The sequence below is a fragment of the Curtobacterium sp. RIT-PI-V genome, assembly GCF_025642935.1.
GTDB lineage: Bacteria > Actinomycetota > Actinomycetes > Actinomycetales > Microbacteriaceae > Curtobacterium.
Genome location: NZ_JANZKM010000006.1, coordinates 1 through 115,343, shown reverse-complemented (window position 1 = coordinate 115,343; position 115,343 = coordinate 1). Strand labels below are relative to the sequence as shown.

General features: G+C 71.4%; 103 protein-coding genes and 1 tRNA gene (1 of these 104 running past the window's edge). 15 read left to right on the top strand and 89 right to left on the bottom strand.

The window, feature by feature from the left end:
• From trpA to OGL88_RS06415, 12 genes are all read right to left on the bottom strand, one after another.
• On the bottom strand, nt 1-777 hold the 5' portion of the coding sequence (gene trpA / locus OGL88_RS06470; RefSeq protein WP_263090661.1) for a tryptophan synthase subunit alpha. 18 nt of this gene lie to the left of the window's left edge; 777 of the gene's 795 nt are visible here — the first part of the coding sequence; it begins with the start codon at nt 775-777; its stop codon lies off the left edge, out of view.
• Nucleotides 774-1,988 (bottom strand): tryptophan synthase subunit beta, encoded by a 1,215-nt coding sequence (trpB, locus tag OGL88_RS06465; RefSeq protein ID WP_131846519.1) that lies wholly within the window; start codon nt 1,986-1,988, stop codon nt 774-776. Before trpB ends, trpA begins: the two co-directional genes overlap by 4 nt.
• Nucleotides 1,989-2,052: 64 nt before the next feature.
• Nucleotides 2,053-2,838, bottom strand: coding sequence for an indole-3-glycerol phosphate synthase TrpC (gene trpC / locus OGL88_RS06460; protein ID WP_111084163.1), 786 nt, complete (start codon nt 2,836-2,838; stop codon nt 2,053-2,055).
• Nucleotides 2,839-2,854: 16 nt separating this feature from the next.
• On the bottom strand, nt 2,855-3,094 hold the full coding sequence (locus tag OGL88_RS06455) for an HGxxPAAW family protein (protein ID WP_159571188.1): 240 nt from the start codon (nt 3,092-3,094) through the stop codon (nt 2,855-2,857).
• Entirely contained in the window at nt 3,091-3,756 is a 666-nt protein-coding gene (locus tag OGL88_RS06450; protein WP_263090658.1) for a Trp biosynthesis-associated membrane protein, read from the bottom strand. Before OGL88_RS06450 ends, OGL88_RS06455 begins: the two co-directional genes overlap by 4 nt.
• On the bottom strand, nt 3,753-5,297 hold the full coding sequence (locus tag OGL88_RS06445; protein WP_263090656.1) for an anthranilate synthase component I: 1,545 nt from the start codon (nt 5,295-5,297) through the stop codon (nt 3,753-3,755). The genes OGL88_RS06450 and OGL88_RS06445 overlap by 4 nt, the downstream gene beginning before the upstream one ends.
• Nucleotides 5,294-5,740 (bottom strand): phosphoribosyl-AMP cyclohydrolase, encoded by a 447-nt coding sequence (gene hisI / locus OGL88_RS06440; protein WP_263090655.1) that lies wholly within the window; start codon nt 5,738-5,740, stop codon nt 5,294-5,296. The genes OGL88_RS06445 and hisI overlap by 4 nt, the downstream gene beginning before the upstream one ends.
• Nucleotides 5,741-5,783: 43 nt before the next feature.
• Nucleotides 5,784-6,569, bottom strand: coding sequence for an imidazole glycerol phosphate synthase subunit HisF (hisF, locus tag OGL88_RS06435; RefSeq protein WP_263090652.1), 786 nt, complete (start codon nt 6,567-6,569; stop codon nt 5,784-5,786).
• Nucleotides 6,566-7,405, bottom strand: coding sequence for an ATP phosphoribosyltransferase (gene hisG / locus OGL88_RS06430; RefSeq protein WP_111083926.1), 840 nt, complete (start codon nt 7,403-7,405; stop codon nt 6,566-6,568). Before hisG ends, hisF begins: the two co-directional genes overlap by 4 nt.
• A 70-nt stretch (nt 7,406-7,475) precedes the next feature.
• A complete protein-coding gene (locus OGL88_RS06425) occupies nt 7,476-7,739 on the bottom strand; it encodes a phosphoribosyl-ATP diphosphatase (RefSeq protein ID WP_111084162.1) in 264 nt (87 codons plus the stop codon).
• A 59-nt stretch (nt 7,740-7,798) separates the two neighbouring features.
• Nucleotides 7,799-8,458, bottom strand: coding sequence for a ribulose-phosphate 3-epimerase (rpe, locus tag OGL88_RS06420; RefSeq protein WP_111083925.1), 660 nt, complete (start codon nt 8,456-8,458; stop codon nt 7,799-7,801).
• 47 nt (nt 8,459-8,505) lie between these two features.
• The gene (locus tag OGL88_RS06415; protein ID WP_263090647.1) at nt 8,506-9,108 is read right to left on the bottom strand and encodes a TetR/AcrR family transcriptional regulator; all 603 of its coding nucleotides are present in this window, start codon (nt 9,106-9,108) and stop codon (nt 8,506-8,508) included.
• A gap of 62 nt (nt 9,109-9,170) precedes the next feature.
• Here OGL88_RS06415 and OGL88_RS06410 point away from each other — a divergent pair, with 62 nt between their 5' ends.
• On the top strand, nt 9,171-9,824 hold the full coding sequence (locus OGL88_RS06410; protein ID WP_263090644.1) for an NAD(P)-dependent oxidoreductase: 654 nt from the start codon (nt 9,171-9,173) through the stop codon (nt 9,822-9,824).
• A gap of 16 nt (nt 9,825-9,840) precedes the next feature.
• Here the strand turns inward: OGL88_RS06410 and OGL88_RS06405 are convergent, their stop codons facing one another.
• Together OGL88_RS06405 and OGL88_RS06400 are read right to left on the bottom strand one after the other, a co-directional pair.
• On the bottom strand, nt 9,841-11,421 hold the full coding sequence (locus OGL88_RS06405; RefSeq protein WP_263090643.1) for an RsmB/NOP family class I SAM-dependent RNA methyltransferase: 1,581 nt from the start codon (nt 11,419-11,421) through the stop codon (nt 9,841-9,843).
• Nucleotides 11,418-12,353, bottom strand: coding sequence for a methionyl-tRNA formyltransferase (locus OGL88_RS06400; RefSeq protein ID WP_263090641.1), 936 nt, complete (start codon nt 12,351-12,353; stop codon nt 11,418-11,420). The genes OGL88_RS06405 and OGL88_RS06400 overlap by 4 nt, the downstream gene beginning before the upstream one ends.
• 96 nt (nt 12,354-12,449) lie before the next feature.
• Here OGL88_RS06400 and OGL88_RS06395 point away from each other — a divergent pair, with 96 nt between their 5' ends.
• The gene (locus OGL88_RS06395; protein ID WP_263090638.1) at nt 12,450-12,905 is read left to right on the top strand and encodes a DUF4383 domain-containing protein; all 456 of its coding nucleotides are present in this window, start codon (nt 12,450-12,452) and stop codon (nt 12,903-12,905) included.
• Between the two features lie 211 nt (nt 12,906-13,116).
• Here OGL88_RS06395 and OGL88_RS06390 read toward each other — a convergent pair whose 3' ends face one another.
• From OGL88_RS06390 to OGL88_RS06325, 14 genes are all read right to left on the bottom strand, one after another.
• Nucleotides 13,117-15,135, bottom strand: a complete 2,019-nt coding sequence (locus OGL88_RS06390; protein WP_263090637.1) for a primosomal protein N' — start codon at nt 15,133-15,135, stop codon at nt 13,117-13,119.
• 8 nt (nt 15,136-15,143) lie between these two features.
• Entirely contained in the window at nt 15,144-16,355 is a 1,212-nt protein-coding gene (metK, locus tag OGL88_RS06385; RefSeq protein WP_263090636.1) for a methionine adenosyltransferase, read from the bottom strand.
• Nucleotides 16,356-16,360: 5 nt separating this feature from the next.
• Nucleotides 16,361-16,624, bottom strand: coding sequence for a DNA-directed RNA polymerase subunit omega (gene rpoZ, locus OGL88_RS06380; protein ID WP_114849971.1), 264 nt, complete (start codon nt 16,622-16,624; stop codon nt 16,361-16,363).
• A gap of 27 nt (nt 16,625-16,651) precedes the next feature.
• Nucleotides 16,652-17,614 (bottom strand): guanylate kinase, encoded by a 963-nt coding sequence (gmk, locus tag OGL88_RS06375; RefSeq protein ID WP_263090633.1) that lies wholly within the window; start codon nt 17,612-17,614, stop codon nt 16,652-16,654.
• Complete coding sequence (gene pyrF, locus OGL88_RS06370; RefSeq protein ID WP_263090631.1) at nt 17,611-18,495, bottom strand: orotidine-5'-phosphate decarboxylase; 885 nt, start codon at nt 18,493-18,495, stop codon at nt 17,611-17,613. The genes gmk and pyrF overlap by 4 nt, the downstream gene beginning before the upstream one ends.
• Nucleotides 18,492-21,785 carry a carbamoyl-phosphate synthase large subunit gene (carB, locus tag OGL88_RS06365; protein ID WP_263090629.1) on the bottom strand — a complete coding sequence of 1,098 codons (3,294 nt, stop codon included), beginning with the start codon at nt 21,783-21,785 and terminating at the stop codon, nt 18,492-18,494. The genes pyrF and carB overlap by 4 nt, the downstream gene beginning before the upstream one ends.
• On the bottom strand, nt 21,785-22,984 hold the full coding sequence (gene carA, locus OGL88_RS06360) for a glutamine-hydrolyzing carbamoyl-phosphate synthase small subunit (RefSeq protein WP_263090627.1): 1,200 nt from the start codon (nt 22,982-22,984) through the stop codon (nt 21,785-21,787). Before carA ends, carB begins: the two co-directional genes overlap by 1 nt.
• A complete protein-coding gene (locus tag OGL88_RS06355) occupies nt 22,981-23,544 on the bottom strand; it encodes a PH-like domain-containing protein (protein ID WP_205462500.1) in 564 nt (187 codons plus the stop codon). Before OGL88_RS06355 ends, carA begins: the two co-directional genes overlap by 4 nt.
• Nucleotides 23,541-24,899, bottom strand: a complete 1,359-nt coding sequence (locus OGL88_RS06350; RefSeq protein WP_263090624.1) for a dihydroorotase — start codon at nt 24,897-24,899, stop codon at nt 23,541-23,543. Before OGL88_RS06350 ends, OGL88_RS06355 begins: the two co-directional genes overlap by 4 nt.
• On the bottom strand, nt 24,896-25,855 hold the full coding sequence (locus OGL88_RS06345) for an aspartate carbamoyltransferase catalytic subunit (protein ID WP_123294316.1): 960 nt from the start codon (nt 25,853-25,855) through the stop codon (nt 24,896-24,898). Before OGL88_RS06345 ends, OGL88_RS06350 begins: the two co-directional genes overlap by 4 nt.
• Nucleotides 25,855-26,454, bottom strand: coding sequence for a bifunctional pyr operon transcriptional regulator/uracil phosphoribosyltransferase PyrR (gene pyrR / locus OGL88_RS06340; protein WP_111083911.1), 600 nt, complete (start codon nt 26,452-26,454; stop codon nt 25,855-25,857). The genes OGL88_RS06345 and pyrR overlap by 1 nt, the downstream gene beginning before the upstream one ends.
• A gap of 24 nt (nt 26,455-26,478) precedes the next feature.
• Entirely contained in the window at nt 26,479-26,931 is a 453-nt protein-coding gene (gene nusB, locus OGL88_RS06335; RefSeq protein WP_027465744.1) for a transcription antitermination factor NusB, read from the bottom strand.
• 11 nt (nt 26,932-26,942) lie between these two features.
• Nucleotides 26,943-27,506 carry an elongation factor P gene (gene efp, locus OGL88_RS06330; protein WP_111083909.1) on the bottom strand — a complete coding sequence of 188 codons (564 nt, stop codon included), beginning with the start codon at nt 27,504-27,506 and terminating at the stop codon, nt 26,943-26,945.
• A 91-nt stretch (nt 27,507-27,597) separates the two neighbouring features.
• Nucleotides 27,598-29,289 (bottom strand): ABC1 kinase family protein, encoded by a 1,692-nt coding sequence (locus OGL88_RS06325; RefSeq protein WP_263090611.1) that lies wholly within the window; start codon nt 29,287-29,289, stop codon nt 27,598-27,600.
• A gap of 328 nt (nt 29,290-29,617) precedes the next feature.
• Here OGL88_RS06325 and OGL88_RS06320 point away from each other — a divergent pair, with 328 nt between their 5' ends.
• On the top strand, nt 29,618-29,797 hold the full coding sequence (locus tag OGL88_RS06320) for a hypothetical protein (protein ID WP_263090609.1): 180 nt from the start codon (nt 29,618-29,620) through the stop codon (nt 29,795-29,797).
• Between the two features lie 7 nt (nt 29,798-29,804).
• Here OGL88_RS06320 and OGL88_RS06315 read toward each other — a convergent pair whose 3' ends face one another.
• Nucleotides 29,805-30,419 (bottom strand): deaminase, encoded by a 615-nt coding sequence (locus tag OGL88_RS06315; protein WP_263090608.1) that lies wholly within the window; start codon nt 30,417-30,419, stop codon nt 29,805-29,807.
• Nucleotides 30,420-30,814: 395 nt separating this feature from the next.
• Here OGL88_RS06315 and OGL88_RS06310 point away from each other — a divergent pair, with 395 nt between their 5' ends.
• Complete coding sequence (locus OGL88_RS06310; RefSeq protein WP_263090606.1) at nt 30,815-32,128, top strand: LLM class flavin-dependent oxidoreductase; 1,314 nt, start codon at nt 30,815-30,817, stop codon at nt 32,126-32,128.
• On the opposite strand, the gene aroB is transcribed toward OGL88_RS06310, so the two are convergent.
• From aroB to OGL88_RS06265, 9 genes are all read right to left on the bottom strand, one after another.
• Nucleotides 32,125-33,222, bottom strand: coding sequence for a 3-dehydroquinate synthase (aroB, locus tag OGL88_RS06305; RefSeq protein WP_263090605.1), 1,098 nt, complete (start codon nt 33,220-33,222; stop codon nt 32,125-32,127). The two genes, OGL88_RS06310 and aroB, sit on opposite strands and share 4 nt — an antisense overlap.
• Nucleotides 33,219-33,878: a shikimate kinase gene (locus OGL88_RS06300; RefSeq protein WP_308202607.1), complete on the bottom strand. Its 660-nt coding sequence runs from the start codon at nt 33,876-33,878 to the stop codon at nt 33,219-33,221. The genes aroB and OGL88_RS06300 overlap by 4 nt, the downstream gene beginning before the upstream one ends.
• Nucleotides 33,875-35,095 (bottom strand): chorismate synthase, encoded by a 1,221-nt coding sequence (aroC, locus tag OGL88_RS06295; RefSeq protein WP_263090604.1) that lies wholly within the window; start codon nt 35,093-35,095, stop codon nt 33,875-33,877. The genes OGL88_RS06300 and aroC overlap by 4 nt, the downstream gene beginning before the upstream one ends.
• Nucleotides 35,096-35,138: 43 nt before the next feature.
• Entirely contained in the window at nt 35,139-36,689 is a 1,551-nt protein-coding gene (gene mltG / locus OGL88_RS06290) for an endolytic transglycosylase MltG (protein WP_263090603.1), read from the bottom strand.
• Nucleotides 36,690-36,778: 89 nt separating this feature from the next.
• Nucleotides 36,779-37,222, bottom strand: a complete 444-nt coding sequence (gene ruvX, locus OGL88_RS06285; protein WP_205464464.1) for a Holliday junction resolvase RuvX — start codon at nt 37,220-37,222, stop codon at nt 36,779-36,781.
• 8 nt (nt 37,223-37,230) lie between these two features.
• Nucleotides 37,231-39,888 carry an alanine--tRNA ligase gene (gene alaS / locus OGL88_RS06280; protein WP_263090602.1) on the bottom strand — a complete coding sequence of 886 codons (2,658 nt, stop codon included), beginning with the start codon at nt 39,886-39,888 and terminating at the stop codon, nt 37,231-37,233.
• A gap of 80 nt (nt 39,889-39,968) precedes the next feature.
• Nucleotides 39,969-40,151 (bottom strand): hypothetical protein, encoded by a 183-nt coding sequence (locus tag OGL88_RS06275; protein ID WP_111083901.1) that lies wholly within the window; start codon nt 40,149-40,151, stop codon nt 39,969-39,971.
• A gap of 132 nt (nt 40,152-40,283) precedes the next feature.
• Nucleotides 40,284-40,913 (bottom strand): 30S ribosomal protein S4, encoded by a 630-nt coding sequence (gene rpsD / locus OGL88_RS06270; protein ID WP_111083900.1) that lies wholly within the window; start codon nt 40,911-40,913, stop codon nt 40,284-40,286.
• 223 nt (nt 40,914-41,136) lie between these two features.
• Nucleotides 41,137-42,489: a replication-associated recombination protein A gene (locus tag OGL88_RS06265; RefSeq protein WP_194648014.1), complete on the bottom strand. Its 1,353-nt coding sequence runs from the start codon at nt 42,487-42,489 to the stop codon at nt 41,137-41,139.
• A 129-nt stretch (nt 42,490-42,618) separates the two neighbouring features.
• Here OGL88_RS06265 and OGL88_RS06260 point away from each other — a divergent pair, with 129 nt between their 5' ends.
• Nucleotides 42,619-43,431 (top strand): peptidylprolyl isomerase, encoded by an 813-nt coding sequence (locus OGL88_RS06260; protein ID WP_263090601.1) that lies wholly within the window; start codon nt 42,619-42,621, stop codon nt 43,429-43,431.
• Between the two features lie 113 nt (nt 43,432-43,544).
• Nucleotides 43,545-44,777 carry a DUF349 domain-containing protein gene (locus OGL88_RS06255; RefSeq protein WP_194647852.1) on the top strand — a complete coding sequence of 411 codons (1,233 nt, stop codon included), beginning with the start codon at nt 43,545-43,547 and terminating at the stop codon, nt 44,775-44,777.
• A gap of 66 nt (nt 44,778-44,843) precedes the next feature.
• On the opposite strand, the gene OGL88_RS06250 is transcribed toward OGL88_RS06255, so the two are convergent.
• Genes OGL88_RS06250 through OGL88_RS06230 form a run of 5 tightly spaced genes read right to left on the bottom strand, consistent with a single transcriptional unit; the run spans nt 44,844 to nt 48,097 of the window.
• Nucleotides 44,844-45,806: a bifunctional riboflavin kinase/FAD synthetase gene (locus OGL88_RS06250; protein WP_263090600.1), complete on the bottom strand. Its 963-nt coding sequence runs from the start codon at nt 45,804-45,806 to the stop codon at nt 44,844-44,846.
• Between the two features lie 8 nt (nt 45,807-45,814).
• Complete coding sequence (locus OGL88_RS06245; protein WP_123339724.1) at nt 45,815-46,261, bottom strand: hypothetical protein; 447 nt, start codon at nt 46,259-46,261, stop codon at nt 45,815-45,817.
• Between the two features lie 45 nt (nt 46,262-46,306).
• Complete coding sequence (locus OGL88_RS06240; protein ID WP_111083896.1) at nt 46,307-46,672, bottom strand: hypothetical protein; 366 nt, start codon at nt 46,670-46,672, stop codon at nt 46,307-46,309.
• Entirely contained in the window at nt 46,669-47,628 is a 960-nt protein-coding gene (gene truB, locus OGL88_RS06235) for a tRNA pseudouridine(55) synthase TruB (RefSeq protein ID WP_263090599.1), read from the bottom strand. Before truB ends, OGL88_RS06240 begins: the two co-directional genes overlap by 4 nt.
• A gap of 22 nt (nt 47,629-47,650) precedes the next feature.
• Nucleotides 47,651-48,097 carry a hypothetical protein gene (locus tag OGL88_RS06230; RefSeq protein ID WP_263090598.1) on the bottom strand — a complete coding sequence of 149 codons (447 nt, stop codon included), beginning with the start codon at nt 48,095-48,097 and terminating at the stop codon, nt 47,651-47,653.
• A 22-nt stretch (nt 48,098-48,119) separates the two neighbouring features.
• On the opposite strand from OGL88_RS06230, the gene OGL88_RS06225 reads away from it, so the two are divergent.
• Complete coding sequence (locus tag OGL88_RS06225) at nt 48,120-49,040, top strand: A/G-specific adenine glycosylase (RefSeq protein ID WP_374114425.1); 921 nt, start codon at nt 48,120-48,122, stop codon at nt 49,038-49,040.
• A 72-nt stretch (nt 49,041-49,112) separates the two neighbouring features.
• Here OGL88_RS06225 and rbfA read toward each other — a convergent pair whose 3' ends face one another.
• From rbfA to OGL88_RS06165, 12 genes are all read right to left on the bottom strand, one after another.
• Nucleotides 49,113-49,577: a 30S ribosome-binding factor RbfA gene (gene rbfA / locus OGL88_RS06220; protein ID WP_205462513.1), complete on the bottom strand. Its 465-nt coding sequence runs from the start codon at nt 49,575-49,577 to the stop codon at nt 49,113-49,115.
• A 111-nt stretch (nt 49,578-49,688) separates the two neighbouring features.
• Nucleotides 49,689-52,541 carry a translation initiation factor IF-2 gene (gene infB / locus OGL88_RS06215; RefSeq protein WP_263090597.1) on the bottom strand — a complete coding sequence of 951 codons (2,853 nt, stop codon included), beginning with the start codon at nt 52,539-52,541 and terminating at the stop codon, nt 49,689-49,691.
• Between the two features lie 73 nt (nt 52,542-52,614).
• Nucleotides 52,615-52,926, bottom strand: coding sequence for a YlxR family protein (locus OGL88_RS06210; protein ID WP_205462514.1), 312 nt, complete (start codon nt 52,924-52,926; stop codon nt 52,615-52,617).
• Between the two features lie 66 nt (nt 52,927-52,992).
• The gene (gene nusA / locus OGL88_RS06205; RefSeq protein WP_111083890.1) at nt 52,993-53,988 is read right to left on the bottom strand and encodes a transcription termination factor NusA; all 996 of its coding nucleotides are present in this window, start codon (nt 53,986-53,988) and stop codon (nt 52,993-52,995) included.
• A 174-nt stretch (nt 53,989-54,162) separates the two neighbouring features.
• Entirely contained in the window at nt 54,163-55,914 is a 1,752-nt protein-coding gene (locus tag OGL88_RS06200) for a proline--tRNA ligase (RefSeq protein ID WP_263090595.1), read from the bottom strand.
• A 376-nt stretch (nt 55,915-56,290) separates the two neighbouring features.
• Entirely contained in the window at nt 56,291-57,424 is a 1,134-nt protein-coding gene (gene ispG, locus OGL88_RS06195) for a flavodoxin-dependent (E)-4-hydroxy-3-methylbut-2-enyl-diphosphate synthase (RefSeq protein WP_111083888.1), read from the bottom strand.
• A gap of 73 nt (nt 57,425-57,497) precedes the next feature.
• Complete coding sequence (locus OGL88_RS06190; protein WP_263090594.1) at nt 57,498-58,082, bottom strand: cysteine hydrolase family protein; 585 nt, start codon at nt 58,080-58,082, stop codon at nt 57,498-57,500.
• Nucleotides 58,079-59,551, bottom strand: a complete 1,473-nt coding sequence (locus OGL88_RS06185) for a purine-cytosine permease family protein (protein WP_263090593.1) — start codon at nt 59,549-59,551, stop codon at nt 58,079-58,081. Before OGL88_RS06185 ends, OGL88_RS06190 begins: the two co-directional genes overlap by 4 nt.
• A 24-nt stretch (nt 59,552-59,575) precedes the next feature.
• A complete protein-coding gene (locus tag OGL88_RS06180) occupies nt 59,576-60,910 on the bottom strand; it encodes a M50 family metallopeptidase (RefSeq protein ID WP_263090592.1) in 1,335 nt (444 codons plus the stop codon).
• A 174-nt stretch (nt 60,911-61,084) separates the two neighbouring features.
• Complete coding sequence (gene dxr, locus OGL88_RS06175) at nt 61,085-62,167, bottom strand: 1-deoxy-D-xylulose-5-phosphate reductoisomerase (RefSeq protein ID WP_263090591.1); 1,083 nt, start codon at nt 62,165-62,167, stop codon at nt 61,085-61,087.
• Between the two features lie 2 nt (nt 62,168-62,169).
• Complete coding sequence (locus OGL88_RS06170; protein WP_263090590.1) at nt 62,170-63,141, bottom strand: FKBP-type peptidyl-prolyl cis-trans isomerase; 972 nt, start codon at nt 63,139-63,141, stop codon at nt 62,170-62,172.
• 6 nt (nt 63,142-63,147) lie between these two features.
• Nucleotides 63,148-63,657 carry an OsmC family protein gene (locus tag OGL88_RS06165; RefSeq protein WP_263090589.1) on the bottom strand — a complete coding sequence of 170 codons (510 nt, stop codon included), beginning with the start codon at nt 63,655-63,657 and terminating at the stop codon, nt 63,148-63,150.
• A 58-nt stretch (nt 63,658-63,715) separates the two neighbouring features.
• Between OGL88_RS06165 and OGL88_RS06160 the strand changes: the two genes are divergently transcribed.
• Complete coding sequence (locus OGL88_RS06160; protein WP_263090587.1) at nt 63,716-64,708, top strand: asparaginase; 993 nt, start codon at nt 63,716-63,718, stop codon at nt 64,706-64,708.
• A 5-nt stretch (nt 64,709-64,713) separates the two neighbouring features.
• Here OGL88_RS06160 and OGL88_RS06155 read toward each other — a convergent pair whose 3' ends face one another.
• From OGL88_RS06155 to OGL88_RS06050, 22 genes are all read right to left on the bottom strand, one after another.
• On the bottom strand, nt 64,714-65,382 hold the full coding sequence (locus OGL88_RS06155; protein ID WP_263090586.1) for a hypothetical protein: 669 nt from the start codon (nt 65,380-65,382) through the stop codon (nt 64,714-64,716).
• Between the two features lie 70 nt (nt 65,383-65,452).
• Nucleotides 65,453-67,210 carry an FHA domain-containing protein gene (locus OGL88_RS06150; protein WP_263090585.1) on the bottom strand — a complete coding sequence of 586 codons (1,758 nt, stop codon included), beginning with the start codon at nt 67,208-67,210 and terminating at the stop codon, nt 65,453-65,455.
• A gap of 188 nt (nt 67,211-67,398) precedes the next feature.
• Nucleotides 67,399-69,858 (bottom strand): DUF3488 domain-containing protein, encoded by a 2,460-nt coding sequence (locus OGL88_RS06145; protein WP_263090583.1) that lies wholly within the window; start codon nt 69,856-69,858, stop codon nt 67,399-67,401.
• On the bottom strand, nt 69,855-71,267 hold the full coding sequence (locus OGL88_RS06140; protein ID WP_263090581.1) for a DUF58 domain-containing protein: 1,413 nt from the start codon (nt 71,265-71,267) through the stop codon (nt 69,855-69,857). Before OGL88_RS06140 ends, OGL88_RS06145 begins: the two co-directional genes overlap by 4 nt.
• Nucleotides 71,264-72,235 (bottom strand): AAA family ATPase, encoded by a 972-nt coding sequence (locus OGL88_RS06135; RefSeq protein ID WP_123294288.1) that lies wholly within the window; start codon nt 72,233-72,235, stop codon nt 71,264-71,266. Before OGL88_RS06135 ends, OGL88_RS06140 begins: the two co-directional genes overlap by 4 nt.
• A gap of 72 nt (nt 72,236-72,307) precedes the next feature.
• Nucleotides 72,308-78,160, bottom strand: a complete 5,853-nt coding sequence (locus OGL88_RS06130) for an Ig-like domain-containing protein (protein WP_263090579.1) — start codon at nt 78,158-78,160, stop codon at nt 72,308-72,310.
• Nucleotides 78,157-79,569: a serine/threonine-protein kinase gene (locus OGL88_RS06125; protein ID WP_205462527.1), complete on the bottom strand. Its 1,413-nt coding sequence runs from the start codon at nt 79,567-79,569 to the stop codon at nt 78,157-78,159. The genes OGL88_RS06130 and OGL88_RS06125 overlap by 4 nt, the downstream gene beginning before the upstream one ends.
• A gap of 140 nt (nt 79,570-79,709) precedes the next feature.
• Nucleotides 79,710-80,531, bottom strand: coding sequence for a PP2C family protein-serine/threonine phosphatase (locus OGL88_RS06120; protein WP_123294286.1), 822 nt, complete (start codon nt 80,529-80,531; stop codon nt 79,710-79,712).
• A 3-nt stretch (nt 80,532-80,534) separates the two neighbouring features.
• Nucleotides 80,535-81,272 (bottom strand): FHA domain-containing protein, encoded by a 738-nt coding sequence (locus OGL88_RS06115; RefSeq protein WP_263090577.1) that lies wholly within the window; start codon nt 81,270-81,272, stop codon nt 80,535-80,537.
• 52 nt (nt 81,273-81,324) lie between these two features.
• Nucleotides 81,325-81,903 carry a hypothetical protein gene (locus OGL88_RS06110; protein WP_263090576.1) on the bottom strand — a complete coding sequence of 193 codons (579 nt, stop codon included), beginning with the start codon at nt 81,901-81,903 and terminating at the stop codon, nt 81,325-81,327.
• A 104-nt stretch (nt 81,904-82,007) separates the two neighbouring features.
• A complete protein-coding gene (locus tag OGL88_RS06105) occupies nt 82,008-82,769 on the bottom strand; it encodes a YaaA family protein (protein WP_263090681.1) in 762 nt (253 codons plus the stop codon).
• A gap of 5 nt (nt 82,770-82,774) precedes the next feature.
• Nucleotides 82,775-83,038: a F0F1 ATP synthase subunit epsilon gene (locus OGL88_RS06100; protein ID WP_263090575.1), complete on the bottom strand. Its 264-nt coding sequence runs from the start codon at nt 83,036-83,038 to the stop codon at nt 82,775-82,777.
• Between the two features lies 1 nt (nt 83,039).
• The gene (atpD, locus tag OGL88_RS06095) at nt 83,040-84,494 is read right to left on the bottom strand and encodes a F0F1 ATP synthase subunit beta (RefSeq protein WP_065959250.1); all 1,455 of its coding nucleotides are present in this window, start codon (nt 84,492-84,494) and stop codon (nt 83,040-83,042) included.
• A 47-nt stretch (nt 84,495-84,541) separates the two neighbouring features.
• Nucleotides 84,542-85,444 carry a F0F1 ATP synthase subunit gamma gene (locus OGL88_RS06090; protein WP_123312398.1) on the bottom strand — a complete coding sequence of 301 codons (903 nt, stop codon included), beginning with the start codon at nt 85,442-85,444 and terminating at the stop codon, nt 84,542-84,544.
• Nucleotides 85,445-87,073, bottom strand: coding sequence for a F0F1 ATP synthase subunit alpha (gene atpA / locus OGL88_RS06085; RefSeq protein WP_123312397.1), 1,629 nt, complete (start codon nt 87,071-87,073; stop codon nt 85,445-85,447). It lies immediately after the preceding gene.
• Between the two features lie 107 nt (nt 87,074-87,180).
• On the bottom strand, nt 87,181-87,975 hold the full coding sequence (locus OGL88_RS06080) for a F0F1 ATP synthase subunit delta (protein WP_205462531.1): 795 nt from the start codon (nt 87,973-87,975) through the stop codon (nt 87,181-87,183).
• Between the two features lie 2 nt (nt 87,976-87,977).
• Nucleotides 87,978-88,532, bottom strand: coding sequence for a F0F1 ATP synthase subunit B (locus OGL88_RS06075; protein ID WP_123937768.1), 555 nt, complete (start codon nt 88,530-88,532; stop codon nt 87,978-87,980).
• 9 nt (nt 88,533-88,541) lie between these two features.
• Nucleotides 88,542-88,778: an ATP synthase F0 subunit C gene (gene atpE, locus OGL88_RS06070; RefSeq protein WP_027465781.1), complete on the bottom strand. Its 237-nt coding sequence runs from the start codon at nt 88,776-88,778 to the stop codon at nt 88,542-88,544.
• Nucleotides 88,779-88,839: 61 nt separating this feature from the next.
• Nucleotides 88,840-89,700 (bottom strand): F0F1 ATP synthase subunit A, encoded by an 861-nt coding sequence (gene atpB / locus OGL88_RS06065; RefSeq protein WP_333925860.1) that lies wholly within the window; start codon nt 89,698-89,700, stop codon nt 88,840-88,842.
• Between the two features lie 107 nt (nt 89,701-89,807).
• The gene (locus tag OGL88_RS06060; RefSeq protein WP_263090562.1) at nt 89,808-90,299 is read right to left on the bottom strand and encodes a hypothetical protein; all 492 of its coding nucleotides are present in this window, start codon (nt 90,297-90,299) and stop codon (nt 89,808-89,810) included.
• Nucleotides 90,296-91,522 (bottom strand): MraY family glycosyltransferase, encoded by a 1,227-nt coding sequence (locus tag OGL88_RS06055; RefSeq protein ID WP_111083866.1) that lies wholly within the window; start codon nt 91,520-91,522, stop codon nt 90,296-90,298. The genes OGL88_RS06060 and OGL88_RS06055 overlap by 4 nt, the downstream gene beginning before the upstream one ends.
• Nucleotides 91,519-92,193, bottom strand: coding sequence for an L-threonylcarbamoyladenylate synthase (locus tag OGL88_RS06050; protein ID WP_123312393.1), 675 nt, complete (start codon nt 92,191-92,193; stop codon nt 91,519-91,521). The genes OGL88_RS06055 and OGL88_RS06050 overlap by 4 nt, the downstream gene beginning before the upstream one ends.
• A 37-nt stretch (nt 92,194-92,230) precedes the next feature.
• On the opposite strand from OGL88_RS06050, the gene OGL88_RS18005 reads away from it, so the two are divergent.
• Nucleotides 92,231-92,881 (top strand): HAD family hydrolase, encoded by a 651-nt coding sequence (locus tag OGL88_RS18005; protein ID WP_263090558.1) that lies wholly within the window; start codon nt 92,231-92,233, stop codon nt 92,879-92,881.
• A 121-nt stretch (nt 92,882-93,002) separates the two neighbouring features.
• On the opposite strand, the gene prmC is transcribed toward OGL88_RS18005, so the two are convergent.
• From prmC to argS, 9 genes are all read right to left on the bottom strand, one after another.
• Nucleotides 93,003-93,878, bottom strand: a complete 876-nt coding sequence (gene prmC, locus OGL88_RS06040) for a peptide chain release factor N(5)-glutamine methyltransferase (protein ID WP_374114426.1) — start codon at nt 93,876-93,878, stop codon at nt 93,003-93,005.
• A gap of 14 nt (nt 93,879-93,892) precedes the next feature.
• Nucleotides 93,893-94,975 carry a peptide chain release factor 1 gene (prfA, locus tag OGL88_RS06035; RefSeq protein WP_111083862.1) on the bottom strand — a complete coding sequence of 361 codons (1,083 nt, stop codon included), beginning with the start codon at nt 94,973-94,975 and terminating at the stop codon, nt 93,893-93,895.
• A gap of 3 nt (nt 94,976-94,978) precedes the next feature.
• Entirely contained in the window at nt 94,979-97,219 is a 2,241-nt protein-coding gene (gene rho / locus OGL88_RS06030) for a transcription termination factor Rho (RefSeq protein ID WP_263090556.1), read from the bottom strand.
• Between the two features lie 193 nt (nt 97,220-97,412).
• Entirely contained in the window at nt 97,413-98,351 is a 939-nt protein-coding gene (gene thrB / locus OGL88_RS06025; RefSeq protein ID WP_228510102.1) for a homoserine kinase, read from the bottom strand.
• Nucleotides 98,352-98,428: 77 nt separating this feature from the next.
• Nucleotides 98,429-99,508 carry a threonine synthase gene (gene thrC / locus OGL88_RS06020; RefSeq protein ID WP_123294272.1) on the bottom strand — a complete coding sequence of 360 codons (1,080 nt, stop codon included), beginning with the start codon at nt 99,506-99,508 and terminating at the stop codon, nt 98,429-98,431.
• A gap of 70 nt (nt 99,509-99,578) precedes the next feature.
• Nucleotides 99,579-100,886: a homoserine dehydrogenase gene (locus OGL88_RS06015; protein ID WP_263090549.1), complete on the bottom strand. Its 1,308-nt coding sequence runs from the start codon at nt 100,884-100,886 to the stop codon at nt 99,579-99,581.
• 25 nt (nt 100,887-100,911) lie between these two features.
• Nucleotides 100,912-102,339, bottom strand: coding sequence for a diaminopimelate decarboxylase (gene lysA / locus OGL88_RS06010; RefSeq protein WP_263090547.1), 1,428 nt, complete (start codon nt 102,337-102,339; stop codon nt 100,912-100,914).
• Nucleotides 102,340-102,396: 57 nt separating this feature from the next.
• Nucleotides 102,397-103,140, bottom strand: coding sequence for a DUF2993 domain-containing protein (locus OGL88_RS06005; RefSeq protein WP_263090545.1), 744 nt, complete (start codon nt 103,138-103,140; stop codon nt 102,397-102,399).
• Nucleotides 103,141-103,333: 193 nt separating this feature from the next.
• Nucleotides 103,334-105,004 (bottom strand): arginine--tRNA ligase, encoded by a 1,671-nt coding sequence (gene argS, locus OGL88_RS06000; protein ID WP_263090543.1) that lies wholly within the window; start codon nt 105,002-105,004, stop codon nt 103,334-103,336.
• Nucleotides 105,005-105,063: 59 nt separating this feature from the next.
• On the opposite strand from argS, the gene OGL88_RS05995 reads away from it, so the two are divergent.
• The 4 genes from OGL88_RS05995 to OGL88_RS05980 all read left to right on the top strand — a co-directional run bounded on the left by OGL88_RS05995 (nt 105,064) and on the right by OGL88_RS05980 (nt 111,513).
• Nucleotides 105,064-105,651: a hypothetical protein gene (locus OGL88_RS05995; protein ID WP_263090540.1), complete on the top strand. Its 588-nt coding sequence runs from the start codon at nt 105,064-105,066 to the stop codon at nt 105,649-105,651.
• Between the two features lie 242 nt (nt 105,652-105,893).
• A tRNA-Arg gene (locus tag OGL88_RS05990) sits at nt 105,894-105,965 on the top strand.
• A 308-nt stretch (nt 105,966-106,273) separates the two neighbouring features.
• Nucleotides 106,274-110,158: a Pls/PosA family non-ribosomal peptide synthetase gene (locus OGL88_RS05985; RefSeq protein WP_263090538.1), complete on the top strand. Its 3,885-nt coding sequence runs from the start codon at nt 106,274-106,276 to the stop codon at nt 110,156-110,158.
• A gap of 26 nt (nt 110,159-110,184) precedes the next feature.
• Nucleotides 110,185-111,513, top strand: a complete 1,329-nt coding sequence (locus OGL88_RS05980) for a M1 family metallopeptidase (RefSeq protein ID WP_263090536.1) — start codon at nt 110,185-110,187, stop codon at nt 111,511-111,513.
• Here OGL88_RS05980 and OGL88_RS05975 read toward each other — a convergent pair.
• Nucleotides 111,510-111,782: a helix-turn-helix domain-containing protein gene (locus OGL88_RS05975; RefSeq protein ID WP_263090533.1), complete on the bottom strand. Its 273-nt coding sequence runs from the start codon at nt 111,780-111,782 to the stop codon at nt 111,510-111,512. The two genes, OGL88_RS05980 and OGL88_RS05975, sit on opposite strands and share 4 nt — an antisense overlap.
• 32 nt (nt 111,783-111,814) lie before the next feature.
• On the opposite strand from OGL88_RS05975, the gene map reads away from it, so the two are divergent.
• Nucleotides 111,815-112,582, top strand: coding sequence for a type I methionyl aminopeptidase (gene map, locus OGL88_RS05970; protein WP_263090531.1), 768 nt, complete (start codon nt 111,815-111,817; stop codon nt 112,580-112,582).
• Here map and OGL88_RS18000 read toward each other — a convergent pair.
• Entirely contained in the window at nt 112,566-113,150 is a 585-nt protein-coding gene (locus tag OGL88_RS18000; protein WP_263090529.1) for a 4'-phosphopantetheinyl transferase family protein, read from the bottom strand. The two genes, map and OGL88_RS18000, sit on opposite strands and share 17 nt — an antisense overlap.
• A gap of 47 nt (nt 113,151-113,197) precedes the next feature.
• A complete protein-coding gene (locus OGL88_RS05960; RefSeq protein WP_071255966.1) occupies nt 113,198-113,401 on the bottom strand; it encodes a hypothetical protein in 204 nt (67 codons plus the stop codon).
• Nucleotides 113,402-113,702: 301 nt separating this feature from the next.
• Between OGL88_RS05960 and OGL88_RS05955 the strand changes: the two genes are divergently transcribed.
• On the top strand, nt 113,703-115,343 hold a 1,641-nt coding region (locus tag OGL88_RS05955), incomplete at its 3' end, for a TPM domain-containing protein (RefSeq protein ID WP_263090675.1).

The following is a 115,343-nucleotide window of genomic DNA, read 5'->3' as shown; positions in this document are numbered from 1 at the left end:
GGTGGTGAGGTCGGCCGCGCGGTCGGCGACCCCCTGCACCCCGAGGTCGGCCAGTGCACGGACGAACGCCGAGCCGACGATCGCGCCGTCGGCGTACTCCAGGACCTCGGCGACCTGCTCGGCCGTCGAGATGCCGAGACCGACGCACGTCCGCGCGACGCCGGCGTCGCGGAGGCGGGACACCACGGTGCGCGCAGCGACGTCGACGCCGGCCCGTGCTCCGGTGACGCCCATCGTCGAGACGGCGTAGACGAACCCGCGGCTCGCCTGCACCGCCTGGTGCATCCGGGCGTCGGACGAGGACGGTGCCGCGAGGAACACACGGTCCAGCCCCGTGCGCTCCGACGAGGCCATCCACTCGGTGGCTTCGTCCGGGATCAGGTCGGGCGTGATGAGGCCGGCGGCTCCGGCGGCGACGAGGTCGTCGGCGAAGCGGTCGACGCCGTAGCGGAGCACCGGGTTCCAGTACGTCATCACGAGCACCGGTACGTCGGCACGCTCGGTGATCTGGTGCACGGCGTCGAAGACCTGCGCGACGCGGAAGCCGTTCGCCAGGCTCTCCTCGGCCGCACGCTGGATGACCGGACCGTCCATGACGGGGTCGGAGTACGGCAGGCCGAGCTCGATGACGTCCACGCCGTTCTCGGCGAGGGCGACCGCGGCGTCGACGCTGGTCTGCACGTCGGGGTACCCGGCGGGCAGGTAGCCGACGACGGCCCCGGCACGCTCGGCGTTGGCGGTGTCGATCGTCGTGGCGACGGTCTGGTTCGTGGTCACAGCTGCACCGCGTTCTCGTCGAGGATGCCGAAGTAGCGACTGGCGGACGCGACGTCCTTGTCGCCACGGCCGGACAGGTTCACGAGCACGACGCCCTCGGGGCCGAGCTCCTTGCCGAGCTTCATCGCACCGGCCAGCGCGTGCGACGACTCGATCGCCGGGATGATGCCCTCGGTCTGGCTGAGCAGCCGGAACGCCTCCATGGCCTCGGTGTCGGTGATCGGCGCGTACTGCGCGCGACCGATCGACGCCAGGTAGGCGTGCTCCGGCCCGACGCTCGGGTAGTCGAGCCCGGCGGAGATGCTGTGGCTCTCGATGGTCTGGCCGTCCTCGTCCTGCATCAGGTAGGACTTCGCGCCCTGCAGGACGCCTTCGCGACCGAGCGTGATGCTCGCGGCGTGCCGACCGGTCTCGACGCCGTCGCCACCGGCCTCGAAGCCGTGCAGCGCGACGGACTCGTCGTCGAGGAACGCCTCGAAGATCCCCATCGCGTTCGAGCCGCCGCCGACGCACGCGGCGACGGCGTCCGGGAGACGCCCGACGCGGTCGAGGACCTGCTGGCGGGCTTCTTCGCCGATCACCTTGTGGAACTCGCGCACCATCTCGGGGAACGGGTGCGGGCCGGCGACCGTGCCGAGCAGGTAGTGGGTCGAGTCGACGTTCGCCACCCAGTCGCGGAGTGCCTCGTTGATGGCGTCCTTCAGCGTGCGCGATCCGGTCTCGACCGGGATCACCTCGGCGCCGAGCAGGCGCATCCGGGCGACGTTGAGCGCCTGCCGCTCGGTGTCGACGGCACCCATGTACACGACACAGTCCATGCCGAACAGCGCCGCGGCGGTCGCCGTGGCCACGCCGTGCTGGCCGGCACCGGTCTCCGCGATGAGGCGGGTCTTGCCGAGCCGACGGGCCACGAGCGCCTGACCGAGCACGTTGTTGATCTTGTGCGACCCGGTGTGGTTCAGGTCCTCGCGCTTCAGGATCACGCGGGCACCACCGGCGTGCTTCGCGAACCGCGGCACCTCGGTGATGATCGACGGACGACCGGTGTAGTCGCGCTGGAGCTCGTCGAGCTCGGCACGGAAGGCCGGGTCCGCCCAGGCCGTGCGGAAGGCTGCCTCGAGTTCGTCGAGTGCGAGGACGAGCGACTCGGGGACGAAGCGTCCGCCGAAGTCACCGAAGTACGGGCCGTGCAGGTCGCGGAGTGAGGTCACGATGGGTCTTCCCGGGACGTGTCCGACGCGGCCGGCGGTGCCGGTGGTCGGACGGGTGGAACGTTCAGCCGCGGTCGGCGGCCTCGATGAACGACGCAAGGGTGGTGGCGGGGTCTGAACCCGTGACGAGGGCTTCCCCGACCAGGACGACGTCGGCACCCGCTGCGCGGTAGTGGGCGACGTCGGCGGGACCGGCGACGGCGGACTCGGCGACGCGCACGACACCGTCGGGGATGCGGTCGGCGAGCGACCCGAAGAGGTCGCGGTCGAGCGAGAAGTCGGTGAGGTCGCGCGCGTTGACGCCGAGGATCCGCGCACCGGCGTCGAGGCCACGGGAGACCTCGTCGGCGGAGTGCGCCTCGACCAGCACGCGCATGCCGAGTTCTTCGGCCAGCGTGTGGAGCTCGACGAGCTGCTGCTGCTCGAGCGCGGCCACGATGAGCAGCACGACGTCGGCTCCGGCGGCCCGGGCCTCGACGACCTGGTACGGGTCGGCGATGAAGTCCTTGCGCAGCACGGGGATGCCCACACGGGCCTTGACGGCTTCGAGGTCGGCGAGGCTGCCGAGGAACTTGCGTCCCTCGGTCAGGACGCTGATCGTCGAGGCGCCGCCGCGTTCGTAGTCGGCCGCGAGAGCAGCCGGATCCTCGATGGGGGCCATCGAGCCACGGGACGGGCTGGCGCGCTTGACCTCGGCGAGGATCTTCACCCGATCGCCCGGGGCGAGGAACGCGAGGGCGTCGAGCGGCGATGCCACCCGGTCGAGGTCGCGTTCGACGTCCGAGTACGGGCGGTCGACACGACGGGCGGCGGCGTCCTCGAGCGCGCCCGCGACGAGGGTCTCGAGCACGTTCGGCATGCGAGTCCTACTCGGCGTGGTGCTTGGCGACGTACTTCGGGCCGTTCACGCCGTAGCCGGCCTTCGCCATGACCGCGCCGATGACGAGACCGATGACGACGACGGCAGCGGAGACCCAGACGCCCCACGGCTGGTCGAACCAGAAGAACAGCGTGCCTGCCGCGAATCCGATCAGCATGATCACGACGGCGGTCCAGGCGGCCGGCGAGTGGCCTTCGCCGAGTTCTGCGGGCTCAGTGTTGCTCACGGTGCTCCTCGTTCTGCTCCGGCGTCGTCGGTCGACCGACGCCCATCCGATCCTACCGTGCCGTCGGTCGGGTCGACCCCAGCACTGAGGTCGTCCCAGTCCACGACGGCGTCGCGCTCGACGGGGGCTGCGGCGCGGGCGTCGGCGGCGGCTCCGGCGGTCGCCGCGCCGTACTTCCGGCTCGGACCGGGCCACGCACGCTGTACGACGATGACGACGACACCGAGCAGGACGGCGAGGACGCCACCGGCGATGCCCACGGCTGGCCAGAGCGACACGTCGACGCCGGACACGACACGGCGTACCGCGGTCAGGTCGCTGACACCGGCCACCGCGCCGACGGCACCCTTCGCCGCGGCGACCGGGTCGCCGAGTGCGGTGATGCCGCTCACCACGACGCCGAGTCCGAGCAGGATCTCGACGCACGCGAGCACGATGCGCAACACCCGGCCGGCGATGGTCATCGCGAGGAAGAGGGCCAGGCTCGCGATCGCCAGGGCGGTGTACTGCGGGACGACGGCGGCACCGTCGGCGTCGACCGTCGAGGTGACGGCGGCACCGGCGTGCAGGTCCACGGTGAACCAGGTCTGCGTCCACGCGAGCATGATGATGCCCGCCACGAGCAGTCCGGCGACGACGACGATCGGGCGTGAGCGCTTCACGAGCGCACCTCGCGCATCCGGTTGGCCGTGGCGACGGCCCGCAGGGGTGCCGCAGCCTTGTTGATGGTCTCCTCGTGCTCGGTGGCGGGGTCGGAGTCCGCCACCAGGCCGGCACCGGCCTGCACCCGTGCCACGCCGTCCTTGATCAGGGCCGTGCGGATCGCGATCGCGATGTCCGCGTCACCGGCGAAGTCGAAGTAGCCGACGACCCCCGCGTAGGCACCGCGCTTCGCCGGTTCGAGCTCGTCGATGATCTCCAGCGCGCGGGGCTTCGGCGCACCGGACAGGGTGCCCGCCGGGAACGTCGCCCGGAACACGTCGATGGCGGACATCCCCGGGCGCACCGCACCCTCGACGCTCGACACCAGGTGCATGATGTGGCTGAAACGCTCGACCGTCATGAACTCGGTGACCGCGACCGTGCCGGGCTCGCAGACCTTCTGCAGGTCGTTGCGGGCCAGGTCGACGAGCATCAGGTGCTCGGCACGTTCCTTCGGGTCGTCGAGCAGGTCGTCGCCGAAGCGGACGTCCTCTTCCGGGGTCGCACCACGCGGACGGGACCCGGCGATCGGGTGCGTGATGGCGCGGCCGGACTGCACCTTCACCAGGGCCTCGGGCGAGGCGCCGACGATCCAGTACAGCTCGTCGGCGGTGTCCGCCAGGGCGAGGAAGTACATGTAGGGACTCGGGTTCAGGGTCCGGAGGACCCGGTACACGTCGAGCGGGTCGGCGGTCACCTCGTGGTCGAAGCGCTGCGAGACCACGACCTGGAACACGTCGCCGTCGCGGATGAACTCCTTCGAGCGCTCCACCGCCGCCATGTACTCGTCCGGCGTGGAGCGGTGCGTCGGCGTCGGCTCGGCGATCTCGAACGCCTCGGCGACGGTCGCGACGCTCGGCTGGACGAGGTCGGCCTGCAGGCGGTCCAGGCGGCGCTGCGCATCGGACCAGAGCGTGTCGGCGTCGTCGGTGCCGTCGTTCAGCACACTCGCGACGAGCAGGACGAGCCCCGTGCGGTGGTCGAGCGCGACGAGCTCGGAGACGAAGGACAGCGCCTGTCCGGGCACGTCGAAGTCCGCCGGCGGCACGTTCGGCAGGTGTTCGAGCTGGCGCACGGCCTCCCACCCGATGAACCCGACCGTCCCGCCGACGAGCGGCGGGGAGCCGGGCACCCGCGGGGTGGCCCAGCGCTCGTGCAGGCGTGCCAGGACGTCGAGCGGTTCGCCGTCGAGCGAGCCGACCGCACGTTCGGCGTCGATGCCGGTGTCGATCCAGGCGGCGCGGTCGCCCTCCTGCGTGAGGACGCCGAAGCTGCGCACACCGACGAACGACCAGCGCGACCAGAGGCCGCCCTGGCCCGCGGACTCCAGCAGGAACGACCCGGGCCGGCCGTCGGCGAGCTTCCGGTAGACACCCACCGGCGTCTCGCTGTCGGCGTACAGCGCGCGCACCACCGGCACGACGCGGTGGTCGGTCAGCAGGGCGTCGAACTCCGGCCGGGAGGTCGTGTGCGGCGCATCGGAGATCGTCGCGGCCGTCATCGGGTCGCCTCCACTGCCGTGTCGGCCGGGGCAGACGCGGTCGCGTCCGTCGGCGCCGACGCCGCTGTGCCGGTCGGGGCGGACGCCGTCGTGGGCGCGAGCGGATCGACGTCGAAGCAGCGGTGCGCTCCGGTGTGGCACGCGGCCCCGACCTGCTGCACGGTGACGAGCAGGGTGTCGGCGTCGCAGTCGAACGCCGCGTCGCGCACGTACTGCGCGTGCCCCGACGTGTCGCCCTTCCGCCAGTACTCGCTCCGCGACCGCGACCAGAAGGTCACGCGCCCCTCGGTGAGGGTGCGGCGGAGCGCTTCCCGGTCCATGTACCCGAGCATGAGGACGTCCTTCGACGACTCCTCTTGCACGATGGCGGGGAGCAGCCCGTCCGCACCGAAACGTGCGCGGTCGAGGACCGCGTCGGTGTCGGTGCTGGTGCTGTCGGTCATGAGACTCCTAGCCTACGGCGGCGGATCAGCGGGCGGCGGCGGTTCAGCGGACGGCGTGGCCGGTCGCGCGCAGCGCGGCCTTGACGTCGCCCACCGTCATCTCGCCACGGTGGAAGACGGACGCGGCGAGGAGGGCATCCGCACCCGCGTCGACGGCGGGGGCGAAGTGGTCGACCCGACCCGCGCCTCCCGAAGCGATGACCGGGACCCGCGCGACCGAGCGCACCGCGGCGACGAGTTCGAGGTCGAACCCGTTCTTCGTGCCGTCCGCGTCGATGGAGTTGACGAGCAGCTCCCCCGCACCCCGCTCGACGGCGTCGCTTGCCCAGGCGATCGCGTCGATGTCGGTCTCGGTGCGGCCACCGTGCGTGGTGACCACGAAGCCGGACGCGGTGCGGTCGGAGCGCTTGACGTCGAGCGACAACACGACGGCCTGGGCGCCGAACCGGTCGGCGATCTCGCCGACGAGGTCGGGTCGGGCGATCGCAGCGCTGTTCACGCCGATCTTGTCCGCACCGCACTGCTGCAGGCGGGACACGTCGTCGACGGAGCGGACGCCGCCACCCACCGTGAGCGGGATGAACACCTGCTCGGCGGTGCGGGTGACCGTGTCGTACATCGTGGCGCGGTTCTCGACCGTCGCACCGACGTCGAGGAAGGTCAGCTCGTCGGCACCCTGCTCGTAGTAGCGCGCGGCGAGCTCGACCGGGTCGCCGGCGTCCTGCAGGTCGAGGAAGTTGACGCCCTTGACGACCCGGCCGCCCTGGACGTCGAGGCACGGGATGACCCGGACGGCCACGCCGCCCGGCGCCGTGGCTGCCGCGGTCACAGCCGCGCCGCGTGGATCGGGCTGACGAGGATGGCGCGCGCCCCGAGGTCGTACAGGGCGTCCATGATGAGGTTCGCGTCGTCGCGCGGGATCATCACGCGCACCGCGGACCAGTCGCGGCCGTGCAGCGGCGACACCGTCGGGGACTCGATGCCGGACGCGACGGCCGTCGCCTGCTCGAGCAGCGCGGTGGGGATGTCGTAGTCGAGCATGACGTAGCCGCGCGCGACGAGCACACCCTGCAGTCGACGGCGGAGCACGTCGATGCCCGGGATCGTCTCGTCGGTCGACACCAGCAACGCGGTCGACTCGAGGATGACCGGACCGAAGATCTCGAGGCCGGCCTGCCGCAGCGTGCTGCCCGTCGACACCACGTCGGCCACGGCGTCGGCGACACCGAGACGCACGGCGCTCTCGACGGCCCCGTCGAGCTTGACGAGCGTCGCCGTCACCCCGTGGCGAGCGAGGAAGTCGCCGACCAGGCCCGGGTAGCTCGTCGCGACGCGGACGCCGTCGAGGTCCTGCAGGGTGCTGTACCTGCCCGGCGTGCCGGCGAACCGGAAGGTGGAGTCGGCGAAGCCGAGCGCGTCGACCTCGTGCGCCTCGGAACCGGAGTCGAGCAGCAGGTCGCGGCCGGTGATGCCGACGTCGAGCGCGCCGGAGCCGACGTAGGTCGCGATGTCCCGCGGGCGGAGGAAGAAGAACTCGACGCCGTTGCGCTCGTCGAGCAGGTGCAGCGCCTTCGGGTCGCGGCGACCGGCGTACCCGGCCTCGCGCAGCATGTCGGACGCGGTCTCGGACAGGGAGCCCTTGTTGGGCACGGCGATGCGGAGCATCAGGGGGTCTGCTTTCTGGTCGGGGTCGTGGCGGATCGAGGTCGGTGCACGGGCGGTGCCCGAGCGCGTCCTACAGATGTCGCCAGATGTCCGCCGGGGACAGCCCCTTCGCGACCATGAGGACCTGCAGGTGGTACACGAGCTGCGAGATCTCCTCCGAGGTGCGCTCGTCGCCCTCGTACTCGGCCGCCATCCAGACCTCGGCTGCTTCTTCCACGATCTTCTTGCCGATCTGGTGCACGCCGGCGTCCAGTTCGGCGACGGTGCCGGAGCCCTCGGGGCGCGTGCGCGCCTTCTCGGTGAGCTCCTGGAACAGGTCGTCGAACGTCTTCACGCGGTCCAGGCTACCGGTCTCCGCTGACGCCTCCGACGTACCGTCCGGACGGGTCGCGCTCATGCCCGCGCCCGCGCGGCCGCTTCGCGCAGGTCCGTGATCCGCGCGGCGGGCTCACCGCCGTAGACGGCCGACCCGGCGACGAGCGTGTCGGCGCCGCTGCGCACGGCCTCGGGCACGGTGTCCACCGAGATGCCACCGTCGACCTCGAGCCACACGTCGAGCCCCGAGGCGTCGACCGCCGCACGGGCGTCGGCGAGCTTCGGCATCACGGACGGCATGAACGACTGGCCGCCGAAGCCGGGCTCGACGGTCATGAGCAGGATCATGTCGTAGGCGTCGAGGTGGTGCAGCACCTGCGTGATCGGGGTGCCTGGCTTCACCGCGACGGCGGCACGGGCCCCGTTCGAGCGGATCGCGGCGGCCGTGGCCACGGGGTCGTCCGCGGCCTCGAAGTGGAACGTCACGCTCGACGCACCGGTCTCGGCGTACTTCGGCGCGTTGACGTCGGCGTCGGTGATCATGAGGTGGACGTCGAGCGGCACCGGGGAGACCTGCTGCAGGCGTTCGACGATCGGCAGCCCGAGCGTCAGGTTCGGCACGAAGTGGTTGTCCATCACGTCGACGTGCACCAGATCGGCGCTCTCGATGCGGTGGAGTTCACGCTCGAGGTTCGCGAAGTCGGCGGACAGGATGCTCGGCGAGATGCGGATCGTCACCGGGCAAGCCTACCGGCGCGAGCCTGCCGGGCCGCTCCGCGGCGACGTCAGCGCCCGCCGACCACCCGGGTGCCGAGCTCCGAGCCGAGCATCGTCTCGAGCGCGGCGTCGACGAGCCGTTCGCCCTGCGCCCGGTCGATCCGGTGCGAGACGACCAGGGTGGCGATCCCCTGCATGGTCGCCGCGAACAGGAGCTTGAAGAGGAGTCGGGCGTCCGCACCGTCGTCCCCCGTCGTCGCGGCTCCCACGGCACCCTCGAGCACCGCGAACAGCGACTCCGCGGCAGCCTGCACGGGGCCCGTCCGGCCGGTCGTCTTCGCCTGGAACATGAGGTCCATCAGCGCCGCGTCGTCGATCGCGAAGTCCACGTACGCCAGGGCGACCCGGCGGAACCGGTCCTCCAGCCCGTCGGCACCCGACAGTGCCCGGCGCACGGCAGCGGTCAACCGGTCGAAGCCGAGTTCGGCGAGGGCGTCGAGGAGCGCCTGCCGATCGACGAAGTGGCTCCGGGGGGCGCCGTGACTGACCCCGGCGCGGCGGGCGAGGTCGCGGAGCGAGAGTCCGTCGACCCCGGACTCCCGCAGCACCGCGACGGCCTCGTCGAGGAGCACCGCCCGCAGGTTCCCGTGGTGGAAGGGCCGCTCGGTCATGAGGCCATCTTAGTCCCGAACTAGGCATTGACTATTTTCTAGGCAACGCCTAGTTTGACGACATGCCTTCGGAACAGACCCTCCTCGTGTTCGGCGCGACCGGCCAGACCGGCCAGCACTTCACCCGGCTCGCGCTCGACGCCGGTCACCGCGTCCGCGCCGTCGTCCGGACGCCGTCGAAGCTGGCCGTCCAGCACGACGACCTGCAGGTCGTGCAGGGCTCGATCACCGACGACCTCGACCTCGACGCACTGCTCGACGGCGTGACGGGCGTGGTCGTGATGCTCGGGGACGTCGCCGCGCAACGCGAGCGACCCGTCAACACGCAGTTCGTCCGCGCCCTCGTCCCCGCCATGCGCCGGAACGGCACCCGGCGCCTGCTGTACCAGGCCGGCGGGCTGAGCGCCCCTCCCGGCAAGCGGCTCGCCCCCGTGCTCCGCGTCGTCCGGTCGACGCTCGCGCGGGACTACCGCGGCCAGCACGCGGACAACGAGGCGGTCATGCGCTACCTCGACGCCGAAGCGCAGGACATCGCCTGGACCGTCCACCGGGCCGGTATCGGCTCGGACGGTCCCACGAAGGGCGAGCTCCGCCGGTCGGCGCGGTGGATCAGCATCGGCACGTTCCGGGACTGCGCCGCGTACAACCTGCGGGCGCTGTTCGACGACACGGCCGTGCACACGTGCGACGGCAGCGCCTACCGGCGCGCGGCTTGAACGCCGGGCGACCCGCTCAGCCGACGCGACGGAACAACGCGATGAACATCGCGTCGGTGCCGACCCGGTGGGGCCAGAGCTGCGCCGTGTTCCCGTCCGCGATCTCCGGGTCACGAGCGGCGACGCCGCGCACGATCGTCGCGGTGTCGAGCTGCTCGAGGACTCCCCCGTGCCGCCCCATCAGCGCGTCGACCTGCCCGCGCGTCTCGGCCAGGTGCGGTGAGCACGTCACGTACGCGAGCGTCCCGCCCGGTGCGAGCACCCGGACCGCGGCGTCGAGCAGCTCGGCCTGCAGGGCCGCGAGCTCCTGGACGTCCTCGGGGGTCTTGCGCCATCGCGCTTCCGGACGCCGACGCAGGGCGCCGAGGCCCGTGCACGGCGCGTCGAGCAGGATGCGGTCGAAGGTCATCCCGGTGCCGTCGCGGCCGTAGCGCCGGGCATCGCCCTCGACGACGCGGACGTGGTCGCCGAACACCCCGAGGGCGTTCCGCACGAGTCCGGCACGTGCCGGCACGAGCTCGTTCGCGACGAGGGTCGCGCCGCCCTGCTGCGCCTCGGCGGCGAGCAGCGCGGCCTTGCCACCGGGGCCGGCGCACATGTCGAGCCAGCGCTCGCCCGCGCGGACCGCGGACGACCGGCTCAGCGCGAGGGCGGCGAGCTGCGAGCCCTCGTCCTGCACGCGCAGGCGCCCGGCAGCGACGCCCGGCACGCGCGCGGGGTCACCGGAGATGCCGCGGATCCCGACGGGCGAGACCGGCAGGGCGTCGGCGGCCGGCACGGGGTCGGCGGTCCGGACGGGAGGCACGGTGCCGGTCGCGCCGTCGGCCGCCGGTTCGTCGTCGGCGGGCACCAGGGCCGCCGGCACGTCCGCCGCGCCGGTCGCGTCGGCGAACGCGGCGTCGTCGTCTGCGTCTTCGTCTGCGTCCGGCACCGTGCGCGCCGTCGCGGTGGCGATGTCCTCGTCGGTGGCGAGCCCGGGCAGCGCCGCGAGCTGCACCCGGGGCGCGGCGTTGTCGGCGGCGAGCAGGGCGGCGAGCTCTTCGCGGGAGCGTTCGGCGGCGAGGGCGTCGCGCAGGGCCGAGACGACCCAGACCGGGTGCGACCACCGCGTGGCGAGCAGGGCGTCGCCGCCACGGCCCTCGGTGATCTGGGCGTCCCACTCGTCGTCGGTACGCGCGGCGATCTTGCGCATCACGGCGTTCACGAAGCCGGTGGCACGGCGGGCTCCGACCTCGCGCGCGAGCTCGACCGTCGCGTCGACCGCGGCGTGCGTCGGGGTGCGCATCGCGAGCAGCTGGTGGGCACCGAGCCGCATCACGTCGAGGACGTCGGCCTCGATGTTCTCGGGCCGACGACCGGAGGCCAGCGCGATGATGACGTCGTAGCGGCCGAGCATCCGGATCGAGCCGTAGGTGAGCTCGGTGGCGAACGCGGCGTCGCGGGCCGTGAGACCGGCGCGACGGATGCGTGTCGGCAGCAGCAGGTTCGCGTACGCGTCGTCGACCTGCACGGCCCGGAGCACGTCGAAGGCGACACGACGCGCGTTCGCGGAGCGGGGTCCGCGACGGGCACCCCGGGTGTTCGTCGGCTGGCTCATGCGAGGACCTTCCCGTCCAGTTCACCCAGGCCACGGGCCCAGGCTGCGGCGTCCATCGCCTTCTTGCCGGCCGGCTGCACCTCGAGCAGCGCCAGCGGCGTGTCACCGGTCCCGACCAGCAGCCGACCGCCGTGGAGTGCCAGCGCACCGGGCGCGAGCTGCGGGGCGGGGTCTGCGGGGCCTCCTGTCAGGCGGTTGCTGCGGAGCAGCTTCACGCGGGTCTCGCCGAGGTGGGCGTACGCGCCGGGCTCGGGGGTGACCCCGCGCAGACGGGCGTGCACGACCGTCGCCGGAGCACCGAAGTCGATGCGCCCGTCGTCGATGGTGGTCTTCGGGGCGAGCGTCGGCTCGCCGGTCTGCTCGGTCGCGACGGCGGTGCCGGCGGCGATGTCGTCGACCACACGGGCGACGGTCTCGGCGCCGGACTCGGCCATGGCGGCGAGGACCTCGCCGGCGGTGGCCTCCGGTTCGATCGTGAACGGGTCCGCCGCGAACACCGGGCCGGCGTCGAGCGCCTCGACGAGCTGGAAGACCGACGCGGCGGTGCGGGTGTCCCCCGCCATCACGGCCCGCTGGACCGGCGCGGCACCGCGGTACTCCGGCAGGTCGGAGAAGTGCAGGTTCACCCAACCGAGGCGCGGAGCGTCGAGCGCGGGGCGGCGGAGCAACGCGCCGTAGGCGACGATGACACCGAGGTCGACGTCCAGCGCGGCGATGCGCGCGGTGACGTCGTCGTCCACGCGGCTCGCCTCGATGACGGGCAGTCCGAGCTCCGCGGCGACCTGCGCGACCGGCGTCGGCGTCAGGATGCGCTTCCGGCCCTGCGGTGTCGGCGGACGGGTGAGGACCGCAGCGATCTCGTGGTCGGACGCCGCCAGGCGGCGGAGGGTGGGGACGGCCGCAGCGGGGCTGCCGGCGACGACGAGACGCATGGGTTCGATCCTCCCACGAGCGCGCTCGCCGGACTGACCCGAACCGGGCGTTCTGTGGATGGGTACGTTCTGCGGCACGGAACGAGAGGGGCTCCCATGTCCGACGTCACCACGTCCACCGACCGCTTCGCAGGGTCCAGCATCCAGAAGGTCGCGCTGCTCGTCGGCGTCGTGTTCCTGCTGGTCGGGATCGCCGGGTTCGTGCCCGGGCTGACGTCCGGCTCGCTCGCGGGTGCCGGCCACGGGTCGATGGCGATGCTGCTCGGGGTCTTCCAGGTGTCGGTGCTGCACAACGTCGTGCACCTGCTGTTCGGGGTCGTCGGGGTGCTCGCGGCGGGGTACGCCACCGGGTCGCGGATGTACCTGGTGCTCGGCGGGGTCGTCTACTTCGTGCTCTGGGTCTACGGGCTGTTCACCGCCGGGCACTCGTTCGGCGCGAACTTCGTGCCGCTGAACTGGGCCGACAACTGGCTGCACCTCGTGCTCGCGGTCGGGATGGTCGCACTCGGCGTGGTGTTCCCGCGCGTCGGTGGGCGGCCCGCGCGCGCCTGAGGGGCGGGCCCTGGCGCAGGCGGGTTTTCCGACGAACCACTCGTTGATCGACGCGTGGTTCGTCGGAAGGTGCACACGCATCGGGTGCGTGCGCATCGGCCGACAGCACACGAGGTGATCGACGCGTGGAACGTCGCAAGATGCGAACGCATGCGGCCCGGGAGGCCCGGCGCAGCTCCGCCGCGGAGGTCTCGTCCGGCGGCCGTGCGGCTCAGACCTCGCTGAAGGGCTCGGCGTCGTCCAGCCGGACCCGCAGCGTCGGTGCCGCACGACGCCGATTGCCGCCCTTGAGCACTCGCCGGGTCGACGACCGCCGGATGACCTCGGCCTTCAGGGTCGCCGCGACCTCGGCACCGTGGGCGTACGGGAACCGCACGATCGCCCGGACCGTGCCGGGCAGGCCGTCGTCCTCGACGGGTACCGGGCCGAGCACCGGGCCGGCGGTCGCCCCCTCGAGGGCCTCGACCGCAGCGGTGACGGCCTCGTCGGTGCCGGTCATCGTCGCGACGCGGACCGCCGGCGGGAAGTGCAGTTCGCGCCGGTCGGTGAGTTCGTCGTGCGCGGGACCGTCGAGCCGCCAGAGCGCCATCGCCGTCGCGAGCTTGCCGCCGATGCCGACCAGGTACGCCTCCGCCCCGGGAGCACCCTTGGCGGCGGCGTTCGTCCAGAACCGGAGCACGTCCTCCTGCACGCGCAGTCCTTCGCGCGCGAGCATCTTCTCGCCGTCGAGCAGCAGGACGCACGCGTACCCACCGGGCACGCTCGGCTCGGCGCCACGGGTCGCGACGACGACGGAGGGCCTCGCAGGGACCTCGTCGAGCGGGCGCGAGCCGTCCGCCACCACGATCCGGGTGCCGGGGAACGCCCGCCCGAGTTCGTCGGCGGTGCGTTGGGCACCCTGTCCCACGGGCTTCACGGTGCCGTTGCCGCACGTCGGGCAACGGAACCCCACGGCGAGGGCACCGCAGAAACGGCACTGCGGCGTGGCCCCACGGTGCGGACTGCCGAGCGGACCGCCGCAGATCCGGCAGTGCGCCCGCTCACCGCACTCCGCGCAGACGAGTCCGGTACCGAACCCGGGGCTCGCGACCTGCACGAGCACCGGGCCGTGCTGGCTGGCCTCGCGCGCGGCACGCCAGGCGGAGCTCGGGATGCGCGCCTGCGCGGCGTAGCCCTCGGCCGAGGTCTGCTGCACGGTGGGGATGACCTTCGGGTTCTTCACCCGGAACGGCGTGACGTCCTGCAGCCAGTGCAGTTCGACGAGCCGCTGCACGTCGGTGCTGCGGGCGTGCGAGACGAACAGCAGTGCGGCGCCCGACTGCGCCGCCCGCACGAGGGCGACGTCACGCGTGTGCACGTACGGCGCGCGCTGCTCGATGAACGAGGCGTCGCCGTCGTCCCACATCGCGATGAGCCCGAGGTCGGTCGCCGGTGCGTACACCGCCGTGCGGTTGCCGATCGCGACGACGGGGCGCGTCCGCGCCTGCAGCAGTGCCTTGGCGCGCTGCCCGTTCGTCTGCTTGGCGTCGAAGCGCACGACCCGTTCCGGCGGCAGCACCGCGAGCAGCGCGCGCTCGAGGTCGATCACGTCGCGGAAGTCGGGGACGGCGATGACGGCGGACTGCTCGGCCGCGAGGGTGTGCGCCGCCGCCTGGGCGAGCGTCGCCGCCCATCCGGGGACCCAGACGGGGTCGGCGTCGCGGTCGTCGTCCGCGTCGCCGTCGGCACCGGAGCGCCCGGCCAGCGCCACGGGGTGGGGTACCGCGGCGACCGCAGCACGATCGTGCTCGGCGATCACGCCTTCGAGCATGCCCGGGGTGTAGCCGGTCACCGGCGGCGCGGACACCGGGGGCGGGGACCACGAGGTGTCCCGCGCGAGCCAGGCCTTCTCGGCGCGGACCTGGCGGGTCGGCACGGCCAGGCGCAGGACGTCGGACGCCACACCGGCGGCGCGGTCGGCCACGGCGCGGGCGAGCTTCCAGATCTCCGGCGCCAGGACCGGGACGGGTGACACCAGGGTCTCGATCGCGCTGAGTTCACCCGGGTAGTCGCCCTCGTCGACGATCTCGACGACGTAGCCGTCGGACATCCGGGCCCCGGTGCGGAGCGGGACCTTCACGCGGACCCCCGGCACGCAGTCGTCCTCGAGCTCGGCCGGCACCCGGTAGTCGAACAGACGGTCCAACTGCGGGAGCGGCGAGTCGAGGACGACGCGCGCGACGGTGGTCACGCGGTGCCTCAGACGGCGGCGGTGACGAGCCCTGCGGCGGCGCGGAGTTCCTCGACACGGTCGAGCTGCTCCCAGGTGAACCCGGGGAGCTCGCGGCCGAAGTGTCCGTACGTCGCGGTCTGCGCGTAGACCGGACGGAGCAGGTCGAGGTCGCGGATGATCGCGGCCGGACGCAGGTCGAAGACCTGGCGGATCGCGGCTTCGATCGTGGCGTCGTCGACGTGTCCGGTGCCGAAGGTCTCGACGTAGAGCCCGACGGGCTTCGCGCGGCCGATCGCGTAGGCGACCTGCACCTCGAGCCGGTCGGCGAGGCCCGCGGCGACCGCGTTCTTCGCGACCCAGCGCAGCGCGTACGCCGCCGAGCGGTCGACCTTCGACGGGTCCTTGCCGCTGAACGCGCCACCGCCGTGACGGGAGGCCCCGCCGTAGGTGTCGACGATGACCTTGCGGCCGGTGAGTCCGGCGTCGCCCTGAGGGCCACCGATCTCGAAGCGACCCGTCGGGTTGACGATGACGTCGACGTGCGAGGAGTCGAGGTCGACGAGGTCGAGCACCGGACGGATCACGTGCTCGGTGATCTCGGCGGTGAGCTGCTCCAGCGTGACGCTCGGCGAGTGCTGCGTCGACAGGACGACGGTCTCGACGGTCTTCGGCACGACGCCGTCGTAGCCGACGGTGACCTGCGTCTTGCCGTCCGGGCGCAGGAACGCCAGCTCGCCGGACTTGCGCACGGCGGCCAGACGCTCGGCCAGGCGGTGCGCCAGCCAGATCGCGACCGGCATGTACTCGGGGGTCTCGTTCGTCGCGAAGCCGAACATGATGCCCTGGTCGCCGGCACCCTGGCGGTCGAGCGGGTCGACCGCGCCGGTGCGGGAGTCGAGCGACTCGTCGACGCCCTGCGCGATGTCCGGCGACTGCGCACCGATCGACACCTCGACGCCGCACGTGGCGCCGTCGAAGGAGACGTCCGACGAGTTGTAGCCGATGCCTGTGATGACGTCACGGACGAGCTTGGGGATCTCGACGTAGCCCGAGGTCGTGACCTCGCCGGCGACGTGCACGAGGCCCGTCGTGACCATCGTCTCGACGGCGACCCGAGCGTGCGGGTCCACCGTGAGCAGTGCGTCGAGGATGCTGTCCGAGATCTGGTCGCAGATCTTGTCGGGGTGCCCCTCGGTCACCGACTCGGACGTGAAGAGGCGCAGAGCAGCTGCAGTCACCGGGATCAGTCGGAGGGCTGCTGCTGCTTGGTGACGGTGAGCTTGTCCTCGTTGATCTCGTGGAGAGCCACGGACAGCGGCTTGTCGTCGATCGTCGAGTCGACGAGCGGGCCGACGTTGTCGAAGAGCGAGCCCTCGTGCAGGTCGGCGTAGTAGTCGTTGATCTGACGCGCGCGCTTGGAAGCGAAGATGACGAGCGCGTACTTCGACTCGACCTTGCTGAGCAGGTCGTCGATGGGCGGGTCGATGATGCCCTGGGGGTTGGCCATGGAGTCTCCTCGTCGTCGGTGCACCCGTCAGGGCGCAGAGAACAAGTCTACGACCTGTCGTGCTGCGGTGCCGACATCGGAGTTCACGATCCGCACGTCGAACTCGTCCTGGGCGGCCAGTTCGACCTTCGCCGTGTCGAGTCGACGCGCCTGTTCCTCGGGCGACTCGGTGCCGCGGCCGATGAGTCGACGCACCAGCTCTTCCCACGTCGGGGGCAGCAGGAACACGAGCACGGCCTCGGGCATGGCGTCACGGACCTGGCGAGCACCCTGCAGGTCGATCTCGAGCATGACCCGCTCGCCGGCGTCGAGCGCTCGGTCGATCGGCGGCCGCGGGGTGCCGTACCGGTACGAGTTGTGCACCGTGGCCCACTCCAGCAGTTCGCGCTCGCGGATCATCCGGTCGAACTCGGCGTCGTCGACGAAGTAGTAGTGCACGCCGTCGACCTCGCCGGGGCGGGGCTTGCGCGTGGTGGCGGAGACGCTGAGGTTCACGTCCGGGTACTGCTCGCGGATGTAGGCGCTCACCGTGCCCTTGCCGACCGCCGTCGGCCCGGCGAGGACGACGAGCTTCGAGGCACCGCGCTTGCGACCGCGGGCGGCGAGCCAGTCGGCCAGTGCCGTGCGCTGCCGGGTGCCGAGGCCCCCGAGGCGCTTCGACGGCGCGATGCGCAGCGTGCCCATGATCGACTCGGCACGCGCCGGACCGATGCCGGACAGGCTGACGAGCAGGTCGCGCACCCGGAGCGAGCGCTCCGCCGAGGTCGTGTCGACGAGGGCGTCGTCCCATGCCGAGCGAGCGACCTCGAGTGCCGAGCGCTCCCCCGACGCGATCGCGGCCTTGACCGCGGCCCGGGCGCGTCGCGCGGCGACCGCGGCCTGGGCCGCCGCGACGCGGTCGACCTCTGGTGGTGTGCGGTGGGCCGGCAGGTCGGTGCCGTCGGTGCGGTCGGTGCGGTCGCCGTCGGTGCGGTCGCCGTCGGCGGTCATGCTGCGGCCCCGAGGGCAGCGCGGATCCGGTCGGCGCGGTCGGACACGAGTGCCGCGACCCCGTCCGGACCGTCGGTCAGCAGACCGCGCGACTCGCTCACGAGCACCTGCTCGGCGCGTGCACCGTACAGCGCACGGAGGTCCTCGATCCGGGCACCCTGGGCACCGAAGCCCGGGGCCAGGACCGGCGCGGTGCCGATGGCGTCCGCGTCGATGCCGAAGTCGTCGAGGTGAAGGGTCGCGCCGAGCACGAGCCCGACGTCGCCGAGGGCCTGGTCGCCCGCGGCCCGGTTGTCGTCTGCCACGTCCAAGACGATACCGGCAGCCACGGACCGCCCGGCACGCGGACCCTCCGCCAGGACCGCGGTCTGCAGCACCCGGGCCTCCGGGTTGCTCGTCGCGGCGAGCACGAAGACGCCGGCACCGTTCCGCCGGGCGACGTCGACCGTGCCGCTGAGCGAGCCGTAGCCCAGGTACGGCGACACCGTCATCGCGTCGGCCGCGAACGGCCCGTCACGGTCGAGCCACGCGAGTGCGTAGTCGTCACCGGTCGACCCGATGTCGCCCCGCTTCACGTCGGCGACGACCAGGAGGCCCGCATCACGTGCCCGACGGATCGTCGCGTCGAGCGCGCGGTAGCCCGCTACCCCCGCCGCCTCGAAGAAGGCGATCTGCGGCTTCACGATCGCCGCGCGGCCGGCGGCCGCGTCGACCAGGGCCGCACCGAAGGCGGTCAGGCCCTGCTCGTCGCGGCCGAGCCCCCACGCCGCCAGGGTGGTGGCGTGGGGGTCGATGCCGACGCAGAGCGGTGAACGCTCGCGCATCGCGGACGCGAGCCGATCGCCGAAGGAGGCCGGGCCTCCCGATCGTCCGTCGCTCACCAGGTGGCGCGCTCCCGCGCGTAGTCCTGCAGGCTCCGGACGTTGAGCGGCGTGCCGATCGTCTCGATCGCCGCGACCGCCGCACCGATCTGCGCGATCGTCGTGAACAGCGGCTTGTCCGCTGCGACCGTGGCCGCACGGATCTCGTACCCGTCCGCCCGACCGGCGGCACCCGACGGCGTGTTGATGACGATGTCGACCTCGTTGCGCGTCAGCAGGTCGACGACGCTCTCGCCGCCCTGGCTGTACTTGCCGACGATGCCGACCTCGATGCCGTTGCGGCGGAGGATCTCCGCCGTGCCCTCGGTCGCGATGATCGTGAAGCCGAGCTGCTGCAGGCGGTGCACCGGCAGCACGATGGCGCGCTTGTCGGTGTCCGCGACGCTCACGAAGACCGTGCCGCTGGTCGGCAGGCCGCCGTACGCGGCGTCCTGCGACTTGAGGAACGCCCGCGGGAAGTCGCGGTCGATGCCCATGACCTCGCCGGTGGAGCGCATCTCGGGGCTGAGGACCGAGTCGACGACCTGACCCTCGCGGGTGCGGAAGCGGCGGAAGGGCAGGACGGCCTCCTTGACGGCGACCGGGGCCTCCATCGGGACGAACGCCCCGTCGCGTGCCGGCAGCATGCCCTCGGCGACGAGCTCGTCGACGCTGGTGCCGGTCATGATGCGGGACGCGGCCTTGGCCAGCGGGATGCCGAGCGCCTTCGAGACGAACGGGACCGTGCGGCTGGCTCGTGGGTTCGCCTCGAGGACGTAGAGCACACCGGCGCCGATGGCGAACTGGACGTTGAGCAGCCCCTGCACGCCGATGCCGCGGGCGATCTTCTCGGTCGCGTCGACGACGCCCTGGATCTCGGCACGGCCGAGGCCGACCGGGGGCAGGGTGCAGGCGGAGTCACCGGAGTGGATGCCGGCCTCTTCCAGGTGCTCCATGATGCCGCCGATGTAGAGCCGCTCACCGTCGAAGAGCGCGTCGACGTCGATCTCCACCGCGTCGTCCAGGAACCGGTCGACGAGCAGCGGGAGCTCCGGGCCGATGATCGCCTGGTCGGCCATCCGGTCGAAGTAGTCGGCGAGCGACGGGGAGTCGTACAGGATCTCCATGCCGCGGCCGCCGAGCACGAAGGACGGGCGGACGAGCACCGGGTAGCCGATCTCCTCGGCCACGGCGGTCGCGCTCGCCAGGTCGTGGGCGGTGCCGTTGCGCGGCGCGAGCAGCCCCGCGGCGTCGAGGATGGCGGAGAACTGGCCGCGCTCCTCGGCGGAGTCGATCGCCGTCGGGCTCGTGCCGAGGATCGGGATCCCCGCCGCCTCGAGCGGCTTCGCCAGGCCCAGGGCGGTCTGCCCCCCGAGCTGCACGACGACGCCGACCAGTTCGCCCGATGCCGCCTCGGCCTCGATGACCTCGAGGACGTCCTCGGCCGTGAGCGGCTCGAAGTACAGGCGGTCCGAGGTGTCGTAGTCGGTGGAGACCGTCTCGGGGTTGCAGTTGATCATGATCGTCTCGAACCCGGCGTCGCTCAGCGCGAAGGACGCGTGCACGCAGGAGTAGTCGAACTCGACGCCCTGGCCGATGCGGTTCGGGCCGGAGCCCAGGATGACGACCTTCTTGCGGTCGCTCGCGACCACCTCGGTCTCGGCGTCGTACGACGAGTAGTGGTACGGCGTCAGGGCCGGGAACTCGCCGGCGCAGGTGTCGACGGTCTTGAAGACGGGGCGGATGCCGAGGGCGTGCCGGTCGTCGCGGACCTGCTGCTCGCTGACCGGGTGCTCCGGGGTGCTGCGCAGCGCCGCGATCTGGGTGTCGCTGAAGCCGTGCTCCTTGGCCCACCGGATGGTGTCCGCGTCGAGCTCGTCGGCGGCCGCGACCTCGGCGGCGACCTCGTTGATGAGCACGATCTGGTCGATGAACCACGGGTCGATCTTCGTCGCCTCGAAGACCTCGTCGGCGGTGGCGCCGGCGACCAGGGCCTGCTGCACCGTGACGATCCGGCCGTCGGTGGGGATGGACGACTTCGCGAGCAGGGCGTCCTTGTCGAGCGCCGCCGCCGGGGTGTCCCAGTGGAAGCTCGAGCCGCGCTTCTCGAGCGAGCGCAGTGACTTCTGCAGCGCCGTCGCGTAGTTGCGGCCGATCGCCATCGCCTCGCCGACGCTCTTCATCGTCGTGGTGAGCGTGGCGTCCGCAGCGGGGAACTTCTCGAACGCGAACCGCGGGGTCTTCACGACCACGTAGTCGAGCGTCGGCTCGAAGCTGGCCGGGGTGACCTTCGTGATGTCGTTCTGGATCTCGTCCAGGCGGTACCCGATGGCGAGCTTCGCGGCGATCTTCGCGATCGGGAAGCCGGTGGCCTTCGAGGCCAGGGCCGACGAGCGGGAGACGCGCGGGTTCATCTCGATGACGATCAGACGGCCGTTCGACGGGTCGACGGCGAACTGGATGTTGCAACCACCGGTGTCGACACCGACGCGGCGGATGATGTCGATGCCGATGTTGCGCATGTTCTGGTACTCGCGGTCGGTGAGCGTCAGCGCCGGGGCGACGGTGATCGAGTCGCCGGTGTGCACGCCGACCGGGTCGACGTTCTCGATGGAGCAGATGACGACGGTGTTGTCGTAGTTGTCGCGCATCAGCTCGAGCTCGTACTCCTTCCAGCCGAGGATGGACTCCTCGAGCAGGACCTCGGTCGTCGGGCTGGACTGCAGCCCGTCGCCGACGAAGCGGACGAGTTCGGCTTCGTCGTACGCGAAGCCCGAACCGAGACCACCCATGGTGAAGGACGGGCGGACGACGAGCGGGTAGCCGAGGTCCTTCGCGAACTCCTTCGCCTCTTCCAGCGTGTGGGCGATGTGGCTCCGGGCCACGTCGGCGCCGGACTCGAGCACGAGCTCCTTGAAGAGCTGGCGGTCCTCTCCGCGCTGGATGGCGTCCACCTTGGCGCCGATGAGCTCGACACCGTGCTTGGCGAGGATGCCGGCCTCGTCGAGCGCGATCGCCGCGTTCAGCGCGGTCTGGCCGCCCAGCGTCGGCAGGACGGCGTCCGGCTTCTCGATGCGGATGATCTCCTCGAGGCACGCGTTCGTGATCGGCTCGATGTAGGTCGCGTCGGCGAAGTCGGGGTCGGTCATGATCGTCGCGGGGTTCGGGTTGACGAGGATGACCCGGACGCCCTCGGCCCGGAGGACGCGGCACGCCTGGGTGCCGGAGTAGTCGAACTCGGCGGCCTGACCGATGACGATCGGGCCGGAACCGATGACGAGGACGGAGTTGATGTCTGCGCGCTTGGGCATCAGTTCGCTTCCTTGGTGATGTCTGCTGCGGGAGTGGTCGCGTCGGCGGTGGCCGCGTCGAGCGGCTCCCCGTCACGTCGCGCGCGCACCAGGTCCGCGAACCGGTCGAAGAGGTACATGCTGTCGTGCGGACCAGCGGCGGCCTCGGGGTGGTACTGCACGCTGAACGCGGGCACGTCGAGCGCCCGCAGGCCCTCGACCACGTCGTCGTTCAGCGAGTAGTGCGAGACCTCGACGCGTCCGAACCCGGCCGGCGACTCGAGGACCTGCCCCAGGGGAGCGTCGACCGCGAAACCGTGGTTCTGGCTCGTGATCTCGACCTTGCCCGTGGTGGTGTCGAGCACCGGCTGGTTGATGCCGCGGTGGCCGAAGGGCAGCTTGTAGGTGCCGAAGCCGAGCGCGCGGCCGAGCAGCTGGTTGCCGAAGCAGATGCCGAAGAACGGACGTCCGGTCCGCAGGCTGCCCTGCAGCAGTTCGACCTGGGCGTCCGACGCAGCGGGGTCCCCGGGGCCGTTCGAGTAGAACAGGGCGTCCGGTGCGAGCTCCTCGAGCGCCGCAGCGGAGATGTCCTGCGGCACGACGTGCACCTCGAACCCGCGCTGGGCGAGGTAGCGGGTGGTCGAGGCCTTCACGCCCAGGTCGAGCACGGCCAGCCGGCCGATCTGCTCACCTTCGGCCGGCACCACGTAGGTCTCCGGGGTGGACACGATCGCCGAGAAGCTCGCGCCGGCCATGGTGGCCTGCGACCGGACGGCGTCCAGCTGCTCCGACTCCGACAGCGTCGAGTCGACACCGCTGAACACGCCGCCCTTCATGGCACCGGCGTCGCGGATGCGGCGCGTGAGCGCACGGGTGTCGATGCCGGAGATGCCGACGATGCCGTCGCGCACCAGGTGGTCGTCGAGCGACGCGTTCGCGCGGTGGTTCGAGACCACGCGGCTGGGGTCGCGCACCACGTACCCGGCGACCCAGATGCGACGGGACTCGGGGTCCTCGTCGTTGACACCGGTGTTGCCGATGTGCGGCGCGGTCTGCACCACGATCTGGCCGGCGTAGGACGGATCGGTCAGCGTCTCCTGGTAGCCGGTCATGCCGGTCGCGAAGACCACCTCGCCGAGCGTGCGCCCTCGGGCGCCGTAGGCCCAGCCGTCGTACCGGGTGCCGTCTTCGAGGACCAGGACGGCCCGTTCGCGTGTCATGCTTTCTTCCCTTCGCCCGCGGTTCGCGGGGCATCGGCCGCAGTCGCCTGCGGCCCGGTCTCGGTCAGTCCCTGCAGGGCGAGCAGCGCGGCTGCGTCGCCCTCCGGGAACCGGAAGTACGTGTCGAGGTCCGTCGCACCTGCGGCGCCGGTCGCCGTCCATCGCAGACGGACCAGTCCCCCGGGCTCGACCACCCGGTCGATCGCCCACGTCGAGCGGTCGGCCCCGCGGACCGCGGCACGTTCGATCCAGCGGTCGTCCGCGCCGGCGAGTCGCAGGACCACACCGGTCGCGTGGACGTCCACGCCGCCGCGACCCCGGAACCCGAGTCCGCCGGCGGTGATGCGTTCCAGCGGCTGGTCCGCACGGGTCGTCGCGACGGAGAAACCGTCCCAGGACCCGGCCGCCGGTCCGACCGTGGTCGGGACGGGGACGGGAGGCACGGATTCCGCCTGCTTCCTGCTCCGCGTCCGCCAGGTGCGCGCCATGGCGACGAAGAGCGCGGCCACCGCGAGCAGGATCACCCCGCCGAGCAGCCAGCGCGCGGCGTCGCCGCTCATGCGCGCGCCCCCGTCCGGAGGGCCGCGGCGTGCGCGGCGACGGTGTCGGCGTCGACGAGACGGCCGTCGAGCACCGTCGGCGCGCCCAGGTGGAACGTGGCGACGACCCGGCCGGGCAGGGTCATGCCGAGGTACGGCGAGTTCTGCGACTGGCCGGCGAGGTCGGCGGCCGCGAACTCGCGGCTGGCCGTCGGGTCGTAGAGCGTGATCTCGGCGGGTGCGCCCTCGGCGATGCGCTGGCCGTGGCCCTCGACCTGGCCGATGCGTGCCGGCGCCTCGGACAGGACCCGGGCGACGTCGGCCCAGTCGAGCTGCCCCGACGCGACGACGGCGGACTGCACGACGCTGAGCGCCGACTCGAGGCCGACCATGCCGTTCGCCGCCGCCGGCCACTCGCAGCACTTCGCCTCGGCGGTGTGCGGCGCGTGGTCCGTCGCGACGATGTCGATCGTTCCGTCGGCCAGGGCGGCGCGCAGGGCGTCGACGTCCTCCTGGGCTCGGAGTGGCGGGTTCACCTTGTAGCGGGCGTCGTACCCGGGGGCGCCGTCGTGCCCGGCGATGAGGTCCTCGGTGAGCACGAGGTGGTGCGGGGTGACCTCGGCGGTGACGTCGATGCCGCGGGACTTGGCCCAGCGGATCACCTCGACGCTGCCGGCGGTCGACACGTGGCAGACGTGCAGCCGCGCGCCCACGTGGTCGGCGAGCAGGACGTCGCGGGCGATGATCGCCTCCTCCGCCACGGCCGGCCAGCCGGCCAGTCCGAGCTCCGACGACAGGCGGCCCTCGTTCATCTGCGCGCCGATGGTGAGTCGGGGTTCCTGCGCGTGCTGCGCGAGCACGCCGCCGAAGCCCTTGATGTACTCGAGCGCACGGCGCATGAGCAGCGGGTCGGCGACGCAGGAGCCGTCGTCCGAGAAGACCCGGACCTTGGCCCTGCTCGTCGCCATGGCGCCGATCTCGGACAGGTGCGTGCCCTGCAGCCCCTGTGACACCGCACCGATCGGGCGGACGGTGACGTAGCCGGCGTCGTCTCCGAGTGCCTGCACCTGCTCGACGACCCCGGCGGTGTCGGCGACCGGGCTCGAGTTCGCCATCGCGTTGACGGCGGTGAAGCCTCCGGCCGCAGCGGCGCGGGAGCCGGTGAGGACCGTCTCGGATTCCTCGTGCCCGGGCTCGCGCAGGTGGGTGTGCAGGTCGACGAGACCCGGCAGGGCGATGAGCCCGTCGGCGTCGACGACCGTGGCGCCGCCCGCGTCCACACCGAACCCGATCGCCGTGATGCGGCCGTCCTGGAGTCGGATGTCGGCGCGCGAGCCGTCGACCAGCTGCGCGCCGCGGATCAGGTGAGCGGTCATGCTGCGGACTCCTTCGGTTCGGTGCCGGTCAGGGCCAGGTAGAGGACCGCCATGCGGACCGAGACACCGTTCTCGACCTGCTCGACCACGGTGGATCGGGGGTCGTCGGCTGCGACGCCGGCGATCTCCAGACCGCGGTTCATCGGACCGGGGTGCATGATCAGCGTGCGCTCGGACAGCCGCGCGAACCGCGCTGCCGTCAGGCCCCAGTGCCGCGTGTACTCGCGCGGGTTCGGGAAGAACGCGTCGTCCATCCGCTCCTGCTGGATCCGGAGCGTCATGACGACGTCCGGGTCCTCGGCCAGGGCGGCGTCGAGGTCGTGGTGCACCGCTGCGCCGAACGGGGTCGTGGTGGCGGGCAACAGCGTCGGCGGTGCGGCGAAGGTGACGCTCGCACCGAGGGTCCGGAGCAGCCACGCGTTCGAGCGGGCGACACGGCTGTGCAGCACGTCTCCGACGATCAGGACCCGGACGCCGTCGAGGCCCTGTCCACGCGACCCCGCACCGTGCAGACGACGACGCATGGTGAAGGCGTCGAGCAGCGCCTGCGTCGGGTGCTCGTGCGTGCCGTCGCCGGCGTTCACCACGGGGACGTCGATCCAGTCGGCGTCGGCCAGCACGCGTGGCGCACCGGAGGAACCGTGCCGCATGACGATGCCGTCGATGCCCATCGCGCCGAGGGTCTGCACGGTGTCCTTGAGGGACTCGCCCTTGGAGACGCTCGAGCCCTTGGCCGCGAAGTTGATGACGTCGGCCGACAGGCGCTTCGCCGCGGCCTCGAACGAGATGCGCGTGCGCGTCGAGTCCTCGAAGAACAGGTTCACGACCGTCTTGCCGCGCAGGGCCGGGAGCTTCCGGACCTCGCGCGTGTTGACCTCGGCCATCTCCTCGGCGACGTCGAGGATGTGCACGGCCTGGTCGCGCGACAGGTCGGCGGTGGAGAGCAGGTGTCGCATCACGCCACCCCCTGCTCGATGAACACGGTGTCGTCGCCGTCGGTCTCGGACAGGTGCAGGGTGACCCGCTCGTCCGAGGCGGTCGGCAGGTTCTTGCCGACGTGGTCCGCCCGGATCGGCAACTCGCGGTGGCCGCGGTCGACGAGCACGGCGAGCCGGACGGCGCGCGGTCGGCCGATCCCCTGCAGGGCGTCGAGCGCTGCCCGGACCGTGCGGCCCGAGTACAGGACGTCGTCGACGAGCACGACGACCTTGCCGTCGATGCCACCGGCGGGGATGACCGTGCGGTGCGGGGCACGACCGATGCCGTGCCCGAGGTCGTCCCGGTGCATGGTCACGTCGAGCGTGCCGACCCGTTCGGATCCGATGCCCGCCCGCGCGGACTGCCACTCGGGCTCGATGTCCGCCAGGACGCGGCCCAGCCGTTCGGCGAGCACGGCGCCCCGGGTCGGGATGCCCAGGAGGACGAGGTCCGAGCCGCCGTGGTTGGCCTCGAGGATCTCGTGTGCGATGCGCGTCAGAGCACGCGTGATGTCGGGTTGCTGCAGGACCGTTCTGGTACCCACGTCGACCCCCTTCCCCGCCTCACTGGACGGCATTAAAGGATGCTGACGTGCACAAGCCTAGCGGGACTCCTGGTCCCCTGCGACCGTCCGACCGGACGGTGCACGACCGCCGGCGACGGCTCCGAGGACACCGTTCACGAAGCCCGCGGAGTCCTCCGTCGAGAGCGACTGGGCGAGCTCGACGGCCTCGGCGATCGCGACGGCGTCGGGCACCTCCGGGTTGAACCGGAGCTCCCAGACGGCCATCCGCAGGATGCAGCGGTCGAGGACCGGCATCCGGGCGATCGACCACCCCTGGGCGTGGTCGACGATGACGGAGTCGATCTCGTGACGGGCGTCGTCGACGCCCGTCACGATCTGCCGTGCGTAGTCCCAGCTCGAGGCACGCTCGGGCTGGTCCAGGTGACGGACGGTCTCGGTGGCCAGGACGTCCGCGATCGGGAGCTCACGCACCTCGGCCACGTACAGCATGTCGAGGGCGCGCTTGCGGGCCTTCGAACGAGCACTCATACGGACGTCGCCTAGGAGTTGACGCGGCCGAGGAAGCTGCCGTCGCGCGTGTCGATCTTCACCGTGGTGCCGCTCTCGAGGTAGAGCGGGACCTGGATGCGGTGGCCGGTCGCGATGATGGTCGCGTCCTTGGTGCCGCCGGAGGAGCGGTCGCCCTGCAGGCCCGGCTCGGTCTCGACCTCGGTCACGATCGACGTCGGGAGCTCGACGTAGAGCGGGTTGCCCTCGTTCATCGCGATGGTGACCATCGCGGACTCGAGCAGGTAGTTCTTCGCGTCGCCGACGACCGTCGCCGAGACCGGGATCTGGTCGTAGGTGTCGGTGTCCATGAACACGTACGAGTCGCCGTCCTCGTAGAGGAACTGGTAGTCGCGGCGGTCGACCACGGCGGTGTCGATCTTCGCACCGGCGTTGAAGGTGCGGTCGACGACCTTGCCGGAGACGACGTTCTTCAGCTTGGTGCGGACGAACGCGCCACCCTTGCCGGGCTTGACGTGCTGGAACTCCACGACCGACCACAGCTGGCCGTCGATGATGAGAACGGCGCCGTTCTTGATGTCAGTGGTACTGGCCATGAGTCTTCGGTGTCCCGTTCGGTCGTGTTGTGAAAGGTCTTCGGGCCGCGCTGGGCCCCGGACGAGTGTAGCGGACGCCCGCCCGTCGCCATCAGCGCCGTCGCCGGGCGCGCCAGGAGTCGATCGCCGCCCAGCCGAGCAGCACCACGGCCGCTCCCCCGAGCAGTGCCCCGGCCACCGCGGTCGAGATCGCGGCGTCCGGTCGGGCGGGCAGCGCCAGGTAGACGATCGCCAGGATGCCGGCACCGGCGCCGAGCAGCACGAGCAGGATGCGCCGGATCATGCCGGACACGAGCTCGCGGTCGCGGCGGTCCGCGAACAGCCGGATGTTGACGGTGAACTTGCCCGTCTCGATCGCCTCGCCGATCCGGTCGACCCGGCGCGGCAGTCGTCGGGCCGCGGAGACGACACCGATCAGCTCCTTCGCCGCCAGGTCGCGCAGCTTGCCGGGGCGCAGCTGGTCGGTGATCTGCTCACGGGCGAGCCCGCGGGACTCCTCGAGCAGGTCGAACGAGGGCGCGAGTGTGCGGAGCGTGCCCTCGAAGATCGCCAACGCCCGCGCGGCCGCGACGAAGTCCGGCGGCGCCTTGAGCCGGTACCGCCCGAACACCTCGACCGCGTCGTCGACCGTCTCGACGCCGATCCGTGCGCCCGGTCCGAGCTCGTCCGCGACGAAGCGCGCGATGTCCCGACGGAAGTCGGGCTCGTCGTGCGCGTCGCGCACCGGTGCCATCCGCAGGACCGCGTCGGCGATCCGCGAGGTGTCGTCCTGCAGGTAGGCGACCAGCAGGTCCTGGACCGTGTCCCGGAGGGTCGGGTCGAGCCTCCCGACCGATCCGAAGTCGATCAACGCGGGCCGCCCGTCCGGCAGCACCAGGACGTTCCCGGGGTGCAGGTCGGCGTGGTACAGACCGTCGAAGACGACCTGGCGCAGGAACGCCCGCAGGATCGCACGCATCGGGCCGTCGAGGTCGCGGTCCGCACGCTCGGCGCGGATCGCGCTGAGCGTGTCGCCCTCCAGGAACTCCATCACGAGCACGCGGCGCCCGGACAGGTCCGGGTAGGGGTCCGGGAACCGGACCTCGTCCGGACGGGCGCTGCGGGCCTGTGCGGCACGCAGGGCGGTGAGGTTCCGCAGCTCGGACACGAAGTCGACCTGGCGGACCAGGTCGTCGGCGTACTGCGCGGCCACGTCCTGCACGCCGACCTGCCGGGCCTCGGTCGACCAGCGCGCCATGAAGCGGACGACCCGGAGCGCGATGTCGACGTCACGGCGGACGGCGGCGTCGATGCCGGGACGCTGCACCTTGACCGCGACCGCGGTGCCGTCGGGCAGGCGGGCGCGGTGGACCTGGGCGATCGAGGCCGCAGCGACGGGCACCGGGTCGAAGGACGCGAAGACCTGGTCGACCGGTGCGCCGAGTTCCTGTTCGAGCAGGGCGAGCACCTGGTCGGCGGGGGCCGCGGTGACGTTGCGCTGCAGGTGCGCGAGTCCCTCGGTCCACTCCTCGGGGAGCAGGTCGTCACGCGTGGAGAGCAGCTGCCCCATCTTGACGAACCCGCCGCCCGCTTCCTCGAGCGCACGGCGCAGGTGCTCGGCCTGGCTGCGGCGCAGGTCGGCGGTGGCCGGGTCGTGCGAGAAGTCGAGGCGACGGAACGGGACGAGGCGGTGGCGCCTCGCGATCGACAGCAGTTCGGTGAACCGGCGGCCGCGGGACCGGAGGGTGCCGGTGCCGGCCTCCTGCGAGCCGGACAGGTCGCTCAGTCGGGGTGGGTTGGGCACGTCGTCAGTCTGCTCCCCGCTGCTGGGTCCGCCGCGTGTGCCTGCCCTCCTGCACAGGCCGGGAGGCGCGGCTCGGCATCCACAGACCGGCTCGCGTGACGCGTCGGGTCGCGCCCACTGCCGCAGGCTTGCCCCATGGAGACAGCACTGGTCGCGGCGTGCATCGCCGCCCACTGGGCGGCCGTGCATACGACATTTCGAGAACTGTGCTCCGGGAACTCGAGACCGTACGGTGGTGGTCGAAGGCGGACCGACGGCTCGCCACTCGCGCACTCCGGAGACGAACCGCCGCCGATCACGTCCACCATGAGGAAGAGGAGCCCACCTGATGCCGATCCTGCGACCCTTGCCGGATGCGCCCGACGTGGACGCGGACGACGACGTTCTCTTCGCGTGGGACAACGGCGCCACGGTCGCGGAGTTCCGGGAATGGCAGCGGACCGGTGTCCTCACCGTGTCCATGCGGGTCAAGTGGTGGTGGCGACGGACGCGGCGGGTGTTGCGCTGACGCCCGGTCAGGCGCCGCTGCCGTTGTAGCGTGCGGTGGCGCCGGACTCGACCAGGTCGCGGTAGCGCTCGAGCGCCGTCTCGGCACCGGTGCCGTGCTCCTGGTGCACGCCGATCCCCCGAGCAACGAGCTGCTCGCGCCAGTCCCCCGGCACCGGGCCCTCGTCGAAGCCCGTGATCCGCTCGACCGTGGCTCCGTCAGCGGCGAACTCCAGCGCGGAGACCCCCGACCACAGCAGGGCGCCGAGGCACATCACGCACGGTTGGGCGTTCACGACGAGCACGCGCCGGTGGCCGACGTCACGGCCGAGGTTCCAGGCGCCCGTCCGAGCCTGTGCGAGTCCGAGGGTGACGACCTCGGCGTGCATCGACGACACGTTGGCGTGCAGCACCAGGTTCACCCCGAGGGCGACGACCGCGCCCGTGTCCTCGTCGACGACGGCCGCTCCGAACGGGCCGCCGGTGCCCTCCTCGACGTTCCGTTCGGCGAGGGCGTTCACGAGCGCGAACCGCTCCGCACGGGTGCCGAGGTGTTCCGGAGCAGCGGCCTGCGCGTCGCGGAGCCAGTCGGGGACGGCGACACGGAGCTCGGTCGGGAACGGGGCGAGGGCTGCTGCAGACATGCGGCGACGCTAACGGCGCATCGTTTCGACGGTGTTTCCCGATCGAAACGATGCCGAAACACCGCGCCCGTAGCCTCGACCACCACCGGCTCGAGCCGGCAGGAGCGCGTGCGCATCGACGTCACGCGAGCATCCACGACAGGGGGCGATGATGACGGCACACCACGCGACCGCCGCGTCCCGCTGCTGGCCCCGCGGCGCCATCGCGCACGGACACTGACGACCGTCCGCCCGTTCGTCCGACCGTCGCGCGCCGATCCGCCGGGCGGTCCACGTGCTCTGGAGCGCGCCGTCTCGCCGAGCCGCGCCGATCCGCGCACCCTGCTCCGTGCCTCCCGGCCGTCCGCCGGACGCACCCACCCACCTGCTCCACCGTCCCCTCCGAGAGGACCCCCGTGACCACGATCCACCTCGCCGTGTTCCTGTTCCCCGGCTACCACCTCGGCGCCTGGCGACTGCCGGACGCCGTCCCCGAGCTCGACCTCGGCATCGACCACTACGTCCGCGCCGCCGAACTCGCCGAGGCGGCGAAGCTCGACGCCCTGTTCTTCGAGGACCAGGCCGCCGTCCGGCGCAGCAACGACATCCTGGCCGGCGACACCTACGGTGCCGCGAACCCCCGCTCGATCCACTTCGACCCGACGATGCTCCTGCCCGCCCTGGCGATGCGGACCACGCACCTGGGTCTCGCGGCGACGTCGACCACGACCTTCAACGACCCCTACAACCTCGCGCGGCGGTTCTCGACCCTCGACCACATCAGCAAGGGCCGCGCGGGGTGGAACCTCGTGACGTCCTTCAACGAGGACGAGGCGCAGAACTTCGGACTCGACGCCCACGTGCAGCACGCCGCGCGGTACGAGCGTGCGAGCGAGTTCGTCGACGTCGTCACGGGGCTCTGGGACTCGTGGGACCCGGACGCGATCGTGCGCGACAAGGAGTCCGGCACCTACTTCGACATCGACAAGATGCGGTTCCTGCAGCACGACGGCGAGCACTTCCGCGTGCGAGGGCCGCTGACGACGGGTCGGAGCCCGCAGGGACGGCCCGTCGTGTTCCAGGCGGGTGCGTCGGAGCCGGGCCGCGCACTCGCGGCGCGCACCGCAGACGTCGTGTTCACCCTGCAGTCCGACCCGGACGAGAGCCGCGCGTTCCGCGACGACATCCGGGCGCGCGCCGAACGGTTCGGCCGCGACCCCGACCACGTCAAGGTGCTCGTCGGGATGACCCCGATCGTCGGCGACACCGACCAGGACGCACGCGACCTCGCCGACCGGATGATGGCGTTGATCCCGGACGACCTGGCACTGAGCAACCTGAAGCCCCTCGCCGGTGGCGTCGACTTCCGGCAGTTCGACCTCGACGCGCCCGTGCCGGAGCTGCCCGAGTCGAACACCGGCAAGTCGCACCGGGCGGCGATCATGGCGGTGTCACGGCAACAGGGACTGTCCGTCATCGAGACCGCCCGGTACTTCGCCGAGGGCAGCTACCGGAAGATGATCGGGTCGCCGTCGACGATCGCCGACACCATGCAGGCGTGGTCGGAGGCCGGGGCGTGCGACGGGTTCCTGGCGGTGCCGACGCACTTCCCGGCCGGGGTCGAGGACTTCACCCAGAAGGTCGTGCCGGAGCTGCAGCGACGCGGACTGCACCGGACCGAGTACACCGGACCGCACCTGCGCGACCACCTGGGGGTGCAGAAGTACTAGACGCCGACCTCTTGGTAGGCGGTGAACAGCAGGTGGTCCTCGGGGCCCTCGAGGATCACCGGCTTGCCGACGGCGTCGAGGATGATGAACCGGAGCATGCCGGCACGGGCCTTCTTGTCGCGACGCATCGCGGCGAGGAGGCCCTGCCACCGGCCGATGCCGTAGGTCGTCGGCAGGTCCAGGGAGTCCAGGATCGCCCGGTGCCGGTCCACGGTCGCATCGTCGAGGTGCCCCGTCAGGCGTGCGAGCTCGGCGGCGAACACCATGCCGACCGACACCGCAGCACCGTGGCGCCACTGGTACCGCTCCGCGTGCTCGATGGCGTGCCCGAGCGTGTGACCGTAGTTCAGGATCTCGCGTCGTCCCTGCTCGGTGAAGTCGTCGGACACGACCTCGGCCTTCAGGGCGATGGCGAGTTCGACCACGCGGCGGAACTCCGGCGACGTCGGGTCGGTGACGCGGGCGACGTCGGCCTTGATGATGTCCAGGATCTCCGGCACGGCGATGAACCCGGCCTTCACGATCTCGGCGAAGCCGGTGAGGATCTCGTTGCGCGGCAGGGTGCGGACGAGGTCGAGGTCGGCGACCACCGCGCGGGGGGCGGAGAAGGAACCGACGAGGTTCTTGCCCTCGTTCGTGTTGATGCCGGTCTTCCCGCCCACGCTGGCGTCCACCATTCCGAGCACGCTCGTCGGCACCGACACGTACGGCACCCCGCGCAGCCACGTCGCCGCGACGAAGCCCGCCAGGTCGGTGACGGCACCGCCGCCGAGGCCGATGACGGCGTCGGTGCGGGTGAAGTCGGACTGGCCCATGATCTGCCAGCAGAACGACGCGACCTCGATGCGCTTGGCGGCCTCGGCGTCCGGCACCTCGGCGATGAGGGCTTCGAGGCCGGCGTCGACGAGCAGGTCGCGCAGGTCGTTCGCCCGCGCACCGAGGGTCGGGGCGTGCACGATGAGGACCTTCGCGACGCGGGGGCCGAGGATCGCGGGCAGCGAGCCGAGCAGGCCCGAACCGACCGCCACCACGTAGCCGTCGTCACCGCCGACGCGGATCTCGGTGGTGCCTGCGGGCAGGATCGGGTCGGTCACGGTGCTCCTTCGGTGGTGGTGCTGGTGTCGCGGCGGTTGGCGCTGCCGTCGCTGCCGTCGTTCCGCAGCCACGTCACGACCTCGTCGACCACCCGGGACATCGGACGGCGCGAGGTGTCGACGACGACGTGCGCGAGCTCGGCGTAGGTCGCCGCACGCTCGTCCATGATCGTCTGCCAGGCGTCGATGCCGCCGTTCGCGAGCAGGGGCCGGTCCGAGCCGGCGATCCGCTCGGCGACGGCCTCGGGCGAGACGGTGAGCAGGACGATGCGGGCGCCGGACAGTGCCTCGCGGGTGGCGGCGTGCGTCACCGCTCCGCCGCCGACCGCGATGACGCCCCCGGTACCGAGGGCGGTCCGGACGGCGTCGGCCTCGAGGGCACGAAAGGCCGGCTCACCGCGATCGGTGAAGATCCCGGGGATCGGGCCGTGCTCGCGGACGATGACCCGGTCGGTGTCGGTGAACGGCACGCCCAGCGCCTTCGCGACGCGCTTGCCGACGCTGGACTTGCCGGCGCCCATCGGGCCGATCACGACGACGGGCGCAGCCGGACCCCGCGCAGCGCCGCCGAACGGGACGTCCCCGGACGCGGCGCCGGACGGGACGTCCCCGGACGGGACGTCGCCGGACGCGGCGCCGCCGCCGTTCGTGCTCACGTCGCGTCGGCCGGTGCCGCCGGCTCCGTCCGACGGGTGCGGAGCGTCTCCGGGATCGACGCGAGGTAGGCGTCGAGGTTGCGCTTGGTCTCGACGACGTTGTCGCCGCCGAACTTCTCGAGCACGGCGTCGGCGAGCACGAGTGCCACCATCGCCTCGGCCACGACGCCGGCGGCCGGGACCGCGCAGACGTCGGAACGCTGGTGGTGCGCCGAGGCGTCCTCGCCCGAGACGACGTCGACGGTGTGCAGCGCGTGCGGCACGGTCGCGATCGGCTTCATGCCGGCACGGACGCGCAGGACGGTGCCCGTGGACATACCGCCCTCGGTGCCGCCGGCGCGGTCGCTGGTGCGGTAGATCTCGCCGTCCTCGCGGTAGAGCTCGTCGTGGGCCGCGGAGCCGCGCCGACCGGCGGTCGCGAAGCCGTCGCCGACCTCGACGCCCTTGATCGCCTGGATGCCCATGATCGCCGCAGCCAGCCGGGCGTCGAGTCGACGGTCCCACTGCACGTGCGAACCGAGCCCCGGCGGGACGCCGTAGAACAGCACCTCGACGACGCCGCCGAGGGTGTCGCCGTCCTTCTTCGCGGCCTCGACCTCGGTCACCATGCGCGCCGAGGTGTCGGCGTCGAAGCAACGCAACTGGTCGTCGTCGAGACGGTCGACGTCGTCGGGCAGGGGCAGGTCGGTGCCGTCCGGCACACGGACCGTGCCGACCTGCAGGGTGTGCGCGACCGACCGCATGCCGAGTTCGGCAAGGAAGGACTTCGCGACGGCGCCGAGCGCGACGCGGGCCGCGGTCTCACGGGCGCTCGCGCGCTCGAGGATCGGGCGGGCCTCGTCGAAGCCGTACTTCTGCATGCCGACCAGGTCGGCGTGGCCCGGACGGGGGCGGGTCAGCGGGGCGCTGCGGCCACGCGACATCTCGGTGGACTCGACCGGCTCGGGGTTCATGACCTCGACCCACTTCGGCCACTCGGTGTTGCCGATCCGGATCGCGATCGGGCTGCCGAGCGAGAACCCGTGCCGGACACCGCCGGACACGTGCAGCTCGTCCTGTTCGAACTTCATGCGCGAGCCACGACCGTAGCCGAGCTTGCGGCGCGCGAGATCGGTACGGATGGACTCGAACGACACCGGGACACCCGCGGGCAGGCCCTCGAGCATCGCGATCAGTTCGGGTCCGTGGGACTCACCAGCAGTCAACCAACGAAGCATGGAGCAATCCTCCCACAGCGCACCGCCGTGCGACGTCGCCGCCCTACTGGTAGTCGGGGTGTGCCCGGAGCCACGCCTGGAACTGCTCCACCGCGACGAGGTGCTCGTCGTAGGTGTTCGAGAACACCGTCTCGCCGGTCTCCAGGTTCACCGTCACGAAGTACAGCCACTTGCCCGGGGCCTCGTTCGTCACGGCCTTGATCGCGATGTCCCCGGGGTTCGAGATCGGTGCCGGCGGCAGCCCCTCGTGCACGTAGGTGTTGTACGCGTTCGACTCGTCGGCCCGTTCGGCGTCGGTCGTCGTCACGGTGTGGGTGTTGCCCGTTCCGTAGGCGACAGTGGCGTCGGACTGCAGGCGCATGCCCTGGTCGAGCCGGTTCTGGAACACCCGTGCGACCTTCGGGTAGTCGGCGGCGAGGCCGGCTTCCTTCTGCACGAGCGACGCGAAGACGATGACGTGCTCCTGGTCGGCCTCCTTGACGCCAGCGGCGACCAGGTGCTCCTTCATCGTGTCGACCATCGACTTGAAGTACTGCTCCGCCGTCCACCCCGGGTTGATCGGGTACGTCGCGGGGAACAGCCAGCCCTCGAGCGTGGTGACGCCGGACGGCAGGCCGTACGCGGACAGGTCCTTCGCGGCCTTGGCGACCTCGGTCTTGGTGAGCCCGGCCTTCGAGACCATCCCGGCCTCGATGTCCGCCAGCGCGGTGCCCTCGGGGATCACGATCGAGGCCTGCACGCGGTTCTTCTCGTCCTGCAGCGCGGCCAGCGCCGACTTCGAGCTCATCTGCTTCTTCAGCGAGTACGAACCCGGCTGGAACTGCACGTCGGGCGACGCCAGCAGCAGCTTGTAGAAGACCTTCGAGTCCTTCACGACGCCGCTGCGCTGCAGCGTCGCGGCGACGTTCTCGCCGATGTCGCCCTGCTTGATGGTGATGGTGACCTTGGCCTTGCCGCTGCCCGTGTAGTCGTCCGGCTCCTGCGAGCCGCTGACCGCGGCGACGATCTGCTGGATCTTCGGGGCGGCGAACGCGTACGCGCTCACCCCGCCGGCGAGGACCACGGCGACGATCACGATGCCGGCGATGAGCGGCCCGCGACGGCGCTGCGGGCGCGGTTCGCGCGGCGGCCGGGAGGCTCCCCCGCGTCCGCCACGGCCACCACGACCACCGCCTCCCGCGGCTCCACCGCCGCCGGTGCGCCCGGCGTCGTCGGTACCGTCGGGCCCGTCGGACCCGGCTCCGCCGGCGGCGCGCGCCGAGGGCACCTCGCCGGTCAGCAGCGCGGCGACCTCGGGGTGGAGTTCGGGGGCCGCCTGCGGCTGCGCGGGCTCCGGTACCGGCTGCTCACGCGGAGCGGTCGAATCGGGGTCTGGGGCGGGGTCGGTCGCGGCGTCGGCGTCGGCGTCGCGACGAGCGCGTTCCGCTTCGAGCGCCCGAGCCTCGCGACGGGACATCGGACGGTCCGGCTGCGGGGTCACCCGCGCGGAGTCGTCACGGTCATCGGTACCTGCTGCGCGGTCGGAAGTCGTCTTCCGCCGCTCGGCTTCGTTGCCGGGCGCGATGATCGCGTTCCAGTCCAGATCGTCTGCCAACGGTTCTCGGTCTCTCGGTCGGGAACTCCGCCTGGGCACCGTCGTCCTCGGGTGACGGAAGGGCAGCCGGGTCGCGGTGGGTTGCCCTGTCAGGGAAGCGTGGTGCCCGGAGGGGCACCGGCACTGCGTTCGTGGTCGAGCGCGTGTTGCAGAATGATAACAGCGGCCGCTTGGTCGATCACGGAGCGCGACTTCTTCGTGTTCTTGCCGGCCTGGTGCAGTCCCCGTTGCGCGGTCACCGTGGACAGCCGTTCGTCGACCAGTCGGACCGGGCGGTGCTCGGCGATCCGGGCCGCGAACGCCCGGGCGTCGTCCGTCGACGGGGTGTCGCCGCCGGACATCGACAGGGGCAGTCCGACGACGAGCTCGAGCACGTCGTACTCGTCCGCGATCTCGAGGATCCGACGCAGGTCGGACGAGTCGTCTCGACGCACGGTCTCGACCGGCGTCGCCAGCAACCCGTCGCGGTCGCACACGGCGATCCCGATCCGGGCGCGGCCGACGTCCACGCCGAGCCGCCGCCCGGACCGGATCGCCACGGTCAGCCCGCGATCCGGGCGGTCACGGCACGGAGCGCAGCCGGGAGCGCCGCCGGGTCGGTGCCGCCGCCCTGGGCCAGGTCCGGCTTGCCGCCGCCGCCACCACCGAGCACACCGGCGGCCTCCTTGGCGAGCGGACCCGCCTGGACGCCCGCGGAGCGCGCCGCGTCGTTGGTGGCGACGATCACGATCGGCTTCCCGCTCACCACGGCACCGAGCACGACGACGGCAGCGCCGTCACCGAGCTGTGCGCGGACCCCGGTCGCCAGCGAGCGCAGGTCGTCGCCGGACTGCAGGCCGTCGACGGTCTCGGCCACGACGGTGGTCGTCCCGACGGTCGTCGCGGTCCGTGCGATCGACGGGACCCGCTGCTGGAGGTTCGCCGACTCGTACTCGGCGATCCGCTTCTGCGCGGTGCGGAGGTCCTCCATGAGCGACTGCACGCGCGTGGGCAGGTCGGCTCGAGGGGCCTTCAGCGCGCTGGAGAGCTGCGAGACGATGGTCCGCTCGACCGCGAGGTCACGGAAGCCCTCGAGCCCGACGAGCGCTTCGACACGACGGTTGGTCGACCCGACGCTCGACTCCCCCACCAGGTTGACGAGTCCGATCTGGGCACTGGACGCGACGTGCGTGCCACCGCAGAGCTCGCGCGACCACGGACCGCCGATGTCGACCATGCGGACCTCGGCACCGTACTTCTCACCGAAGAGCGCCTGCGCACCGAGCGCCTTGGCCTCGTCGATCGGCATGATGCGGGTCGAGACCTCGAGGTCGGTGCGGATCGCGGTGTTGACGACCTCCTCGATCTCGGAGCGGGTCGCGAGCGAGATCGGCTGCGACCACGAGAAGTCGAGGCGCATGTAGCCGGACTTGTTGTACGAACCCGCCTGCAGCGCCTCGGGGCCGAGGATGTCGCGGAGCGCTGCGTTCACCAGGTGCGTCGCGGAGTGCGCCTGCGTGGCGCCGCGGCGGTACTCGGCATCGACCACGGTGTTCGCCGCGTCGCCCACGCCGACCTCGCCGGAGCGGACCTGGACGGTGTGGCTCCAGAGGCCGGCGACGGGACGCTGGACGTCGAGGACCTCGAGGTCGAAGCCGTTGCCGACGATCGATCCCTGGTCGGCGTCCTGGCCACCCGACTCGGCGTACAGCGACGTCTCACCGAGGATGACCTCGGCGATGTCGCCCGCCACTGCCCGGTCGACGCTGACGCCGCCGACGATGATGCCGAGCACGTTCGTCTCGGCCTCGAGCGCGTCGTAGCCGAGGAAGACCGTCTCGCCCTTCGCCCGGAACGCGCTGTACACGCTCAGGTCGGCGATCGCGGTCTTCTTGCTCTTCGCGTCGGCCTTCGCCCGGGCGCGCTGCTCGGACATCAGGGTCTCGAACGCGGTCCGGTCGACGTGGACCCCGGCCTCTTCGGCCATCTCCATCGTCAGGTCGATCGGGAACCCGAAGGTGTCGTGCAGCAGGAACGCGGTGTCCCCGCCGATGGACGGCGCACCGTCCTGCTTCGCGCGCTCGACGGCGACGTCGAGGATCGTCGTGCCCTGCGCGAGCGTGCGGAGGAACGTCTCTTCTTCCGCGTAGGCGATCCGCGCGATGCGGTCGTAGTCGGAAGCGACCTCGGGGTAGGCGTCGCGCATCGCGTCGCGGGACGCCGGGAACAGCTCCGGGAACGTCGCGGTCTCGACCCCGAGCAGGCGCATCGCACGGACCGTGCGGCGCAGCAGACGACGCAGGATGTACCCGCGGCCCTCGTTCGACGGGCTCACGCCGTCGGCGATGAGCATGAGCGCGGAGCGCACGTGGTCCGCGATGACCCGCATGCGGACGTCGTCCTCGTGCACGGCGCCGTAGCGGCGGCCGGAGATCTCGGACGCGCGGTCGAGGACCGGGCGGACCTGGTCGATCTCGTACATGTTGTCGACGCCCTGCTTGATGAAGGCGACGCGCTCGAGCCCCATGCCGGTGTCGATGTTCTTGTTCGGCAGCTCGCCGGTGATCTCGAAGTCGTACTTCGAGCGGACGTCGGCGATCTGGTACTGCATGAACACGAGGTTCCAGATCTCGACGTACCGGTCGTCGTCGGTGGCCGGGCCGCCGTCGATGCCGTACTCGGGCCCGCGGTCGAAGAAGATCTCGGAGCAGGGACCCGCGGGTCCGGGCTGGCCGGTGGACCAGTAGTTCGTGTCCTTGCCGAGGCGCTGGATGCGCTCCTCGGGCAGTGAGGAGTGCTGCTTCCAGAACGCGATCGCCTCGTCGTCGTCCTCGTAGACCGTCACCCAGAGGTCGTCGGGCGAGAAGCCGAGCCCGCCGTCCGACTCCGGGTTCGTCAGGAACTCCCAGGCGAACTGGATCGCCTGCTCCTTGAAGTAGTCGCCGAACGAGAAGTTGCCGTTCATCTGGAAGAACGTGCCGTGGCGAGGGGTCTTGCCGACCTCTTCGATGTCGTTCGTGCGGATGCACTTCTGCACGCTCGTGGCACGGGGGTACGGCGCGGGGACGAGCCCCGTCAGGTACGGGATGAACGGCACCATGCCGGCGACCGTGAAGAGGAGCGACGGGTCGTCGGAGACGAGGGATGCGGACGGGACGACGGTGTGGCCGCGGTCACCGAAGTACTGGAGCCAACGGCGGCGGATCTCTGCGGTCTGCATGGTGCTTCCTGGGTTCAGGTCGGGGGTGGGAGGTGGAGGCGGGACGACGGTGCGGCCGGGCCGCGGTGGAGCTCGACGACTCAGACGTCGGTGCGGAGCTCGGCCCCTCGGGACCGGTACCCGTCGGCGACCGCGCCGGTGAAGGCCTTCGTGCTCGCGTCGACGACGGCGAAGAGCCGTGCGCCTCCGGGGGTCCTGGCGACCTGGTGCGCCACGGCGAACCCGATGACGACGCCGACCGCGACGAAGAACAACTGCTTCACGGTGCCTCTCCCTCTGTGCACCCTGGCGGTGCATGCCCGGACAAGCTTAGCCGCCGGGCACTTCGGGGCCGGAACGCCGAACGGCGGGCCGTCCTCGAGAGGACGACCCGCCGTTCGGGTGTGATCAGTGGATCAGCGAGCTGCGTAGTACTCGACGACGAGCTGCACTTCACAGGTCACGGGGACCTCGGCGCGCTTCGGGCGACGCACGAGGCGGGCCTGGAGCTTGTCGATCTCGACCTCGAGGTAACCCGGGACCTTCGGCAGGACTTCCTGGTGGCCACCGGCAGCGGCGACCTGGAAGGGCTCCATCGACTCGGACTTCGGCTTGACGTGGATCAGCTGGCCCTCCTTGACGCGGAAGGAGGGGCGGTCCACGAGCTTGCCGTCGACCAGCAGGTGACGGTGCACGATCAGCTGACGGGCCTGCGCGGTGGTGCGGGCGAAGCCGGCACGGACCACGAGGGCGTCGAGGCGCTGCTCGAGGAGCTCGACCAGGTTCTCACCGGTCAGGCCCTTCGTCTTGCGGGCCTCTTCGAAGACGATGCGGAGCTGCTTCTCGCGGATGCCGTACTGGGCGCGCAGACGCTGCTTCTCACGGAGGCGGACGGCGTAGTCGCTGTCCGCACGACGGCGCGTACGGCCGTGCTCACCGGGGCCGTAGGGGCGCTTCTCGAGGTAACGGGCCGCCTTCGGCGTCAGCGGGATGCCGAGTGCGCGCGACAGGCGGGTCTTGCTGCGGGTACGTGACTTGGTAGACACAGGGTCCTTTTCTCTGTTCGAACTGAATACTCACCGGAGGCCGGGCACACGAGTGCCCGTGGCCCCGACGACGGGATCCAGAGGGATGAGCCTGTGGGATCGGACGGCTACAGTCCGAACCTCTGCCCCCGTACCACCGGAGTGGCACTCTGTCCTCAACGCAGCCGTGCTCGAGGACCAGGACGTAGGCCCGGCAATGCTAGCAGGAACTCGACGTGCCGTCCTACTGCCCGCGGGTGATCTTCCGGAGTCGTTCGAGCCGCGGACCGACCTCGCGCTCGTAGCCGTTCGCCGTCGGGGTGTAGTACTCGGTGCCCTCGAGCGCATCGGGCAGGTACTGCTGCTCGGCGACCCCGTGCTCGGCGTCGTGCGAGTAGACGTAGCCCTTGCCGTGGCCGAGTCGCTTCGCCCCGGCGTAGTGCGCGTCGCGCAGGTGCATCGGCACGGTGCCCATCCGGCCGGCCTTGACGTCCGCCATCGCCGCGTTCACACCGTTGTAGGCGGCGTTCGACTTCGGTGCGGTCGCCAGGTACACGACGGCCTCGGCCAGGGGGATGCGGCCCTCGGGCATGCCGATGAGCTGCACGGCCTGGGCCGCCGCGACGGCGATGGGCAGTGCCTGCGGGTCCGCCATGCCGATGTCCTCGGACGCCGAGATGATGATCCGGCGCGCGATGAACCGGGAGTCCTCGCCCGCCTCGATCATCCGCGCGAGGTAGTGCAGCGCGGCGTCGACGTCGCTCCCCCGCACCGACTTGATGAAGGCGCTGATGACGTCGTAGTGCTCGTCGCCCTGCCGGTCGTACCGCAGCAGCGCACGGTCGACGGCCGCGGCGACGGTGTCCGCGTCGACCACCGGCACGGTGTCGTCGTCGTCGTCCTGGGCCGCGGCAGCCGAGGCAGCAGCAGCCTCGAGCGCCGTGAGGGCGCGTCGGGCGTCACCCGAGGCCAACCGGACGATGGCCCCACGTGCCTCGTCACCGAGGACGACCGCGCCGCCGAGGCCGCGGGGGTCCTCCACCGCACGGTCGACGAGCATGCCGAGGTCGGCGTCGGTGAGCGGCTTGAGCGTCAGGAGCAGGGACCGGGACAGCAGCGGGGAGATGACCGAGAACGACGGGTTCTCGGTCGTGGCCGCGATGAGGATCACCCACCCGTTCTCGACACCGGGCAGCAGGGCGTCCTGCTGCGCCTTGCTGAACCGGTGGATCTCGTCGAGGAACAGCACCGTCGTGGACCCGTACAGGTCGCGGTGGGTGAGGGCCTTCTCCATGACCTCGCGCACGTCCTTGACGCCGGCGGTCACCGCGGAGAGCTCGACGAACTCGCGCCCGGACTGCCGCGCGATGGCCTGCGCCAACGTGGTCTTGCCGGTGCCGGGAGGACCCCAGAGGATGACCGACACACCGCCCGGGTTGTCGCGGGTGCCGGTGGCGAGCTGCACGAGCGGTGACCCGCGGCCGAGCAGGTGCTGTTGGCCGGCGACCTCGTCGAGGCTGGTCGGGCGCATCCGCACCGCGAGCGGGACGGAGCCCTGCGCGAGACCGGCGCGACCGCCCGTCGTGGGCGCACGCATGCTCGAACGGTCCGCTGCCATGCACCAATCGTAGGCCGACCCACTGACAGCCCCGCGCCTCCCAGGCCGTTGATGGTGACGACTCGGATACGCTCGTTCCACACTGCGACGAGAGGGCAGAACAGCACCGTGGCACCGAAGAACCCAGCGCGCGACAACCGCGAGGCGCGCGAGCGCCTCCGTCTCTACCAGGCCCGCCAGGGACTCCACGACCGGCAGCGTCGTCGGCGGGTGCGCGACAACCTGGTCGGCGCCGGTGCCCTCGTGCTGGTCGCCGCCCTGGCCACCGGGTCGCAGCTCGCCTTCGCGGGCTCGCAGGGGAACGGGTCGGCAGACGCCAGCGCGAGCGCCACCGCCACACCGACGCCCTCGGCCAGCGCCACGGCGGCGAACACGGGCGACGTGCCGAGCAAGGAGATCGCCAAGGGCGCGACCTGGACGGGCTCGCTGACGCTCAACAAGTCGATCGACCTCGGCATCGAGCTGGACGGCGCGAAGGCCCCGCAGGCCGCGAGCGTCGAGATCTCGTTGATCAGGGAGCAGTTCTACAACGGCACCACCTGCCACCGGCTGGCCGACAGCGACGGGCTGAAGTTCCTGCAGTGCGGTTCGGCGAACGGCGACGGCACGGGCGACGCCGGGTTCGAGTACGGCCCGCTCGAGAACGTCCCGAGCGACGGCGTCTACGACGAGGGCACCATCGCGATCGCGCGATCGACGTCGCCGTACTCGCAGTCGACCCAGTTCTTCATCGTCTACGGCGACACCACGCTCGACAGCTCCACGGGCGGCTACACGGTCGTCGGGAAGGTCACGAGCGGCCTGTCCGAACTCGAGTCGAAGATCGCCGCGAAGGGCATCTCGTCGCCCGGCCAGGACGGCACCGGTGAGCCGAAGGTGGCGACGACGATCACCTCCGCGACCATCGCCCAGGAGAAGTAGTCCACAAGCCGTTGCGCGCGGCGGGCCGCGGAGCCCGTCCGTGCAATAGGCTGACGACCTGACCGTGCCGACGGTGACGTCGGCGATGCACGACCACGATCGAGGCGAGACCTGTGGGATCTGACGAAGCAACGACCTGGGGGCGGGTCGACGAGAACGGGACCGTGTACGTCCGGTACGAAGAGACCGAACGTGCTGTCGGTGAGTACCCGGACGCCACCCCCGAAGAAGCCCTCGCCTACTTCGCGCGGAAGTACGCCGACCTCGAGGGACAGGTGAAGATCGCCGAGCAGCGCGTCCAGCGTGGTGCGTCGGCGAACGACGTCGCCCGGACGGTCGAGCACCTGACGACCCTGGTGGCCGAAGCCCGCGTGGTCGGTGACATCAAGTCACTCGAGACCCGGGTGGGCGCGCTCACCGAGCAGCTCGGCTCGCTCACCAAGGAGCAGGCGGAACAGGCACAGCAGGCGCTGAACGACGCCCTCGCGCACCGTGCGGCCCTGGTCGAAGAGGCAGAGGCACTCGCGGCGGTCGACCCGGCACGCGCGCAGTGGAAGCAGATCACGGCGCAGCTCGACGACGTGTTCGCCCGGTGGCAGCAGCACCAGCACGACGGCCCGCGCATCCCCAAGAACGAGGCGAACGAGCTCTGGAAGCGGTTCCGCGCAGCGCGCTCCACGGTCGACCAGCACCGTCGCGCGTTCTACTCCGAGCTGGACGCGCAGCACCGCGACGCCCGCACCCGCAAGCAGGAACTCGTGTCGCAGGCCGAGGCACTCGCGTCACGCGGGTCCGACGCGATCCCGGACTACCGCCAGCTCCTCGACGACTGGAAGAACGCCGGGCGTGCCGGCAAGCGCCACGACGACGCCCTCTGGGCGCGGTTCAAGGCCGCCGGCGACGTGCTCTTCGAGCAGCGCCACGCCGAGAGCGCGGCCGAGGACGAAGAGTTCTCCGGCAACCTCGAGGCGAAGCAGGCCCTGCTCACCGAGGCCGAGCCGCTGCTCAAGGCGACCGACCGGGTGGCGGCGCGCAAGACCCTGACCGGCATCCAGCGCCGCTGGGACGAGGTCGGCAAGGTCCCCCGCGGGGACGTCCGCCGCATCGAGGACCGCCTGCGTGCGATCGAGGACCACGTGCGTGGGCTCGAGGACGCGCACTGGAAGGAGTCCAACCCGGAGCGCAAGGCCCGGCAGACCGGACTCGCGAGCCAGCTCGAGGACGCCATCGGCAAGCTCGAGTCCGAGCTCGCCGACGCGCAGGCCTCCGGCGACGCCCGGAAGATCAAGGACGCCCAGGAAGCGCTCGACGCCCGCAAGATCTGGCTCGACGCCCTCGGCAGCTAGTCACCGCACACGACGACGCCCCCGCGACCGATCGGTCGCGGGGGCGTCGTCGTGTGGCGCCGCCGTTCAAACCGGCGTGGGCAGGCCCAGCAGCAACCGGATGTCGAGGTCGTCCTGCCGCATCTGCGCGGCGAGCTCGTCCATCGAGTCGAACTTCACCATGCCGCGCACGTAGGACACGAACAGCACCGAGATGCGATCGCCGTACAGGTCGAGGTCGACGTCGAGCAGGTGCGCCTCGATCTGCTTGGCGGGCACACCCTCGAACGTCGGGTTGTTGCCGACCGAGACTGCTGCCGGGTACACCGTGCCGTCGTGCAGCACCCGAGCGGCGTAGACGCCGTCGGCCGGCGCGAACCCCTCGAACGCCGGGTCGAGGTTCGCCGTCGGGTACCCCATGGCGCGCCCGCGCTGGTTGCCGTGCACGACCGTGCTGCGGACCGCGTGCTCACGCCCGAGCAACCGAGCAGCCTCGGCCACCCGCCCGTCGCCGAGGAGTTCACGGATCCAGGTCGACGAGACGCGTCGCTCGCCGTCGGGGCGGACGTCGTCCACCAGGTCGACGTCGTCGATGAGCTCGACCGTGAAGCCGTGCTGCTCCCCCAGGGTGCGGAGCAGGGCGACGTCACCGGCACCCTTCGCCCCGAAGCGGAAGTCGCTGCCGACGAAGACGAGCCGGGCGTGCAGGGTGTCGACGAGGATCTCGGACACGAACGCCTCGGGCGACTTCGACTGCAGTTCCTCGTCGAAGCGGAGCAGCAGGGTGGCGTCGACCCCGGCGTCGTCGAGGAGCTCGCGCCGCTGCGCCGTGCTCGTGAGCGCCGGCGGGACGTGCTGCGGGTCGATGACGTTGAGGGGGTGCCGGTCGAACGTCACCACGGTGGCGACCAGGCCCTGTTCGTGGGCGGCGCGCTCCAGGTGCGCGATCACCGCGCGGTGTCCGACGTGCACGCCGTCGAACTTGCCGATCGTGACGGCGCTCGGACCGAAGCCCTCGGCCACGTCGGCGATGTCGTCGTAGAACTGCACGGCTGCTCCTACTCGCCCACGGGGGCGGTGGTCGATGCGGGCACCGGTTCGACCGTCGCGGTGCGGTGGTGCTTGCGGAGCCACCAGAGTCCGGCGATCGGCAGCACCAGCGGCGCGAAGGCGTAGCCCATGCCGTAGTACGACCAGATCGTGTCGTCGGGGAAGAGCTGCCGGTCGAACAGCGAGAGCGTGCCGATGACGAGCACACCGGTCATCTCGAACACGATCGTGACGCACGCGACGCGGTACCAGAAGCGTCCGGGCACGATCAGGGCGATCATCGCCACGATGTACACAACGGCGGCGATGGCACTCACCGTGTACGCGAACGGTGCGAACGAGAACTTCTCGATGATCTGGACGACGCTCCGGCCCGTCGCCGCCAGGGCGAGGATGCCGTACACGGCGATGAGGACGCGGCCGATGCCGGTCGCGAGTGAGGATCTGGTCGCCATTGCACCGATTCTACCGACGTGCGCGGACCACCATGACGCTCGGCGTCAGTTCAGGGCGAACCAGATCTGGTACATCCGGTAGATCATGACCGCGACGGTGAACGCGCCGGCACCGAGGACGACGGTGCTCCACTTCGTGCGGTCCACGAGCGCCCAGACGATGGCCGCCGGCGGTACCAGGAGCACCGACACGGCGTAGACCCCGAACTCGAGGGCGTTGCCGTCCGGCGGGCTGCCCGTCGCTGGCAGCACGATCGAGATGACGCCCTGCACCAGGAGCAGGACCTCGATGAGCGCGAGCGACCCCACGGTGTAGTCGTTCGGCTTCCAGCCGATGAACCCGACCACGACGGCGAACAGCCCGGCCAGGACCGCGACGACGAGCTGGACCCACATGAACCACTCGATCACGCGTGCGCCTCGTTCTGCGACGCCGGAGCAGCCGGCGCCGGGAAGTTCGTGATGACCCGGAGCAGTCCGCGCCGGACCGAGACCAGGCCGACGAGACGGTCGTCGTCGACGGCGACCGCGGCCACCGGGTCGTCCGAGTCCGGGTGGTCGGCTGCGACGCGCTTGCCGTCGGTCAGGTCCTTCGCCGCGGCCGCGTCGAGCGACACCGACGAGAACAACCTGCGTGCCACGTCGGCCGGACGGGCGAGCGCCGCGCGGACGTCGACGGCGTCGTCCTCGAGGTCGATCGCGTCGGCCACGTCGAAGGGACCGACCTGGGTGCGGCGGAGCGCGGTGAGGTGCGCGCCGGTGCCGAGGGTGGCGCCGACGTCGCGAGCGAGGGCCCGGACGTACGTGCCCGACGAGCAGGTCACGACGACGTCGAGGTCGACGACTGCCACCTCGGCACCGTCGACCGTGACGGTGCGGTCGTTCCGGCCGGTGACGTCGAACCGCGAGACGGTGACCGTGCGGGACTTCAGCTCGACGGTCTCGCCCTTGCGCGCCAAGTCGTACGCGCGGCGCCCGTCGACCTTGATCGCGCTGACGGTGGACGGGACCTGGTCGATCCGACCGCGCTGCAGGGCGACGGCACGTTCGACGGACTCGTCCGAGACGTCGGCTTCGGCGATGCCGGTCGCGGCGGTCGGGGTGCCGTCGGCGTCGTCGGAGTCCGTGGACACGCCGAGCCGGATCGTGGCGGTGTAGGTCTTGCCGAGGCCCACCAGGTGGGTGAGCAGCCGGGTGGAGTGCCCGATCCCCAGGAGCAGCAGCCCGGTGGCCATCGGGTCGAGGGTCCCCGCGTGCCCGACCTTCTTCAGACCGAGGCGGCGGCGGGCGATCGACACGACGCGGTGGCTGGAGATCCCCTGCGGTTTGTCGACGAGGAGGATGCCGTCCGGCACGGTTTCGAGCACCAGAGGAGATTACCAGCGCCGGTCAGCAGGCGTCGTTCCACTCGCGACGGGGGTGCCCGGGATCGGTGACGTCGAGGACGGCGGAGGCGGCGATCTTGACGTCCGCCCGGCGTTCCAGCCGACCGGCTTCCTGCTCCACCCACAGCGACCAGCGCCAGAGCCCGCGGACCCCCGGGGCCAGCAGGCCGTGCCCGTGCACGACCAGCACACCGTCACCGGCGCCGGTCGTGCGGAACGGGGTGACCACCTCGGCACGCAGCGTGTCGGGGTCGGTGGACGGCGCAGCAGCGGCCATCGCGGACACCCCGTGCTGCTCGAAACCGGCCACCAGCGTGGCGGCGACGTGTTCGAGATCGGTGCCGTCCTGCCCGTCGATGCCGATGACGGTCCGGTTCGTGCCGACCTGCGCGATCACCTCAGCAGCGATCGCGGCCATCGTGTCGGTCTCTTCGGGTGCCCAGCGTGCCATGCGTCCACCGTAGGCTGTCGTGGTGAACGCGAGCAGGGCCTCCCGACCGGACGTGGAGAACGCGGGCGTCCCCGACATCGCGACCCCGTTGACCACCTGGTTCCGACAGGAAGCCCGCGACCTGCCGTGGCGTCGCCCCGGCTTCCCCGCGTGGGGCACCCTGGTCAGCGAGATCATGCTGCAGCAGACGCAGGTCGCGCGCGTGATCCCCCGACTGGAGGCGTGGCTCACCCGGTGGCCGACGCCTGCGGACCTCGCGGCATCACCCCCGGCGGACGCGGTGCGTGCCTGGGACCGGCTCGGGTACCCGAGACGCGCGCTCGCGCTGCACGCGGCGGCCACGGCGATCGCGACCGAGCACGGCAACGTCGTCCCACGGGACGTCGAGGCGCTGCTCGCGCTGCCGGGTATCGGCGACTACACCGCACGGGCCGTCGCGGTGTTCGCGTACGGCGACCGCCACCCCGTCGTCGACGTCAACGTGCGGCGGGTCCTGAAGCGTGCGCTCCTGGGCCAGGGCGAGCCCGGGCCGGCGAAGGCCAAGGACGACCTGCCGCTGATGGAGTCCGTGCTGCCGGCCGACCGCGACGACGCCGCTGCGACGAACGCGGCGGTGATGGAGCTCGGAGCACTCGTCTGCGTCGCCCGCTCCCCCGCGTGCGACGCGTGCCCGATCGCGGACCGCTGCGCCTGGCGTGCGGCCGGGTACCCCGAACACGACGGGCCACGCGCCCCGAAGCAGGCGAAGTTCGCCGGCAGCGACCGGCAGGTGCGCGGGCTCATCATGGCCGAGCTGCGCGCGAGCGACGTGCCGGTCGCCCGGTCGGAGATCGAACCGGTCTGGCCGGACGCCGAGCAGCGGGACCGGGCCCTCGCGTCGCTGCTGCGCGACGGGCTGGCGGTCGGCGACGACACCACCGGGTACCGCCTGCCGGACGCCTGACGCTCCGCTGGGCACGACGCACGAACGCCCCGCTGCGCACGGGGCGCAGCGGGGCGTTCGGACGGGCGGTGACTACGCCCGCGCGGTGTCCTGCTCGTCGTCGGACTCGTCGTCCTCGTCCTCGTCGTGCTTGTACGGGTCGGCGTCGCCGGCGAACGTCGCACCGACCGACGCGGCTCGGACCTGCTGGTCGCGCACCTGGGCCTGCACGAGCAGGTCCTCCATGTGCGCCGAGGTCTCCGGCAGTGCGTCGGCGATGAACTCGAGCGACGGGGTGAGCCGCGCCGTGATGTTCTTGCCGACCTCGGAGCGGAGCATGCCGGTCGCGGCCTTGAGTGCCGCGGCGGAGTCGGCGCGCTCCTCGTCGGTGCCGTACACGGTGTAGAAGACCGATGCGTGCTGCAGGTCTCCGGTCACGCGGACGTCGGTGATCGTCACGAACCCGAGACGCGGGTCGCGCAGACCCTTGTCGAGACGGCGTGCGACGACTTCCTTGATGCGGTCCGCCATCTTGCGTGCGCGCTGCGGATCGGCCATGGGTGCCTCCTGAGGCAGTGGCGGGACGTTTCCCACCGGTGGTTCTGCGTGGAAAGGGGTCGGGCCCCGACCTCCCGCGACGGGAGGCCGGGGCCCAGGGTAGTCACACGATCAGTCGCGCGGCTTCTCGACGAGCTCGGTCGTCTCGATCTCGTCACCGATCTGGAGATCGTTGAACTTGCCCAGGCCGATACCGGCCTCGAAGTCCGTGCGGACCTCGGTGACGTCGTCCTTGAAGCGGCGGAGCGACTCGATCGCCAGTCCGTCGGCCAGGACCACACCGTCACGGATGACGCGCGCCTTGGCGTTGCGCGTGATCGTGCCGGAGCGGACGATGACACCCGCGATGTTGCCGAACTTCGAGGAGCTGAAGACCTCGCGGATCTCGGCGACACCGGACTGGACCTCTTCGTACTCGGGCTTGAGCATGCCCTTGAGGGACTGCTCGATGTCGTCGAGTGCGTTGTAGATGACCGAGTAGAAGCGCACGTCGATGCCTTCGCGCGCCGCACGCTCACGGGCCTTGACGTCCGGACGGACGTTGAAGCCGACCACGATGGCGTTGTCGATCGTGGCGAGGTCGATGTCCGACTCCGTGATCGCACCGACACCGCGGTGGAGGATGCGGAGCTGGACGCTGTCGTCGACCTCGATGTCCAGGAGCGACTGCTCGAGTGCCTCGACGGCACCGGAGACGTCACCCTTGATGATGAGGTTGAGCGAGTCGACCTTGCCCTCTTCGAGTGCACGGGTGAAGTCCTCGAGCGAGATGCGCTTGCGGGCCTTGGCCAGCTGGGCGTTGCGCTCGGCGGCTTCACGCTTCTCGGCGATCTGACGTGCCGTGCGGTCCTCTTCGGTGACGAGGAACGTGTCACCGGCGCGGGGCACCGAGGACAGGCCCTGCACCTGGACCGGGCGGCTCGGCGTGGCGGCCTTGACCGCGACACCGTTCTCGTCGGTCATCGCACGGACGCGGCCGTAGGCCGTGCCCGCCACGATGGCGTCGCCGACGTGCAGCGTTCCGGACTGGATGAGGACGGTCGCCACCGCACCGCGGCCCTTGTCGAGCCGTGCTTCGATCGCGACGCCGCGGGCGTCCTTGTCGGGGTTCGCACGCAGGTCGAGCCCGGCGTCAGCGGTCAGCAGCACGGCGTCCAGGAGCTCCTGGATGCCGATGTTCTGCCGAGCCGAGACGTCGACGAACATGACGTCTCCGCCGTACTCCTCCGCCACCAAGTTGTACTCGGTGAGCTGCTGGCGGACCTTGGCCGGGTTCGCGCCTTCCTTGTCGATCTTGTTCACCGCGACCACGATCGGCACGTTGGCCGACTGCGCGTGGTTCAGCGCCTCGATCGTCTGGGGCATGATGCCGTCGTCCGCCGCGACCACGAGGATCGCGATGTCGGTGACCTGCGCACCACGAGCACGCATGGCCGTGAAGGCCTCGTGACCCGGGGTGTCGATGAACGTGATCGGACGCTCGATGCCCTCGTGCTCGGTGACGATCTGGTACGCACCGATGTGCTGGGTGATGCCACCGGCTTCACCCTCGACGACCTTCGAGTTCCGGATCGCGTCGAGCAGTCGCGTCTTACCGTGGTCGACGTGACCCATGACGGTCACGACGGGGGGACGGACCTGCAGGACGGAGTCGTCCTCGTCGGCGTACTCGGCATCGATGTCGATGTCGAAGCCCTCGAGGAGCTCCTTGTCCTCGTCCTCGGGCGAGACGATCTGGATCTTGTAGCCCAGCTCGTCACCGAGGACCTCGAACGTGGCCTCGTCCAGCGACTCGGTCGCGGTCGCCATCTCACCGAGGTGGAACAGCACCGTGACCAGGTTGCCGGGCATGGCGTCGATCTTGTCCGCGAAGTCCGAGATGCTCGCACCGCGACGGAGTCGGACGACCGTGTTGCCGTCGCCACGAGGGACCTGCACACCGCCGAGCGACGGGGCCTGACGCATCTCGTACTCGGCGCGCTTCGTCCGCTTCGACTTGCGGGCACGGCTCTTGCCGCCACCGCGACCGAACGCACCGGCGGTACCACCACCGGGGCCACGACCACGGCCACCGCCACCGGCGGGACGCGGGCCGCTGAAGGCCGGACGCGGGAAGCCGCCACCGGCACCGCCGCCGGCACCCGGACGGGCGCCACCGGGGCCGCCACGACCGCCACCCTGGCCGGGGCGCTGCCCGAAGCCGTTGGGACGGTTCGCCTGACCGGGTCCACCCGGACGCGGTGCACCCGGACGCGGGACGCCGGGACGCGGGGGCTGCGGACGCGGGATGCCCGCTCCACCGGCACCAGCGGCGGGGCGCTGGCCCATGCCCTGGTTCGAGGCGAAGGGGTTGTTGCCGGGGCGCGGCGGGCGCGAGCCCATGCCCTGGTTCGACGCGTAGGGGTTGTTGCCCGGACGTGCGCCGGGCTTCGGGCCACCGGGCTTCGGGCCGGCAGCGGCGGGCTTGGCACTGGAGCCGGGCTTCACCGCGTCGGTCTTCGGCTCGTCACCGGTCGAGTCGGCCGGCTGCGTGGCAGCCTGCTGCTCGGCGGCGGCCTTCTCGGCACGGGCCTTCTGTGCGGCCTCGGCCTCGGCCTGTCGCTGGGCGACGGACTTCGGTGCGGCCGGGGTCGGCACGTCCTCGGCAGCAGGTGCTGCCTGGACCTCGGGCTCCGGTGCGGGTGCCGGACGGACCGGGCCGGGGCGCGGGCCGCCGGGCTTCGGCGCGCCAGAGGCGGACGTGCTGCTCTTCGCCGGCGTGCTCGGCGCGGGGGCCGAGGCTGCGGGCTTGGATGCCGGGACACCGTCCGCCTGCAGGGCGGCACGGAGCTTCCGGGCAACGGGGGGCTCGATGCTCGAGCTGGCACCCCGGACGAACTCTCCGAGCTCCTTGAGCTTCTCGAGTGCGGTCTTGCTGTCGACGCCGAGTTCGCTTGCGATCTCGTGTACGCGTGGTTTAGCCACTGTTCTCCTTCACGGGTCCCACCCCGTAAAGGGCAGGACTCAATGGATGACGGGTCTCATTTCGAGCCGCTCATCAGTTGTCCATAAGCCGTTCAGCCTGTTCTGTCATGTCCGGGCGCTCGGTCGACGCTCGTGAGAGGCCGACGATGTGGTCGAGCACCGCGGACGTGTCGGGATCGCGATCCAACCGGAGCGCACGGCGGAAAGCCCTGCGCTTGACGGCCAGATCGTAGGCATCGACGGTCGGTGTGAGCCATGCTCCCCGGCCCGGCATGACTGCCTTCGGATCCGCCACGACGCGGCCATCGCCCAGGGCGACGACTCGGAGGAGTGAGGATCGGGAAGCGCGACGACGACTGCCGATGCACGTTCTGACGGGAACCACTCTACTCCTTGCCTCGGACGTCCGCGATCCGGCGCGCCCTTCTGGGCACGCCGGCGGCGAAATCGCCTAGTCGTCGCCGTCCAGGATGGAGTCCGGCTGGATGTCGATCCGGGCCCCGGTGAGCTTGGCGGCCAGGCGGGCGTTCTGCCCCTCCTTGCCGATCGCGAGCGACAGCTGGTAGTCGGGCACGAGCGCGCGGACGGCCTTGGTCGACGCGTCGAGCACGAAGGCGCTGGTCACCTTGGCCGGCGACAGGGCGCTCGCGACGAACGCCGACAGGTCCGGGGACCAGTCCACGATGTCGACCTTCTCGGCACCCAGCTCGTTGGTGACGGCACGCACGCGCGCACCGAGCTCGCCGATGCAGGCACCCTTCGCGTTGACGCCGGGCTCGTTCGCCTTGACCGCGATCTTCGTGCGGTGGCCGGCTTCGCGCGCGAGCGAGGTGATCTCCACGACGCCCGAGGCGATCTCCGGCACCTCGAGGGCGAAGAGCTTCCGGACCAGGCCCGGGTGCGTGCGCGACACGGTGATCTGCGGGCCCTTGTTGCCGCGGGCGACGCTCGTCACGTACACACGGATGCGTGAACCGTGGGCGTAGGACTCGCCCGGCACCTGCTCTTCGGGCGGCAGGATCGCCTCGACCGTACCGAGGTCGACCATCACCATGCGCGGGTTCGGCCCCTGCTGGACCACGCCGGCGACGATGTCGCCTTCCTTGCCGCGGAACTCGCCGAGGATCTTGTCGTCGCCGATGTCGCGCAGGCGCTGGTTGATGACCTGCTTCGCCGCGAACGCCGCGATGCGGCCGAAGTCGCTGGGCTGGTCGACGGCTTCGCCGATGACGGTGCCCTCGTCGTCGAGCTCGGGGACGTAGACGCTGACCTCGCCGGACTTGCGGTCGAGCTCGACACGCGACTGCGCGTGGGCCGGCTCGCCGTTCTCCTCGGCGTGCTTCTGGTAGGCGGTCAGGATGGCAGATTCGATGATCTGGACCAGTTCGTCGAACGGGATCTCCCGCTCGCGCTCCATGAGTCGCAGGACTGCGAGATCGATCTTCACCGAGGTGCCTCCGTATTCAGATGAGTCGCTCCTGCGGATGGAACCGTCGCAGAAGTCGGCCACAAGCGTACCGCACTGCGGCTCGCGGACCCGAGCCGAGACGGACGGGAGGCCCGTGGCGGCGTCGCCACGGGCCTCCCGTCCGTCAGGTGCGCACGTCCAGGACGCGACCCGCTAGATCGCGCGGACCGCGTCGAGCAGCTCGGCGACCGGCACGTCGCGGCGTTCGCCGCTGGCCCGGTTCCACAGCTCGACGACGCCGTCGGCGGCGCCGCGGCCGGCGACGACCACGATCGGCATGCCGAGCAGCTCCGCGTCGCGCAGCTTGACGCCCGGCGACACCTTCGGACGGTCGTCGTAGAGCACGTCGAACCGCTCGCCCTCGAGCTCGGCGACGATCGACGTCGCCAGGTCGTAGGCGACCTGGTCACGGCCGGTCGCGACGATGTGCACGTCGAACGGCGCGACGTTCTTCGGCCAGGCCAGGCCCTTCTCGTCGTTGTGGGCCTCGGCCAGGATCGCCACGATGCGCGTCACGCCGATGCCGTACGAGCCCATCGTGACCGTCGCGAGCTTGCCGTTCTCGTCCTGCACCTTGAGGCCCAGGGCCTCGGCGTACTTGCGGCCGAGCTGGAAGACGTGCCCGATCTCCATGCCGCGGGCGGTCTCGAGCGGACCGGAGCCGTCCGGCGACGGGTCCCCTGCACGGACGTCGGAGACCTCGGCGACACCGTCGGCCACGAAGTCACGGCCGGCGACCAGGCCCGAGACGTGCACGCCGCGCTCGTTGGCGCCGGTGACCCAGGCGGTGCCGTCGACCACACGCGGGTCGACGAAGTACCGGATGCCCGTGGCACTGTCGGCGCCGAGGACCTGCGGGCCGATGTAGCCCTTGACCAGGCCCTTGTGCTTCTTGAAGTCGTCGTCGCCTGCGGCTTCGACCTCGGCCGGCGCGAACGCCACCTCGGCGCGCTTGAGGTCGACGTCACGGTCACCGGGGAGTCCGACGGCCACGACCTCTCGGGTGCCGTCGAGGTGGGTGAGCGCGAGCACGACGTTCTTGAGCGTGTCCGCCGCGGTCCACGGCGCGCCGTCCCGCGGCGCGACCTCATTCGCGTGGGCGACGAGCGTGTCGATCGTCGGGGTGTCCGACGACGGCAGGAGCACCGCGTCGGGCTGGCCCTCGATCGGCAGCGACGCGGGCACGGGCGTGACGTAGGCCTCGACGTTCGCCGCGTAGCCGTCGGCGCTGCGGACGAAGGTGTCCTCGCCCACGGCGATCGGGTGCAGGAACTCCTCCGACTTGGAGCCGCCCATCGCACCGGCGTCCGCCTTGACGATGACGTACTCGAGGCCGAGGCGCGCGAAGATCTTCTCGTACGCGTCGCGCATGACCTGGTAGCTGCGCTCGAGGCCCTCGTCGGTGAGGTCGAACGAGTACGCGTCCTTCATGGTGAACTCGCGACCGCGCAGCAGACCCGCGCGCGGGCGTGCTTCGTCGCGGTACTTGTCCTGGATCTGGAACAGCGTGACGGGGAGGTCCTTGTACGACGAGTACAGGTCCTTCACCAGCAGCGCGAACATCTCTTCGTGCGTGGGGGCGAGCAGGTAGTCGGACCCCTTGCGGTCCTGCAGGCGGAACATGCCGTCGCCGTACTCGGTCCAGCGGTTCGTCGCTTCGTACGGCTCGCGCGGCAGCAGCGCCGGCAGGAGCACTTCCTGCGCACCGGCAGCGACCATCTCGTCGCGGATGATCCCCTCGATCTTGGCGCGCACCCGGAGACCGAGCGGCAACCAGGCGAAGATCCCCGGGGACTGGCGACGGACGTACCCGGCGCGGACGAGCAGCTTGTGGCTCGTCACCTCGGCGTCGGAGGGGTCGTCGCGGAGCGTACGGAGGAACAGATGCGAAAGCCGTGTGACCACGAGGCCAGCCTAGCGGCGTGCGCCGACGGCGCGGCACGGGAGGGGGCGCACCCTGCGAGGTTCGCCGTACGGTGCGAGGTCCGGGCTTGCGCCGCACCGTGCGAGGTTCGCCGCACGGTGCGGCGCAAGCCGCATCGTGCGGTGTCACAAGCGCGCACCGGACTGCTGTCCCGTCACGGGTTCGCGAAGTCCGCACGGCGCGAACGGGACGCCCGGGGCCAGGCCGCCACGGGCCTCCCGTCCGGGCCGCTCACGACGCTCGTCGCGGCCGGACGCGCACCGTGCGAGCTTCACCGATCGGTGCGGCCCGCTGACCCCGCACCGAGCCGTCAACCCGGCACACGGTGGCGGAATCCGCGCCGTGCCGGAGCGCGAGCTACGGGGTGGTGATGACCTCGGGGCTGCCGAGCGCGGCCTCCGGCCCCATCTCGTCGGCGATGCGGTTCGCCTCGGCGATGAGGGTCTGCACGATCTCGTGCTCCGGAACCGTCTTGACGACCTTGCCCTTGACGAAGATCTGGCCCTTGCCGTTGCCCGACGCCACGCCGAGGTCGGCCTCGCGTGCCTCGCCCGGTCCGTTCACGACGCAGCCCATGACGGCGACGCGCAGGGGGACGGACATGCCCTCGAGCCCCTTGGTGACGTCGTTCGCCAGCTGGTAGACGTCGACCTGGGCCCGGCCGCAGCTCGGGCACGAGACGATCTCGAGCTTGCGCTCGCGCAGGTTGAGCGACTGCAGGATCTGCAGGCCGACCTTCACCTCTTGCGCGGGCGGCGCGGACAGGGACACGCGGATGGTGTCACCGATGCCCTCGGCCAGCAGGATGCCGAACGCGGTGGCGCTCTTGATGGTGCCCTGGAACTCGGGGCCGGCCTCGGTCACACCGAGGTGCAACGGCCAGTCGCCGGCGGCGGCGAGCTGGCGGTACGCCTTGACCATGACGATCGGGTCGTTGTGCTTGACCGAGATCTTGAAGTCGTGGAAGTCGTGCTCCTCGAACAGGCTGGCTTCCCACACGGCGGACTCGACGAGCGCCTCGGGCGTGGCCTTGCCGTACTTCTGCAGCAGGCTCGGTTCGAGTGACCCGGCGTTGACGCCGATGCGGAGCGACACGCCTGCAGCCTTCGCCGCGGCGGCGATCGCACCGACCTGGTCGTCGAACTTGCGGATGTTGCCCGGGTTCACGCGGACCGCGGCACAGCCGGCGTCGATCGCCTGGAACACGTACTTGGGCTGGAAGTGGATGTCGGCGATGACCGGGATCTGCGACTTCTTCGCGATGATCGGCAGCGCGTCGGCGTCTTCCTGCGTCGGCACGGCGACCCGGACGATGTCGCAGCCCGAGGCCGTGAGCTCGGCGATCTGCTGCAGCGTCGCGTTGATGTTCGTCGTCGGGGTCGTGGTCATCGACTGGACGGACACCGGAGCGTCGCCACCCACGAGCACCTTGCCGACCCGGATCTGGCGCGACTTGCGTCGGGGGGCGAGGGTTTCGGGCGACTTGGGCATACCGAGGTTCACAGCGGGCACGTGAGCACTCTACGCGCTCGCCCCGACCGTCCGGCCCGGTCACACCGGACGTTCAGAGCCGCGCGGCGCTGTCCACCACGGTGATGAGCGGCGCGTACAGCCGCATCGCGTCGAGCGCGCGCTCGTGGTCCGCGTCGCTCGCCCCGGCGCAGGCGTCCGCGACGACCGTCACGGTCGCTCCGGCGTCCGCCGCCGCCAGGGCGGTCGACAGGACGCAGCAGTCGGTCGACACGCCCGTGAGCACCAGGTGCGGGTGGTCGCCGACAACGGCCTGGAGGCCCGTGCCCCACTTGCCGAACGTCGGCTCGGTCACGACGGGGTCGTTCCGGTCCCCTGCCGCACTCGCGAAGGGCTCGGTCAACGCGTACAGCGGGTCGGCGTCCGGCACGAGGGCGAAGGGCCACTCGCGGTAGTACGGCACCCAGGCGCCCTGCGGGCGCTGGGGCGCGACGAACCGGGTGAACACCGTGCGTCCGGTGAACCGGGGCAGCAGGCGCTCGATGCCGACTCCGGCGTGGTCGTACCGCGGCGCGGCCCACGGGGACTCCCCCGTGAAGACCTGCTGCATGTCGATGACGACGAGCCAGGCGTCGTCGGGGACGCTCGTGCTCCCCGACGTGCTCACCGCTCCGCTCACCGCTGTGCTTCCTGGAGCCGGACGGAGCCCCGGGCGAACAACAGGGTGCCGAGGAATCCGACGACGAGCGCGACCAGCACGCCGAGGTTCGCGTAGGCCCAGGCGCCGTCGCGTCCGCCGAGGCCGAACGGCCCGAGCAGGTAGCCCTGCCACGACAGCCACGCCGGCGACGCCAGCGTGACGAGGCCCCACCCGAGCGCCGTGCCGACCGCGACCAGGGCGATCGCGCCCCACCGGACGTCGCCGTAGCGGCCGCGACGGTCGTCGAGCTCGCCTTCGGCGTAGGCAGTGCGCCGGAGCAGGACGTCGGCGACGAAGATGCCGGCCCACGCGGCGATCGGCACGCCGAGGGTGATCAGGAAGGCCTGGAACGGGCCGACGAAGTCCGTTGCGAAGAAGGCGATGTAGATCGCACCCGCCACCATGAACACGCCGTCGACCCCGGCGGCGACCGGCCGCGGGATCTTCACGCCGACGCTCAGCAGCGCCAGGCCCGACGAGTAGATGTCGAGGACAGCACCGCCCACCAGCCCGAGGATCGCCACGAGGGCGAACGGGATGAGGAACCACACCGGCAGGATCGACGTGAGGGCACCGATCGGGTCGGCACCGATCGCGGCGTTCAGGTCCGGCGATGAACCGGCGAGCAGGACACCGAAGACCACGAGGACGGCCGGTGCGAGCGCCCCGCCGAAGGTCGTCCACCCGACGACTCCCCCGGTGGACGACGACCGCGGCAGGTAGCGCGAGTAGTCGGCAGCGGCGTTCACCCAGCCGAGGCCGAACCCGGTCATCACCAGGACGAGTGCACCGATGAACTGCTGGCTGCTGCCCGTCGGCAGCGCGGCGATCGCGCCGAAGTCGATGGACGGCACCGCGAGCACCACGTAGACGACCGTCAGGACCGCGGTGATCACCGTGATCCAGGTCTGCAGGCGCATGATCACGTCGAAGCCCGCGACGCCGGCACCGACCACGAGCGCGGCGACCACGACGAGGGCGACGACCTTCGTCAGCACCCCGCCGTCCCAGCCGAGCTCGGTGAAGACCGTCGAGGTCGCGAGGACCGCCAGCGCGGCGAGGGCGGTCTCCCACCCGACGGTGAGGATCCAGCTGAGGAAGGAGGGCACCCGGTTGCCGCGGACCCCGAAGGCCGCGCGGCTCAGCACCATCGTCGGCGCCGACCCCCGCTTGCCGGCGATCGCGACGACGCCGCACAGCAGGAACGAGAACACCACCCCGACGACCGAGACGACGGTCGCCTGCCAGAAGGAGATCCCGAACCCGACGACGAACGATCCGTAGGCGATGCCGAGGACGGAGATGTTCGCCGCGAACCACGGCCAGAACAGTCCCCGCGGGGTGCCCTTGCGGTCGGACTCGGCGATGACGTCGAGGCCCTGCCGTTCGACGGTGCGGACCTCGGGCGCGGCGGTGGTGGGCCCGGAGTTCGTGGGCGCTGTGCTCATCCGCTGAGCGTAGCGCCGCAGCGACTACCCGAACAGGTTCACGGGCCGCACGATGTCGGCGTAGATCAGCAGCGCACTCATCCCCGCCAGCAGCACCACGACGACCATCGTGAGCGGCATCGTCTTCGCCAGGTCGATGGGGCCCGGGTCCGCCTTGCCGACGAGCGTGAAGGACCGTCGCTTGATCGCCTCCCAGAGGGCGCCGGCGATGTGCCCGCCGTCGAGCGGCAGCAGCGGCACCATGTTCAGCACGAACAGGCCGATGTTCAACGAGGCCAGCAGCCCGAGGATCGTGTACGCCTTGTCGACCACCGGCACGCCGCTCATCGACGAGACCTCGCCGATCGCTCGGCCGACACCGACGACCGACACGGGGCTGTCCTGCGACCGCTCCTGCGCGCCGAACGCCGCGTTCCAGACGGCGACCAGCCGCTGCGGCAGGTCGATGATCAGGTGCGCCGACGCGGCGATCTGCGCACCCGTCGCGGGCAGCACCTCGGCCGGCGACTGCCGCACGAGCGACTGCCCGATGCTGACGCCGACCACACCGACCCGCTGGGTCTTCGTCGTGCCGTCGTCGTTCGTGACGACCTTGCCCTCGGCGTCGTAGACGTCGCGGGTGGCGGTCGTCGGGGTGATCTCGAGCGTCTTCCGGGCACCGTCACGCTCGACGACGACCGTCACCTGCTCGTTGGCCGACTCCTGGAAGACCTCGGAGACGCGCGCGATGGTCGGGTCCTGCTCACCGTTGACCGAGAGCACGACGTCGCCGGACGCGATGCCGGCCTGCTTCGCCGGCGACTCCGCATCGCCCGAGGTGCACTCGGTCGTCTGGCTGGTCGGCAGGACGCAGTCGACGCTCGACGTGAACGTCGTGGTGGGCGACCCGAAGCCGCACAGCAGCACGCCGAACAGCACGATCCCGATCACCAGGTTCATCGCGGGGCCAGCGACCATCACGATGATGCGCTTCCACGGGGTCAGTCGGTAGAAGGCGCGGGAGTCGTCGCCGCCGGAGTCCGCGATCTGCTCGGCGCTGGCCTGGCGGGCGTCCTGCACGAACGCGCCGTACATGCCGGTGTTCGTGATCGCACTCGGGCGGCCGGAAACGCGCGGCTTGAGCATGCCGACCATCGAGATGTAGCCGCCGAGCAGGATCGGTCGGATGCCGTACTCGGTCTCACCCCGCTTGAACGACCACATGGCCTTGCCGAACCCGAGCGAGTACTGCGTCACCTTGACGTTGAACAGCTTCGCGAAGGACAGGTGCCCCAGCTCGTGGAGTCCGATCGAGACCAGCAGGCCGATGATGAAGACGACCACGCCGAGGACGAAGAGCAGGACGGATTCGACGGTCACCGGGAAAGGGTACGGGACGCTCGCCATGACGGAGCCGAGCGCCGTCTGAGAGGTGGGACGGGCCTCTCCCCACCGGCACGGCCGTCCCGCCGCTGGCGCGTCGCGCCGGAACCGGCGGTGTGGGCCCAGTCCGTCACGTGGTGACCACGCGACCGACGGGAGGCGCGGATCGCGTCAGCGGGTCAGCGCGCGGTCCGCCGCGGCGCGGGCCCAGTGCTCCGCCGCCAGCACGCCGTCGAGTGACCGCTCCCCCGCCACGTGCTCGTCGACGACGCGCTCGACCGTGTCGACGATGTCCAGGAACCCGATGGCGCCCGCGTGGAACGCGGCAACGGCCTGCTCGTTCGCCGCGTTGAAGACGGCCGGGTAGGTCCCGCCGAGTTCGCCGACGCGCTTCGCGAGCGCGACGGCACCGAACGCGTCGGCGTCGAGCGGCTCGAAGGTCCAGGTGCTCGCCGTGGTCCAGTCGAGCGGCACGCCGACGCCGGGCACCCGGTCCGGCCAGGCCAGGCCGAGCGCGATCGGCAGGCGCATGTCCGGCGGCGAGGCCTGCGCGATGGTGGAGCCGTCGACGAACTCGACCATCGAGTGCACGATCGACTGCGCGTGCACCGTGACGTCGATGCGGTCGTACGGCACTCCGAAGAGCAGGTGCGCCTCGATGACCTCGAGCCCCTTGTTGACGAGCGTGGCGGAGTTCGTCGTGACGACGAGTCCCATGTCCCACGTGGGGTGCGCCAGCGCCTGCGCCGGGGTGACGTCGCGGAGCTGCTCGCGGGTGCGGCCGCGGAACGGACCGCCGCTCGCCGTCAGGACGAGCCGCTGCACCTCGGTGTCGGCACCGGAGCGGAGCGCCTGCGCGATCGCCGAGTGCTCGCTGTCCACCGGGACGATCTGGCCCGGCGCCGCAGCCTGCTGCACCAGGGAGCCGCCCACGATGAGGCTCTCCTTGTTGGCGAGCGCGAGGGTGGCGCCGGTCTCGAGCACCGCGAGCGTCGGCCCGAGGCCGACCGACCCCGTGATGCCGTTCAGGACGACGTCGGCCTCGACGCTGCGGACGAGCCGCTCGGAGTCTTGCGCCCCGAACGCCGTGTCGCGCACGCCGAACCGGGCGGCCTGTTCGGCGACGAGGTCACGGTTGCTGCCGGCGGTCAGACCGACGACCTCGAACCGGTCCGGGTTGCGGGCGACGACGTCGAGCGCCTGCGTGCCGATCGAGCCGGTGCTGCCGAGGACGACGATGCGACGCCGGGCCACGGTCAGCCCTTCGCGAGGATGTCGACCACGAAGACGAGCGTGGCGTTCTTCGGGATGCCCGAGCCCTCCTGCGGGTTCGCGCCGTAGGCGTCCTCCGGCGTGGCGACGATCAGCACCTGCGAGCCGACCTTCTGGCCGACGAGCCCGGTGACGAAGCCCTTGATGAGTGCGCTCTCGGAGACCGTGAAGGTCGTCGGGGCGCCCTTCGACCACGAGGAGTCGAACTCCTTGCCGGTGCTGTAGACGACGCCCTTGTACTGCACGAGGGCGGTGTCGCCGTCGGCGATCGCGGCGCCGTTGCCCTGCTTGAGGACCTCGACCGTCGTCTTCGTCGGGGCCTTCACGCCGTCGGGGATCGTGATCTCCGGCTCGCCGCTCGACTTGTCCGTGACCGTCGGGAGCGCCGGGTCCTGGTCCTTCGGGGTGCCGTTGGCCTTGGTGGGGGTCTGTGCGACGACGTCGGCGACGACGACGATCTCGCCGCCGGTGTTGAAACCGAGAGCCGACGACTGGCCCACGGCGGCCACACGGTCGCCGACCTTCGAGCAGGCGAGCAGGGCTCCGAAGCCCGAGCCGCCGACGGACAGCACCTGCGGGTTGCCCTCGTCGAAGCCGACGGTGCCGAGCTTCTTGGCGTCCTTGGCCTCGTAGACCGTGTAGGACACCTGGGCGTAGTCGCCCTCGTCGAGCGACGCGCCCTTGCCCGAGACGAGCTTCGTGGCCTGCGGCGTCTTCGCCGACAGACCGGCCTCGAACTTGACCGTCGGGGCCTTCGTGCCGCCGAACGAGCCGGTCGCGCGGATCGTGTCGGAGGACTTGCCGGGGTCCGGGCAGGACGTGATCGCCGAGGCGGTCGCGCTGGCGGTCGGGGTCGGCGAGGCCGTGGACCCGTCCGAGCCGGAACCGGAGCATGCGGCGAGTCCCAGCACGACGGCGGGGACGAGGGCGATCGGGAGCAGGCGCAGACGCTTCACGGGAACCTAGTCTGCCCCACCCGCTGAAGAGTCCCCTGCCAATGTCGCAGCACGGACGACGGTCTCGGCCTCGTGGCGCACCGGGAACGACACCGACCGGGCGATGAAGCAGAGCTGGTTGGCCGTGGCGTGGGCGGCCTCGGCGTCGGCGACCCGGTCCGCCTCGAGGATCGTCACGACCGGGTGCAGCGTCGCCCCGGTGAGCTCGCCCGAGCCGTCGCGGTTCAGGTTCAGCGACGCCGTGGCCGTGTCGCGGTAGTCGACGACGGTGAAGCCCTGGGTCACCGCGACGTGCAGGTAGCTGAGCATGTGGCACTGGGCCAGCGCGGCGACGACGAGTTCCTCCGGGTTCCAGCGGTCGCGGTCACCGCGGAACGTGGGGTCGGCCGAGCCGGCCACGTCGGGCTTGCCGACCGCCGAGACCACGTGCTCGCGCCCGTAGTCGCGGTAGCCGGAGGTACCGGTGCCGCGGTCTCCCGTCCAGCTGACGGAGACCTCGTAGGTGTGGTCCTGCACGGGTGCTGCCCCTTCGTCGGCGTCACTGGCGGTCGTCCGCCCTGGCTAGCATGGCGGCATGACGGTGAGCCACGAAGTCCGCACTGATCGCCATCCTCTCACCGCCGACGGGTCGGTCGAACTCGCGGTCCTCGACCGGTCGGGGTTCGACGAGAGCCGGCACATCGGCGCCGGGGTCGTGGTCGACTCCGCGGGTGCCGTGGTCGACTCGGTCGGCGACGTCGCCGCCAGCATCTACCCGCGCTCGACGATGAAGCCGTTCCAGGCCCTGGCCGTCCGCCGAGCCGGTGCACTGTTCTCCGACGAGGAACTCGTCCTCACCACCGCGAGCCACGCCGGTACCGCCGCGCACCAGGCACTCGCGCTGCACATGCTCGAGTCGTTCGACCACGTCGAAGCCGACCTCGGGTGCCCGCCGGACATGCCCTTCGACCGCGCGACCGGACGGACGATGGACGGCCCCCGGCGCCTGGCGATGAACTGCTCGGGCAAGCACGCCGGCATGCTCGCCGCCTGCCGCGTCAACGGATGGGACGAAGCGACGTACCTGGACATCGAGCACCCGATGCAGCAGCGCGTCCGCTCGGTGGTCGAGGAGTACACGCACGAGACGGTCGACCTGGTCGGCACCGACGGCTGCGGTGCCCCCGTGTTCCCGCTCACGCTGTCCGGACTGGCACGCGGGTTCGCCGGCGTCGTCGCTCGGGCGGACGACGACTCCGCGGCGCTGACCGACGCAGTCCTGGCGCACCCGTGGGCGATCGACGGAGTCGGGCGGGCCAACACCGTCACGATCGAGCGGCTGCAGGTCCTGGCGAAGCTCGGTGCCGAGGGCGTCATGGTGATGGGGCTGCCCGGTGGGGCCGCGGTCGCGGTGAAGGTGCTGGACGGGTCGCAGCGTGCAGGCACCCTCGCAGCGCTCACCCTGCTGCAGCGGAACGGGCTGGTGGGTGCCGACGGCGTGGCCGATGTCCTGACGGCGACGGGTGAGCAGGTGCTCGGCGGTGGCGTGCCGGTCGGCGTGGTCCGGGTCGGCTCCGGCTTGCGCTGAGTCCGTCACCCGACGAGTTCAGGGAGCACCGGGAGCACCGGGAGCACCGGGAGCACCGGTCTGACCGTGACACCGCGTCGGTCGGGTGGGCGACGCACGGTGCAGCCGTAGCGGGTGACCTCGACCGCTGCGTCCCACAGCCGTGGCATCGTGCCGAGACCCGGGACGAGCACGACCGTGCCCTTCGGACGTCCGGAGCGGTCGAGGCGAGCGAGCACCGCCGTGCCGTCGGGCATCGCTGGACCGTCGCCAGCGAGGGTTCCGATCCTGCCGGCTGGGCGGAGGTCGTCCCACGGGTCGGCGGTGGCGCGGAGCTGTTCGGCGATCGCCCGGAACACCGCGGCGGCGAGTGCCCCGGTGCCGACGACCACGACGTGACCGGCCACGTCGGTCTCCCACGGGACACCGTCCGGGCCGTGGCCGAGCAGGAGCCGTCCGGGTGCGCTCGGACCGAGGGGCTCGATCGGCGCTGCGGCGTCGTCACCGGACAGCGACTCCGGTTCGCGGGGCCCGCCTGCGCCGGACCGGTGCAGCAGGACGTCGAGCACCGCGCAGCACCCGGCGGCTGCGAACACCACCGCACGGGAGGCGCCGTCGAGGGGCACGGACACCCCGGCGAGGACGAGCACGACGGCCGTCCCGACCAGGACGCACCGAGCTGCGAACAGGGTCATGCCTCCATCGCAACAGGACGGCGGCGCCGCCGGGGCGCCGACGACCGATCTGTGGAGAAGTCCGGCAGCGCTACTGCACGAGGAAGAACTGCTCGCCGATGTCCACCCGGGCACCGCGCTCCACGCGGTACCGACGGCCGGGCTCGCAGCGACGGATCGAACCGTCGATGTGCCGGACGACGGTGCCGTTGCCGGAGAACCGGTCGGACACCCACAGGTCGTCACCGTCGCGGCCGAGCTCGAGGTGGGTCTTCGACACCGACTTGCCCGGGTCGTGGACGGTGAGCAGGTCGTCGTAGCGCTCCCCCGGCTGCGGACGGGGCAGACGACCGAGCAGTCCGGTGCCGTGGACGCCGAACCGCTCGCCGGTGCTGAAGTGCAGCAGGAACGGCGCGCGCGTCGGGGTCTTCGAGACGATGCGGGTCTCGTCGACGTCCTCGTCGAGCTCGTCGGCGTCCGCACTGGCCCGAGCACGGTCCGACGGCGGGAGCGGGAGCTCAGGTGCCGTCGCGCCGGGGACCGGTGGCAGCGGCGCGGCGAGCGGGGCCTGTGGGGCTTGCGCCGGCGGAGCCCAGGACGGTTCGGGATCCTGCGGTGCTCCGTGCGGTGCCGCGTACTCGGGCCCGGACGACTCGAACGGCTCGGTCACCGGCGCTGCGTGGGCGCCGCGAGGACGCCCACCCGGGCGCGAGGCCTCGCTGTCCGGCAGGGCCGACTCGTCGTCGGCGGCGGTCTCGTCGGCCACGGCCTCGACGGACCCGCTCTCATCGGACCCGGTCTGGTCGGAACCAGTCTGGTCGGAACCGGTCTCGTCGCTCGTGATCTGGTCGTCCGCGGTCGCCTCGACCGGGATCTCGTCGTCCGGCACGTCGGTCGACGACGACCCGCCGGCTCCGGCCGACTCCACGTCGGAGTGCTCGGTCGCCCAGTCCGGACGCGCCATCGGCAGCGGCACGACCGGTCCGGTGAACGCAGCGGTCACGGCGGGACGGACTGCTCCGCACTCGCCGCAGAAGATGTCGTCGGGCTCGAGGCGGTTGCCGCAGACGTGGCAGATGGTCGTGGCGTGCATGCCCGGCGTGACGAGCGGCGCGGGCCGAGGCGGTCGGCGGTCGATCAGGGGCTCGACGACGGCGGTGTCCCCCGGCTGCGGCGGCGACACGACGAGCGCGGCGGCGGTCGGTTGGTCGAGCGCACCCTCCTGGACGGGCTCGCCGGAGCGGGTGGACGACGTGTCGTGGGCGCCGTCGGTCTCGACGTGCACGGGCGCGTCGTCCGTCGCGCGCAGGGACGCCTCGGAGTCGTCGAGCGTGTCGTGGGGCGTGTCTTCAGCGGCGGCCGGTGCACTCGGGACCGGCGGGACGACGGGAGCGGACTCGGCTCCGGACGCGGGCTGCGCAGCCTCGGTGGTGGCACCGCGGCCGACCCACCAGGACGGGCCGGCCGGCGCTGCGGGCGGGGCCGGAGCGACCGGTGGCGCCCACACGGGTGCCGGCGCCTCGTCAACAGGCGGCGGGGTCGCGGAACGGTCGTCGACGGGGGCCAACCGGGTCCGCTCGGGGTCGTCGGCGAGGACGTCTGCGGGCTCGGAGCGGTAGGCGTCCGGGTCCAGTGGCGGTTCATCCTGGGCTGGTGCTGCGCCGGGCTGCGCGGCCGCGTTCGGCCAGTCCCCGAGGCCGGAGCCCGCACCGTGCACGTGCGACGGTGCGTCGCGCGGGGCGAGGTCGTCGGGGCGTTGGACGGGCACCGCGGCCGGTGGCTCGGTGCTGCGGCGGTCGGCACCGGTCAGCCACGCACGGGTGGCTGGGTCGAGGGTCGACTCGGGCAACCATGCATCGGCCGCGGGATCGGAGCGACGGCCGTGGGAATCGGGCTGCTGCAGGGGCGGCGGCGGCGCCTGCTCGACGGGGGTCGCAGCGACCGGCCGACGGCTCGCTCCGGCGGTCACCGCACGTCCGCACTCACCGCAGAAGATCGCCCCCTCCGGGAGCATCGATCCACAGTGTTCGCATCTGATCACGGTCTGCCTCTGTCCTCACTCGGCCGTCCACGACGCTCGTCAGGCCTCCGGCCATCGTAGTCACCGCGTCTCGCCGAGCCCTGACCGGTGGTCGTGCGCAGCCGATCGGTTCCGCGCAGGGACCTGAGCGACACGGCGGTGCGGAAGCGTTCACGGCGCGTCCGACCGGTGCGCAGCGTGCCCACCGCATCGTCCGTCGCCGACCACATCCGGTCGGCGGCGGCTTGGTCGACGTCGCTCGGGCCGAACACCGCCCGGTCGGCGAGGGCAGCCAGTCCGGTCCCGCCCTCACCCGGAGCACCGGCCACCGTCTCGCGTCGTGTGGCCGATCCGGCCACGTCGTGGCCACGGTCGAGGAGCGCATCGCGGTACTCGTCCCAGGCCCCGACGATGCGACCGCGCGGCGTCGGAGCACGCCGGCGCCGTCGGCGGCGGACCCGCTTCAGCAGGACGATCACCCCGAACGGCAGGAGCACGAGGGCGATCAGCCCCAGTGCACCGAGCACCCAGGGCAGCACTGCGAGCAGGATCTGCAACCACAGCGGCTGCACGGGCGGCGTGTTCCGGTCGCTCTGCGGCGGCGCCTGCTGGTCCTGGTCCTGCTGGTCGACGGGAGGCGGCGGCACGACGGTCTCCGGACGGGTCACCGGCTGCGGCGTCTGCTGCTGCTCGTTCGGGATCTCACGGACACTCGGGTTCGGGTTGAGCATCACCCACCCCCACTGCGCGGTGTCGACCTCGATGCGCGCGGTGACGTCCGAGCCGCGGAACGTCGTCGTGCCCCCGCTCGCCGACGCCCCGCCGGACCCCGAGTCGCCGCCGGCTGTGAAGCCCATGACCACCCGTGCCGGGAACCCGAGCTCGTCGGCCATCAGCGCAGCGGCGGCGGCGTACTGCTCCTGGTCGCCGATCATCAGCGGCGACGTCAGGAGCTCCTGGATGCGGTCGGCGCCGTGCCCCGAACGGCTCATCCGGTCGTCACCGACGCCGTGGCTGACGTACCCGTTGCGCTTGAGCGCCTGGATCACCGCGACGAGCTTCGCACCCGACGTCGCATCGGTGTCGGTCGTCGCCTCGACCGTCTCGCGGACGGCGTCCGGCACGTCGCGCGCCGTCGGGACCGCGGCGCTGCCCGGGCGGGCCGCTGCGAGCTGCTCGTCCGTCGGCTGGTCGGGGACCACGGCGGTCAGGTCGTAGGAAGTGCCTTCGCGGACACCGCCGACCACGGCCCCCGTCTGCGTCGAGCCGTTGAAGAAGAAGGACCCGCGCTCGTCGTCGGCGTCGGTCCCGGTGAAGTCGACGCGCTCCAGGTCCCCGACCGTCGGCAGCCAGACGCCGCTGTAGCCGTCGACGGTCACGCCGACGCGCACCCTGGTGCCGTCCACGCCACGGACGTCGACCGACGTCGGCACCCGCTCGAACGTCCCCGACGACGAGGAGCCGTCCGACCCGCCGACGCGGTAGACCACACCGTCGTAGCTGTCGAGCGTCGCGATGCGCACGAACCCGTTCTCCGGTAGTCCGGTGACCCGGAGCTGTGCAGTGTCCGCCGCGCTCTGCTCTTCGTACGCCCGGAAGCCGCTCAGCGGGCTGACGTAGTCGCGGGGGTCGAACGGCTTCACGACGTCCGTGCGGGCCACGGTGCGCTCGTTGGTCGGCGGCGCGACGAGCCCGAGCCCCGTCGCGACGACGGCCGCCGCGACGATCGTCCCCGTGCCGACGAGCGCCGGGCGCACGACGGACCGTGCGATCGGCACCGACGAACCGATCGTGGTCGCCACGGCGACCGCGCGACGTGCGTGCCGCACTGTCAGCGCCCAGACGAGCGCGATGGCGACGAGCACGACTGCCGTCACGATCGACGTGTCCAGCCGGCTCGGCCCGACGACCACCCCGATCGCGAACAGCACCAGTGCCGGGATGCTCGCGAGTTCCTGCCTGGAGGCCCGGGTCGCCACGCTCACGGCCGTCACCGTGGCGACGAGGAGCGTCACGAAGTACGGCACGAGGAGCGCCTCGTACGAACCGACCGGCAGGCTGATGGTCACCAGCTGCTTCCACCCGAGCGCGACACCGGCGAACAGCGCGAGCAGGCCCTGGCCCGTGGGCAGGACCCCGTTGGCCTGACCGGGCACGGCTGCGGGCACACCGGCGAGCGTGAACGCCGCCACCGTCGCGATCGCCACGACGACCAGCGGCAGTCGCAGGACCGCGCCGACGAGGGCGACGAGGGTGCCGAACACGATCGCGGCCACCGCCGCGACGATCATCGAGTCGTCACGGTAGACCGGCCACCACGACACGCTCGCGACCGCGAGCAGCAGCCACACGACGAGGGTCCCGCCGGCCAGACGGAACGGCACGAGCCGCCGGGCGTCGCGGCGATCGGAACGCCGGGTCGACCGACGGGCACGCTCCGCAGGCGGCGTCGGGGTGCTCACCGGAGCGGCGCTCACGCGGCGGCCGATCGGTGCAGGGCGTGCCGGAGGTCGTCCAGGTAGCCGATGGTCATCACGGTCAGCCCCGCGACCCGCAGGAACCGTGGCTGCGCTTCGGGCTCGCAGATCACCGCGACGACCTCGACCCCCACGGGGAAGCGCGTCGCCGCGAGCCGGAGCGCCGGCAGCCCGATCGTCGAACCGACGACCAGGAACGCCACCGAGATGCCCTCGGTGTCGCTTCCGATGATCCGGGAGACCTCGGCGACGGGCAGGCACGCATCGGCGAGTCCGACCGAGGCGAAGTCGTCGAGCAGTCGCGTCGGGGTGACCGTCGGCAGGGTCCGCACCGCGTAGACGGCACGCTTTGCGAACTCCGGGGTGCGTTCCGACACCACGACCGAGACCTCCCGGCCGTCGCGGATCGCACGGGCACCGAGCGACGCCGCAGCGCTCACCGCGAGCTCGAACTCCTCGTCGTCCCCGAACTCGGACCGGGCGATGCCGAGCGCCACGACGAGGTGCGAGCGGCGCGTGTCCTCGAACTGGCGCACCATCAGCGCGCCCGACTTCGCCGTCGACTTCCAGTGGATGGTGCGGGGGTCGTCACCGGGCATGTACTCGCGGATGGCGTGGAACGCGATGTCGGCCGGCGACAGGTCGGTGGTCGCCTGCCCCTCGAGGTCGCGCACCAGCCCGGTGCTCGTCGACGGGATCGCGATCGTGCGCGGGTGCACGATGACCTGTTCGCGAGCGGTCCAGACGACTTCGCGACGGACGAGCCCGACCGGGTCGGCGCGCACACCGGTGACCGGACCCACGTCGAGCACGCCGCGGCGCACGGTCGGCACCGGCACCAGCTGCTCGAACGTGCCGTGCGCGCCGATCGCCGGGATCGCGACGTCGACGAGGCCCGGGCCGACCGGCACCTCGACCGTCGTCGGCACCGAGGGCAGACGCGTCGGGTTCTCCGCCGTGACGACCACGCCGGCCTCGTCGCCGACCGCCACTCGGTGCTGCGGCAGGCGCATCCGGATCACCAGCCGCGTGCGGCCGATGAGCGCGATGGCCGCGACGACGACGAGCACCGCTCCTGCGAACCCGACGACGACGATCTCCCGCAGGCCGAACCGGTAGCCGGCAACGAACGCGACGAGCGTGAGGGCCGCGACCGTCCACCCGAGCCCGGTGACGACGGACGAGACCTCGCCCCAGGAACGCTTGACGAGCCTCCAGGCCGTTGCCCAGACCCGGACGATCCCGACGACCGCATCCGCGGCGACGCCTTCGCGGTCACCGACGATCCGTGAGCGGACGTTGGTCAGGCCGGCGACCGTCCCCGTGCGCTCGTACGCCGTCGTCCCGCGACGCGACCGCGTCGAGGACGGACGGCGTGAGCGCGTGGAGACGGGCCGGCGGTCCGTCACGTCGTGACTCGGTCGGCCGGCGGCGGCGTCTCCACCAGCAGCTGTGCGATGACGCTCGGCGCGCTGACACCGTCGAACTCCGCCTCGGCGTCGAGCACCAGGCGGTGCGCGAGCACCGGGACGGCGAGGGCCTTGACGTCGTCCGGCGTGACGTAGTGGCGGCCGCTCAGCGCGGCGAGCACGCGTGCCGAACGGATGAGGCCCATCGCGCCGCGGACACTGACGCCCAGGCGGACTTCACTGGCCGAACGCGTCGCGTCGACCAACCGTGCGACGTAGTCGGCGATGACGGCGTCGACGTGCACCGTGCGGGCCAGCGCCGCCATCTCGGTGATCGTCGCCGCGGGCACGACGCTCGCGAGCGGGACCGATGCCGACGGAGCCGACGAGGTCTCGAGGATCTTGACGGTGGCGGCGTGGTCGGGGTAGCCGATCGAGGTCTTCATGAGGAACCGGTCGAGCTGCGCCTCGGGCAGACGGTACGTGCCGGCCTGCTCGATGGGGTTCTGCGTCGCGATGACCATGAAGGGGGCCGCCAGGCGGTGGTTCACGCCGTCGACCGTGATCGCCGACTCCTCCATCGCCTCCAGCAGGGCCGACTGCGTCTTCGGACTCGCACGGTTGATCTCGTCGGCGAGCACGATGTTCGCGAAGACCGGGCCGCGGTGGAAGTCGAACTCCTGCGTGCGCTGGTCGTAGACGCTGATGCCGGTGATGTCGCCGGGCAGTAGGTCGGGGGTGAACTGGATGCGGTTCGTCGTCCCCTGCACGCTCTGCGCCATCGCCCGCGCCAGGCTCGTCTTGCCCGTGCCGGGGACGTCCTCGAGGAGCAGGTGGCCCTCGCTGAGCATCGCGGTCACCGCGAGGCGGATCACGAACGTCTTCCCGAGGAGCACCTGCTCGACGTTGGTCACGATGCGGCCTGCGACGTCGGCGAACCAGGTGGCCTGCTCCGGGGTCATGCTCATGCGGGGGTGGTCCTCGTCGTCTCGGGGGATGGCGGTGGGTGCAGCGTACGGCGGAAGGGCGGCTGGGCGGTGTCAGCCCGGGGCGGGTTCCGGATCGGGTTGTTGGGGCTCGGGGGCTGCCGCGATGGGGAACGCCTCCGTGTTGTCGCCGGTCTGCGTCGAGCTGGAACCGTCCGTCGCTGTCACGAGCGCTCGGACACGCACTGACTTCGCGAGGGCCGGTGGTGTCGGTGCGGGGCTACCCGCATCCCAGCTCGCGGTGGTGGAGATGCCGGTGCCGTCGTCCGTCAGGTACCAGCTCGCGGTGAACCGCACCGATACGCCAGCCCCGGTCGGCCCGGCGACCGTGAGCGGTTGCTCCTGCTGAGCGGCGACCACGGACATGTTCGCATCGAGAGCGGTCGCGCTGCCGGTCCAGGACTGGTCGTCGGTCGTGCAGAACGAGCTGCCGGGGCCGCCACAAGCGCGCAGCACCATCTGCGCCGAGACGTTCCGGGCACCCGATCCCGGAACACCCGTCCAGGTCTGCCCGGGCTGCAGGGAGATGGGCTGACCGCCCGTCTCCAGCTGGTAGTGGTGAGCACTCCGCGAGGGTGCGGTGATGCTGACGTTCCAGAGGTTCTTACCGACCGGGGTCACGTCGATCGACGGACGCCCGGTTCCGGTCGGGCGCTCGTAGGTCACGGCGTCGGTGTACTCGACATTGCAGAAGTACCCGTTGGAGACGGTCACGGCGTAGCGCGTCGAGCCGCCGCCGACGCCCGAGTCGCGTGTCGGACTGGACGTTCCGAGGGAACCAGAGGGATTGGCAGAGCAGTCGACGTTGCCCGACCGGAAGACGCCGTAGCGAAGTCCGGATCCGCCAGCGGCATCCGGAGCACCCCAGGTGACGGTCACGGTCGACCGACCTGACGAGTCCGCTTGGTCTGCAGCCACAGCTTGCACGTTCGTCGGTTTGCCGGGGGTGCCGACCGCGGTGCCGCTCGCCGACGCCGAGTTCCACTGCACCACCGTGCCGTTGCGATCAGCGCCGTTCCGAGCCGACACGGTCACCGTGTACTGCGCCGCGCTCTGGGCTCCGGAGAACGAGGTGTTCGTCGCGGTGCCGGTGTTACGGGTGTCGGACAGCCCCGGGCCCTCGATCGTCACGACGTAGTTGTCGACCGCGCTGCCCCGGTTCGGAGCGGCGACGGCGCTCCACTTGACGTCGAGCTGGTTGGGCGTCGACGCGTTCGGCGTGACGGTGATGCCCTTCGGCGGCGCCGGCACGAAGTCCGCACTGATCGGAGCGGAGCTGCCCGACGGCTTCGAGTCGCCGATCGCGTTGGTGGCGACGACCTGGAAACGGTAGGACGCCTTCGGGTCCAGCCCGGTCAGCGTGCAGACGGTCGCGGTGCCGCAGTTCTTCGAGACGCCGTTCGTGCCCGTCACGCGGTACCCGGTGATCGGCGAGTTGTTCCCCTGAGGCGTCGACCACGTGAGCGTGGCCTGGCCGCCGTCGTACGAGCCGGTGCGGGTCGGTGTGCCCGGGGCGTCGGGGACGTCCTGCACGGAGACTGTGACGTCGCCCCACACGTACCGGTCCGGGTCGTTCGTGGCGTCCGCGACCTGGTACTGCAGGTGGGCGTCGACGGGCTTCGCGTTGTCGGAGACCCGGACCTGCAGGCGGGAGCGGTCGGCGCTCGGCGTCACCGAGACACCGCTCGGCAGCCCGCCGGAGAGACCGCGGATGTTCACGACGCGCAGCCGCTCACCGGGGAACGGGTTGGTCGGCTGGTCGTTCGTCAGGACGTCGATGGTCGTGGTCGCACCACGCTTGGTGATCGACCTGTCGGCGCCGGGTTGCACGAGCGGTCGGGTGGACGCCACCACGCCGACGGTCACGGTGCCGGCACGTCCGGCGTTGGCGTCGTCCTGTACGCCGATGCCGATCGACGCCGTCGTGTTCTTCTTCGCGGTGTCCGGCACGGCGATGGTCAGCTGCTGGCCGGAGATCGTCGCGGTGGCACCGCTGGTCGGCCTGCTCACCACGGAGTAGCGCAGCTCCGGCAGGTCCTTCGGGTACGGGTAGTCGGTGAGCTTGGTCAGGTCGACGGTCCGGGTCTCGCCCGGCTGCATCTCGACCGCCGAACCGGTGAACGCCGGCGGCTGGTTCGACCGCGGTGTCACGGTGACCGGCAGCACGAGGGTCGCGACGCGGCCCTTGCCCCCGTTCGCCGCGGAGCCGTCGGTGACCTCGAACGAGATGGACGCGTTGCCGTAGTAGAGCTTCGACGAGGTGAACTGCAGCGTCGACGAGTCCACGACCAGGCTCTGACCGTTCGCGTGCGTCGCCTTCACCGTGCCGCGGTCCGTGATCTTCGCCGTCTGGCCGTTCGCGGTCACGACGTAGTCCTCGAGCGGGATGCGGACCGTGGCCTCGCTCTTCACGGTGACGGCACCGGCCGAGCGGTTGATCTGCGGCAGGGCGTCGTCGAACCCGGGGACGTTGATGAAGCCGTAGGACACGATGTCGGGGTGGTCGACCCGTGCGACCGAGAACGGGATGACCTGGGACTCGTCGGTGAGCCGGACCGTGATCCGTCCGTCGTCGGTGAGCCGCGCGGTGTCGCCGTAGCCGTCCACGATCCCGACCCGCAGGTCGGCAGCGGTGCCCTCGGCGAAGAAGACGTTCTCGAGCACGTCGACGGTCACGCTCTCGCGCCGCAGGATGTCCTGGAGGTCCAGGGTGGTGTCGTCGACCTCGGGGCGGAGGGGCTGCGCGTCCGGGTCGACGGTGACGGTGAGGAACGCGGTGCTCGATCCCCCGCTCGCGTTCGCGACGGTGTAGAGCACGGCGTAGTCGCCCGACTTCGCGGTCTTCGGGGGTGTGACCCGGATCTGCTGCTTCCGCAGGATCTTCGCCGACACGTCGTCGGCGGTGGGCTCGGCCGCCGACACGGTGAGCTGGCCGCCCTCGGGGTCGGAGTCGTTCTGCAGCACCCGGACGGTCACCGACCCGCCGGGGCGGATGGTCACGTGGTCGGCCTCGGCGACGGGGTTCGACGCCTGTTCGGCCCGGGGCGCGATGCCCACGCGGACCGTGCCGGTGGCACGCGCGCCCAGGGCGTCGACCACGGTGTAGGTGAACTCGTCGGTGCCGGCCGAGTAGTCGCCCGCCTCGTAGGTCAGGGCGTCGGACGCGACGTCGGTGACGGAGCCCTTGTCCGGGTTCGACCCGACGCCGACGAGTTGCACGGAGTCGCCATCCGGGTCGACGCCGTTCAGCGGCACCGAGATCCGCACCGACGAACCGGCCACGACCCGGGCGGTCACGGTCTGCGGGACCGGCGGGTTGTTCGTCGCGGCGTCCCGCTCGCGCACCGAGATCGAGACGGCGGCGTCGGCGTACTGGCCGTCCGGACCCGCGACCCGGTAGACGGCGGTGTAGTTGCCGGGGGTCTTCGGCGCGAGGTAGCGCAGGTGGTCACCCGAGGCAAACAGCAGACCGCCGTCGCCGGGCACGTTCTGCACGAGCTCGGGCTCAAGAGTGAGGGGTTCACCCTCGGGCTGGGTGTCGTTGTCGAGCACGTCGATGTTCGCGACGTCGCCGACCCGGACGGTCGCACTGTCGGGCTGGGCGACGGGCGGCTGGATCCGGTCGGGCTTGGGGATCTCGACGACGGTGATCGTGCCGGTGGACGACGCGAGGCCGTTCGTCTCGGTGTAGCCGAAGGACACCGGCCCGTCGAGCGGTGCGGTCAGCGTGACGCGCACGGTGTGTTGGTCGAGGATGCTCGCCTGGACGCCGCTGCCCCGCTCGGGTCCGTCGAGGGCGGTGACGAGCAGCACCCCGCCCGCGGGGTCGATGTCGGTCGCGGTGACGTCGGTGTCCTTGCTCGAGAGCGTGTTGACGAAGACCGTCTTCGGGGTCGTGATGGGCGCGGTCGAGGCGTCCGGCGGGGCGAGGATCGTGACGCGCACGATGCCGCTCGACGTCTTCACACCGTCGGTGACGGTGTACTCGAGCTGGTGGTCACCGGCACTCGCACCCTGCACCCGGAAGGTACCGGCGTCGTAGCTCGGGGTGACCGTCAGCCCGGCCGACGACGACACGCTCGTGAGGGTCACGGTGCCGTTGCCGCCCCGGACGTGGTCGAGCGGCTCGACCGTGAGGGCCTTGCCTGCGTAGCCCTGCACCGGGAACGGGTCGGCACGCAGCGGCACACTCCCCTGCTTCGCCACGCGCACGGTCACCGAGCCGCGGCCGTCGGCGCGTCCGTCGCTCACGACGAGCTGCACGGCACGGTCGCCCGTCCGGCCGCTGTCCGCGCGGAAGTCGAGCAGGCCGTCCGGGGTGGTCGACACCCGGTCGCCGTCCGAGGCGGTCGCGGACTTCAGGTACACCGGGTCGCCGTCCGGGTCGACCCAGTCGCCGAGCACGCTGCTGACGACGTGGCCGTTCTGCACCACGTCCGCGGAGGTGTCGCGCACCTGCCGCGGGGCCTCGTTCTGCGATTCCGGCCGCACCGTGACACGGACGGTCCCGGTGTCCGACCCGCCGTTGCCGTCGGTGATCGTGTACGGGAAGGTCACGGTGCCGGTCGCGCGCGACGACAGCGTCACCTGCAGCCGTTGGCCGTCGGCGACGATGGCGACCCGGCCGGTGGACTCAGAGATGGACCCGACCTCGCTCACGATGATCGGGTCACCGTTCGGGTCGTAGTCGTTGAGCAGGACCGGGAGGCTCGTGGTGCGTCCCGGTCGAGCGCCCAGGTCGTCGTCCACCGCCACCGGCGGCTTCTGGTCCTTGTCCACCTCGGGGTCGTCGTCGGAGACCTGCTCCTGCTGCTGCTCGTCGTCCTGCTTGATGAGGTCGGCCCAGTTGTCGATGAGCTGGCCACTGCGGTCGATCGCCCACGAACGACCGCTCGAGGGGTCGTTGGCGACGACGGTCTGCCCGTTGTGCAGGATCTGCATCGTGCTCGTCCCACCGGTGCTCGCGAGCCGCTGGAGCGCGGTGCCGTCGCAGGTGTCGATCGCCTGACCACCGGCCCATGCCGCGTAGGTGCAGGACCCGTCGACGTAGGGGCGCGCCGCGCGCCCGGAGACCTGGAGCGCGGTGGCGTCGACGGACCCCGAGGCACTGACCCGGACGAGTCCGGCGGTGCCCGCGACGGTGACGTCGGACGAGGTGTCCGACGATCGCTGGAGCGCGGGTGACGCGCCGACCCGGTCGCCGAGCTCCACGGTGCGGCCGTCGATCGACAGGGCGCCGCTGGTGCGGTCGAGCACGGCCAGGTGGCCGTCGAAGGTCGCGACCTGGAAGTCGTCGGTGCGGTCCATGTCGACCTTCCACCGTTGGTCGACGGACAGCGTCGACCCGACGTCGACGAGCGATGCCGTGCCGGTCTTCGCCGAGTACACCGCGACGTGTCCGTCCGACGCGTCGAAGACGGTGTCCGCCCCGAGCGTCAGGTCGGCCTTGGTCGAGGCGTCGAACTCGGCGAGGTCGGCCGCAGGCGTCGCCCACAGCTCACCGGTGTCCTGGTTGCCGATCACCGCGGTGTCCCCCGCGAAGAAGACCTGCGGTGTCCCCGCGGGCAGGGTCACGGCATCGCCGACGGTGGCGTCGGCGACGTCGACCTTGGCCACGGTCCCCTTGGTCTGGTCGACGCTGTAGACCATGGACCCGCGCTGCAGCACGGACAGGTCGTCGCTCGCGGTCTCGACGGCGGTGTTCAGCTGGAGGACGCCGGTGTTGGCCCGTCCGACCGCTCCGTACTCGGCGGAGGGCACCCACACGGTGCCGTCCCCGAGGTCGACGCGCTGCGTGTGGTACCCGGTCGAGACGATCGCGGTCGTCGCGACGACCGCGGCGACCAGGACGGAGACCCCGGTGGTGACGGCGGCGGATCGGTGCTTCGCGACGAGCCTGCGGATCACCCGGTGCTCCCGACGGTCGCGCACTTCTGCGCGCTGGCTGCACCGGTCTTGCCGTCGCGGTTGACCGCGACGGAGATGCACTCCTCGTCGCCGCGCTGCCCGGAGACGACGAACGTGGTGCCGGTCTGCTGGCTGGACGCGCCGTTCGACGAGATGACGTAGGTGTCACCGCTCTGCAGACCCGGGTCCGCCCACGAGAACGACACCGCCTGCGCCGAGGGCTGTGCGCGGACGTCCGCCACCACGGGGATCGCCCCGGCGCCGAGCCGCCCGACGACGACCACGGTCGCGATCGCGAGGGCGGCGACCACGACGACGGCGAGGGACGTCGCCCAGACGAGCGTCGACCGGGTGCGTCGTCGCGCACGGGTGACCGATCCGGTGCGGTGGACGGTGCCGACGCTCTGCGAACCACCGGCGACGACGCCGCCCTGGACCGCGCGACGGGTGCGGCGGCGGGCGCCGACCCGCGACGGCGGCTGGAGCTCGCGGATCATGGTCCGGTCGCCCTCCGGTGTCGGGGTCGCGATGGCCCATGCCTCGACCGCGACGTCGGCCGCGGTCTGCGGGATCCCGAGCTCGGCCTCGACCTGCTGGAACCCGCGCACGAGTTCGAGCACGGTCGTCGGGCGCGACGGCACCTTGCGGGACAGCGCGGTGGCGAGCAGGCGCTCGAGCGACGGTGGGACGTCGGTCCGACCGGTGGGCTTGACGCCGCCCTTGTCGATCCGGCTCATCAGGTCGCTCGCACCGTTCTTGCCGCCCCGGACCTCGAACGGGCTGCGGCCGGCGAGCAGGGAGTACACGGTGGCGGCGAGGGAGTACACCTCGGACTGGATCGTGCCCCGGGACTCGTCGATCAGGACCTCGGGCGCCGACCACGGGATCGACATGCCGATGGGCTCGTCCGGGTCGGTCCCGCCGATGGTCGCAGCGATGCCGAAGTCGGACAGCACGGGGTTGCCGTAGGCCGTGAGCAGGATGTTCGACGGCTTGATGTCACGGTGGAGCACGCCTTCGCGGTGCGCGGTCTCGAGGGCGGACCCGATCCGGACACCGATCGAGAGCACCTCGGACACCGGGATCGGCTCACGCCGGTACCGCTCGCTGAGCGACGAGGAGCACAGCTCCATCACGAGGTACGGACGTCCGTCGGCCGCGACGCTCGCCTGGAACACCGTCAGGATCGACGGGTGGGTGCTGAGCCGGGCCATCAGGTTGGCCTCGGCCTGGAACATCTGGCGGACGCGGTCGTCGACGACCTCGTCGAGCAGGACCTTCACCGCGACCTGACGCCGCGGCATGTCCTGTTCGTAGAGGAAGACGTCAGCGAAGCCACCGGAACCGAGGACGTGCACGGGGCTGAACCCGCCGATCACGGGCGGGTTGGACGGCAGGCGACGCGCCATCGCCATCTCCTCCCCGGCCGAGCGGCCAACTCTCTCGTCGTGGCACAGTCATTGTACGAAGCGCCGGTGACCGTCGATCCGCACACCGACCACCTGTGGACGGGCGCACTCCCCCAGTTCGGGGGGTCGTGCGCCGGCGGTCAGTGCCGCGGCAGGGTGTCCTCGAGGTCGCCGTCGTCCGGGGCGGCGTCGACCTGGAGCACCACGACGGTGACGTTGTCGCGTCCCCCGGCGACGACCGCGTCGCCGACGAGGCGTTCGGCGAGCCCCTGCGCACCGGCTTCCCGCGCCGCGATGCGCGCGATGCCGGCGTCGCCGAGCTCCTTCGTCAGGCCGTCGGAGCAGACGATGTACCGGTCGCCCGCGCGGAGCGGCAGGGTCCACCAGTCGGGCGCCGGCGGTTCGCCGAAGCCGACCGCGCGCGTGATGACGTTGCTGTCCGGGTGCTGTTCGGCGTCCTCGGCCCGCAGCAACCCGGCGTCGACCATCTCCTGCACCACGGAGTGGTCCACGGTGACGCGGCGCAGCACGCCGTCCTCGATCCGGTAGGTCCGGGAGTCGCCGACGTTGAAGACGAGCGCCGCCGGCTGCCCGAGCGACGCGACCAGGGCGATGCCGGTGACGGTCGTGCCCGCTCCGATCGCGTTGCCGCCGGCTGCACGCTCGATGTCGGCCGTGGCGAGCAGCAGCGCGCGCTGGATGCCCTGCCGCGTGGTGAAGGGCTCCTGCGTCACCTGCTCGAGTCGACGCACGACGGCGTCGCTCGCGCGGTCGCCGGCGAGGTGTCCGCCCATGCCGTCGGCGACGACGAAGAACGGCGCCCCGACGATGTAGCTGTCCTCGTTGTGGTCACGGCGACGACCGACGTCGGTCGCGGCTCCCCACGAGAGCGTCAGGGTGGCGCCGTCGGCACCGGGGACGTCGATGGCGTGCGCAGTGGCTGCTCGGCCGAGTTCGGTCACGTTTCAGGATCGCTCTCTGGGGGTTCGGGGCGTGCCGTGTGCTGTCTGGTCGGTGGGCCACGGGGGAACCGGTGGGAACCCGTCCGCCGTCGGTGCGACCCGGAGGTACGGCGAGAGAACCTCGATGGCGTTGCCGTCACCGACCTCGACTACCGTACCCGTCAGCGCGACGATCGACGCACCCGATGCCATGCGGTACACCGGCGCGCCGGCCGGTCGGACGACGGTGCCGTTCGTGGACCGCAGGTCCTGCACCACCACGGCTTCGCCCTCGGCGTGGATGCGGACGTGCGAGGACGACACCTGCCCGTTGGCGGACCGCACCGTCACGAGTTCCGGTTCGGGGCCGCTGGTGATCCGCGGCAGCGACGGACGCCGTCCGATGACGACCGGGTGGTCCAGACGGAAGGTGCGGTCGCCGATGCGGATCGACGGCACGCGCGCCGCGGGCGCGGCAGGGACGGACGGGAGGCCCGTGGCGGTGCCGGCGGGCACGCTCGGTCCGACGGCGCTCCGGACACGGGCGCGGACGACCGTGTCCTCCGGGTCGGCTCCGTCGTCGGCAGGCTCGTCGGCACGGTCGCCGACCGGTTCGGACGGCTCTGTGGGCGGTCGGATGACGGTGTCGCCGAGCACGTCGTCGAAGCGATCGCCGCCACCGGCACCGCGGGGTCGCCGGATGACGGTGTCCTCGATGTCGTCGTCGCGCAACCGGAGCCCTTCGGATGTGGTGTCCTCCACCGTAGACGATCCGGTCGACCCGCCACACCGCGCCGACGGCCGTCCGCACCGGTCACGATCGGTGACGGTCACGACGGGGCCCGGCCCACGTCGGCGCGCTGCCGGCCAGGACCGAGCGCAGGACCAGCCCGGCGAGCGGGTCGTCGGCACGGGTCTCGAGGGCGTAGCGCGCCCGAGTCTCGGCGCGGGCCGACGACCCGAGCGCCCACGCGCACCAGGCTCCGAGTGCGAGCGCACCGGCGGCTCCGGCCGTACTGTCCACCTGACGACCCTCGGCGCACCAGACCCGCCAGGCCTCGGCACAACGGTCGCCGGCCGTGCGCAGACGAGCGCGGTCCGGTTCCGGTCCGATGCCGTGCAACGCCGGCGGCGTCGGGTCGTCGAACGGGTCGAACCCCCGGATGGCCCGCGGATCCGGCTGGTCTCGGCTGGCGAGGAACGGGATGAGCGCCATGCGGGTGGACAGCGCACCGCAGGCGGTGACGATCGCGATCGCGCCGACGCGGGAGCCCGCGCCGACGCCGGACGTGACCAGCGCTGCGGCCGCTGCCGGGAGGGTGACCGCCGCCGCGATCTCGCGAGGGAACCGGACTGCGGTGTGGTCGGGGGTGTGTGCCGTCAAGGGGATCATGCACGCCATCGAAGCCTGATCCGGGCCTCCAGTCAGGCACGAACCGACCACCTGTGGACAGCAGCGCCCCGGCCCATCCTGTGGAGGACGGACCGGGGCGATGGTCAGGCGGTGACGGGTTCCAGGCTCTCGGCGACCAGGTCCCAGCCGGAGTCGCTGCGTTCGACCACGACTCCGTGCGCGGCGGCCCAGTCGACCAGGTCGTCCATGGTCGCGACGACCGCTCCGGTGCGCGCGAGCAGCGCGACCAGTCGGCCCTTGGCGGTCTTGTTCCAGTGGTTCAACGCCCGCCGCCGACCGGAGCCGTCGATGCTCACGACCCGCGGGGCGACCGCCTGCGGGAGGGGACCGAGCTGACGGTACCCCTCGGACCGGAGATCGAGCACCAAGCCGTCCGCCCGTTCGATCAGGACCCGGGACGAGGCCGTGGGCCAGTGCGACGCCAGCCGGACCGTCCCGAGCCGGGAGTCGTGCGACAAGCGGTACGCCGGGATCGGGTCACCAGCGCCGATCGGTCCGAACATGGCCGACTGCACGACGACGTGGTCGTGCCACCACGCCCGCGTCGACGCATCGGCGGTCTGCGCGCCGAGGGGATCGTAGAGCACCCCTGTGTACCGCTCGATCGCCGGCATCGTGCCCGACGTGTCGAGCTCGAGGTTACGGAACCGTTCGGCGATCGACTTCGGGCCGAGCTTCAGAGCCGTCCGGGCCGAGGACTCCTCGGAACTGACGGAGCGGGCCGCGGCGATCACCGCGGCCCGCTCTTCGGCCAGTTCCGGGAACGAGAGTGCACGCAGGTCGAGCGTGCGGCTCGTGTCCCCACCCTCCCGCTTCGTCTCCGAAGGCGGGAGGAGGACGGTCAGTCCGGTCAGGACGCCAGCGCGGCCTGCCGCGCGACGATCGTCACCGTGTCGTGCTCCACCGACAGGAAGCCGTCTTCGGCGTCGACCGCGACGGTCGACCCGTCGGCCCGCGTGATGCGGACCTGACCCTGCGCGAGGATCGCGAGCATCGGCTCGTGTCCCACGAGGATGCCGATCTGGCCCTCTGTCGTGCGTGCGACGACCATGGTGGTGTCGCCCGACCAGACCTCACGGTCGGCCGAGACGACGCTCACGCTGAGACCCGCCATGTCAGCGGTTCTCCTTCTGGATCTGTGCCCACTTCTCTTCCACGTCGTTGATGCCACCGACGTTGAAGAACGCCTGCGTCGCAACGTGGTCGAACTCGCCGTCGGCGATGGCGCGGAAGGACTCGATGGTGTCCTTGAGCGGCACCGTGGAGCCCTCGACGCCCGTGAACTTCTTCGCCATGTACGTGTTCTGCGAGAGGAACTGCTGGATACGACGAGCACGCTCGACCGTGATCTTGTCCTCTTCGGAGAGCTCGTCGACACCGAGGATGGCGATGATCTCCTGCAGTTCCTTGTTCTTCTGGAGGATCTGCTTGACGCGCGTGGCCGTCTCGTAGTGGTCGGCGCCCAGGTACCGCGGGTCCATGATCCGCGACGTCGAGGTCAGCGGGTCGATCGCGGGGTACAGACCCTGCGACGCGATCTCACGCGAGAGCTCGGTGGTCGCGTCGAGGTGCGCGAACGTGGTGGCCGGAGCCGGGTCGGTGTAGTCGTCAGCCGGCACGTAGATCGCCTGCAGCGAGGTGATCGAGTGACCACGCGTCGAGGTGATGCGCTCCTGGAGCACACCCATCTCGTCGGCGAGGTTGGGCTGGTAGCCCACGGCGGACGGCATGCGACCGAGCAGCGTCGAGACCTCGGAGCCGGCCTGCGTGAAGCGGAAGATGTTGTCGATGAAGAGGAGCACGTCCTGCTTCTGGACATCGCGGAAGTACTCCGCCATCGTCAGCGCCGACAGGGCCACGCGGAGACGCGTTCCCGGCGGCTCGTCCATCTGGCCGAACACGAGGGCCGTCTTGTCGAAGACCCCCGCCTCTTCCATCTCACCGATGAGGTCGTTGCCCTCACGGGTGCGCTCACCGACACCGGCGAACACCGACACACCGCCGTGGTCCTGCGCAACGCGCTGGATCATCTCCTGGATGAGGACCGTCTTGCCGACGCCCGCACCACCGAAGAGGCCGATCTTGCCACCCTGCACGTACGGGGTGAGGAGGTCGATGGACTTGATGCCGGTCTCGAACATCGAGGTCTTCGACTCGAGCTGGTCGAAGGCCGGGGCCTTGCGGTGGATCGGCCAGCGCTCGGTGATCTCGAGCTTCTCGTCCGTGTTGAGCACGTTCCCGAGGACGTCGAAGACCTTGCCCTTGGTGACGTCGCCGACGGGGACCGAGATCGGAGCGCCCGAGTCACGGACCTCCTGGCCACGGACCAGGCCGTCGGTCGGCTTCAGGGAGATGGCACGGACCAGGTCGTCGCCCAGGTGCTGGGCGACCTCGAGGCCGATCTCCTGCGACGAGTCACCGATGGTGATGGTCGTGAACAGGAGGTTGTACATCTCCGGGATTGCGTCGTGGGGGAACTCGATGTCGACGACGGGACCCGTGACACGGGCGATCCGGCCGACACCGGGCGCCGACGACGTCTCGACCGCGGTGGTTGCGGTGTCGGTCATGGCTGGTGCCTTCCTGAGGGTGGGTATCTGTCCGCGAACGACGCGGACTACTTCTTCTTCGACGAGAGGGCGTCGGCGCCGCCGACGATCTCGGAGATCTGCTGCGTGATCTCCGCCTGACGCGCGTTGTTCGCGAGTCGGGTGAAGTCACGGATCAGCGAGTCCGCGTTGTCGCTGGCCGCCTTCATCGCCTTCTGACGGGCGGCGTGCTCGGAAGCAGCCGACTGCAGCATGGCGTTGAAGATGCGGCTCTCGATGTAGACCGGGAGCAGCGAATCGAGCACCGCATCGGCGTCCGGCTCGAACTCGTAGAGCGGCAGGGGCTCGTTGCCCTCGGGCTCCTCGACCCCTTCGACGACCTCGAGGGGCAGCAGGCGAACGACCTGCGGCTCCTGCGTCGCCAGGCTGAGGAACCGGTTGAACACGATGTGGATCTCGTCCACGCCGCCCTCCGCGGTGTCCTGGAGGAACTTCGCCACGACGGCGTCGCCGATCTCCTTGGCCGTCGAGAACTCGGGCTGGTCGGTGTTGCCGACCCACTGCTGCTCCGACGCGCGCTCACGGAACGCGAAGTACCCGACGGACTTGCGGCCGACCAGGTAGTAGACGACGTCCTTGCCCTCGCTGCGGAGCAGGGAGGCGAGCTCCTCGCCCTGCTTGAGGACGTTCGTGCTGAACGCGCCGTTCAGGCCGCGGTCCGAGGTGAAGAGCACCACGGCCGCACGGGTCGAGGACTCCGGCTCGGTGGTCAGCACGTGGTCGACGTTCGAGAACGTCGCCACGGCCGACACCGCACGCGTCACGGCTCGCGAGTACGGGCCGGACGCAGCCATGCGGGCCTGCGCCTTCTGGATCCGCGACGCCGAGATCAGTTCCATCGCGCGAGTGACCTTCTTCGTGGTCTTCGCGGACTTGATTCGCTGTCGGTAGACCCGGACCTGCGCTGCCATCTAGCGACGACCCTTGACGATCTGCTCCTGGTCGACGTCCTCGGCGTCTGCCGCGTCGAACTGCTCGGAGCCGAGGGTCTTGCCGTCGCTCGTCTGGAAGCTCTTCGAGAACTCGTCGATCTGCTTCGACATCTCGGCGACGGTCTCGTCGCTGAGCTGGTTCGTCTCCCGCAGGGTCGTGAGGACCTCGGAGTTGCGACGCAGGTGGTCGAGCAGTTCGGACTCGAAGCGCAGCACGTCCGGCACCGGGACGGTGTCGAGCTTGCCGTTCGTGCCGGCCCAGATCGAGACGACCTGCTCCTCGACCGGGTACGGCGAGTACTGCGGCTGCTTGAGGAGCTCGGTCAAACGGGCACCACGGTCCAGCTGACGACGCGACGCCTGGTCGAGGTCGGACGCGAACATCGCGAACGCCTCGAGGGAGCGGTACTGCGCCAGCTCGAGCTTCAGCGTGCCGGAGACCTTCTTGATCGACTTGACCTGGGCGTCACCACCGACGCGGGACACCGAGATGCCCACGTCGACAGCCGGACGCTGGTTCGCGTTGAAGAGGTCCGACTGCAGGAAGATCTGGCCGTCGGTGATGGAGATGACGTTGGTCGGGATGTACGCCGAGACGTCGTTCGCCTTGGTCTCGATGATCGGGAGACCCGTCATCGAACCGGCGCCGAGCTCGTCGGACAGCTTCGCGCAACGCTCCAGCAGACGGGAGTGCAGGTAGAAGACGTCACCCGGGTACGCCTCGCGCCCCGGCGGACGACGCAGGAGGAGCGACACGGCGCGGTAGGCCTCAGCCTGCTTCGACAGGTCGTCGAAGATGATGAGGACGTGCTTGCCGGAGTACATCCAGTGCTGGCCGATGGCCGAACCGGTGTACGGGGCGAGGTACTTGAAGCCGGCCGGGTCGGACGCGGGGGCGGCGACGATGGTGGTGTACTCCATCGCACCGGCGTCCTCGAGCGCGCCCTTGACGGAGGCGATCGTGGAGCCCTTCTGACCGATCGCGACGTAGATGCAGCGGACCTGCTTGTCCTCGTCGCCGGACTCCCAGTTGGCCTTCTGGTTGATGATCGTGTCGATCGCGATGGCCGTCTTGCCGGTCTGGCGGTCGCCGATGATCAGCTGACGCTGACCGCGGCCGACGGGGATCATCGCGTCGATGGCCTTGATGCCGGTCTGCAGCGGCTCGTGCACCGACTTGCGGGACATGACGCCGGGAGCCTGGAGCTCGAGGGCACGACGCCCTTCGGCTGCGATCTCGCCGAGGCCGTCGATCGGGGCGCCGAGCGGGTCGACGACGCGACCGAGGAAGCCGTCACCGACGGGGGCCGAGAGGACCTCACCGGTACGCGTGACTTCCATGCCTTCTTCGATGCCGGCGAACTCGCCGAGCACGATCGCGCCGATCTCGTCTTCGTCGAGGTTCTGCGCGAGGCCGAGCGTGCCGTCCGCGAAGCGGATGAGCTCGTTGGCCATGACGCCGGGGAGGCCCTCGACGTGCGCGATGCCGTCACCGGCGTCGGTGACGTGCCCGACCTCGGCCGTGGAGGCCTTCGTCGGCTCGTAGTTCGAGACGAAGTCCTTCAGGGCATCACGGATCTCATCGGGGCTGATGGTGATGTCTGCCATGGGATTTTCCTTGTGGTTTTCCGGGGCCCTTCGGCTCCGAGAGGGTGACGCTGCCGGACTCGGCAGTTCCCGTTGTGGACTTGGGAGGAGCGGCTTCGACCGTACGCCTAGCCGGCGAGCTGGAGCCGGAGCTCCGAGAGCCGCGTGGACACGGTGCCGTCGATGACGTCGCCGCCGATCTGCACCCGGACCCCGCCGACGACCGTGGGGTCGACGACCTGGTTGATGCTGATGTCCTTGCCGTAGCGCTCGGCCAGACCGCGTGCAACGCGTGCCGACTGGGCGGTCGTGAGTGCCGTGGCGGTGACCACGGTCGCGACGAGCTTGCCGTCCTGCTCGGCCACGATGCGCGAGGCATCACGGACGAGTTCACCGATGCGGCGGCCGCGAGGCTGCTGCACGAGCGCGGAGACGATCGTCACGGTCTGCTGCGACGCCTTGGCACCGAGGAGCCGCTCGACGAGCGCGCCCTTCTGCGCCGGGCTGCCGAGCTTCGTGCCGAGCGCCAGCTCGAGGCCGGCGTCCGAACGGACGGCTGTCTCGAAGGCGAACAGCTCGGACTCGATCGGTGAGCCGCTACCCGCGGTGGCGGCGACGGCGCGGATGCCCGCGTCCTCGATGCCGGCGAGCAGGTCCTGCTGCGAGGACCAACGTGAGCCGGCCACTGCCGTCAGGACCGCACGAGTCGCGTGCGACTGGCCGGCGAAGACGCGGTCGATGAGGACCTTCTTGCCGGCCGGGTCGGCCGTCGGGTCGGACAGCAGCCCGAGCAGCTGCGGCGCACCGGCGATCGCACGCCCGGAGGCGAGGATCTCGGCACCCGCGGCCAGGTCGGCGCTCGAACCGAGGTCCGAGAGCACCGCCCTGGTGGACGCGAGTGCTTCTCTGGTAGCGCTGCGCATGCTCAGTGCTCCCCCGTCTTCGTGGCCTGCGAGGCCTCGAGGTCGGCGAGGAAGCGGTCGACGACTGCTGACGACTTGGCGTCGTCCTTGAGCGATTCGCCGATCACACCGGACGCGAGGTCGAGGGCAAGGGTGCCCACCTCGGACCGGAGCGACTGGACGGCGCTCTGACGCTCGGCTTCGATCTGCGCCTGGGCGTTGGCCGTGATGCGTGCTGCATCGGCCGCTGCCTGCTCGCGGACCTCGTTGCCGATCGCCGTGGCGTCGGCGCGGGCCTGCTCACGGATGCGGGACGCCTCGGACCGGGCGTCGGCGAGCTGCTTGTTGTACTCGTCGAGCGCAGCAGCGGCCTGCTCCTGAGCAGCCTCTGCCTTCTTGATGCCACCCTCGATGGCCTCAGTGCGCTCATCGAGCATCTTCGTGATGCGCGGCGTGACGACACGCCACATCACCACGAGGATGATGAGGAAGGCCACCGCGGACCACACGATGTCGTACAGCGGCGGAATGAGGGGGTTGTGCGTCTCCTCCGCCGCGATGATGAGTGCGTTGTGCATCGAGGAACCTTAGTTCGTGAAGATGAAGTACGTGGCGATGCCGATGAAGGCCAGGGCCTCGGTGAAGGCGATACCGATGTACATGAGGGTCGTCAGGCGGCCCTGGAGCTCGGGCTGGCGGGCGACGGACTCGATCGTCTTGCCGACGACGATGCCGACACCGATGGCCGGGCCGATCGCAGCGAGGCCGTAGCCAACCGTCGCGATGTTGCCGTTGATCTCCGCGAGAACGGTCGTTGCGTCCACGTGTTTTCCTTTCGAGGTGCGGGTCCGACGGTTGCCGGTCCCGTAGGGGGTCAGTGAGGAATCAGTGCTCGTCAGCCAGCGCCAGCTGGATGTAGACGGCGGTGAGGAGCATGAAGACGTAGGCCTGCAGCAGCGCGACGAGGATCTCGAAGAAGCTGAACGCGATGCCGAACGCGAGGGTCCCGACGCCGAAGGCCTTGAAGCCGAGCGAAGCGTCGAAGAAGAAGAACTGCGTGGCCGAGAAGAACAGGACGAGCAGCAGGTGCCCGACGACCATGTTCATCAGGAGTCGCAGGGTGAGCGTCACCGGACGGAGCACGAAGGTCGAGACGAGCTCGATCGGCGTCACGATGATGTAGAGGAACCACGGCACCCCGGGCGGGAAGAGCGAGTTCCGGAGGAACGTGCCCGGGTGCTTGCGGAGGCCGGCGTAGATGAACGCGACGTAGGCGACGATCGCGAGGATCATCGGCATCGCGATGCGACTGGTGCCGGCGAGGTTCATGCCCGGGATCAGACCGGTCAGGTTCATGAACAGCACGCCGAAGAAGATCGTCGCCAGGAGCGGCAGGAATCGCTTGCCGTCCTTCTCTCCGAGGTTGTCGAAGGTGTTGCGACGAACGACGTCGAACGCGTACTCGATGAACGCCTGACCGCGGTTCGGGACGAGCTTCAGCGCGCGGGTTCCCACGAAGGCGAACACCAGGAGCACGGCGACGGCGAAGAAGCGGATGAGGACGACCCGATCGATCTCGAACGGCGTCCCGGCGAAGAAGATCGCATCCGGGAAGAACTCGTTGATCGACGGACCATGGAACTCGGCGGCCTTGCTGCTCCCCGCCGCAACGGTGTCAACCGCAGCAGAGAGGGACAGGGGAAGAGCGTGGGATAGCAGCGCTGTCTCCTGTGTCGGCGCGCGCACATCATGGCACGCGATGGTGGACGTTGTGGAGGCTTGCCCGCTCCGAGCGAAAGGCTCCGGTGGCGGACTCCGAGAAGCCTATCAGGTGCGAGAGGCTTCCCGGCTTCTCAGTTGCGGGGGGTCGGGTTCTCAGCGTGCGCGGAGCCACCGGACCCGTCGCCGGGCAGCTGCACGCCGATCGGGATGCGGGCCTTCGCCACCGCGACGACGTCGATGACCAGGGACCCGACGACCCCCGCGATGATCACGATCGCGAGCACCGGGAAGTCCACCCAGGTGCGGTCCTTCAGGGCCACGAGCAGCACGATGAACACGATGAACTTGAGCAGCCAGGTGCCCATCACGATGCCGAAGAAGGCGCCGGAGATCATCTGGCCCTTGGACACCCGCAGCGCGACGAGGACACTGACCGCGGTGAGGCCGAGGAACACCACGCTGAGCACGGCTCCGAGCAGGCCGCCGACGAGCCCGGGAGTGTCGGCGACGAGCAGTCCCACGACTCCCCCGACGATCGCCAGGGCGACCGCGAGCACGGCGCCCCACGTGATGATGCGGCGGAACACCGGCCGGACGTGGTCGAGCGCGTTCGGTGCGGTCACGTGATGTCTCCTGGGATCGTGCGGTCGTTGGCGGCCCGGTCGAGCGGGTCGAGGCTGGCGTCCACCACGGCGGCGGAGCGGTTGGCGGTCTGTGCGGCGATCTCGGTGCGCTTCCGGCCGAGCGGCGCGAACGTGGCGACGGCGCACACGGTGAAGCCGACCGCGACGAAGGCGACCACCCAGTACCAGTCCACGAACAGGAACAGCAGGCACCCGACCGCGACGGTGGCGGTCCACGCGTAGAAGATCAGCACGGCGTGGAAGTGCGAGTGCCCCATGTCGAGCAGGCGGTGGTGCAGGTGCTTGCGGTCGGCCGAGAACGGCGACTTGCCCGCGCTGAGCCGTCGGGTGACCGCGAGACCGAAGTCCAGGATCGGCACGATCAAGATCGCGAAGGGCAGCAGGATCGGGATGAACGCCGGCAGCAGCGCCTGGCGTGTCTGCACCGCGGCGGGGTCGATGTTGCCCGTGACCGACACCGCACTCGTGGCCATCAGGAAGCCGACGAGCAGCGCTCCCGCGTCGCCCATGAACAGCTTCGCCGGGTGCCAGTTCAGGATGAGGAACCCGAAGCAGGACCCGACGAGCACCGCCGTCAGCAGTGACGGCAGGTTGAAGAAGAACTCGGTCTGCACGACCACGCGGTTGATGAAGAACGTGTAGAGGAAGAACACCCCGCCGGCGATGATCGCGACCCCGGCGACCAGGCCGTCGAGTCCGTCGATGAAGTTCACCGCGTTCATCACGAGCACCACCGCCAGCACCGTGAAGATCAGGCTCATGTAGGACGAGCCGACGCCCAGCGTGTTGCCGATCGGCAGCGACACGATCGCGACGCCCTGCCAGGCGAGGATGCCCGCGGCGATGATCTGCCCCGCGAGCTTCGTCATCCAGTCGAGGTCCCAGATGTCGTCCGCGACGCCGAGGACCACGATGATCGTCGCTCCCCCGAGCACCGCCAGCACGCGCCCGGGTTCGGAGAACACGAGCCGGAAGTAGTCGGTCCCCGCGATCGACGGGAACAGGAACCACGCCGCCAACAGCGACACGATGACGCCGATGTACATCGCGATCCCGCCGAGCCGTGGCGTCGGCGTGCGGTGCACGTCGCGTTCGCGGACCTGGGGGTACCACTTGTACTTCAGCCCGAGCTTCCACACCAGCACGCTGACCAAGAAGCTCACGACCGCGGCGATCGCCCCCGCCAGCAGGTAGTACTTCATCCGACGAGGTCGGCCCCGACGACCCGGGTGATCTCGTCGTCGGAGATCACCCCGTGCCGGACGATGCGGAGCTTCCCGCCGTCCGACAGCCCCGTCGCGTCGACGATCGTCGACCCGGTGGAGGCCTCGAAGCCCTCGTGCTCGCCGATCGCCCCGCCGTCCAGGTACACGGCGACGCTGTCCCCGAGCATCCGCTCGGCGGCGTCGACGTCCATCGCGGCCGGGTCGCCGGTCGAGTTCGCGGACGAGACCGCGAGCGGACCGACCTCCTGCAGGAGCTCGAGCGCGATCCGCGAGTCCGGCATCCGCAGGGCGACCGTGCCCCGCGTCTCACCGAGGTCCCAGTCGAGCGACGGCTGCGCCCGCAGGATCACGGTCAGGCCGCCGGGCCAGAACTCGGCGACGAGGTCGCGCACCTGCTGCGGCACGTCGCTCGCGAGCGCGTCGAGCGTCGGCGGGCCGGGGATCAGCACCGGCGGCGGCGACTGCCGCGTCCGGCCCTTCGCGTCGAGCAGCCGCTGGACGGCGGCCGCGTTGAAGGCGTCCGCGGCGAGGCCGTAGACGGTGTCGGTGGGGACGACGACGAGGTCTCCGCGCCCGAGGGCGGCACGTGCGAGCCGCATCCCGGTCAGGAGCCCGTCGGAGTCGGTGCAGTCGTATCGGGATGCCATGACTCGACGATGATAGTGCGACACAATGGAGGACATCGTGAACGAGTCCCCTGCGCCCCACCTCCTGTTCCTCTTCGACATGGACGACGTCCTGGTCCGGTACGACTGGCAGGTGCGGATGGCCGCACTCTCCGAGTTCACCGGACACGAGTTCGAGGAGCTCCGTCGCCGCTGGTGGGACTGCGGCCACGAGATGCGTGCCGAGGCCGGCGACTTCGCCGACGGCGACGAGTACCTCGCCGCGTTCGAGCGGGCCATGGAGTGCGACGTCCCCGAGGCCGAGTGGGCGCGCATCCGCGGGTCCGCGATGACCGAGCTGCCGGAACGCATCGAGGCCGTCCGGATCGCGAGCGAGCACGGGCGTGTCGGCCTGCTCACCAACAACGGGCCGCTCGCGGGTCGGTGGATCCACCAGTGGGCACCGTCACTGCCGGGGCTGTTCGGCGAGCACCTGGACACGTCGAGCAACTTCGGCGCCCGCAAACCCGAGCCCGAGGTCTTCCGCCGCGCCATCGAACACCACGGCGTGCCCGCCGAGCGCACGTTCTTCGCCGACGACATGCCGGAGAACATCGCGGGTGCCCGGAGCGTCGGCATCCACGCGGTCCTGGTCGAGCGTGACACCGACCTGCGCGAGCACGTCCGCGCCTTCGTCGCGCAGCAGCGCGAGGCCTCCCCCGTCGCCTGATCCTTCCCATCACGTTCGCGATGGGAACCAGAAACGGGCGTACCTGGTCGTTCCGAACGACCAGGTACGCCCGTTTCCGCTGAGCACGACACACTGACCGGGAGGCCCGGGGTGCGTCCGCCTACCGGGTCGCGGTGGTCGTGCGGTCGCGGCCCGTCAGGTCGACGTGCGTCTCCGGGGTCCGGAACCCCCGGCGCGCCAGGACCTGCCGGACGCCGGCGCCCTGCGGCTCGGCGTGCTCGATGACGAGCACCCCGCCGGGCACGAGCAGCCGCCACGCCGTCTCGGCCAGGGCGCGCACGGCGTCGAGGCCGTCCGGTCCGCCGTACAGCGCCATCGCGGGGTCGTGGTCGCGGACCTCGGGGTCGATCGGGATCGCGTCGTCCGGTACGTAGGGCGGGTTCGACACGACGACCGAGACGGTGCCGTCGAGTTCGGGCAGCGCATCGGCGAGGTCGCCCTCGACGAGTCGCACCGTGCCGCCGTGAGCGTCGATGTTCCGGCGAGTCCAGGGCAGGGCCTCGGGCGACCGCTCGACGGCGTACACGACGGCGTTCGGCACCTCGGTGTCCATGGCGATCGCGATCGCACCGCTGCCGGACCCGAGGTCGACCGCGATCGGCTCCGGGACGGCCACGGCCCGCAGCGCGTCGATGCCGAACTGCACGACGCCCTCGGTCTCGGGACGGGGCACGAACACGCCGGGTCCGACCGCCAGGGTCAGTGCACGGAAGTACGCCTGCCCGGTGATGTGCTGCAGCGGCTCGCGGGTGCTCCGCCGCGCGATCGCGTGCCGGAAGCGCTCGACGTGCTCCGGAGCGATCGCGCCGCCGGTCATCGCGCGGGCCTGCACGGCACCGCGCGAGGTGTCGGTCGCCCACGCGAGCAGCAGCTCGGCGTCGACCTGGGGCGTCGGGACGCCGGACGCGACGAGCGCCGCGGCCGCCTGCTCGAGCAGGCGATCCGCGGCGAACGTGCGGGGCGTGTCGGAGGTGATCCGTGCCTCCAGGGCTACGCGTCCTGGTCGCCGATGGCGGCCAGACGTGCCTCTTCGTCCGCCTGGATGGCGGACTGGACGACGGGCTCGAGTGCACCGTTCATGACGCGGTCGAGGTCGTACGCCTTGTAGCCGGTGCGGTGGTCCGCGATCCGGTTCTCCGGGAAGTTGTACGTCCGGATGCGCTCCGAGCGGTCCATCCCGCGGATCTGCGACTTGCGCGCGTCCGAGGCGATCGCGTCGAGCTCCTCCTGCTGCCGCGCGAGGATGCGTGCGCGGAGCACGCGCATGCCGGCCTCACGGTTCTGCAGCTGCGACTTCTCGTTCTGCATCGCCACCGTGATGCCCGTGGGCAGGTGGGTGATGCGGACGGCGGAGTCCGTCGTGTTGACGGACTGCCCGCCGGGGCCGGAGGACCGGTACACGTCGATCTTCAGGTCGTTCTGGTTGATCGCGACCTCTTCGGGCTCGTCGACCTCGGGGAACACCAGCACGCCGGTCGTCGAGGTGTGGATGCGCCCCTGCGACTCGGTCTGCGGCACGCGCTGCACACGGTGCACGCCGCCCTCGTACTTCAGGTGCGCCCAGACGCCCTGCGACGGGTCGGTCGTGTTCGACTTGATCGCGACCTGGACGTCCTTGTAGCCACCCAGGTCGGACTCGGTGCGCTCGAGGAGCTCGACCTTCCAGCCCTTGGTCTCGGCGTAGTGCGAGTACATGCGCAGGAGGTCGGCCGCGAACAGCGCCGATTCCTCGCCGCCCTCGCCGCCCTTGATCTCCATGATCACGTCGCGACCGTCGTCGGGGTCGCGCGGGATGAGCAGCCGGCGGAGACGCTCCTGGCGCTCCGCCAACTGCTCCTCGAGCCCGGGGACCTCGTCCGCGAACGCCGAGTCCTCACGCGCGAGCTCCTGGGCGGCGGCGAGGTCGTCCCCCGCCGCCTGCCAGGACTCGTACGCGGACTTGATCTGGTTGAGCTCGGCGTAGCGCCGGTTCACCTTCTTCGCCCGGGCCGCATCGGCGTGGAGCGCGGGGTCCGACAGCTGCTGCGTCAGGTCCTCGTGTTCCGCCAGCAGCCCTGCCACCGACTCGAACACGCGTTACTCCTGGTGACCGTTGTGGTGAGCGCCGCCGGTCGTCGGGACCGACTTCTGCACCTGCACCAGGAACTCGACGTTCGACTGCGTCTCCTTGAGGTTCCGCAGCACGATCTCGAGGGCCTGCTGCGGGTCGAGCCCGGCGAGGGCTCGGCGCAGACGCCAGGTGATCTTGACCTCGTCGGCGGAGAGCAGCTGCTCCTCGCGACGGGTACCGGAGGCGTTGACGTCGACGGCCGGGAAGATCCGCTTGTCCGCCAGGTGACGGTTCAGGCGGAGCTCCATGTTGCCGGTGCCCTTGAACTCCTCGAAGATGACCTCGTCCATCTTGGAACCGGTCTCGACGAGCGCGGTGGCGAGGATGGTCAGCGAGCCGCCGTCCTCGATGTTGCGCGCGGCACCGAAGAATCGCTTCGGCGGGTAGAGCGCCGCCGAGTCGACGCCACCGGAGAGCACGCGGCCCGACGCCGGGGTCGACAGGTTGTAGGCACGACCCAGACGGGTGATCGAGTCGAGCAGGAGCACGACGTCGTGGCCCAGCTCCACCAGGCGCTTCGCACGCTCGATGGCGAGCTCGGCGACCGTGGTGTGGTCCTCGGCCGGACGGTCGAAGGTCGAGGCGATGACCTCGCCCTTCACCGTGCGCTGCATGTCGGTGACCTCTTCGGGCCGCTCGTCGACGAGGACGACCATGAGGTGCGCCTCGGGGTTGTTCTTCGCGACGGCGTTCGCGATCGCCTGCAGCACGACGGTCTTGCCGGCCTTGGGCGGCGAGACGATGAGGCCACGCTGGCCCTTGCCGATCGGCGACACGAGGTCGATGATGCGGGTGCTCAGCTTGCCCGGCTCCGTCTCGAGGCGCAGGCGCTCGTTCGGGTACAGCGGGGTGAGGTCCGAGAACTCGACGCGGGCCGCTGCTTCTTCGGCGGTCTGGCCGTTGACCGAGTCGACGGTCACGAGCGCGTTGTACTTCTGACGGCTCTGCTGCTCGTTGTCCCGGGGCTGCTTGATCGAACCGACGACGGCGTCGCCCTTGCGCAGGTGGTACTTCTTCACCTGGCCGAGGGAGACGTAGACGTCGTTCGGTCCGGGCAGGTAGCCGGTGGTGCGGACGAACGCGTAGTTGTCGAGGACGTCGAGGATGCCCGCGATCGGGATCAGCACGTCGTCCTCGGTGACCTCGGGCTCGAAGTCGTCGTTCTGGCCGCCACGGCCGCGCTTGCGGTCACGCTGGCGACGGCTGCGGCCGCCCTCGGTGTCGTCGGCGTTCTGCTGGGCCTGCTGGCCCTGCTTCTGCTGACCGTTCTGCTTCTGCTGGTTCGCCGCCTGCTGCTTCTGCTCGGCGCGGTCGTCCTGCTTCGCGTCGCGCTGCTTGGCGTCGCCCTGCTTCGGGTCGCCCTGCTTGGCGTCGCCCTGCTTCTGCTGGTCACCGCCGTTCTGCTTCTGCTGGCCGCCCTGCTGGTGCTGCTGGCCGTCCTGCTGCTCGCCGTTCTGCTCGCCGTTCTCGGCGTTCTGCCCACGGCCACGACCGCGACCACGGCTGCGACGGCCACGACGCGAACCGCCCTCACCGTTCTGGTCGTGCTGCTCGCCCGAGTCGGAGGCACTGGACTGGTCCTGCGACTCGCCCTCGGTGCTCTGCTGCTCGGCGCGGGCCGGCTGCTCGGTCTGGGCAGGTGCCGAGGTCGGCGTCTGCTGCTCGGCCGACTCGTTCGGCTGCTGGGCCTGCTGGTCGGCACCGCGCTGGCCGCGGCCGCGACGCTGCCCACCGGTCTGCGACTGGGCGGCTTCCTGGGCGTCCTTCTCGGCACGCACCTGGTCGAGGCCCGCGAGCAGGTCCTCGGTGCCGGTGTGGCCGGCGTTGGTGTGCTCGGCGGCCGAGGTCGGGCCGGCGTTCACGGTGCCACCGGAGGACGCACGGCGCGAACGGCGGGCACGCGACGGCGCGGCCGGCTCGGTCTCGACGGCGGGGGCCTCGGGGTCGGCGACCGGAGCGGTCGGCGCCTCGGCTGCGGGCTCCGGCAGCGTCGGCTGCTCGGTCACCGGCGCCGTGGCGGGCACTGCCGCGGCGGGGACGTCGTCCGTGACGGGGCGCTTGTCCTCGATCGAGGCGATGAGGTCGCCCTTGCGGAGCTTCGAGAGCCCGGTGATGCCGAGCGAGGAGGCGATGCGCTGGAGTTCCGGCAGGCGGAGGGCGCGCAGGTCGCTGGGGATCTCCACCGGGGTGGAGTTGTTGTCGGTCAAGGTCGGTGTTTCCTTTCGAACCGCAGAACGCGGAGAGTTTCCACCGTCCCGGATGCACGGGTATGCATCGACCGCCGTTCAGACGACGGACCGGGATTCGGTGATCAGAAAGAGAGTGCCCCCGCGCACCGGACCCTGCGCTGCGTCGGAGCTGGCCACGGGATGGGACCCATGGCACGAGCAGTCCGGGCGACTACGCGGGTTCGGCTTCGAGCGCCGAGTGCGCCACCACTGTAGCACCACCGAGATCGACGGCCAGCATGAGCGCGCGCCAGTCGGATTCCCCGTGTCGGGCGACGAGATCCGCGGCCGTGAGCCGTTGTGCCGGGTCGCTGCCGAGCACGAGCAGGCTCGGTCCAGCCCCCGACACGACGGCCGCGAGGCCGTGCTGCCGGAGCAGTCCGATCAGTGCGTCGGTCTCGGGCATCGCGCTGGCCCGGTACGCCTGGTGCAGGCGGTCCTCGGTCGCGGCGAGCAGGAGCTCGGGGCTCTGGATGAGCGCGGCGACGAGCAGCGCGGAGCGGGAGACGTTGAACGCGGCGTCGGCGTGCGGGACGTTCTCGGGCTGCAGGGAGCGGGCGAGCTTCGTCGACAGCGTGGACGTCGGCACGAACACGACCGGTGCGACGCCGCGGTGCACCAGCAGCCGCTTGTACGCGGGTCCCTCGGCCGTCATCCACGCGATGGTGAGCCCACCGAACAGTGCCGGGGCGACGTTGTCCGGGTGCCCCTCCATCTCGGTGGCCAGGCTCAGCAGGGTCGAGGCGTCCAGGTCGACGATGCCCTCGAGCAGCCCGCGGGCCGCCATCAGGCCGGCGACGATGGCGGCCGCCGAGGAACCGAGCCCGCGGCCGTGCGGGATCGCGTTCGTGGCGTGCAGCTCGAGGCCGGGCTGGTCGACGCCGGCGTGCTCGAGGCCGCGGCGGACGGCACGCACGACCAGGTTCGTGTCGTCGGTGGCGACCTCGCCGGCACCGACGCCCTGCACCGTGACGGTGGCACCGGGTTCCGGGCGGACCCGGACGACGACCTCGTCGTACAGCGAGAGCGCGAGACCGAGCGAGTCGAACCCCGGCCCGAGGTTGGCGGACGTCGCCGGCACGCGGACGCGCACGGCCCGTCCGGCGGGCACAGCGTGGACCGCCCGTCCGGCCGGTACAGCACTGTGGGCGGTGACGCCCTCCCCCGGTCCGGACGAGCGGTCGAGGCTCACTGCGCCGCGACCAGTCCGAGCACGTCGGCGATCGACTTGGTGTCGACCGGCACGCTCGTCGGGGTGACCTCGCTGCCGTCCTCGGTGCGCAGGGCCCACTGCGGGTCCTTCAGGCCGTGACCGGTGACGGTGATGACGACCTTCGCGCCCTTCGGCACGACGCCGGCATCGGCACGCTCGAGCAGCCCGGCGACACCGATGGCCGACGCGGGCTCGACGAAGACGCCGACCTCGGCCGACAGGATGTGGTGCGCGGCGAGGATCGCCTCGTCCGAGATCGCGCCGAAGTAGCCGTCGGTCTCGTCACGGGCCTCGAGGGCGAACTGCCACGAGGCCGGGTTGCCGATGCGGATCGCGGAGGCGATGGTGTCGGGGTTCTTGACGACCTCGCCACGGACGATCGGTGCGGAACCGGCGGCCTGGAACCCGAACATCCGCGGGAGCTTCGTCGTGCGACCGGCGGCCACGTCCTCGCGGTAGCCGCGGGAGTACGCGGTGTAGTTGCCCGCGTTGCCGACCGGCAGGAAGTGGAAGTCCGGGGCGTCGCCGAGGACGTCGACGACCTCGAACGCAGCGGTCTTCTGGCCCTCGATGCGGTCGTTGTTGACCGAGTTGACGAGGTGTACCGGGTAGTTCGCCGCCAGGTCTCGGGCGATGTCGAGGCAGTCGTCGAAGTTGCCCTGGACCTGCAGCAGCTGGGCGTCGTGGGCGACGGCCTGGCTGAGCTTGCCCATGGCGATCTTGCCCTCGGGCACGAGCACCGCGGCGGTGATGCCGGCGTGCGTGGCGTACGCGGCGGCCGAGGCGCTGGTGTTGCCGGTCGAGGCGCAGATGACGGCCTTCGCGCCGTGCTCGACGGCCTTCGAGATCGCCATCGTCATGCCGCGGTCCTTGAAGGACCCGGTCGGGTTCATGCCCTCGAACTTGACGTAGACCTCGGCGCCGGTGCGCTCGGAGAGCCGGCGAGCCGGGATGAGGGGCGTGCCGCCCTCACCGAGCGTGACGATCGGCGTCGCCTCGGTCACGTCGAGTCGGTCGGCGTACTCGCGCAGGACTCCCTGCCACTGGTGGGCCATCAGGCTTCTCTCTCTGTCCGGTGGGTCGGTCTGGTTTCGGTTCGGGGTCGGCCTGGAGGCCCGTGGTGCGTCAGGCGCCGACGAAGCGCAGGACGCTGGTCACGTCCAGGACCACGTCTTCGCCGCGGAGCGCGCGGACGGTGTCCGCCAGGTCGGCTTCGCGCGCCAGGTGCGTGCCGATGACGAGCGCTGCCGTCCCCTCGGAGGCACCCGTGGTGGTCTGTTCGACGGTCTCGACGCTCACGCCGTGCTTCGCGAGCACGCCGGCGACCGTCGACAGCACGCCGGGGGCGTCCGTGACGTGCAGGGTGATCTGGTAGCGCGTGCGGACGGTGCCGATCGGGAAGACGGGCAGGTCCGACTGGGTCGACTCCGCGACACCCGGGCCGCCGATGACGTGCCGACGTGCGGCGGACACGAGGTCGCCGAGGACGGCAGAGGCGGTCTCGACACCACCGGCACCGGCGCCGTAGAACATGAGGTCGCCAGCGGCCTCGGCCTCGACGAACACGGCGTTCTTCGCGCCGTGCACGCTCGCCAGGGGGTGCGACTCCGGCACGAGGGCCGGGTACACGCGGGCGCTGACGCCCTCGCGGCCGTCCTCGTCGGTCAGCCGCTCGGCGGTCGCCAGGATCTTCACGACGTAGCCGGCCTTGCGCGCGGCGCGGACCTGCTCGATGGTGACCGAGGTGATGCCCTCGCGGTGCACGGCGGCGAGCGGCACCGAGGTGTGGAACGCGAGCGAGGCCAGGATCGCGGCCTTCTGCGCGGCGTCGTAGCCCTCGATGTCGGCGGTCGGGTCGGCCTCGGCGTACCCGAGCTCGGTCGCGGTCGCCAGGGCGTCCTCGAACGTGGCGCCCTCGCGGTCCATCAGGTCGAGGATGAAGTTCGTGGTGCCGTTGACGATGCCCATGATCCGCTCGATGCGGTCACCCGCGAGCGAGTCGTGCAGTGGGCGGATGATCGGGATGGCACCGGCGACGGCGGCCTCGTAGTACAGCTGCGCGCCGACCTGCTCGGCCACCGCGAAGAGCTCCGGACCGTGGGTCGCGAGGAGCGCCTTGTTGCCGGTCACGACGTCCGCCCCGGACTGCAGCGCCTGCAGCACGAGCGTGCGCGCCGGCTCGATGCCGCCGATGAGCTCGACGACGATGTCGGCACCGAGGATGAGCGACTCGGCGTCGGTCGTGTAGAGGTCCTTCGGCAGGTCGACGTCACGCGGGGCGTCGACGTCGCGCACGGCGATCCCGACGAGTTCGAGGCCGGCACCGGCGCGCGAGGCGAGTTCGTCGGCGTGCTCGAGCAGGAGCCGCGCGACCTGGGACCCGACCGAGCCGGCCCCGAGCAGCGCGACGCGGACGTTGCGGTATTCGATCATCTGGAGTTGGTTCCTGTTCGTCGGGTCAGCGGCCGGTGCCGGCGTGGGGCACGGGGCGGACGCCGGTGTCGCGGGCGAGGAGGTCGTCGATCGACTCGCCCCGCACGAGGATACGGGCTGCGCCGTCCGCCACGGCGACGACCGGCGGGCGGCCCACGTGGTTGTAGTTGCTCGACAGCGCCCAGCAGTACGCGCCGGTGGCCGCGACGGCGAGCAGGTCCCCGCGCTGGACGTCACCCGGCAGGTACTCGTCGTTCACCACGATGTCCCCGCTCTCGCAGTGCTTCCCGACGACGCGGGTGAGCACGGCGGGCGCCTCGGACGTCCGGGCGAGGCGAGCGGTGTAGTCGGCGCCGTACAGGGCAGGTCGGGCGTTGTCGCTCATCCCGCCGTCGACGGAGACGTAGGTGCGGGTGGCGTGGCCGGTGTCCCCGTCGCCGGTCTCGAGCGTGACGGGCTTGATCGTGCCGACGCGGTAGAGCGTGATGCCCGCCGGCCCGACGATGTAGCGACCGGGCTCGACCGCGACCTCGGGCACCGGGATGTCCCGTTCGGCGCAGGCCTCGGCGATGATCGCGGCGAGGGCGTCGGCGACGTCCTCGGGCGCGAACGCGGAGTCGGCCTCGGTGTAGTCGATGCCCCAGCCGCCGCCGAGGTTCAGTTCGGGCACCGGTCCGGTCTCGACGAGGGTGGCGTGCACGTCCATCAGGCGTCGAGCGGCCTCGCGGAACCCGGACTCGTCGAAGATCTGCGACCCGATGTGCGAGTGCAGCCCGACGAACACGAGCGACGACTCGGCGCGCACGGCCTCGGCGGCGGTGACGGCCTCGGTGAGCGGGATGCCGAACTTCTGGTCCTCGCGCGCGGTCGCCAGGTACTCGTGGGTGGACGCGTGGACGCCGCTGTTGATGCGGATCCGGACGCGCTGCACCACCCCGGCGTCGGCAGCGGCACGGGCAACGCGCTGGACCTCTTCGTGGCTGTCGAGCACGATCGTGCCGACGCCGACCTCGACCGCGCGGGCGATCTCGGCGTCGGACTTGTCGTTGCCGTGGAAGCCGAGCATCGCCGGGTCGATGCCGGCGGCCAGGGCGACCGCGAGCTCCCCGCCGGTGCAGACGTCCACGCGCAGGTCGGCCTCGGCCATCCACGCCACGACCTGCGTCGTCAGGAACGCCTTGCCGGCGTAGTAGACGTGCGCACGGGTGCCGATGCCCTCGAACGCCTCGGTGAACGCGTTCCGCACCCGGACCGCGCGGGACTGCACGTCCCGCTCGTCGACGACGTACAGCGGGGTGCCGTACTGCCGGACGAGGTCCGTGGCGCTGACACCGCCGACCGCCAGGTCGCCGTCGTCGGTCCGCGTCGCGGACGCGGGCCAGATCCGGTCCACCAGCTCGGAGGCATCCGTCGGGAACCGCAGTCGCGGCGGTGCAAGGGGGTTCTCGCTCACGGGACCCGATCCTACCGACGCGAGCCGCGCCTCCCGGCCGCGTTACGCACCACGGGGTCAGCCGCAGCTGCCGACCGTCTGCAGGCCCTGCTCGTTGAGCGGCAGCGCGTCCGCGGTGATGCGCACCGTCGCGTCGGCCTTCGAGACGTCGAGCGAGCGCACGCGGAGCGCCTCGGGCAGGAACTGCGCCGTGCAGACCTGCACCGGCACGTTCGTCACGCCGGGGATCGAGTCGACCTTGAGACCGAGGTCGGAATTGGTGATCCGCACGCTCTTCGGGGTGATCGTGATGCCGCGACCGTCGTCCTGCGCGACCACGTCGCCCTTCGCCGCGTAGGTGATGTCGTAGCCGAGCACCGCCGTGGAACCGGACAGCTCGACGCCGCCGTCCACCAGGGTCAGCCGGTCGAACAGCGGGCTGTACTTCGACAGGTCCTCCACGCTCGACGACGCCAGGGTGACGGTGCCGTCGACGTCGTGCACGTCGCCCTTGCCGTCCACCGGGACGTCCTTCGCGGTGACGTCGGCAGCGAGCGGGATGCCGTCGACGGTGAGCTTCTCGGACGTGATCTCGACCTGGTCGAGGGTGCCGCTGATCAGCTGCGGGATGACGATGCCGTCGGCGTGCGCCTCGACCTGGCCCGTGGTGCCGTCGGGCAGCGACTGCTCGACCTGCTGGGCGATGATGCGGTCGACGACCCCGCGCAGGACGAACTCGGCGATCACGACGAGGGCGGCGAGCACGACGACGACCACGATCAGGACGACGGGCCAGCGGCGGCGGGTGGTGGCGGTGGACATGCCTCCCAGCCTTCCACGTGGTCCCGTCAGCCTGCCTGGAGGCGCGGTGCGCCGGGCGGGGCGCGGGGCGCCCGGGGGTCCCGCTCGATCGCGCCCCGCCACGGTCATCGCGCCCCCGCACACCGGGGCGCGATGACCGTCAGGGGGCGCGTCACGACAACGGCTCGGCCGTCTGCTCGTGACGCCGCTCCCGCTACATGCGGGACGGAGCGCTCACGCCGAGCAGGCCGAGGCCGTTGCGGACGACCTGGCCGGTGGCGTCGTTCAGCCACAGGCGCGTGCGGTGCAGGTCGGTGACCGGTTCGTCGCCGAGCGGGGTCACGCGGCAGGCGTCGTACCAGCGGTGGTACAGGCCCGCGAGCTGCTCGATGTACCGGGCGATGCGGTGCGGCTCGCGGAGCTCCGCGGCGTGGCGCACCACGCGCGGGTACTCGGCGAGGGCGCCGAGCAGCGCACCCTCGGAGTCGTGCGTCAACAGCGAGGCGTCGAACACCGAGCGATCGACCCCGGCGGCCTCGGCGTTGCGGGCCACCGACTGGGTGCGCGCGTGGGCGTACTGCACGTAGAACACCGGGTTGTCGTTGGTGCGCTTGACGAGCAGGTCGAGGTCGATGTCGATCGCGGTGTCGCTGGCGAACCGGACGAGCGAGTACCGGCCGGCGTCGACCCCCACGGCGTCGACGAGGTCCTCCATCGTGACGATGGTGCCTGCGCGCTTGGACATGCGCATCGGCTCGCCGTCCTTGAGCAGGTTGACCATCTGCCCGATCAGGATCTCGAGGTTCGTGCCCGGCTCGTCGCCGAACGCGGCGCACATCGCCATCATCCGACCGACGTAGCCGTGGTGGTCCGCGCCGAGCATGATCAGGTTGCGCTCGAAGCCGCGCTCGCGCTTGTCGAGGTAGTACGCCAGGTCGCCGGCGATGTACGCGGGCTCGCCGTCGGACTTGATGACCACGCGGTCGCGGTCGTCGCCGAAGTCGGTCGTGCGGAGCCACTCGGCGCCCTCGGCCTCGTACATCACACCCGCCGAACGCAGCCGTGCGATGGCACGCTCGACGGCCTTCGACTCGTGCAGGGCGTTCTCGTGGAAGTAGACGTCGAAGTCCACGCCGAAGTCGTGCAGCGACGACTTGATGTCGGCGAACATGAAGTCGACGCCCTCGCGCCGGAAGAGTTCCTGCGCCTCGTCGCGCGGCAGGTCCTTCACGTCGACCGAGGGGTCGAGCGTCGCGATGACGCGCGCTGCGATCTCGGCGATGTACGCGCCGCCGTAGCCGTCCTCCGGCGTGGGCTCACCGAGCGCCGACGCCACGAGCGAGCGGGCGAAGCGGTCGATCTGCGCGCCGTGGTCGTTGAAGTAGTACTCGCGGGTGACGAGGCCGCCCTGCGCCTGGAACACGCGGGCCAGACTGTCGCCGACCGCCGCCCAGCGCACGCCGCCCATGTGGATCGGGCCGGTCGGGTTCGCCGACACGAACTCCAGGTTGATCCGGACGCCGTCGTACAGGTCGCCGTGTCCGAAGGCGTCGCCGCCCTCGACGATGGTGCGGGCGATCTCACCGGCCGCTGCGGCCTCGAGCGTGATGTTGATGAACCCCGGGCCGGCGACGTCGACCGAGGCCACGCCGTCGAGCTCGGTCAGCTCGCCGGCGATCTCCGTCGCGAGCTCGCGCGGGTTCGTGCCGACGCGCTTCGCGAGCTGCATCGCGGCGTTCGATGCCCAGTCGCCGTGCGCGCGGTTCTTCGGACGCTCGAGCACCACGTGGGAGTCCCCGATCGTCACGGTCTCGGACGCGCCTCGTCGCTCGACGATCCCGGTCAGGATCGACAGGTACGCGGCGGAGAGTTCGGCAGGAGTCACGGCGGACGAGTCTACCGGGACACCCAGGTGCACGCCGGACGATGGGGCATCATGTCGGGATGACCACCCGAAGCCGTGCCCGGGCGTGCTCCGTCGCCGTCGTCACCGCCGCAGCAGCACTCGCCCTGTCGGCCTGTTCGGGCGGCGGGGACAGCGACCCGACGCCCAGCGCGACCCCGGTGGGCAAGACGGTGTCGCAGACCTGCGCCGAGCTCCTGCCGACCGAGGCCCTGTCCGTGTACGGGACGACCTTCGCGCTCGACGACTCCTTCACCCCGGCGAAGGGGTCCCCCGCCGCCACGATCGCTAAGCAGCGGGGTCGCGTCTGCCAGTTCGTCGCCACCGACGACGACACCGAGACGATCACCCTGGCGGTCGCCGACCTGCCTGAGAAGTCGCTCACGAACCTGAAGGACGCGCTGTACGACCGGGGCGGCTCGGTCCCCACCTACCGCGTCGAGGGCTACTTCGCGTTGAACGACGACATCGGCCGCGCGGACGCCTTCGCCGACCCGTACTGGATCACCACGCAGTCGACGCTGTTCACCGAGCCCGGCGGCGCACAGCCGGTCGTCGACGCGGTGCGCGCAGTGCTCCAGCCGTCAGGGTCGGCGACGGCGACGGCGTCGGCGACGCCCGCGGGCTGACGCGCCCGCGCCGGCACGGTGCCGGGTCCACCGCCCGGTGCGAGGTTGCACGCCTGGTGCGCGCTTGCAGCGCCGCACGGAGCGCGCAACCCCGCACGGGCCCGCGACGCGCGCACGGTGCGGACGGGAGGCCCGTGGCGGGCCCGCACCGCGCCTCCCGTCCGCCCTGCAGCCGCGTCTCGTGCGCGACACGCGCTGTCCGGGAGGGCGCGCCGGACCTGCTACGGTTGTCGCACCCCTTGGCCCCCATAGCTCAGGGGATAGAGCACTGCCCTCCGGAGGCAGGGGCGGAGGTTCGAATCCTCCTGGGGGCACTGGAAATCGCCGGCCAAGGTGACGTCTCCGCTTCGCGGAGTCGGCACCGGCCGATGCCGCCTGCGGCGGCCTTCCCCCGTCGAGGCTTCTCCGGGAGGGGTCGCGCATCTCGTGGCCGATGTCGGCGTTCGCGCGGATGATGAGGCGGATGCTGAGCAGGAATGGTCGGATCGGGGAACGCGACTCGACAGTTTCTGCTCACGAAGAGCCCGCGCGCACCGCGCTACCCCGTGTTTCCGAGCGCGACACCTCGACCCCCTAGGATCACGGGCCGGTCGTCCTGCACGCGACCGGGAAGAGGGAACCGATGACCACCGGCACCGGGAACGCGCAGCTCGAACTCGCCCGCGGCGGGCACGCCCCCGCACCACGGACCCTGTTCGACGTCCTCGCGGCGACCGCGGCCACCCACCCGACCGCCACCGCGCTCGAGGACCCCGCCGGCACCGTCGACTACGCCGCCCTGCTCGACCTCGTGCGCGCGCAGGCCGACGACCTCGCCCGTCGCGGTGTTCGCCAGGGTGACCGGGTCGGGGTGCGGATCCCCTCCGGCGGGCGTGACCTGTACCTGTCGATCCTCGCGGTCCTCGCCGCCGGAGCCGCCTACGTTCCCGTCGACGCCGACGACCCCGAGGAACGCGCGACCCTGGTGTTCGGCGAGGCCGGCGTCGTCGGCGTCATCGGGGCCGGCGGCGTCCTGCGCGACCGCGACGGCGGCGAGCTGCCCGTGACGGACCCCGCGGCGAGCGCCGAGATCCCCGGCCTGGACGACGACGCGTGGATCATCTTCACCTCGGGGTCGACCGGAGTGCCGAAGGGCGTGGCCGTGACGCACCGTTCTGCGGCTGCGTTCGTCGACGCCGAGGCGCGGATGTTCCTGCAGGCGGCGCCGATCGGTCCCGGTGACCGGGTGCTTGCGGGGCTGAGTGTCGCGTTCGATGCGTCGTGCGAGGAGATGTGGCTGGCGTGGGGGCACGGTGCCGCGTTGGTGCCGGCGCCGCGGTCGTTGGTGCGGACGGGGGTGGACCTCGGGCCGTGGCTGATCGCGCACACGATCACGGTGGTGTCGACCGTGCCGACGCTCGCGGCGCTGTGGCCGGACGATGCGTTGGAGCAGGTGCGGCTGGTCATCTTCGGCGGTGAGGCGTGCCCGCCCGAGCTGGCGGCGCGGATCGCCAGTCGCGATCGTGAGGTGTGGAACACGTACGGTCCGACGGAGGCGACGGTGGTGGCGTGCGGGTCACTGCTCGACGGCGGGCAGCCGATCCGGATCGGGCTGCCGCTCGACGGGTGGGACCTGGCGGTCGTGGACGGTGCCGGGCTACGGGTCGAGCCGGGCGGGGTCGGTGAGCTCGTGATCGGTGGTGTCGGGTTGGGGCGGTACCTGGACCCGGCGAAGGACGCGGAGAAGTACGCGCCGTTCCCGGAGCTCGGGTGGGACCGGGCGTACCGGAGCGGTGACCTGGTGCGGTACGACCCCGAGGGGCTCGTGTTCCAGGGGCGCGCGGACGACCAGGTGAAGCTCGGCGGTCGGCGCATCGAGCTCGGTGAGATCGACGCGGCCCTGCAGGCGCTCGACGACGTGGCCGGTGGTGCGGCCGTGGTGCAGCGCACCCCGGCGGGCAACCAGGTGCTGGTGGGGTACGTGGCGCCGGTGGCGGGTGCCACGGTGGACGTCGCGGCTGCGAACGCCCGGTTGCGCCAGGAGCTGCCCGCTGCGCTCGTCCCGCTCGTCGCGGTGGTGGACTCGTTGCCGACGCGGACGTCGGGCAAGGTCGACCGTGCCGCCCTGCCGTGGCCGTTGCCCGGGGCGACCGACGCCGCGATGCTGCCGGACACGGTGGCGTGGATCGCGGAGCGCTGGGCGGCGATCCTGGGGGTGCCGGTGTCGGGCGTCGACGACGACTTCTTCGCGCACGGTGGCGGGTCGCTGACGGCGGCGCAGCTGGTGTCGGCGATCCGCGAGCGGTTCCCGTCGACGACCGTCGCCGACGTCTACGACCACCCGCGCATCGGCGCGCTGGCGGCCGCGTTGGACGAGTCCGGTCCGGTGGCGGCCGCATCGCGCGACGTGACGCCGGTCCCGCCGACGACGGGGCTCGCGATGACGTTGCTCGGCTTGCCGGTGCAGGTGCTGCGCGGGTTGCGGGTCCTGACGTGGACGGCCCTGGTCGCGGCGGTGCTGCACGCGACGACGCTGCCGTTCCTGCCGGTGCTCCCCTGGCCGGCGCTCGTCGTCGCGCTGCTGGTGTTCGTGACGCCGATCGGCAAGATGGCGCTCACGGTCGTGCTGGTCCGGCTGCTGCTGGTCGGGGTCCGGCCGGGGTCGTACCCCCGGGGTGGCTCGGTGCACCTGCGGGTCTGGCTGGCGGAGCGGATCGCCGAGGCGGTCGACGGTCCCTCGACCGCCGGGGCCCCGTGGATCAGCTACTACGCCCGTGCGCTCGGGGCGCGGATCGGCACGGACGTCGACCTGCACACGCTGCCGCCGGTCACCGGGATGCTCACGATCGGCAAGCGTGCGTCGATCGAGCCCGAGGTGGACCTCGCGGGGCACTGGGTGGACGGTGACGTGTTCCGGCTCGGCCGGGTCCGCGTGGACGACGACGCCGTCGTGCACAGCCGCACCACGCTGCTGCCCGGTGCGCACGTGGGCGCGGGCGCCGAGGTCGAGGCCGGCTCGGCCGTCGCCGGGCGGGTGCCCGCCGGTGAGCGCTGGGCGGGTTCGCCCGCCGAACGCGTCGGGTCGGCCAGGCACGGCCGGGAGGCCCGTCCCCCGCTCGGTCGACGCTGGCTGCTGGCGTACGGGGCCGGCTCCGTGGCCGTGGCTGGGTTGCCGGTGATCGGTGTCGCGGTCGGGCTGCTGGTCGCCGTCGCCCCGGTCGGGCGTGCGTCGACGCTCGGCGACGCGGTGCTGCGCGCGCTCGCGACCGTGCCGCTCGCGACCGTCGTCGCCGGGGCCGTGTACGCGCTGCTCGTGGTGGGGTCGGTGCGGCTGCTCGGCATCGGGCTGCACGAGGGACGCCACCCTGTGCGTTCACGGATCGGCTGGCAGGCGTGGTCGACGGAGCGGGTGCTGGACGCGGCGCGCACGCTGCTGTTCCCGCTGTACGCCTCGCTCGTGACCCCCGTGTGGTTGCGGCTGCTCGGGGCGAAGGTCGGCCGGAACACGGAGATCTCCACGGTTCTGCTCATCCCCGCGCTGACGCAGATCGCGTCCGGTGCCTTCCTGGCCGACGACACCATGGTCGCGACGTACGAGCTCGGTGGTGGCCGGGTGCGGATCGGCCGGTCGAAGGTGGGGCGCCGGGCGTTCCTCGGCAACAGCGGGATGACGGGCGCCGGACGCTCCGTCCCGCGCGAGGCGCTGGTGGCGGTGCTGTCCGCCGTGCCGAAGAAGGCCAAGCGCGGGTCGTCGTGGCTCGGCTCGCCCCCGGTGCGCCTGCGCCGTGCGGCGACGCAGTTCGACGAGGAGCGCACCTTCCACCCGCCCGTCCGGCTCAAGGTCGCCCGCGGTTGCTGGGAGCTGCTGCGGCTCGTGGCCCCGATGGTGTCCGCTGCGATCGCCCTCGGGGTGGCGGGCACCCTGCTCGCCCTGTGGTCGGCGGTCGGCGTCGGGTGGACGGTGCTGCTCGCCGGACCGGTGCTCATCGTCGCCGGGGCCGTCGCCGCCGTGGTGTCGACGATCGCGAAGTGGGCGTTCGTCGGCCGGATCACCGCCCGGGAGCACCCGCTGTGGTCGTCGTTCGTGTGGCGCAACGAGGTGCAGGACACCTTCGTCGAGACGGTCGCCCGGCCCTGGTTCGCCGAGCAGGCCACCGGCACCCCGGCCCTGGCGGCGTGGCTGCGGAGCCTCGGCGCGACGATCGGCCGCGGCACCTGGCTCGAGACCTACTGGCTGCCCGAGGCCGACCTCGTCACGATCGGGGCCGGCGCATCGGTGGCGCGTGGGACCGTCGTGCAGACCCACCTGTTCCACGACCGGGTGATGCAGCTCGACACCGTGCGGCTCGACGCCGGTGCGACCCTCGGGCCGCACAGCGTCGTCCTGCCCGCCGCCGGCATCGGCACGGGCGCCACGGTCGGGCCCGCCTCGCTCGTGATGCGCGGTGAGCAGGTGCCCACCGGGTCCCGCTGGTCCGGCAACCCCATCGCTCCGTGGACAGCCGAACCGGCCACCGTGGCGGACTGACCGGCGCCATGGGGTTGACTGGGACCGTGCCGAACACCCCCGCTGCCGACCCGTACACCCCGCACAGCGGCGACCGACGCTGGAGCGCCGAGCACTACGACCTCCGCCTCGACTACCGCGTGGCCACGAACCGTCTCGACGGCACGGCGACGATCACCGCCCGTGCCCACGAACCCCTCGACCGGATCGTCATCGACCTGCACGGCCTGAGCGTCGAGCGTGCCGACGTCGACGGCACCCGCGCGAAGAAGGTGTCGAAGGCCGTGCACAAGGTCACCGTGACCCCGGCGTCGCCGATCGCGGCCGACACCACGTTCACCGTGCACCTGCGGTACCGCGGCAACCCGCGCCCCGTGCGCAGCGCCTGGGGCCAGGTCGGGTGGGAGGAACTCACCGACGGCGTCATCGTCGCGGCCCAGCCGACGGGGGCACCCTCGTGGTTCCCGTGCAACGACCGACCGGACGACAAGGCGACCTACCGGTTCGAGATCGCCGCCGAGGCCGCGTACGACGTCCTGGCGAACGGAGAACTGCTCGGCAAGGAACGGGACCGCATCGGCACCCGCTGGACCTACGCCACCACCGAGCCGATGGCGACGTACCTGGCGACGGTGCAGATCGGGCGCTACCGCACGACGAGGCTCCGCAGCGCCGTCGTCCCCGTGACCCTGCACCACCCCGCTGACCTGGCGGCCGCCGCGAAGACCGACTTCGGGCAGGTGCCGGAGATGCTCGCGCTGTTCTCGGACCGCTTCGGCCCGTACCCGTTCGCGGCGTACGGCGTCGTGGTCACCGACGACGAGCTCGAGATCCCGCTCGAGGCCCACGGGCTGGCGGTGTTCGGCCGGAACCACGTCGACGGCGAGCACGGCACCGACCGGCTCATCGCGCACGAGCTCGCGCACCAGTGGTTCGGCAACTCGGTGACGGTGACCCGCTGGCAGGACATCTGGCTGCACGAGGGGTTCGCCTGCTACGCCGAGTGGCTGTGGTCCGAGCACCACGGCGGCGACACCGCCGACGTGCTCGCGGCGCAGTACCGGCAGGGGCTCCTCGGCCAGCCCGAGGACCTCGTCGTCGGCGACCCCGGCGCGGAGGACATGTTCGACGACCGGGTCTACAAGCGCGGCGCCCTCGCCCTGCACGCCGTCCGCCGCACGTTCGGCGACGACGCGTTCTGCGCCGGGCTGCGCAGCATCACCGAACGGTACCGGCACGGTTCGGTGACGGTGCCCGACGTGCTCGAGGCCTTCGCGGACGCCGCCGGCCGTGACGTCGAGGCCGTCAGGGCGGTCACCGGCCCGTGGATCGACGAGACGTCGGTGCCGGCACTGCCCGCGCCGCTCGTCGACTAGCCAGCCAGTTCGCCGTCGTCCGCCGGGTCGCAGCTGATCTCGGACCAGACCGCGTCGAGCGACAGTCCGACCACGCCGGCGACGGAGGCGATGGTCGAGAACGCCGGCGTCGCGATCCGCCCGGTCTCGATCTTCCGGAGGGTCTCGGGCGAGATCCCGGCGGCGAGGGCGGTGTCGACGATCGACCGTGGGCCACGTGCGCGGCGGAGCAGGGCACCGAGACGGCGGCCGCGCGCGACCTCGTCGGGGCGGAGCGGGAGACGGACCATCCCCACATAGTAATACCGGTATGATCATCCGCGTGATCGAGATCCTGACGCCCGCCGAGGTCGACAAGGCCCGTGCCACCGGTGCCCTCGTCGGCACCATCCTGCAGACCCTGCGCGACCGGACCCGCGTGGGCACGAACCTGCTCGAGATCGACCGGTGGGCGAAGCAGATGATCGAGGACGCCGGCGCGGACTCCTGCTACGTCGACTACGCACCGTCGTTCGGCCGCGGTCCGTTCGGCCACCACATCTGCACCGCCGTGAACGACGCCGTGCTGCACGGGCTGCCGCACGACCGGGCCCTGGCGGACGGCGACCTGCTCACCCTCGACCTCGCGGTGTCGCTGGACGGCATCGCCGCCGACGCCGCCGTGAGCTTCGTCGTCGGCACTCCGCGCGACGAGGACCTCGCCCTCGTCGACGCGACCGAGCGCGCCCTGGCCGCCGGGATCGCCGCCGCCGGACCCGGGGCCCGGATCGGCGACCTGTCGCACGCCATCGGGACCGTGCTCGTGGGTGCGGGCTACCCCGTCAACGTCGAGTTCGGCGGCCACGGCATCGGTTCGACCATGCACCAGGACCCGCACGTGTCGAACACGGGCCGCGCGGGCCGCGGCTACACGCTCCGGCCCGGCCTCCTGCTCGCGCTCGAGCCGTGGGTGATGGCTGACACCGACGTGCTCGTCACCGATGCCGACGGCTGGACGCTCCGCAGTGCCACGGGAGCCCGGACGGCCCACACCGAGCACACCATCGCGATCACCGAGGACGGCGCCGAGGTGCTCACACTCCCCCGCTGAGCGGCCCCTCGACCACGACGGGCAGCCCGCCGGCCGCGACGACGAGCACCAGGTCGGGGTCCGGCCGGTGGACCGACACCGGGTGGTCGCGCCCCTCGAACCGCGCGGTGCCGGCTGCGGCGTCGACGTCCACGGTCAGCGGGTCGACGCGCAGGCCCCGACCGTCTCGCTTCAGCACGGCCTCCTTCGCCGCCCAGCAGGCCGCGAGCAAGCCGGCATCACCGGCCGAGCGCTCGCGCTCGCCGGGCGTGAAGGCGTCGAGGGGCGCTGCGCCGACGCGGGACACCCGCTCGAGGTCGACACCGACCGGGCCGGGCGCGACCGCGACCGCGTGCACACCGGTCGTGCGCGACAGGCTGACGCCGAAGGCGGTGCCGTGCACCGTGGCCCAGGGGCGACCGTGGTCGGTCCTCGCGCAGTGCGGGCAGACGCGCCCCGCGCGCACGGCGGCCGTCTCGACCGCCGCAGCCGAGGCGACGGCGGCGACCAGGGCCTCCCGGTCGGCAGCGCGGTCCGCACCCGTCGCGCACAGCGTCACGACGACGGCCTGGAGGCCCGACTCACCCACGCACGCAGCCTACGGGTGTGCGGGTGGCCGGCCCAGGGCCGTGGTCGCTACGCGTGGGTCAGTGCGATCAGTGCGACGTTCATCGTGCTGTAGAGACCCTCGGACCGGGTCGCCTGGCGGACGCGTCCGCGCAGCACTTCGTAGCGGCCGTCGTGCTCGCGCACGAAGCCGATCACGCCGGTCGCCGGCGTCGAGACGCGGTGGTAGCCGTCCTCGAGCGGGACGACCTCGGTACTCGTGGTTCGCTCCATTGCTGTTCCCTTCCGTTCGTCGTCGAACAGTGCCGCCAGCCTACCCCGCTCCGGGGGACAAGACACCCATGGATCGGCTTGTCCACAGTGTTCGCCGAGAGTCCGTCCGACGCCCCCACGCCGTGGATAGACTCCGGGCGACGGCGCTCTCAGGCGCGGTTCGGGACGGCGTCGACGGCGCCGACCGGTGACGGACGGAGGACGGATGCGAACGGTCCAGCGCGGATCGGGCACAGGCGGGTCGAGGACGGAACGGGGGACAGCGCGACTCTGGGGTCGCGTCACGGCAGCGGTCGTGGCGATGCTGATCGTCCTGGCTCCGGCGGCGACCGCGCAGGCCACGGCACCGGTCGACCTGGGCGGGGCGTACGTCCTCGACGAAGCCGACGCCCTCAGCTCCTCGCAGCAGGCGCAGGTCGAACAGGCGGTGCAGGACCTGTACGCCGAGACCCAGACGCAGCTGTACGTCGTGTTCGTGCCGACGTTCACCGATCCGACGGACCACACCGCGTGGGGATCCGCGGTCATGGAGCAGAACCAGATCGACACCGACGGCATCCTGCTGTCGGTCGCGGTCGACGACCGCAACTACGACGTGCAGCAGACGAACGAGACCGCCATCTCCGAGTCCGACGTGCAGAGCGCCGTGAACGACTCCCTGCTCCCCGCGCTGAAGCAGGACGACTGGTCCGGTGCAGCCGTGGCGTTCGCGAACGGCCTGACGGACACCCAGGCACCGCCGAACCTGACCTGGCTCTGGATCCTGCTGCTCGTCATCGTCGTCGGCCTGATCGTCGTCGTGCTCGTCATCCGCACCCGGAACAAGCGGAAGACCGCCGCGGCCACGAAGGCGCAGCAGGAGTCCCTCGCCGACCTCGAGCGCACCGCCGGCGGCGCGCTCGTGACGATCGACGACGAGCTCCGCACCGCTGAGCAAGAGGTCGGGTTCGCCACGGCCCAGTTCGGTCCCGACGCCGCGAAGCCCTTCGCCGACGCCGTCGCCGCCGCGCAGCAGGCCGTGCGCAAGGCCTTCACGTTCCGGCAGCAGCTCGACGACGAGATCCCGGACTCCCCGCAGCAGCGTGCCGACTGGGCGAACCAGATCATCGCGATCTGCCAGCAGGCGCACGCCTCGATCGAGGAACAGACCGAGTCGTTCGACAAGCTCCGGTCGCTCGAGGACGGCGTCGAGGAAGCAGCCGCCGCGCTGGCCCAGGCGGTCGCGGAGGCCCCGGCGTCGGTCGGCGCAGCAGCGGCCTCGCTCGACCGCGTCCGAGCGAACTACACCGGACGCACCCTCGCGACCGTGGCCGACAACGTCGACCAGGCCCACCAGGTCCTCGCCTACGCCACCGAACGCTCGAACGCGGCCACCGCGGCGATCGCGGCCGGCGACAAGGGGGAAGCGGTGATCGCCGTGCGCGACGCCCAGCACGCCCTGGCGCAGGTGCAGCAGCTCACGAACAGCGCGATCGCGGCCGAGGGCACCTTCACCGAGGCCACCGCGCGCGCCGAGGCCATGCGCATCGACATCGAGGGCGACGTCGCCGCGGCCCGGACCCTCACCGTGGGCGGTCCCGACCTCGCCGCGGCCGTGACCCGGGCACAGACCGTCCTGCGGCAGGGGTTCGACCCGAAGGACCCGATCACCGCGGTCGACGCCCTCACGAAGGCGAACACCGAGATCGACCAGGCCATCGCGGCCGCCCGGGGTGCCGAAGAGCAGCAGCGCCGGGCGTCCCGCGCCCTCGACGACGCCCTGCGCGACGCCCGCAACCGGATCAGCCAGGCGCGCGAGTACATCTCGCTGCACCGTGGCGGCATCGGACCGACTGCCCGCACCCGCCTGTCCGAGGCCGAACGCGCCCTCGACGACGCCGTGCAGCTCGCCACCACCGACCCCGGACAGGCACTGCAGGCAGCACGCGCGGCCGAGCAGTAC

Coding starts and splice junctions, on each gene's coding strand:
- OGL88_RS06445 (WP_263090656.1), bottom strand. CDS start 5,297: ATGACGGCCGCGACGATCTCCGATGCGCCGCACACGACCTCCCGGCCG.
- hisI (WP_263090655.1), bottom strand. CDS start 5,740: ATGACCGACAGCACCAGCACCGACACCGACGCGGTCCTCGACCGCGCA.
- hisG (WP_111083926.1), bottom strand. CDS start 7,405: ATGCTCCGCATCGCCGTGCCCAACAAGGGCTCCCTGTCCGAGACCGCG.
- OGL88_RS06415 (WP_263090647.1), bottom strand. CDS start 9,108: ATGACCGAGCGGCCCTTCCACCACGGGAACCTGCGGGCGGTGCTCCTC.
- OGL88_RS06410 (WP_263090644.1), top strand. CDS start 9,171: ATGCCTTCGGAACAGACCCTCCTCGTGTTCGGCGCGACCGGCCAGACC.
- OGL88_RS06405 (WP_263090643.1), bottom strand. CDS start 11,421: ATGAGCCAGCCGACGAACACCCGGGGTGCCCGTCGCGGACCCCGCTCC.
- OGL88_RS06400 (WP_263090641.1), bottom strand. CDS start 12,353: ATGCGTCTCGTCGTCGCCGGCAGCCCCGCTGCGGCCGTCCCCACCCTC.
- OGL88_RS06395 (WP_263090638.1), top strand. CDS start 12,450: ATGTCCGACGTCACCACGTCCACCGACCGCTTCGCAGGGTCCAGCATC.
- rpoZ (WP_114849971.1), bottom strand. CDS start 16,624: ATGGCCAACCCCCAGGGCATCATCGACCCGCCCATCGACGACCTGCTC.
- gmk (WP_263090633.1), bottom strand. CDS start 17,614: ATGACCGCCGACGGCGACCGCACCGACGGCGACCGCACCGACCGCACC.
- carB (WP_263090629.1), bottom strand. CDS start 21,785: ATGCCCAAGCGCGCAGACATCAACTCCGTCCTCGTCATCGGTTCCGGC.
- carA (WP_263090627.1), bottom strand. CDS start 22,984: ATGACACGCGAACGGGCCGTCCTGGTCCTCGAAGACGGCACCCGGTAC.
- OGL88_RS06355 (WP_205462500.1), bottom strand. CDS start 23,544: ATGAGCGGCGACGCCGCGCGCTGGCTGCTCGGCGGGGTGATCCTGCTC.
- OGL88_RS06350 (WP_263090624.1), bottom strand. CDS start 24,899: ATGACCGCTCACCTGATCCGCGGCGCGCAGCTGGTCGACGGCTCGCGC.
- OGL88_RS06345 (WP_123294316.1), bottom strand. CDS start 25,855: ATGCGACACCTGCTCTCCACCGCCGACCTGTCGCGCGACCAGGCCGTG.
- pyrR (WP_111083911.1), bottom strand. CDS start 26,454: ATGCCGTCCAGTGAGGCGGGGAAGGGGGTCGACGTGGGTACCAGAACG.
- nusB (WP_027465744.1), bottom strand. CDS start 26,931: ATGAGTGCTCGTTCGAAGGCCCGCAAGCGCGCCCTCGACATGCTGTAC.
- efp (WP_111083909.1), bottom strand. CDS start 27,506: ATGGCCAGTACCACTGACATCAAGAACGGCGCCGTTCTCATCATCGAC.
- OGL88_RS06320 (WP_263090609.1), top strand. CDS start 29,618: ATGCCGATCCTGCGACCCTTGCCGGATGCGCCCGACGTGGACGCGGAC.
- OGL88_RS06315 (WP_263090608.1), bottom strand. CDS start 30,419: ATGTCTGCAGCAGCCCTCGCCCCGTTCCCGACCGAGCTCCGTGTCGCC.
- aroC (WP_263090604.1), bottom strand. CDS start 35,095: ATGCTTCGTTGGTTGACTGCTGGTGAGTCCCACGGACCCGAACTGATC.
- alaS (WP_263090602.1), bottom strand. CDS start 39,888: ATGCAGACCGCAGAGATCCGCCGCCGTTGGCTCCAGTACTTCGGTGAC.
- OGL88_RS06265 (WP_194648014.1), bottom strand. CDS start 42,489: ATGCGTGCGCCCACGACGGGCGGTCGCGCCGGTCTCGCGCAGGGCTCC.
- OGL88_RS06245 (WP_123339724.1), bottom strand. CDS start 46,261: ATGGCGACCAGATCCTCACTCGCGACCGGCATCGGCCGCGTCCTCATC.
- OGL88_RS06230 (WP_263090598.1), bottom strand. CDS start 48,097: ATGGCACGCTGGGCACCCGAAGAGACCGACACGATGGCCGCGATCGCT.
- rbfA (WP_205462513.1), bottom strand. CDS start 49,577: ATGGCCGATCCGCAGCGCGCACGCAAGATGGCGGACCGCATCAAGGAA.
- ispG (WP_111083888.1), bottom strand. CDS start 57,424: ATGCCCAAGTCGCCCGAAACCCTCGCCCCCCGACGCAAGTCGCGCCAG.
- OGL88_RS06185 (WP_263090593.1), bottom strand. CDS start 59,551: ATGAGCACAGCGCCCACGAACTCCGGGCCCACCACCGCCGCGCCCGAG.
- OGL88_RS06160 (WP_263090587.1), top strand. CDS start 63,716: ATGACGGTGAGCCACGAAGTCCGCACTGATCGCCATCCTCTCACCGCC.
- OGL88_RS06155 (WP_263090586.1), bottom strand. CDS start 65,382: ATGACCCTGTTCGCAGCTCGGTGCGTCCTGGTCGGGACGGCCGTCGTG.
- OGL88_RS06135 (WP_123294288.1), bottom strand. CDS start 72,235: ATGAGCATGACCCCGGAGCAGGCCACCTGGTTCGCCGACGTCGCAGGC.
- OGL88_RS06125 (WP_205462527.1), bottom strand. CDS start 79,569: ATGGCGCGTCGCCTGCCGTCCAACCCGCCCGTGATCGGCGGGTTCAGC.
- OGL88_RS06110 (WP_263090576.1), bottom strand. CDS start 81,903: ATGATCCCCTTGACGGCACACACCCCCGACCACACCGCAGTCCGGTTC.
- OGL88_RS06100 (WP_263090575.1), bottom strand. CDS start 83,038: ATGGCGGGTCTCAGCGTGAGCGTCGTCTCGGCCGACCGTGAGGTCTGG.
- atpD (WP_065959250.1), bottom strand. CDS start 84,494: ATGACCGACACCGCAACCACCGCGGTCGAGACGTCGTCGGCGCCCGGT.
- OGL88_RS06090 (WP_123312398.1), bottom strand. CDS start 85,444: ATGGCAGCGCAGGTCCGGGTCTACCGACAGCGAATCAAGTCCGCGAAG.
- atpA (WP_123312397.1), bottom strand. CDS start 87,073: ATGGCAGACATCACCATCAGCCCCGATGAGATCCGTGATGCCCTGAAG.
- OGL88_RS06080 (WP_205462531.1), bottom strand. CDS start 87,975: ATGCGCAGCGCTACCAGAGAAGCACTCGCGTCCACCAGGGCGGTGCTC.
- OGL88_RS06075 (WP_123937768.1), bottom strand. CDS start 88,532: ATGCACAACGCACTCATCATCGCGGCGGAGGAGACGCACAACCCCCTC.
- OGL88_RS06055 (WP_111083866.1), bottom strand. CDS start 91,522: ATGAAGTACTACCTGCTGGCGGGGGCGATCGCCGCGGTCGTGAGCTTC.
- OGL88_RS06050 (WP_123312393.1), bottom strand. CDS start 92,193: ATGGCATCCCGATACGACTGCACCGACTCCGACGGGCTCCTGACCGGG.
- thrC (WP_123294272.1), bottom strand. CDS start 99,508: ATGGCCCACCAGTGGCAGGGAGTCCTGCGCGAGTACGCCGACCGACTC.
- OGL88_RS06015 (WP_263090549.1), bottom strand. CDS start 100,886: ATGATCGAATACCGCAACGTCCGCGTCGCGCTGCTCGGGGCCGGCTCG.
- OGL88_RS06005 (WP_263090545.1), bottom strand. CDS start 103,140: ATGTCCACCGCCACCACCCGCCGCCGCTGGCCCGTCGTCCTGATCGTG.
- OGL88_RS05995 (WP_263090540.1), top strand. CDS start 105,064: ATGACCACCCGAAGCCGTGCCCGGGCGTGCTCCGTCGCCGTCGTCACC.
- OGL88_RS05985 (WP_263090538.1), top strand. CDS start 106,274: ATGACCACCGGCACCGGGAACGCGCAGCTCGAACTCGCCCGCGGCGGG.
- OGL88_RS05975 (WP_263090533.1), bottom strand. CDS start 111,782: ATGGTCCGTCTCCCGCTCCGCCCCGACGAGGTCGCGCGCGGCCGCCGT.
- OGL88_RS05960 (WP_071255966.1), bottom strand. CDS start 113,401: ATGGAGCGAACCACGAGTACCGAGGTCGTCCCGCTCGAGGACGGCTAC.